Raw genomic sequence first — 99,785 nt, forward strand, 5'->3', positions numbered from 1 at the left:
TGCGGCGTACCGCCTTATCCGGCCTACAGAGGCAGGGCTGAATGTATTTTGTAGGCCTGATAAGCGCAGCGCATCAGGCAATACGTCTGCATACTGCCGGATGCGGCGTGCTGCCTTATCCGGCCTACAGGGGCTGGGCTGAATGTATTTTGTAGGCCTGATAAGCGCAGCGCATCAGGCAACACGTCTGCACACTGCCGGATACGGCATATCGCCTTATCCGGCCTACAAAAGCTAGTCCTGCTACCCGCGTACGAGGTTGAGTAACGGGTACGGTCGTCCGAGATCGTCCACCTCTGTACGTCCCGTCACGCTAAATCCCATCTTCTTATAGAATCCAACCGCCTGTTCATTCTGCTCGTTAACGTTGGTTGTTAGCGTTGAACTCATTGATAAAGCATGTTCAATCAGCAGTTTACCAACACCACTACCACGCATATCCGGATCGACAAACAAAGCATCTATATGCTGGTCGGTCAGAAGCATAAAGGCGACGGGCTCATCCTGTTCTGTCACTGCAACCCACAGAGGGGCTTCTGGTAAAAATGAACGTACCAGCTCCTCCAGCTCAATCCGATAATCCGCAGAGAGGAAATGGTGCGTGGCATCTACTGAGCGACACCAAATAGAAACTAACTTATCTCCTTCGTCCTGACGCGAACGACGAATGGTAAGGTTCATAGCATTCTCCTTTTTTCTTTACTGCACTATTCTACAGCAAGGAGCCGTGAAACTTTCTCAACTTGAGGATGCAGGCTCGACATTCGCATGATTCCTGGGTATCTTCAGCTATCTGGATGTCTAAACGTTTAAACGTATGTTGTGAGGTTATCAGGTTATGCCAATTCGCGTGCAGGACGAGCTACCCGCCGTCAATTTTTTGCGTGAGGAAAACGTCTTCGTGATGACGACATCCCGCGCTTCCGGTCAGGAAATTCGTCCACTGAAGGTGCTCATCCTCAACCTGATGCCCAAGAAGATTGAAACGGAAAACCAGTTCCTGCGCTTACTGTCTAACTCACCACTGCAGGTTGATGTTCAGCTATTGCGCATCGATGCCCGCGAGTCACGCAACACCCCAACGGAGCATCTGAATAACTTCTACTGTAATTTCGAGGATATCTGCGATCAGAACTTTGACGGATTGATCGTGACCGGCGCGCCGTTGGGCCTGGTTGAATTTAATGATGTAGCTTACTGGCCACAGATTAAACAAGTGCTTGAATGGGCCAAAGATCACGTTACCTCGACGCTATTTGTCTGTTGGGCGGTGCAGGCCGCGTTGAATATCCTGTACGGAATTCCCAAGCAAACCCGCACGGACAAACTCTCAGGCGTCTATGAGCACCATATTCTGCACCCTCATGCGCTACTGACGCGTGGATTCGATGATGCGTTCCTGGCCCCGCATTCCCGCTATGCTGATTTCCCTGCAGCGCTTATCCGCGACTACACCGATCTCGAGATCTTTGCTGAAACCGAAGAGGGAGATGCCTACCTGTTTGCCAGCAAAGACAAACGTATCGCCTTCGTGACGGGTCACCCTGAGTATGACGACCATACACTCGGCAGCGAATATTTTCGTGACGTTGAAGCGGGCTTATCGCCGGAAGTACCCTATAACTATTTCCCGAAAGATGACCCGCAAAACAAACCGCGGGCAACCTGGCGTAGCCACGGTAATTTGTTGTTTACCAACTGGCTCAACTATTACGTCTACCAGATCACGCCATATGATCTGCGTCACATGAATCCAACGCTGGATTAATCTTCTGTAGCAGACGATCCTTAAGCGTTTCAGCATATTGAATCAGGCACCTTCGGGTGCCTTTTTTATTTCCGAAACGCACCTCATCGTGTAATTAAATTTTATTTATATTGTTATCAATAGGTTAATTGATAATTAAATTAAAAATGGAAATTGTTTTTGATTTTGAAATTTAAATGAGTAGTCTTAGTTGTGCTGAACGAAAAGCGCACAACGATCCTTCGTTCGCATTGGGGATGTGTTTGGATCAATGACGAGGAACTACGCAATGAATCAACAGGCAACGACAGCCGATGAACTGGTCTTCACCAGGCCGTGTGGCGAACAGGAACAGCAAATTCTGACCGCTGAAGCAGTGGAGTTTCTGACTGAACTGGTGACAAGATTTACGCCAAAGCGGAATAAACTTCTGGCTGCACGTATCCAGCAGCAGCAGGATATTGATGACGGTAAGTTGCCTGATTTTATTTCGGAAACAGCTTCCATTCGTGAAGGTAACTGGAAAATTCGCGGAATTCCTGATGATTTACTGGATCGCCGCGTAGAGATCACCGGACCCGTTGAGCGCAAGATGGTCATCAACGCGCTGAACGCGAACGTCAAAGTCTTTATGGCTGACTTCGAAGATTCACTGGCTCCTGAGTGGAGCAAAGTTATCGACGGGCAGATCAACCTGCGCGATGCGGTCAATGGCACCATTAGCTACACCAACGAAGCGGGTAAAATTTATCAGCTCAAACCTAATCCGGCTCTGTTGGTATGTCGCGTTCGTGGTCTGCACCTGCCGGAAAAACACGTCACCTGGCGTGGCGAATCTATCCCGGGCAGCCTGTTCGACTTTGCCCTCTATTTCTTCCACAACTACAAAACGTTGCTGGCGAAAGGCAGCGGCCCTTATTTCTATCTGCCAAAAACGCAGGCCTGGCAAGAAGCGGCATGGTGGAGCGAAGTGTTCAGCTATGCAGAGGACCGCTTTAACCTGCCGCGCGGTACCATTAAAGCGACCCTGCTGATTGAAACGCTGCCTGCCGTCTTCCAGATGGACGAAATTCTGCACGCCCTGCGTGACCACATTGTGGGTCTGAACTGCGGTCGTTGGGACTACATTTTTAGCTATATCAAAACACTGAAGAACCACCCGGATCGCGTGCTGCCGGACCGTCAGGTGGTGACGATGGATAAACCATTCCTCAGCGCCTATTCGCGTCTGCTGATTAAAACCTGTCATAAACGTGGCGCATTCGCGATGGGCGGCATGGCAGCGTTCATTCCCAGCAAAGATGCGGAACGTAACAACCAGGTTCTGACCAAGGTAAAAGCGGACAAAGCACTGGAAGCAAATAACGGTCATGACGGCACATGGATTGCCCATCCGGGACTGGCAGATACCGCCATGGCGGTGTTCAACGACGTACTCGGTGAAAACAAAAATCAGCTGTTCGTGACCCGTGAAGAAGATGCCCCGATTACCGCAGAGCAACTGCTGGCACCTTGTGAAGGTGAGCGTACTGAAGAAGGCATGCGCGCCAATATCCGTGTCGCGGTGCAGTACATCGAAGCGTGGATCTCCGGTAACGGCTGCGTACCGATTTACGGTCTGATGGAAGACGCGGCCACCGCCGAAATCTCCCGTACCTCCATCTGGCAGTGGATCCACCACGAGAAGACGCTCAGCAACGGCAAGCCGGTTACCAAACCGCTGTTCCGTCAGATGCTGGCCGAAGAGATGCTGGTGATTCAGGACGAGCTGGGCGAACACCGCTACAGCAGCGGGCGTTTTGACGATGCCGCGCGCCTGATGGAGCAAATCACTACCTCTGATGAACTGATCGATTTCTTGACCCTGCCAGGCTACCGCCTGCTGGCGTAATTCACCGCATAACAATATGGAGCATCTGCACATGAAAACCCGTACTCAACAAATCGAAGAATTACAGAAAGAATGGACTCAACCGCGCTGGGAAGGCATCACCCGTCCATATAGCGCGGAGGAAGTGGTGAAATTACGTGGCTCGGTCAACCCGGAATGCACGCTGGCGCAGCTTGGCGCGGCGAAAATGTGGCGTCTGCTGCACGGCGAATCGAAGAAAGGTTATATCAACAGCCTCGGCGCGCTGACCGGCGGTCAGGCGCTGCAGCAGGCGAAAGCCGGTATTGAAGCGGTCTACCTTTCAGGCTGGCAGGTGGCGGCAGATGCCAACCTGGCATCCAGCATGTACCCGGACCAATCGCTGTATCCGGCGAACTCTGTCCCGGCGGTGGTGGATCGGATCAACAACACATTCCGTCGCGCCGATCAGATCCAATGGTCAACCGGTATTGAGCCGAACGATCCTCGCTATGTCGATTACTTCCTGCCGATCGTTGCCGATGCGGAAGCAGGGTTTGGCGGCGTACTGAACGCGTTTGAACTAATGAAATCGATGATTGAGGCTGGTGCAGCGGCCGTTCACTTCGAAGATCAGCTCGCATCGGTGAAAAAATGTGGTCACATGGGCGGCAAAGTGCTGGTTCCGACTCAGGAAGCTATCCAGAAACTGGTGGCCGCCCGTCTGGCAGCCGACGTCATGGGTGTGCCGACGCTGGTGATTGCACGTACCGATGCCGACGCAGCCGATCTGATTACGTCTGATTGCGACCCATACGACAGCGAGTTCATCACTGGCGAACGTACCAGCGAAGGGTTCTACCGTACGCATGCGGGTATTGAGCAGGCGATCAGCCGTGGTCTGGCCTACGCACCGTATGCGGATCTGGTGTGGTGTGAAACCTCCACGCCGGACCTTGAGCTGGCGAAACGCTTTGCCGATGCGATCCACGCGAAATACCCTGGCAAACTGCTGGCTTACAACTGTTCGCCGTCGTTTAACTGGCAGAAAAACCTGGATGACAAAACTATCGCCAGCTTCCAGCAGCAGCTGTCGGATATGGGTTACAAATACCAGTTCATTACCCTGGCGGGTATCCACAGCATGTGGTTCAACATGTTCGACCTCGCGCACTCCTATGCGCAGGGTGAAGGCATGCGCCACTATGTTGAGAAGGTTCAGCAGCCAGAATTTGCGGCAGCTAAAGACGGTTACACCTTCGTCTCCCATCAGCAGGAAGTGGGCACAGGTTACTTCGACAAAGTCACCACCATCATTCAGGGCGGAGCTTCCTCGGTGACCGCGCTGACTGGCTCGACCGAAGAATCGCAGTTTTGATTAATGCCCGGTGGCGTTGCGCTTACCGGGCCTACGAAGGGATGTAGGCCGGATAAGCGAACGCGCCATCCGGCATGACGTTGTGCCGGATGGGAGACATTGATGACGCGTGGCCTGGAATTACTGATTGCTCAGACTATCTTGCAAGGTTTCGACGCCCAGTACGGGCGTTTTCTGGAAGTCACCTCCGGCGCGCAGCAGCGTTTTGAACATGCCGACTGGCATGCGGTTCAGCAGGCGATGAAAAGCCGTATTCACCTTTACGATCATCACGTAGGTCTGGTGGTGGAGCAGTTGCGCTGCATTACTGACGGCAAAAGTACCGACGCGGATTTTTTACTTCGCGTGAAAGAGCATTACACCCGGCTACTGCCGGATTACCCGCGCTTCGAGATTGCGGAGAGTTTCTTTAACTCCGTTTACTGTCGGTTATTTGACCACCGCTCGCTGACTCCCGAGCGGCTGTTTATTTTCAGTTCTCAGCCAGAGCGCCGTTTTCGCACGATCCCACGTCCGCTGGCGAAAGACTTTTTTCCTGATACCGGCTGGGAGTGGCTGCTGACACGCGTCCTTAGCGATCTGCCCCTGCGTCTGCCGTGGCAGAACAAACATCGTGATATCCACTACATCATCGAACACCTGACCGAAACCCTGGGAGCGGATGTGTTGTCGGGTTGCCATTTACAGGTGGCGAACGAACTATTTTATCGCAACAAGGCCGCCTGGCTGGTCGGTAAGTTGATTACTCCTTCTGGGACGCTACCGTTTTTACTGCCAATCCACCGGACTGATGAAGGCGAATTGTTTGTCGATACCTGTCTGACCACGACGGCGGAGGCAAGCATTGTGTTTGGCTTCGCCCGCTCCTATTTTATGGTTTACGCTCCTTTGCCCGCGGCGCTGGTGGAGTGGCTGCGCGAGATCCTGCCCGGTAAAACCACCGCCGAACTGTACATGGCGATTGGCTGTCAGAAACACGCGAAGACCGAAAGTTACCGCGAATATCTGCTCTATCTTGCCCATTGCGATGAGCAATTTATTGAAGCACCTGGGATCCGCGGCATGGTGATGTTGGTGTTTACGCTGCCGGGTTTTGACCGAGTGTTTAAAATCATCAAAGACAAATTTGCCCCGCAAAAAGAGATGTCTGCCGCCCACGTCCGCGCCTGCTATCAACTGGTCAAAGAACACGATCGTGTTGGGCGGATGGCTGACACCCAGGAATTCGAGAATTTTGTGCTGGAGAAACGGCAAATCGATCCGGCGCTGATGGCGCTGTTATTGCAGGAAGCCCCGGAAAAAATTACCGATCTCGGCGACCAGATCGTCATTCGCCATCTGTATATTGAACGACGGATGGTGCCGCTGAATATCTGGCTGGAGCAGGTCGAAGGTCAGCAACTGCGCGATGCCATTGAAGAGTACGGCAACGCCATTCGTCAGCTGGCCGCCGCCAATATTTTCCCCGGCGATATGCTATTTAAGAACTTCGGCGTGACCCGTCACGGGCGTGTGGTGTTCTACGATTACGATGAAATCTGCTACATGACGGAGGTGAATTTCCGTCATATCCCGCCGCCACGCTACCCGGAAGATGAGATGAGCGCTGAGCCGTGGTACAGCGTATCGCCGGGAGATGTCTTCCCGGAAGAGTTTCGTCACTGGCTATGTGCCGATCCGCGTATCGGGCCGCTATTTGAAGAGATGCACGCTGACCTGTTCAGCGCTGACTACTGGCGCGGCCTACAGACGCGCATCAAACACGGTCACGTGGAAGATGTTTACGCCTACCGGCGTCGGCAGCGGTTCAGCGTGCGTTATGAAACCGACCGTAGGCCGGATAAGGCACTTGCGCCGCCATCCGGCAATGTGCGCCGTGCCTGATGCGCTACGCTTATCAGGCCTACAAATCTGCCCTAACCTTGGATAGCAGGCCGGGTAAGGCGTAGCCGCCACCCGGCAACCCCATCTTAGCGAAATCCACCGTACGCCAGCGTTACTTCTTTCGCCGCTTTGATCGCCATGGCGCCAAACTCGGTCACGCGATCGTCGGTAATACGCGAAATGGGTCCGGAGATGGAAATCGCAGCGAACGGCTCGCGGTGCTCGTCATAAATGCACGACGCCACGCAGCGCAGACCCAGCGCATGTTCCTCATCATCAAAGGAATAGCCGCGCTTGCGCGTCTGGGCCAAATCCTCTTTCAGATGCACTGGCGACACCAGCGTGGCGTGTGTATAAGCATGCAGGCCTTTGCGGTGCAGCAGGCCAGTCACTTGTTCTTCGCTCAGTTGGGATAAAAACGCCTTACCCGCACCGGAGGCGTGCATCGGCAGCTTGCCGCCGATAGGCGCGGACATGCGCATCAGTTGGGTGCACTGCACCTGGTCGATAATAATGGCCTGATGGTCGCTTTGATCCAGCACGGCCAGGTTTACCGTCTCACCGGAATCTTCCATCAGCTTGCGCAGGATCGGATGCACAATTGCCAGCAGATTACGGCTTTGCAAAAAGCTGCTGCCTACGATGAACGCATGCGCACCTACGGCCCAGTGGCCTAATTCACCCACCTGACGGACAAAACCCTGCTGCTGCATGGTGGTCAGCAAACGGTGAGTCGTGGAGTTTGGCAGGCCGGCCTGCTGAGCCAGCTCGGTCAGCGCCACGCTGCCGTTGGATTCCGCAATCCACTCCAGCAGCTTCAGGCCGCGGGTCAGAGACTGAACCTGCCCGGTTGCAGGCGCAGTAGCGGCGGCGGGTTTTCTACCGCGTTTCGCGGGGACAGTGGCTACCATGGCAGACTCCTTTTCTGTATCGTGGAAATCATTTTCGTTTTATTCAATTATAATGCAAGAATTCCTGTACTGATCGGATGAGTGAAGCTGAACATGTCTCATGTTGGCCGTTGTTCTCTTTTCCGCCTCTCAGGTTTGTGCCAGTATGACCTGTTGAGTTTTTTTCGGTCTGGTTGAGCGTTGTCGGGAGCGAGTGTGAGCAGCAAAGTAGAACAATTACGTCAGCAGTTAAATGAACGTATTCTGGTGCTGGACGGCGGTATGGGCACCATGATCCAGGGATATCGTCTGAGCGAAGAGGATTTCCGCGGCGAACGCTTTGCCGACTGGCCGTGCGATCTGAAAGGTAACAACGACTTGTTGGTGCTCAGCAAACCGGAGGTCATCGCCGCCATCCATAACGCCTACTTTGAGGCGGGCGCGGATATCATCGAAACCAACACCTTTAACTCCACGACTATCGCCATGGCGGATTACCAGATGGAATCCCTGTCGGCGGAAATCAACTTTGCGGCAGCCAAACTGGCGCGTGCGGCGGCTGACGAATGGACGGCGCGCACGCCGGAAAAACCGCGCTACGTCGCGGGCGTGCTCGGCCCAACGAACCGTACGGCGTCTATCTCGCCTGATGTTAACGACCCGGCTTACCGCAACATTACCTTTGATCAGCTGGTGGCCGCCTACCGTGAATCCACCAAAGCGCTGGTGGAAGGCGGCAGTGACCTGATCCTGATTGAAACCGTCTTCGATACTCTGAACGCCAAAGCCGCTATTTTCGCGGTTAAAACCGAATTTGAAGCGCTGGGCGTTGAGCTGCCGATTATGCTCTCCGGCACCATCACCGATGCTTCCGGGCGTACGCTCTCCGGCCAGACTACCGAAGCATTCTACAACTCCCTGCGCCACGCCGATGCGCTGACCTTCGGTCTGAACTGTGCCTTAGGTCCGGACGAATTGCGCCAGTACGTGCAGGAACTGTCGCGCATAGCCGAATGCTACGTGACCGCGCACCCGAACGCCGGTCTGCCGAACGCCTTTGGTGAATACGATCTCGACGCCGACACCATGGCGGCGCAGATTCGCGAGTGGGCTGAGGCCGGTTTCCTGAATATCGTCGGCGGCTGCTGCGGCACCACGCCGGAACATATCGCCGCCATGAGCCGCGCAGTGGATGGTTTACCGCCGCGCCGCTTGCCGGAAATCCCGGTTGCCTGCCGCCTTTCCGGCCTTGAGCCGCTGAACATCGGCGACGACAGCCTGTTTGTGAACGTCGGCGAGCGTACCAACGTCACCGGTTCGGCCAAGTTTAAACGCCTGATCAAAGAAGAGAAATACAGCGAAGCGCTGGACGTCGCCCGTCAGCAGGTGGAAAGCGGCGCGCAGATCATCGATATCAACATGGATGAGGGGATGCTCGACGCCGAAGCGGCAATGGTGCGTTTCCTCAACCTGATCGCCGGTGAGCCGGATATCGCCCGCGTGCCGATTATGATCGACTCCTCGAAATGGGACGTTATCGAGAAAGGGCTGAAGTGCATTCAGGGTAAAGGCATCGTTAACTCCATCTCGATGAAAGAGGGGGTTGAGACCTTTATCCATCACGCGAAGCTGCTGCGTCGCTACGGTGCCGCGGTGGTGGTGATGGCCTTTGACGAGCAAGGGCAGGCCGATACCCGCGCACGTAAAATCGAAATCTGCCGTCGGGCGTACAAAATTCTTACCGAAGAGGTAGGCTTCCCGCCGGAAGACATCATCTTCGACCCGAACATCTTTGCTGTCGCGACCGGTATTGATGAGCACAACAACTACGCGCAGGACTTTATCGGCGCGTGTGAAGACATCAAACGCGAACTGCCACACGCACTGATCTCCGGCGGCGTTTCTAACGTTTCATTCTCGTTCCGTGGCAACGACCCGGTACGTGAAGCCATTCACGCGGTATTCCTCTACTACGCCATTCGCAACGGCATGGACATGGGGATCGTCAATGCCGGGCAGCTGGCAATTTACGACGACCTGCCCGCCGAGCTACGCGATGCGGTTGAAGATGTGATCCTCAACCGTCGTGACGATGGCACCGAACGACTGCTGGAGCTGGCAGAGAAATATCGCGGCAGTAAAACCGACGACACGGCGAATGCCCAGATGGCGGAATGGCGCACCTGGGAGGTGAAAAAGCGCCTCGAATACTCGCTGGTGAAAGGCATTACCGAGTTTATTGAGCTGGATACCGAGGAAGCGCGCCAGCAGGCTGCGCGTCCGATCGAAGTTATTGAAGGACCGCTGATGGACGGCATGAACGTCGTTGGCGATCTGTTCGGCGAAGGAAAAATGTTCCTGCCGCAGGTGGTGAAATCCGCCCGCGTGATGAAGCAGGCGGTGGCGTACCTCGAACCGTACATTGAGGCCAGCAAAGAGAAAGGCTCCAGCAATGGCAAAATGGTCATCGCGACCGTGAAGGGCGATGTGCACGATATCGGCAAAAACATTGTCGGCGTGGTGCTGCAATGTAACAACTACGAAATCGTCGATCTTGGCGTGATGGTGCCCGCGGAGAAAATCCTCAGAACGGCGCGTGAAGTGAATGCCGACTTGATAGGCCTTTCCGGGCTGATTACCCCGTCGCTGGACGAAATGGTCAACGTGGCGAAAGAGATGGAGCGTCAGGGTTTCACTATTCCGCTGCTGATTGGCGGCGCGACCACCTCAAAAGCGCACACGGCGGTGAAAATTGAGCAGAACTACAGCGGCCCGACGGTGTACGTGCAGAACGCCTCGCGTACCGTTGGCGTGGTGGCTGCGCTGCTATCTGATACCCAGCGCGATGACTTTGTCGCCCGTACGCGTAAAGAGTACGAAACCGTGCGTATCCAGCATGCGCGTAAGAAACCGCGTACCCCGCCAGTAACGTTACAGGCTGCCCGCGACAACGATCTGGCCTTCGACTGGGAAAACTACACCCCGCCGGTGGCGCACCGTCTGGGCGTGCAGGAAGTGGAAGCCAGCATCGAAACTCTGCGCAATTACATCGACTGGACGCCGTTCTTTATGACCTGGTCGCTGGCCGGGAAATACCCGCGCATTCTCGAAGATGAGGTAGTAGGAGAAGAGGCGAAGCGCTTGTTCAAAGACGCCAACGACATGCTGGATAAACTCAGCGCTGAGAAGACCCTGAATCCGCGCGGCGTGGTAGGGTTATTCCCGGCAAACCGCGTGGGTGACGACATCGAGATTTACCGTGACGAGACGCGTACGCACGTCATCAACGTGAGTCATCATCTGCGCCAGCAGACGGAAAAAGTCGGTTTCGCCAACTACTGCCTGTCTGACTTTGTTGCGCCGAAACTGAGCGGCAAAGCGGATTATATCGGTGCTTTCGCGGTGACCGGGGGGCTGGAGGAAGATGCGCTGGCGGACGCCTTCGAAGCCCAGCATGACGACTACAACAAGATCATGGTGAAAGCGATTGCTGACCGTCTGGCGGAAGCATTCGCAGAATATCTGCATGAGCGTGTGCGTAAAGTCTACTGGGGCTATGCGGCGAATGAGAACCTCAGTAACGAGGAGCTGATCCGCGAAAACTACCAGGGGATTCGCCCGGCACCAGGCTATCCGGCGTGCCCGGAACACACCGAAAAAGCCACCATCTGGGAACTGCTGGATGTGGAAGCGCACACCGGGATGAAACTCACCGAATCCTTCGCCATGTGGCCAGGCGCGTCGGTTTCCGGCTGGTATTTCAGTCATCCGGACAGCAAGTACTACGCCGTGGCGCAAATCCAGCGCGATCAGGTTGAAGATTATGCCTTCCGTAAAGGCATGAGCGTGGCGGAAGTGGAGCGCTGGTTAGCGCCGAACCTCGGCTACGACGCCGACTGATTCACAAAACTGTCATCTTTCTTTACAACAAACAGGGCGCTCAATGAGTGCCCTGTCTCTTTATTACGTTTAAACCCTTATACTGAAAGGGGGCCGTTGCCGGATGGCGGCGTAAACGCCTTATCCGGCCTACATAGGGATGATTTGTAGGCCTGATAAGCGCAGCGCCATCAGGCAAATGAGCCTCAAAAAACCATAAAAATAAGGAGAACCTGATTCCGTGTTAACTCTGTTACACCTGCTTTCTGCTGTATCTATGCTGGTTTGGGGTACGCATATTGTGCGTACCGGCGTGATGCGTGTCTTTGGCGCCCGCTTGCGTACCGTCCTCAGCCGTAGTGTTGAAAAGAAGCCGCTCGCCTTTTGTGCGGGTATCGGCGTGACGGCGCTGGTGCAAAGCAGCAACGCCACCACCATGCTGGTGACCTCGTTTGTCGCCCAAGATCTCGTGGCGCTTACCCCGGCGCTGGTCATTGTGCTGGGTGCCGACGTGGGGACCGCGCTGATGGCGCGTATCCTGACCTTCGATCTCTCATGGCTATCCCCACTGCTGATTTTCATCGGCGTGATCTTCTTTCTCGGGCGTAAGCAGTCCCGCGTGGGGCAACTGGGGCGGGTTGGCATCGGGCTGGGGTTGATTTTACTTGCGCTGGAGCTGATTGTGCAGGCGGTCACGCCGATCACCCAGGCTAACGGCGTACAGGTTATTTTCGCCTCGTTGACCGGCGATATTATGCTGGATGCGCTGATTGGCGCCATGTTTGCGATTATCAGTTACTCCAGTCTGGCGGCGGTGCTGCTGACGGCCACGCTGACCGCGGCAGGCATTATCTCGTTCCCGGTGGCGTTGTGTCTGGTGATTGGTGCCAACCTCGGCTCCGGCCTGTTGGCGATGCTCAACAACAGTGCTGCGAATGCTGCTGCCCGTCGCGTGGCGCTCGGCAGCCTGCTGTTTAAGCTGGTGGGCAGTCTGATTATCCTGCCGTTTGTTCATCCGCTGGCCAATCTGATGGATGAACTGCCGCTGCCGAAATCTGAACTGGTTATCTACTTCCACGTCTTCTACAACCTGGTGCGCTGTGTGGCGATGGTGCCGTTCGCCGAACCGATGGCGCGTTTTTGTAAGCGCATCATCCGCGATGAGCCGGAGCTGGATGCACATCTGAAACCCAAACATCTGGACGTCAGCGCGCTGGATACGCCGACGCTCGCGCTGGCCAATGCCGCCCGTGAAGCCCTGCGTATCGGCGACGCGATGGAGCAGATGATGGACGGGCTGAAGAAAGTAATGCACGGCGAACCGCGTGAAGAGAAAGAGCTGCGCAGGATGGCGGACGACATTAACGTGCTGTACACGGCAATTAAGCTCTATCTGGCGCGGATGCCAAAGGATGAGCTGGCGGAAGAGGAATCGCGCCGTTGGGCGGAGATTATCGAAATGTCGCTCAACCTCGAGCAGGCTTCCGATATTGTTGAACGTATGGGCAGCGAGATTGCCGATAAGTCGCTGGCGGCGCGGCGGGCATTTTCCGTCGAAGGGTTAAAAGAACTGGATGCGCTCTACGATCAGTTGCTCAGCAATCTGCAGCTGGCGATGTCAGTGTTCTTCTCAGGAGATGTGACCAGTGCCCGTCGTCTGCGTCGCAGCAAGCACCGCTTCCGTATTCTCAATCGTCGTTATTCGCATGCGCACGTTGACCGTCTGCATCAACAGAACGTGCAGAGCATCGAGACCAGCTCCTTGCACCTGGCGCTGTTGGGCGATATGCAGCGTCTGAACTCGCTGTTTTGTTCCGTGGCTTACAGCGTGCTGGAACAGCCGGATGAAGACGATGAGCGGGATGATTACTAATGAGGACAGGTGAAATATTGCCCGATGGCGCAGTCCGGTAGGCCGGATAAGGCGAAGCCGCATCCGGCAATGTGCGCTGAACTGCCTGATGGCGCTGCGCTTATCAGGCCTACAGTTGTAGCCCGGATAAAGCGAAGCCGCCATCCGGCATCAGACAACAAATCAACTAAAAGCAGTGGCCTGCTTCAACGGCAACCGCTTCTTCACCCGCTTTAAAGATATACGTGGTGTTCGGGCCGCCGAGCACGGATTGACCGTTACTTACCTTAATCCAGTTCCCTTCCGGCAGGCCAATCACCGTCAGCTCCGGTGCCACAACCAGCAGCTCGCGGATACGCTGTTCACGCGTTTCGCCTTTATGGCCTTCCGGCAGCGCGTTGGTGAAGTGTGGGTTAATCTGCAGCGGGAACAGACCCAGCGCATCAAAACCTTTTGGATCGACAATCGGCATGTCGTTGGTAGTGCGGATGGTCTGGCAGGCAAGGTTGGAACCTGCGCTCCAGCCGATGTACAGCGCACCGCGTTTGACGACATCCACAATCGGCGCCAGCAGTCCGCGTTCGCGGCTTTCTTTCAGTAACTGGAAGGTATTACCCCCGCCGACAATCACCAGCTCTGCGTTTTCAATAGCGGCAATCGGATCGGCAATGGTATGAATACCCGTAACGTTGACACCCATTGGCGCAAAGATGGCTGCCGTTTTCGCTGTGTACTCATCCCAGGTTTGCGTCACGCCAGCGAACGGAATAAACACCGCCGTACGGCGACCATTCAGTTGTTCAGCAATCAGCGGCAGCGCATGTTCCATCCAGCCTTTGCCCGGCAGCGTCGAGTTACTCAATAAAAGCAGTTCCATCATTTCTCCATGTAATCAGAAAATTACAAACCGCGCTAATGCTACCACTATCAGGCTAACGCCTTACTGATATGGCTCACGATGTTGGAAGGGGGAGATAGAAGCTGAGGCTATTTTTTAAGTGTCAATTCAATGCCGAGTACCTTCATCACTGCAAGGGTGGTTTTCAGCGTCGGGTTACCTTTCTCACTAAAAGAGCGATAAAGCTGCTCGCGGGATAATCCCGTTTCTGCCGCAATGTTCGCCATTCCCTTAGCGCGAGCTACCACGCCCAGTGCTTTTGCAATGTATGCTGCATCGCCTGTTTCGAGGGCATCGGCCATAAACACGGCAATTTCTTCATCATCAACCAGCGCAGTCGCGGGATCGTAGTGAGTAAGTTTATTCATGGCAGAAGATCTCCTGTGAATTCAGTGTACGGGCGAGCATTTTTGCAAGAGTAATATCGTTGGTTTGTGAGCTTTTATCGCCCCCACATAACAAAATGATGATGCGGCAACCTTGCTGTTTAAAGTAAATCCTGTAGCCAGGACTGTAAGAAATGCGCATTTCGCTGACGCCTTCCCCAACAGGTTTAACATCACCAGCTTAAACCATTAGCCAGACGAAAAAGGCGTGTGGCAATGAGCGTTTTAGCTCTCCTGTCCCGTAGGTTTTGCTCCCAACGCCGGAAAACCATTGTCTGAAGAATTTCCATGATGACGTTCCATGTATTTTATAAACTACATTATGAATTGACAAGTTGAGACTAGAGAGTAAAAAAATGGGGAGTAAGGGGAAATGCTTGCTGGAGGAAACAGGAAAGTGTCTCGCAATAATACGTAGTTTTTCAGGATGCTGCGGTTGATACGAGAATCGATGATAGGGGATTGGGAGGGCTTTGTGCCAGGAGCGGAAGCTATATGTCCACTAGAATATGACAGATTCATGCATGGTGATTCACCACTACACGTAGTTGCCGTCTTAGCAGGGTTTTATCCTGGAAAGAATAAAATCCACTCGCTCTTCTACAGAAACACATGGTAATTCAATCAACTGATAGTCATACATACGGTATGTTTTTACCATTGCGTGATATGTCGCGATGGCAACATCGAAAGATTGTTTGCGCTCTGTGTCCTGTACATATATTTCACGCCAGGGTGGTGCAATAAATACGATTCGGTTATAGCGAAATTTCTCGATGGCGTTTTCCAGATGCCTCGGTATGGTAAGTTCAGAAAGACATAAATAACCTACAACATCAGGAACACCACGATCAAAGAAGCAGGGTTGTGTATGCCCTTCCGCTTCATGCCACGAACGCATTTCCCAGGATAGCATCAGCTCTGCAAATGCAGTCTGGTTGGCCCACGGTAATGCATCGCCGCCGATGTTAACCTGGTCTTGGATCACACCTCTTCCAGCTTCTTTAGAACACCAAAACCCTCGTTTTATAATCGTATCAATTATCGTGCTTTTGCCTGACCCTGGGCCACCAGTCAGAATGAATCGATGCTGAAACGCTGAAGACATTGAACTCTCCCAAACCTTCTTAGACGCGATGATTTAGCAATTGATGGCGTACTTTTTGCGTATCGTCATATTACCTGCTGATGGCATGACTAACTACGTTTTATCCCCATTTTAATGTCCGCTATTCTCTCATTTCACAGGCCGATCTACTTTATTTCTCACTCGCCGAGGCGTTCCGCCATCTTGATTGTAGCCATCTCACTACTGAAGAAAATCTGGCGCTATCGTTTGGCTGTGAAGAGGCGCTGGCAGGGTTGTACCAGACGCTGAATTTTATGGGCGAAAGCCTGCTGACCATGGCGGGTGAAGGTCAGGAACATTTTGCGTATGAGAGCATATGCCAGTTAGGACACAGTCTGGTCAACATCAGCCAGTTGATTCCCGCACTGGTGCAGTTAGAAGCGAAAGCTGACCAGCAACTGTTCGCTGTTGCATAGTACCTAAAATAGACAGAGCGCCCATCCCTGGCGCTCTGTTCCTGCTTCGTTACCCCGCCCGCGCAAATTCTGCCGCTTCGGCGATTAGCGCGTCATCCGGGCGTACGCCGGTGTACATGGCGAACTGCTCTACGGCCTGTAAGGCAATCACCTCTGCACCGCTGATGGTCTTTTTACCTAATTGCTGTGCCAGTTTGATTACCGGTGTTTCCGGCGGCAGGGCGACGACGTCAAACACCACGCTGGCGGCAGCGACCATTGCTTCGCTGTAGGCCAGCTCATCGCTCTCTTTACCGCCAGCCATGCCGACTGGCGTCACGTTGACCAGAATATCGCAGGTAATCCCTTCCGGCTGCGGTTGCCACTGGAAACCGTACTGTTTTGCCAGCGCCGGACCGCTCTCCCGGTTACGGGCGGCGACGATCACATCGCGAAAACCGGCATCGCGAAATGCAGCAATGACCGCTTTACCCATTCCACCGCTGCCGCGGATCATGACGCGTGCGTGGTTATCAAGCTGGTGGCTGGTAATCAGGCTTTTTACCGCAATGTAGTCGGTGTTAAATCCTGTCAGCGTACCGTTGTCATTGACAATGGTGTTAACGGAATCAATGACTTGTGCGGAAGGATCGATGGCATCCAGAAACGGCATGCAACTCTCTTTAAACGGCATAGAGACCGCACAGCCGCGAATCCCGAGTGCGCGAACGCCTTTCACTGCGGCCTCAATATCCTGCGTAGTAAAGGCTTTGTAGATAAAATTTAACCCTAACTTTTCATATAGATAGTTATGAAAGCGTGTGCCAAAGTTGCCGGGGCGACCGGCAAGCGACATGCACAACTGGGTGTCGCGGTTAATCATGTTAAATTTCCTCGGCGTGAGACAATATGTACTGTTCGGCTTCCTGCGACCAGATCCCCTGATGACGCTCCAGGATATCGCGCAAGGCCGGATCGTCAATCTGGGTGAGCGCAGTTAACGGCAATGCTTTTCCGGTGTAAACCAGTTTTTTACCCCCACCGACTTGCGGCAGTTCCAGCGTTGTTTCACCTGCCGCATTCAATCCCAGAATGTGTGTCACCACTTTTGCCGCCTGAACTTTCTTCTCTTCGATCAGTTTTACCGCCGTGCGCATGTCGTCGGTATTGCCGCCAGATGTCCCAACATAATGGGTGAAGGCATAGTGCACGTCGTAGAAGTTAATCGGCGCGCTAAACTGCTTATCCTGCGGACCGGCAAAGAAGTTCATGCAACCATCAGCAGCCAGCAAAGAAGAGGCCAGCGTAACCAGCTGTTCGTTGGGCACAAAAACAAAGATGTCATCAAACCCGTGTCCGCCGCTCAGCGCCATCAAGGTGTCATAACCCGCATCCTGGGCGTGGAGATAATGGATCAACGTTTGTGGTTCTGATGGATAGTGCTTGCGGGCGTAGTTCAACTTGTCGTTATTGGTGTCGGTCACCACCAGCAGCGCCGGGTTAACCGGTCCATGCAGTGCATAGTCGATCGCCAGTAGTCCCATTGGCCCGGTACCGCCGAGGATTAACGTGCGCCCCTGCGGACGAATGCCCATCTTGTGGTTATACGTGCCTTCCTGTAGGTGATAGTTGGCGTTGAATGCGCCAATCACGCAGGACAGCGGCTCAACCAACGAGCCTTCAAAATAGGTTTCACCTTCGTAGGCTAACAGGCAGTCCTGCTCCATGACTTCATCAGGAATGATAACGTGAGTGGCTTCACCGCCTACCCACGGGAAGGAGTAGCCGGGGCAGTCCGGGCGATCCGGCAGTTGCAGGTTAGCCTGAATGACATAGCGCTGGCCGGGCTGAAACTTATGCTGCCATTTTTTGCCTACGGCAATAATATCGCCACAAAACTCGTGGCCGATGATGATCGGGTTGGTAGCCACATCGTCCGGCACCTTTTTGTGGTTCTCGCCCTGGTTAGCCTCTTTCCAGGAAGAAAGGCACAGGCTGTCGGTTACGACTGAGGCCAGAATTTCATCGTCCTGCATTTCAGGAAGATCGAAGGTTTCCAGGCGCAGATCGCGTTTACCATAAAGGCGTAAAGCTGTTGTTGTTTGCATTGTTACCACCTCTTCCTCTTTCGAGGACTATTTGTTGAAGTAGCCCCGGCATCGCCGGGGCGAAAAAATCAGGACAGGAAGCCCAGCGCGTTACCGATAATTCCCAGCGCAAACAGGGCGAAGATCAGCCATACCGGGTTAATTTTCTTGTTGAGCAGACGCACCATCAGCAGCGTCAGACCCAGCGCCAGCAGGCCGGGGCAGAGTTGGTCGAGAATGTTCTGCACGGTCATGGTGACGGTGGTGCCGTCTGCGCCAGGCGTTTGCGATACCACCAGCGGCACGTTGATGCTGGTCCATTTGGTGACCAACACCCCCATGACAAACAGGCCGAGAATCGATGCGCCTTCGGTCAGTTTCTGCAGCAGGTTGCCGCCCATGTCGCTGACGATATTGACCCCTTTACGAAAGCCAAGCTGTAAGCCGTACCACTTCATGGCAAGACGTACTGCATTGAAAATAAAGAAGAACAATAGTGGGCCGAGAATGTTTCCGGACAGCGCCAGCGATGCGCCGAGCGCGGCGGTAATCGGGCGCAATGTTCCCCAGACCAACGGGTCGCCAACACCGGCCAGCGGGCCCATCAGCCCAACTTTGATGCCGTTGATGGCCCCGTCGTCAATTTCCGCACCATTAGCGCGAGCTTCTTCCATCGCGGCGGTCACGCCAATCACCGGGCCGCACACGGCAGGCGTGGTGTTGAAAAACACCAGGTGGCGTTTGAGTGCTGCAACCTGGTCCTCTTTCAGCGGATACAGGCGCTTGATGGCAGGGATCATGTCGTAGCAAAAGCCCAGTCCATGAATGCGTTCAAAGTTGAATGACGCCTGTTGCAGATTGGAGCGAACAAACATGCTAAACAGGTCAGATTTGGTCAGTTTTTTCTGTTCCATGGCTGGCTCCATTAGTCATCAAGCTGATCGAGAGCTTGAGAAGAGGCGGGTTGCGCCTGCGGTTCGGCTTTACGCCACTGTGGGTTCAACTGGATGTAGACCAGCGCGATAATCACGCCAACCCCACCGAAAGCCAGCAGGCTCAAATCGAGATAACCCCCAGCGATAAACCCGAGGAAGAAGAAGGGCATCAGGTACTTCACGCCCATCATGCGCAGCACCATGGCGTAGCCGACCACCACGATAAAGCCACCGGCAATCTGCAATCCGCGGGTGACGAATTCCGGAATGGCGTTGAGCATATTGCTGACCATATCGGCGCTGACAAACAGCGAGACGATTAATGCAGGGATGGCAACGCGCAGCGCCTGTACGCCGAGAGCGGAAACGTGCAGCATGTCGATGGTGCGAAAGCGGGCGTCTTCGGCTGCTTTATCCGCCGCGTGCTGGAACACCACGGTGATGGTACGGGCGAATACCGTCAGCACCTGACCTGCCGCCGCGACTGGCAGGGCGATGGCGATACCGGTAGCAATGCTTTGCTGACCGACGATAACCAGAATGGCGGAGATAATACTGGCGAGCGCCGAATCGGGAGACTGCGCTGCGCCGACGTTCATCCAGCCAAGAGCGATTAACTCCAGCGTGCCGCCGAGCATAATCCCGGTTTTTAAATCACCAAGGATTAGGCCGATAACGGTACAAGCAATTAGCGGACGGTGGGTCTGGAACTCATCCAGCACGCTGCCCATTCCGGCAATACAGGAAAATAGGAATATGGCGATAATTTGTAGGGTACTTATTTCCATAATATGTCACCTTGTGAATGTGATCATCCCTGCCTGTTAAAGCATAAGTACACAGGCATTTTTATTTATTCAGCGAACGATTGTTCTTCTATTTTTTCGAGAATATTAATAGATGGATCGGATGCGACAACGCGTAAATCCAGCGTAACACCCAGTTTATCTAACTCACGAAACGCATTAATGTCGTCGCTGTCTAAAGAAACGGCTTTGGTTAATTGTTTTTTACCTGGTCGCCAGGCCATGCCGCCAATATTTAACGTGGCAATTTTTACCCCTTGTTTTACCATTGCTAATGCATCCTGTGGACGGGTAAATAGATAAAAAACGGTTTCGTTCTGGTATTGCGGATTATGGTAAACAGCGACCGCCTTTTCGATATTAACGACGTTCACTTTCATTCCCGGTGGGGCAGCCTGACGTAATAATGTGCGACGTACTTCATCGTTATAAACGTCGTCATTACAGATAATAATCCGTTGGGCATTCGCCACCTTCGACCAGACGGTGGTGACCTGACCGTGGATCAGGCGGTCATCAATACGAGCAAGGGTAATGTTCATCAGAAATCCTCTTCGGCCGTTTCCAGATGCTTCCAGACGACACAGGTTTGTTGAGCAATGGTCGTCAGGTGTTCGCACAGTTCATCCACATTCATACTGCTTTGGTTGTCTACCAGTTCCAGCGCCAACGGCAGTGATAACCCGCTAATGACCCGTATCGCCGGATTGTGCATCGCCAGCGTCGCGGCAGCATTCCAGGGACTGCCACACTGTAAATCGACGGCAATCAGCCATTCATCGCCAGTGTGAATACTTACTAACTTTTTTAGCTTTTCCACAATGTCGCTAGCGTTCTCTCCGGGGACAAATGCCACGGCTTCAACGTTGGCATCACCGTAGACCATCTGTACCGATTCCAGCATGGCGCAGGCCAGTTTGCCGTGAGCACAGAAGATTGCATTGACCATAAAACCTCCTTAGCCGCGCGTTTTTCCGCCCGCAATGTTAGTGGTTACTCCGGTGATGTAACTGGCGCGCTCAGATAAAAGATAACAAACAAAATCAGCGACTTCGCTTAAGCGCCCTGATCGACCAATCGGGATCGCGTTCTTGGTGTAGCCCTCGCGCAGCTGTTCGACGGTGATGTTGCGGGTCCAGGCCAGCGCTTCTTCATACTCGGGGGTCCGCAATCCGGTTTTTTCCAGAATGCCAGGTGCAATACCAACCACGCGGATGCCGTGTTTGCCCAACTCTTTCGACCAGGAACGGGTAAAACTATTCAATGCGGCTTTGGTCGCGGCGTAACAGCTTTGACCTTCAGAACCTTCCAGTCCGCTTTCGGAAGAGACATTCACAATCACGCCGTTACGCTGTTTTACCATTTGGCGTGCCGCTGCCTGCGACATTAAGAACACACCTTTCTGGTTGATATTAACCATTTTTTCGAAAGCAGCTTCGTTGAGTTCGTATTGCCCGGCGGGTGCTTTTTCATCGACCAGCAGACGCGGAAAATTAACGCCAGCATTATTTACCAGCCCATCAATACGTCCGTAGCGTTGGATAATTTCAGCGACAGTATGATTAACCTCTTTGGCACTGGAAATATCCGTTGGCCAGAAATGATACCCGTCATGGCTATCGTATTTACCTTCTCCACCATGAATATCTGCCATTTGTACATTAGCGCCTTGCGCTAATAACTCTTCGACAATCGCCAGACCAATTCCGGATGCACCACCGGTAACAATAATGACTTTGCCCTGCAAGTTTAACCACGTTTGCATAATAAACTCCCGATTCAGATAAGGGGATCCCACATAAAATTAATTATGGCAGGACCAATTAGAATTTATTTACTTCAACAATAATTCAGCGGTATGACTGTTGGTGACTAAACAGTTAATATAATTCCCACGTAATGCGCCTAATATCCCACTGTATTTTTCTTCACCCATTGCAATGCCAATGGAGTAACGCGCCTGTTTTAATTTATTGGTTTCGATGGAGAGCGTCTTTTCACTCATATTGGTCTCTACGGTTACACCGTTGATATCGTAAAAGCGCGAGCAAATGTCTCCGGCGACCTGGCGGGCATGCAGGTCATCACTCTCTTCACTGCCGTAAAAGGCGTGCCAGTTGGCGCCATCACGTATCGCCGGAGATCCAATCCCGACCAGCGCGATGTCCAGATTATCCCAGTACGCAGAAATCGATTTAAAATGTCGTGACTGCATGATCCCGTTACGGATCAGCGGGTTTTCCAGCAGTGCCGGGAAATCTGCCAGGTGTGATTCCCCTTTGAGCTTTGCCGCAGCGCCGTAGGTCAGCGTATTGACGTGGTAGCGGCTTTCAAGCTTGCCGGATGGTCCGCCGATAATCGGCACACAGATCAGCTGGCGCGACTGGCTGGCAGGAGATAATCCTTCCACCAGTCCCCGTACCGCGCGGCCCCATGAGAACCCGATAATGTCCCCAGGTTCCAGTAAGCGTTCCAGCAACTGTGCGCCATGTACGCCCATCATATTAAGTTGTTCATCTTCCTGCTCGCTATCGCAGGAGACTACGACCGCCTCTTTCAGGCCAAATTTCTGTTTTAGCTGCTGTTCCAGCCACAGATTTTCGTTGTAGTCGTAATTAATGGCGATGGTGACGATACCCTGCTCGCGTCCACGTTTTAGTAACCGGCTGATCGTGGTGCGATAAATACCCAGCTCGCGGGCTATTTGCGCTTGTGTCATATCCTGTTCGTAATACAGCTGCGCTATTTTTACGATCAGGCGGATATCATCGCTGTTTTCCGTCGCCATTTTTTGACTCCTGCACATTTGTGCAAATCACGAAATTGCCTTCTTGATCTGATATAACCCCATCTGTTCTCCATCTCAAAGCTATTTTCACTTATTTCAGCGTCCTGAAATGACCGATTGTGTTGCACATTTGATGTGGTGATGGCGCGTTGTCGGCACAGATGTGCATGCCTCTCTAATGTATTGATTCTGCTTGTTTTCACTCAACAAAATTGCAGGGATGGATCGCTGACACTTTTGTGTCAAAAGGTGTGACGGATCACAAATAGCGCGTGGACAGTCGAACACGATTATTTTTTATCGTCCGCAAGGTAGGGTATATTTCGCTGTCAAAGGAGAAACTATGCTGCCCGACTCATCCATCCGATTAAATAAATACATCAGTGAAAGCGGAATCTGCTCGCGCCGCGAGGCGGATCGCTTTATCGAACAAGGGAATGTCTTCCTGAATGGTAAACGCGCCACCATCGGCGATCAGGTGATGCCTGGCGACGTCGTAAAAGTAAATGGTCGGTTGATTGAGCCGCGTGAAGCGGAAGATCTGGTTTTTATCGCGCTGAATAAGCCGGTAGGGATTGTCAGCACCACCGAAGACAGCGAACGCGACAACATTGTTGATTTCGTGAATCACAGCAAGCGCGTGTTTCCAATTGGTCGTCTGGACAAAGATTCTCAGGGACTTATCTTTCTGACCAACCACGGCGACCTGGTGAATAAAATCCTGCGTGCCGGTAACGATCACGAAAAAGAATATCTGGTGACGGTCGATAAGCCGGTCACTGATGACTTTATCCGTGGTATGGGGGCCGGTGTGCCCATTCTCGGTACCGTCACCAAAAAATGTAAGGTGAAGAAAGAAGCGCCGTTTGTGTTTCGTATTACGCTGATTCAGGGGCTTAACCGTCAGATCCGTCGTATGTGCGAACACTTTGGCTATGAAGTTACCAAGCTTGAGCGTACGCGTATCATGAACGTTGGTTTATCTGGTCTGCCGCTTGGTGAATGGCGCGACCTGACAGATGACGAACTGATCGATCTGTTCAAGCTGATTGAGAACTCGTCCTCAGAAGCCAAACCGAAGGCGAAAGCGAAGCCAAAAACCGCAGGCATTAAGCGTCCGGTGGTGAAAATCGAAAAATCAGCGGAGAAAGAGAAATCGCGCCCGGCGGCAAACGGTAAGCGTTTTACTTCGCCGGGACGTAAGAAGAAGGGACGTTAACGTCTGCCGCGCGTCGGCGTATTTGCTGACCAGGAAAACGATGCTTCCGCATCCGGTTTATAGGCCTGCTTTTTCTTCAACTGGCGGGCTTTTTTAGCTTCTGCTTCGCGCAAGGCCATCAGTTTATCGATGTACTCTTTCTTGATGCTGTTGGTCTCTGCGTTGGTCAGCAGGCGACCATGCGCAATGCGCGCGCGGTCGAGCAGCGTTTTCAGTTCACGCTGTTCGCGCTCGGTCATCTCTTTTTGGGTAATGCGGGGGAGTGCCATAAGGGTGCCCTCTGTTAGCCGATATCCTCAGTGTACGGTAATTCGTGCAGAATAAAACTAATCCTGAAAGAGCCTCGCAAAATATAGCTTGTTGAAGTGACGGAATTTCTATTCTGATTTAGCGTAATGACAGGAAAACGTGTGGGTTACGCATTTTATTGTTTGTATAAAATTTTATACAAGGATGTGTGATGCTTTCAATAAAGCGGAAAGCCCATTGTCTGGATTGGCAGTTCATTTGATGATTTACGAAGCTTTCCTGAAGATATACGTAAAACCGCTGGTTTTCAGCTACATCGTTTACAGGCTGGATTAGAAGCTGCTGACTGGAAGCCGATGCCAGAGATAGGTCGAGGTGTTGAGGAGGTAAGGCTCAGGTATGAATCTGCGCATACCGAATCATCTACATTGCTCGCTATGCTAACGCGGTCTATGTAATGCATTGTTTCAATAAAAAGACGAAACGTACTTCTGAGCACGATAAACACATTGCTAAAGTTAGATATCGAACCGCTTTGCAAGAAGACAGGAATCAGAAATGAACAATACCGTTGATAATAAGGTTCGCCATGTAACCTCTCCGGATGTCAATATTTTTGCCGAACTGGGGTTTGCAGAAGCGGAAGCGAAGAGCTTAAAGCATGATGCTGAATGCGAGGTCGAACAACTCATTCGCCTGAAGCAGCAGTTGATGCAAGAAATTTCCGGATGGATTGATGAAAACCATCTGAAACAAGCGGAAGCTGCTGTGAAACTGAATATTTCCCGGCCCCGTGTTTCAGATGTTGTTAATCAGAAAACCAACAAATTTACCCTTGATGCGCTGGTCATGATGCTGGTGAAGTTAGGAAAACCAGTAACAGTTCAGATTGGGTAATGTTAGATATTGTTTATTGTATCTGATCGCTGCGAACGCTTTCCCAGCTCAGCCCGAAGCGGGCGAGATATTTTCGCAAGCGGTCTGCATCGTTAGGATTGGCTTTTTTCTGCCGTGAGACGGCAAACAGTTCGCGTCCGGCTTCCGACAGCGACGCGCTGCGGCGGCACACTTCCAGTACCGTTTCTAACTGGCGGCGATCGAAAAGGTCAATGTCTATGTTCAGTTCCGGTTGCGAAGCGGCAATCTGCCAACTCTCTTTTAACAGCGCAATTTCTTCTTCGACAAGGGATAAGGTGATGCGTCCCTGTTCGGCAAGCGTCGCCATTCGCGCGATGGATGAACTTAGCTCGCGAAAATTGCCGCGCCACTGCGCCTGTGGGGAGCAGGCAAATGCCAGATAACAAGCACGTGCCTCTTTGTCGAAACGGATCTGCATCTGTTTACTGCTGGAAAAACGGTGTAGCTCATACTCGACGTTCGGAGCGATATCTTCCCGCCGCTGCGCCAGACCGGGCAGGGCGAAGTTCCACATATTGATACGCGCGTAGAGATCTTCGCGAAAACGGCCCTCGGCGACCCATTGCTGCATGTCGCGATGGGTTCCGGCAATCAGCTGAAAATCGCTCTGTACTTCTTTGTCCGATCCAAACGGGAAAAAGGTTTTTTCTTCAATCGCTTTTAGCAGCATGGCCTGTTCGTCTAACCCCAGTTCGGCTATCTCATCGAGAAACAGCACGCCGCCATCCGCTTCTCGCAGTAGTCCGCCGCGCGCCGTGAGTGCGCCAGTAAATGCCCCTTTCACGTGACCGAACAACGTTGACATCGCGTTGTCGCCACGCAGGGTTGCGCAGTTGACGGCGACCAGTTTTCCCGCCACCAGATGCCGCGACTGGCGTAGCTGAAAAATACGTTTCGCCAGAAAGGATTTACCCGCGCCGGTGGGGCCGGTGAGCAGGATCGGGTCGGTCGAACGTAGAGCCACACGCTCAATTCGATCGATCAGTTTATTGAAGGTGGCGTTGCGCGTATCAATCCCTGCCTTCAGAAAAGAGACTGACTGCTGCTGTTCGCGCTGAAAACGACTGGTGAGCGTGGCGTAGCGGCTTAAATCGAGATCGATTATCGAGCAAACGCCGGCGGCGACGGCCTCATCCGATGAACCGGCTGGTGCCGGGCTGGTTTGCAGCAGGCTGGCGGGCAGGTAGCGGGCTTCCGTTAGCAGAAACCAGCAGATCTGCGCGACGTGCGTCCCGGTGGTGATGTGCACCAGATACTCTTCGTTTTCTGTATCAAAGCTGTAGTGGGTGGCGAAGTCGAGAAAGGCGGCGTAGACCTCTTCAAAATCCCAGGGGTCGTTAATAGTCACGGCATGCGGGCGTACTTCGGTGTCAGGTGAGAGCAGCGCGACGTCTTCAATCAACCTTTGCGCCATGCCTTCATCGCGTGGCTGGTGGAGTAGTTCCAGTCTGTCGACAGGGAAATCAGGCTGTTGGCACAATCCAACCGTGGAGCGCCACTTTTTAAACCGATTGGCGCGTTTACCGCGTTTGTCCAGCACCGTACCCAGTACGCCAATTACAACCCGCCGCTTTTTCATGGTTTATCCAAAAAGATAAGTTAAGAGATTAAAAGATAAAAAAATTAACCGAGTGAGACAACTGCCAATATTGGCGACAACAATTAAATTTATATAAATCAATTTATTAAAAATAAATTCTGACGATTTTCATTTCTGGCACGCTTCTGGCAATAACTCTTACGTCAATCACGCTGAAAACGCAGGGGGTTAAACCCCGCCGGCACGTCAGGAACGGCACAGGCTGTTTTCCGGGAGTGTTCCGTCAGCCGCTGACACACAGTGGGTTCGATTCCCAATTTCATCCTCCGAATGAAAACTGGTTGTTAATCATAGAAATAAAACGGAGCGATGCGCAGTTAGCACGCTCCAGAACAGGCTGCCGGTAAAGATGCCGTGCGACAGGCAAAAGGGAATTCCCCTGCCGCTTCGCCCCTGCACCCGCACCTGACTCACAATAAGGAATAAAAAATGAAGAAAAAAATCACTATTCGTAAAGGCCAGCTTGGCCTGTTATCCCGACAGGGTGATTACTATCAGGTACTGGATGCAGGTGAACACCGTTTGCCATGGTTTAACACACCGGATGTTCTGGTGATCAATACCGATGGCAGCGAAATTCCGGAAGCGCTTGCGGAGTATTTACGTCGCTTCCAGCCAGCATGGGTGGAGCAGTACTGTGTGGTGGCCGATTTAACCGATACCGAAGCGGGTGCGCTGTATGTGAACGGCGTCTTGCAGGAAATTTTGCCACCGGGAACGCGCCGTCTGTATTGGCGCGCAGAGGAAGCACTGAAGCTGGTGCGTATGGATACGCGTCAGGTTTCGGTACCGGTTGAGGTGATGAATGCAGTGCTACAGCCACGACGTAACGGTACGGTGAAAGGTCGTGAAGCTATCTTAACGGTACAGGTTCCTGCGTGGCATGTTGGTGTGCTGAAAATTGATGGCGAAACCCAGACGCTGTTGCCGCCGGGGTTGACCGCATACTGGAAGGTAAACCATCTGATTGAAGCCGAAGTTGTTGATACTCGTTTACAGGTACTGGAGGTCGGTGGACAAGAGATCCTGACCAAGGATAAGGTCAACCTGCGTTTAAATCTGGCCGCAAACTGGCGTTATGGAGATGTGTTGCTGGCTTTTGGCCAACTAACCAAACCGCTGGATCACCTTTACCGCGAATTGCAGTTTGCCCTGCGGGAAGCGGTGGGAACGCGCACGCTGGACGAGCTGCTGGAAGATAAGCAGGTGATCGATGAGGTGGTGAGCGCACAGGTGAAAGCCCGAATGACGCCGTTTGGTATAGAGGTCGCTTCGCTCGGCGTGAAAGATATTGTCCTGCCGGGGGATATGAAGGCCATCCTGTCCCAACTGGTTGAAGCTGAGAAATCCGCCCAGGCCAACGTGATCCGCCGTCGTGAAGAGACTGCCGCGACGCGATCGCTGTTGAATACCGCGAAAGTGATGGAAAACAACCCGGTGGCGCTGCGCTTAAAAGAGCTGGAAACCCTTGAAAGAGTCGCTGAACGTATCGATAAAATCTCGGTGTTCGGAGGCCTGGACCAGGTGCTGCACGGCCTTGTGAACATAAAAGGATAAGAATAATGAGCTACAACACAGTGGACGGCGCGATGCGCGAAAGGGTATTGCGCCAGCTAAAAGAGGTAGAGCAGCGCTATGGCGTCAGGGTGCTGTATGCCTGTGAATCCGGCAGTCGTGGCTGGGGATTTGCCTCGCCGGACAGCGACTACGACGTGCGATTTCTCTATGTTCATCCGCCTGAGTGGTATCTGCGGGTTGAAGCGCCACGAGATGTTATCGAGTTGCCGATAGATGATGAGCTGGACGTCTGCGGCTGGGAATGGCGCAAGGCGCTGGGATTACTGAAAGGCGCAAACCCTACGCTTATTGAGTGGCTGGATTCGCCAGTGGTCTATCAACAGGATGAAGTGACCGTGTCGGCGCTGAAAGCGTTGGTGCCCAAATGGTTTTCCCCGCTACGTGCCCGCTGGCACTACTACTCGATGGCGCGGAAAAACTTCCGTGGCTATCTGCAAGGTGACGACGTGCGATTGAAAAAGTACTTTTACGTCATTCGCCCGCTGCTGGCGGTGCGTTGGGTGGAGGAGGGGAAAGGCGTGCCACCGATGCGTTTTGCCGATCTGCTGGCGGGAAGTGAACTGGATGCGCCATTGCGTCAGGAAATTGATGAGCTGCTGGAGCGCAAGCAGTGTGCGGGTGAAGCGGAATACGGCCCGCGTCGTCCACTGTTGCATGCGTTTATCCGCGCCGAGCTGGAAAGAGGAGAGATTCCGCCGACGTTACCGGATAGTCGGGAAGGCGATGTCAGGGAGTTGGACAGATTGTTATATGAAACGGTGATGCGGTGAAAATGCCCGATGGGACAAGAGCCATCGGGCGTTGGCATCTACTCACTCAAACAAATTATGGTGCAGCTTCTGTACCACCTGTTCGGCTTCAGTACCGGGCACCAGGAAGCACAGGTTATGGCTGGACGCGCCGTAGCAAATCATGCGGATGTTGAATGGCTCCAGTACGCCGAACACCTCTTTACCCACGCCACAGGCTTTGGACAGGTCGTTGCCAATCAGTGCCACCAGCGCCAGGCCTTCTTCCACTTCAACCCGACACAGGGCAGACAGTTCCATCAGCAGAGACTGTGTTAACAGTGTATCGCCGGTGGAGGTCGAACCGGTGGTATCCAGCGTCAGCGCCACGCTGACTTCGGATGTGGTAATTAAATCGACCGAAATATTGTGGCGTGCCAGAATGCCGAACACTTCCGCCAAAAAGCCGCGAGAGTGCAGCATATTCAGGCTATGCAGCGTCAGCAGCGTTTGCTTACGACGCAGTGCCAGCGCCCGGAACAGCGGTGGATTCGCGGTTTTATTGCATACCAGCGTACCGCCTGCTTTTGGATCCTTACTGGAGCCAACAAACACCGGGATATCGCTACGTACGGCAGGTAACAACGTTGCCGGGTGCAGCACTTTCGCGCCAAAGGTCGCCATTTCTGCGGCCTCTTCAAAGGCGATTTCATCAATACGCTGCGCCGCCGGAACAACGCGGGGATCGGTCGTGTAAATGCCAGGAACATCGGTCCAGATATCGACGCGCGTGGCGTGCAGCGCTTCGGCCAGCAGGGCAGCCGTATAATCGCTCCCGCCGCGCCCCAACGTGGTGGTGCGGCCTTTACCTTCACTGCCGATAAAGCCCTGAGTAATCACCAGACCTTCGCTCAGACGCGGGGCCAACTGGAGCGTTGCCAGTTCGGCCAGCGCCGCGACGTCAGGTTCTGCGCGGCCAAAACGATCGTTGGTGCGCATCACTTTACGTACGTCAAACCACTGCGCCTGCACGTTGCGTTCACGCAGGATCTCGACGAACAGCAGGGTAGACATCAGTTCACCGTGGCTAACCAGTTCGTCGGTCAGCGCGGTTGAGGTCGCCAGTGACGCTGCTTCTGCCAGCGTGGTGATGTTTTCCAGCAGACGGTCGATCTCTTCACGTATCACGTTTGGATAACGCAGGCGTTCCAGAATATTGAACTGAATTTGACGAATGGCATCGAGTTTTTCGAAGCGCGCGGTTGGCTCCAGCCCTTCAGCCAGTGCGACCAGCAGGTTGGTGATTCCCGCAGAAGCGGAAAGTACCACTACACGGACGTTAGCATCAGAAAGTACTACATCAGCGCTGCGATTCATGGCATCAAAATCCGCCACGCTGGTACCGCCAAATTTGGAGACAACTACATCAGTCATAACTACCTCGTGTCAGGGAATGAATAGAGCGACCATGGCACATAAGGCAGAACAGAAACCGGTGCAGGCGCAAATGCAAATACCGTATTTATAAATAAAATGTGTAGCTTGCACTGTCAACGCTGGGATTATGCGGATTTTTCATGCTGCAACTGCGTTGAGTAACGGTACTAATAACAACGCTGATAACCGCTATACTTTTTAGCCACGTTTGGCGGATGCCCTGGCAATGGCATTAAAACAATCACACTTTTCTGTGACTGGCGTTACAATCGATCTCAGTCACAATTCTCAAAATCAGAAGAGTATTGCTAATGAAAAACATCAATCCAACGCAGACCTCAGCCTGGCAGGCACTACAAAAACACTTTGAAGAAATGAAAGACGTTACTATCGCGGATCTTTTCGCGAAAGATAGCGATCGTTTCACTAAGTTTTCCGCGACGTTTGACGATTTGATGCTGGTGGATTTCTCCAAAAACCGCATCACTGAAGAGACGCTGGCTAAACTGCAGGATCTGGCGAAAGAAACCGATTTGGCGGGTGCCATCAAGTCCATGTTCTCCGGTGAGAAAATCAACCGCACTGAAGACCGTGCCGTGCTGCACGTGGCGCTACGCAACCGTAGCAATACGCCTATCATCGTTGACGGCAAAGATGTCATGCCGGAAGTGAATGCTGTGCTGGAGAAGATGAAATCCTTCTCTGAAGCGATCATCTCCGGAAGCTGGAAAGGCTATACCGGTAAAGCCATCACTGATGTAGTAAACATCGGTATCGGCGGTTCTGACCTCGGCCCGTTCATGGTGACTGAAGCGCTGCGTCCGTACAAAAATCACCTGAACATGCACTTTGTGTCTAACGTCGATGGTACGCACATTGCCGAAGTGCTGAAGAAAGTGAACCCGGAAACCACGCTGTTCCTGGTCGCTTCCAAAACCTTCACCACCCAGGAAACCATGACCAACGCCCACAGCGCGCGTGATTGGTTCCTGGCGACCGCAGGCGACAACAAGCACGTTGCCAAACACTTCGCTGCGCTCTCCACTAACGGTAAAGCGGTTGGCGAGTTTGGTATTGATACTGCCAATATGTTCGAGTTCTGGGACTGGGTTGGCGGTCGTTACTCCCTGTGGTCTGCAATCGGTCTGTCCATCATCCTGTCCGTAGGCTTCGACAACTTTGTTGAGCTGCTCTCCGGCGCGCATGCGATGGACAAACACTTCTCCACCACTCCGGCTGAGAAAAACCTGCCGGTGCTGCTGGCGCTGATCGGTATCTGGTACAACAACTTCTTCGGTGCCGAAACCGAAGCGATTCTGCCGTATGACCAGTATATGCACCGTTTCGCGGCCTACTTCCAGCAGGGTAACATGGAATCCAACGGTAAATACGTTGACCGTAACGGCAATGCGGTGGATTACCAGACTGGCCCAATCATCTGGGGTGAGCCGGGTACTAACGGCCAGCATGCGTTCTACCAGCTGATCCACCAGGGCACCAAAATGGTTCCATGCGATTTCATCGCGCCGGCTATCACCCACAACCCGCTGTCGGATCACCATCCGAAACTGCTGTCTAACTTCTTCGCGCAAACCGAAGCGCTGGCATTCGGTAAATCTCGTGAAGTGGTTGAGCAGGAATACCGCGACCAGGGTAAAGATCCGGCAACGTTGGACCACGTTGTGCCGTTCAAAGTGTTCGAAGGTAACCGCCCAACGAACTCCATTCTGCTGCGCGAAATCACGCCGTTCAGCCTGGGTGCGCTGATTGCACTGTACGAACACAAAATCTTCACTCAGGGCGCTATCCTGAACATCTTCACCTTTGACCAGTGGGGCGTTGAGCTGGGCAAACAGCTGGCGAACCGCATTCTGCCAGAGCTGAAAGATGGTTCCGAAGTGAGCAGCCACGACAGTTCTACCAACGGTTTGATTAACCGTTATAAGTCCTGGCGTGCCTGATAGCACACACTTGTAGGCCGGATAAGGCGTTTAGCCGCATCCGGCATTAATGAAATAAAAAGCCGATATTAATATCGGCTTTTTTATAAGAATGCTCCAGGATATCTACGTTTTAACTTCATACTTTAATTGAGCTTAATCCTAAAATAATTTTATTAATGTTATTCAATTTCTGATGTTTTCGGATTTACCGGATATTGCATTTTAATTTTTATATTTTAATTTATTGATTTAATTGTTTTTGTTGTATTTTTTAATCATTTTTCCTTTCGTTATCTAATTATCCTAAATTCCCGCGTGGCGTAATTTGCACACTTTGGCTTGTGTATACTCGATCTCGCCCGAAATTCTTTTGGGTAAATCTCCATTCATACAATGAAGGGAATTTGTGATGAAAAAAGTTCTGTATGGCCTGTGGGCTATATCTGCGCTTGCGGCGACTTCTGTCTATGCCGCCCCCGTTCAGGTGGGTGAGGCAGCAGGGTCGGCTGCCGCGTCGGTTTCGGCAGGAAGTTCCTCCGCAACCAGCGTGAGCACCGTAAGTTCTGCAGTGGGGGTCGCCCTGGCGGCGACCGGTGGCGGCGATGGTTCTAATACCGGAACCACAACCACCACAACCACCAGTACCCAGTAATAAAGGTACGTTTAATTCTAACCACACTTCGGTGTGGTTATTTTGAATTGCCAAAAGTATGTGGGATTTGTAGGCCGGATAAGCGTTGCGCCACCCGGCAATAATGCGGAGAAACGTCGTGAAGCGACCAGCGCTCATAATGGTTTGCCTGTTACTGCAGGCGTGCTCAGCCACCACCGAAGAGTTGGGGCATTCGCTGTGGGATAGCGTGTTTGGTACTCCCGGCGTACAGATGACGGACGATGAAATCCAAAATATGCCCTACGCCAGCCAGTATATGCAGCTAAACGGCGGTCCCCAACTGTTTGTGGTACTCGCGTTTGCGGAAAACGGACAGCAGAAATGGGTGACTCAGGATCGGGCTATTCTCGTCACGCAGCATGGGCGCATTGTGAAAACGCATCTCGGCGGGGGCAACCTAATTGAGGTGAATAATCTGGCGGAAGACCCACTCATCAAACCCAATCAGATAGTCGATGGCGCAACGTGGACCCGCACAATGGGCTGGACTGAACATCAGCAGGTACGCTATGCCACCGCGCGATCGGTTTTCAAATGGGATGGCGCAGACACCATCAAGGTCGGCAGCGATGACACCCCGGTACGGATCCTCGATGAAGAGATAACTACCGATCAAACGCGCTGGCATAACCGCTACTGGATCGACAGTGAAGGGCAGATTCGCCAGTCGGAACAGTATCTTGGCGCGCATTACTTCCCGGTGAAAACCACGCTGATTAAGGCGGCAAAATCATGATCAAACGAGCCGTTATGGCGCTGCTGTTGGGCCTGAGCGCAGCGTCTGTTTTTGCTGCGGGCAGCGTTAAGGTCTTTACCTCCGCCAGCGAAGAGCCAAAAACGCTGACCGGGGCCGAACATCTGCTCGACCTGGTTGGACAGCCGCGGTTGAGCAATAGCTGGTGGCCCGGAGCGGTCATCAGCGAAGAGCGGGCAACGGCGGCGGCAGAACGCCAACAGCAGACATTACTGGCTCGTCTGGCAGCGCTGAGTGCTGAAGAAAGCGGTGACGATGCCGAGGCTATCAACACATTACGCCAGCGGATTCAGGCGCTGAAGGTGACCGGCAGGCAGATGATTAATCTTGACCCGGATGTTGTGCGCGTCAGCGAGCGAGGCAACCCGCCGTTGCAGGGCAATTACACGCTGTGGGTCGGAGCGCAGCCAACGCATATCACGCTGTTTGGCCTGCTAAGCCATCCGGGTAAACAACCGTTTATGCCCGGGCGTGATGTTGCCAGTTATCTCGATGGGCAAAGTCGGCTCAGCGGCGCGGATCGTAGCTTCGCCTGGGTTATCTATCCTGACGGGCGCACGCAAAAAGTACCGGTCGCTTACTGGAACAAACGTCACGTTGAGCCGATGCCCGGCAGCATCATTTATGTCGGACTCTCTGATGCTGTCTGGAGCAGCACCCCGGATGAAATTAATGCCGACATTCTTCGCACCCTGACCCAGCGGATACCCGAATAATGAGAAAAACTTACCTGCTCAGCTTACTGGCGCTGGGCGTAAGCGTTGCCTGCCACGGTGAAACCTGGCCCGCGCCCATTGGACCTTCGCAGTCCGATTTTGGCGGCGTGGGGCTGCTGCAAACCCCAACCGCACGCATGGCACGTGAGGGCGAAATGAGCCTCAATTACCGCGATAACGATCAGTACCGCTACTACTCTGCGTCGGTGCAGCTCTTCCCGTGGCTGGAAACCACGCTGCGCTACACCGATGTGCGTACCAAAAAATACAGTAGCGTGGAGTCGTTTTCTGGCGATCAGACTTACAAGGATAAAGCTTTTGATCTCAAACTACGACTGTGGGAAGAGAGCTACTGGATGCCGCAGGTGGCGGTTGGCGCGCGAGATATTGGCGGAACTGGCCTGTTCGATGCGGAGTATATTGTGGCGAATAAAGCCTGGGGGCCGTTTGATTTCTCGCTTGGCCTGGGCTGGGGATATCTCGGGACCAGCGGTAACGTCAGCAATCCGTTTTGCTCATACAGCGATAAATTCTGCTATCGCGATAACAGCTACAAGCAGGCCGGTTCTATTGACGGCAGCCAGATGTTCCACGGCCCGGCATCACTGTTTGGCGGCGTCGAGTATCAGACACCCTGGCAGCCGTTGCGTCTGAAACTGGAGTATGAGGGAAACAATTACCAGCAGGATTTTGCGGGCAAGCTGGATCAGAAGAGCAAGTTTAACGTCGGCGCTATTTATCGCGTCACCGATTGGGCCGACGTTAACCTCAGCTATGAGCGCGGGAACACCTTTATGTTTGGGGTCACGCTGCGGACTAACTTCAACGATCTGCGGCCAAACTATAACGACAACGCCCGCCCGAAATATCAGCCACAGCCGCAGGATGCCATCCTGCAACATTCGGTGGTGGCGAATCAGCTAACGCTGCTGAAATATAACGCCGGACTGGCCGATCCTAAAATTCAGGTGCAGGGCGATACGCTGTATGTGACCGGTGAACAGGTGAAATACCGTGATTCGCGCGAAGGGATCGAACGTGCCAACCGGATCGTGATGAACGATCTTCCCGACGGGATCCGCACGATCCGTATTACGGAAAATCGTCTTAACTTGCCGCAGGTGACGACCGAAACGGAGGTTTCCAGCCTCAAGCGTCATCTGGAAGGTGAACCGTTGGGCCATGAAACCCAGCTGGCGCAAAAACGTGTTGAGCCCGTGGTGCCGAAAAAGACCGAGCAGGGCTGGTATATCGATAAGTCACGCTTCGATTTCCACATCGATCCGGTGCTTAACCAGTCGGTGGGCGGCCCGGAAAACTTCTATATGTATCAGTTGGGCGTGATGGGAACGGCGGATTGGTGGGTTACCGATCACCTGCTGACCACCGGGAGTTTGTTCGCCAACCTCGCCAATAACTATGACAAATTTAACTACACCAACCCGCCGCAGGATTCGCATTTGCCACGAGTGCGTACCCATGTGCGCGAGTATGTGCAAAACGATGTCTACGTGAATAACCTACAGGCCAACTACTTCCAGTCACTCGGAAACGGGTTCTACGGACAGGTTTACGCTGGTTATCTGGAAACCATGTACGGCGGAGCGGGGGCAGAAGTGCTGTATCGTCCGCTGGACAGCAACTGGGCGTTTGGTGTTGATGCCAACTACGTGAAACAGCGTGACTGGCGTAGCGCGCAGGACATGATGAAATTCACCGACTACAGCGTGAAGACCGGGCATTTGACGGCGTACTGGAATCCGTCATTCGCTCAGGATGTACTGGTGAAAGCCAGCGTGGGCCAGTATCTGGCGGGAGATAAGGGCGGAACGCTGGAAGTGGCGAAGCGCTTTGACAGCGGCGTTGTGGTAGGCGGCTATGCGACCATCACCGACGCCTCGCCGGATGAGTACGGAGAGGGTGATTTTACCAAAGGGGTGTACGTATCCGTGCCGCTGGATCTGTTCTCGTCAGGTCCGACCCGCAGCCGTGCGGCGATTGGCTGGACGCCGCTAACGCGAGATGGCGGCCAGCAGCTTGGACGTAAGTTTGGTTTGTACGACATGACCAGCGACAGAAGTGAAAACTTCCGTTAATCGAGCCGTTTGCCAGCCGGATGGCGCTACGCTTATCCGGCCTACAAACTGCCTGTACTGCAGGCCGGATAAGGCATTTACGCCGTCAGCAGGCAAGTTACAGGCGACGCAATAATTTTGCCGGGTTTCCTGCATACACGCCTTTCTCGGTGATCGATTTGGTCACCACGCTCCCCGCACCGATGACCGCGCCATCGCAGATGGTGACCGCCAGAATGGTCGCTCCACTGCCGATTGAGACATCGTTGCCAATCGAAATTCTTCCCCAACTGTTGCGGTCGGCGTTGGGTTTTCCTTCGCGAAACATATCGTTGGCGAACATCACGCCATGACCGATAAAACAGCGGGCGCCCAGGGTGACATATTCGCAGATGAAGGTGTGCGACTGAATTTTGCTGTCTGCGCCAATTTGCGTATTACCCTGGATTTCAACAAATGGCCCGACAAAAACGTTGTCACCCAATGTGCAATTGTAGAGATTTGCGGGTTCATAAATTACCACGTTCTCACCGCAGGTCACGTTGCGGACAGCGGATTGTCTTAGCTGCATACTTCATCCTGTGAAATGTGTCGTGACATTCATCATTCCCCGCTGACCTTTCTTGCACAAAACATAAACAAAAAATGTAGATCTCTGTCACATTTTTGCGTTATACATGAACCTCGCCACTGAGTAAGAGGTGCTGTTATGACGTCGCTATCTCGTCCGCGAGTGGAGTTTATCTCCACCATCTTACAGACCGTGTTGAATCTGGGACTGCTGAGTCTGGGCCTGATCCTGGTTGTATTCCTCGGGAAAGAAACGCTGCATCTGGCGGATGTGCTGTTCGCGCCGGAACAAACCAGCAAGTATGAGCTGGTGGAAGGGCTGGTGGTTTACTTCCTCTATTTTGAATTTATCGCGCTGATTGTGAAGTACTTTCAGTCGGGGTTTCACTTTCCGTTGCGCTATTTTGTTTATATCGGGATCACCGCGATTGTGCGGTTGATCATTGTCGATCATAAAGCACCGATGGATGTGCTGATCTATTCCGCGGCGATCCTGCTGCTGGTGATCACCTTGTGGCTGTGTAATTCAAAACGGCTGAAGCGAGAGTAAAAGACAACACGCCGCAATCGGGCTGCGGCGTGTTGCAGGTCAGGATTACTGCGCAGAGGCAGGCTGGGTTTTCTCTGCGGCGGGTTCCCACAGTTCTTCAAGTTCTTCCAGCGTTTTGCCTTTGGTTTCCGGTACAAACTTCCACATAAACAGCGCCGCCAGAATACCCATACAACCGTAAATCCAGTAGGAGAAACCGTTGTGAAAATGGGAAACCAGCCACGAATTTTTGTCCATCATCGGGAAGGTCCAGGAGACGAAATAGTTCGCCAGCCATTGTGCGGCCACCGCAATGGCGAGCGCTTTGCCGCGAATCGCATTGGGGAAGATTTCTGCCAGCAGCACCCAGCAAACCGGTCCCCAGGACATGGCGAATGCGGCGACGTAAAACAGCATCGACAGCAGTGCAACCAGCCCGGAAGCCTGGGTATAAAACGCGGTACCGAGGCTGAACATACCGATGGCCATGCCCAGAGCGCCAATAATCTGCAGCGGTTTGCGACCAAATTTATCCACCGTCATAATCGCCAGCACGGTAAAGCTCAGGTTGATCACGCCAACAATGATGGTCTGTAACAGCGCCACATCGGTGCTGGCTCCCAGCGTTTTAAACACCTCTGGGGCGTAGTAGAGCACGACGTTAATACCGACGAATTGCTGGAAGATAGACAGCATTACGCCGATGACGATAACGCCTGCGCCAAACATCAGCAGGCGACCACCGGTTTTACGACCATGGTCCAGAGACTGATTGATCTCCTGCATGGCCTGGGTGGCGAGGGTGCTGCCCATAATTTTGCGCAGAATACCTTCCGCCTGCTCGTGTCTGCCACGCGCCATTAGCCAGCGCGGGCTTTCTGGCACGGTGTACAGCAGCAGTAAAAACAGCAGGGCGGGAATACTTTCGGACGCAAACATATAGCGCCAGCCATCGGTATTCAACCAGTTAGCGTCGCCAGAACGGGCGATAAAATAGTTAACGCAATACACCAACAGTTGACCAAAAATAATGGCGAATTGGTTAAATGACACCAGTTTTCCACGAATATGTGCGGGTGCCAGTTCAGCAATATACATTGGTGAGAGCATTGAGGCTAAACCTACGCCAATACCACCAATGATACGATAAATAACAAATTCGGGAACGTATCCGGCCAAATAAACAGGTACGGAATTATCAGGATTAATCGTCGTAAAGCCTAATTCCGGCCAGGCGGAACCAATACCGGAAATAAAGAACAGCAGAGCCGCAATTTTCAGCGAGTCCCGGCGGCCAAACCGGTTACTGCAATAGCCGCCCAGTGCACCGCCGATGATGCAGCCTATCAACGCACTGGCGACGCAAAAGCCCAACAGCGAGTTGGCGGCGGATTCACTTAAATGTTGTGGCGCGACAAACACAGTATTCAGGGATTCTACCGTTCCGGATATGACCGCAGTGTCGTAGCCGAATAATAGCCCTCCTAACGTTGCCACTAATGTAATCGAAAAAATATAACTGGAATTATATTGAGAGTTCATTCAGACCTGCCTTAGAGGATACAGCTCTTTTGATCAGTGTCGTGATGGTGAATTTAACAGGCAGGGAAGACAATTATCATTTTTTACATTGCAATTACGTTTTGTCTTTTCTGTGATCTTAATTCTGTTTAATTTATCTATATTCAGACAGGAAATAGAATTGCAGTGATGGAGAGCACGAAAGGAAATAATCGTAACAGTGATGCAAAATAACATAAAAAAAGGGCGCTCCGTAGAGCGCCGAATAACAGTCACAGGTTGGGATAACATAAGTTGAGGGTTGCAGTGGCATTGCCCGTTGCCGGGCAGGTACTTCGGTAAAACTTAACCTTTCACACCACCCGCGGTCAGACCGTTGACTAGCCAGCGCTGCGCCAGCAAGAACACCAGAGTGATCGGAATAGCGGAAAGTACAGCCGCGGCGGCAAAGTCGCCCCACAAATAGTTCTGTGGATTGAGGTACTGCTGCATACCTACCGCAAGGGTGTAGCTGTTCACATCACGCAGCAGCAGTGACGCGACCGGTACTTCGGTAATAGCGGCAATGAAAGACAGAATAAACACGACCGCCAGAATCGGAACGGAAAGCGGCAGCAGCACCAGGCGGAATGCCTGCCATGGCGTAGCGCCATCCAGCGCGGCCGCTTCTTCCAGTGAACCATCGATAGTTTCGAAATAGCCCTTTATCGTCCATACATGCAGCGCAATACCGCCGAGGTAGGCGAAGATCACGCCGCCGTGCGTGTTCAGGCCGATAAACGGAATGTACTGGCCCAGGCGATCAAACAAAGCATACAACGCGACCAGAGACAGCACCGCCGGGAACATCTGGAAAATCAGCATCCCTTTCAGCAGGGTTGCTTTGCCCGGGAAACGCATACGAGCAAAGGCGTAAGCACAGGTAGTGGAAAGCGTCACGATACCGATCGCGGTAATGCTGGCCACTTTCACCGAGTTCCACAGCCATAACAGTACCGGGAACGGCGGTGGCGTCACGCGGCCATCCGCGTGTTCAACGCTAAAGCCCAGCGCCAGTTTCCAGTGTTCCCAGGAGATGTTTTCCGGGATCAGGCTGCCGGTGGCAAAGTTACCTTCGCGCAGCGAGATAGCGATAACCATCAGCAGCGGGAACATGATCGCCGCGATAAAAATCAGCAGCCCTAAGTGCGTTGCGAATAAACGTAACTTTTGTGATTTCGGTTGGACCATAGCCATTGTCGTTATCTCCCTTAATCAAACTTCATACGTGTGGCTTTCAGGTTCACAATCGCCAGCGCACCAACCAGCAGGAAGATCAGCGTGGCAATCGCCGCCGCCAGACCGAAGTCCTGACCACCGCCGCCTTCAAAGGCGATACGGTAGGTGTAGCTCACGAGCAGGTCGGTATAACCGGCTGGTGTGGTGGTACCAAGACGGTCCGGACCACCGTTGGTCAACAGCTGAATCAGCACGAAGTTGTTAAAGTTAAAGGCGAAGCTGGCGATCATCAGCGGCGTCAGCGGCTTAATCAGCAGCGGTAGCGTAATCTTAAAGAAGTTCTGGAACGGACCTGCGCCATCCATCGCCGAGGCTTCATATAGGTCGTCAGGAATCGCTTTCAGCAGACCCATGCACAGGATCATCATGTATGGATAACCGAGCCAGGTGTTGACGATAATAATCATCGAACGCGCGGTGGTTGGGTCGCTGAACCAGGCCGGTTTGATGCCAAACAGCGCGCTCAGCATCATGTTGATTTCACCAAAGCTCTGGTTGAATAAGCCCTTGAAAATCAGAATCGAGATAAACGACGGTACGGCATACGGAAGAATCAGCAGGACGCGGTAAATCGCTTTGCCTTTGAGAGACTCCCACTGTACGAGACAGGCCAGCACCATGCCCACGGCAACGGTCAAAATAACGGTCAGTACCGAGAAGACCACCGTCCAGACGAAGATGGCGAAGAATGGTTTCTGGATGCCTTCGTCGGTAAACACGCGGGTGAAGTTATCCCAGCCGATGGCAACGGTGTAGCCCGGGCTGAGTTTTTCGCTACCCCAGCTACCGTCAGCGTTAATCGCCTGATAATAACCAATATCGTTGTTGGCGCGGTATTTTACGCCGCTCTGGCTGTTGGTGAGAGTGCCGTCTTCAGTGAGTGTATAAAGTGGCTGCGTGCCGGAAAACTGGCGCAGCGAACTCATGGTAACTTTGCTTTCATCCGGCAGGATGGCGGTCAATTGGGTAAGCGCCTGGCGATTCTGCGTGATGATACGCAGCGTTGCACGTTCGCCTGCCGGTAGCGCCTCGGCTTCTTTCAGTTGCAGTTTCTGCTCGCCGCCAAATTTAAAGGCGTCAGAAAGGTAATTCTTGCCGGTTTCACCGTCGGTGAGGGCCAGTTGCCACTCATCACCCGCCGGATACAGGCCAAAGTTGTAGGTTTTGCCAGCCTGGTACGAACGATCCATCAGGACTTCCTGAGCACGTTCAAATGTCAGCTGGTTGGTACTGCTGTAGTTGGTAAAAGCAATGGCGATCGTACAAACCAGCGGAAACAGGACAAACAGCCCCATACCGGCAACGCCCGGGTAAACATAGCGCCAGGCATAGGCTTTACGGTTAGCGAAAATATACAGGCCAGCAGAGCTTAAAATCAGCGTCATGATGGCAAACAGGTACTCCCCCTGAGCGTACATCAAAACAACAAGGTAACCGACCAGCAGCCCAAGCAGACCCATCACTGACCATTTCAGCGTGTCGCTTTGCCACCAGTGTTTCTTTTTAATGACATCCATGGGGTTCAATCCTCAACAACAATGAAAACCTGTTGGTCAGCGTGCCTGATGGCGCTGCGCTTATCAGGCCTACATACCCTGTAGGCCGGATAAGGCATTTATGCCGCCATCCGGCACGTTCACAACTGCATTACTTGGTGATACGACCCTGCGCGTCCTTCAGTGCGGCATCGACGGTCTGACGGCCGCTGGCTGCGTTGATCACTGCGGTACGAACGGCATACCAGAATGCGGACATCTGTGGGATGTTCGGCATGATTTCGCCTTTCTGGGCGTTATCCATGGTGGCGGCGATACGTGGGTCTTTCGCTAACTGATCCTGGAAGGATTTCAGCGCAACGGCGCCCAGCGGTTTGTCCTTGTTCACTTCATCCAGACCTTGATCGGTCAGCAGGTAGTTTTCGAGGAACTCTTTCGCCAGTTCTTTGTTCGGGCTGGCGGCGTTGATACCGGCGCTCAGAACGCCAACAAACGGTTTAGACGCTTTGCCTTTGAAGGTTGGCAGTAGCGTGACGCCGTAGTTGATTTTGCTCTTATCGATGTTGGACCACGCCCACGGACCGTTGATGGTCATCGCGGTATCGCCTTTGTTAAAGGCCGCTTCGGCGATGGAGTAATCGGTATCCGCGTTCATGTGTTTGTTCTTGATCAGATCAACCAGGAAGGTCAGACCCGCTTTCGCGCCAGCGCTATCCACGCCAACATCTTTCACGTCGTACTTGCCGTTTTCAAACTTGAACGCGTAACCGCCGTCGGCGGCAATCAGCGGCCAGGTGAAGTACGGTTCTTGCAGGTTGAACATCAGCGCGGATTTACCTTTCGCCTTCAGCTCTTTATCCAGTGCAGGAATTTCTTCCCAGGTTTTCGGTGGATTTGGAACGAGGTCTTTGTTGTAAATCAGCGACAGCGCTTCCACGGCGATCGGGTAGGCAATCAGTTTGCCGTTATAGCGTACGGCATCCCAGGTGAACGGATAGAGCTTGTCCAGGAACGCTTTGTCAGGCGTGATTTCAGCCAGCAGGCCAGACTGAGCGTAGCCGCCAAAACGGTCATGTGCCCAGAAGATGATGTCCGGACCGTCGCCAGTCGCGGCAACCTGCGGGAATTTCTCTTCCAGTTTGTCAGGGTGCTCAATAGTGACTTTGATCCCGGTGTCTTTCTCGAATTTTTTGCCCACTTCAGCGAGGCCGTTATAGCCTTTGTCGCCGTTAATCCAGATAACCAGCTTACCTTCTTCAATCTTGGCGAGAGCCGAGGCGGAAAACATCATCGTCGTTAATGCAGACAATGCGAGGATGCGTGCGCCAGTTTTGATTTTCATAGTTCCCATCCTGTTTGGTGATTTTGCAGAGGTGGCTTAACGGTTACTAGTTTCTTTATACGACAACCTCTTTCCATCCTCCTTACCCCTACGCCCCACCCGCTCTTTATGTGATCTGTGTTACATAAATGTGAGTATTGCGTACTGGCGCACATAAAAACCCACCGATTTTTGCAGGCTGCATCACGAAATTCCTCTGAGGCTGGTGGCCCGGGTCTCAGACGCTGCTCTCTCATCCTCCCGCCTCCTCCCCCATAAAAAAGCCGGGGGGTGGAGGATTCACGCAGTCAAGGGATCGCGCATAGTCAGCCCATCATGAATGTTGCTGTCGATGACAGGTTGTAACGAAGGGAGAAGGGCATGGCGAGCGTACAGCTACGAAATGTAACGAAAGCCTGGGGTGACGTGGTGGTATCGAAAGATATCAATCTCGACATTCACGAAGGGGAATTCGTGGTGTTTGTCGGACCGTCAGGCTGCGGTAAGTCGACCTTGCTGCGTATGATCGCCGGACTTGAAACCATCACCAGTGGTGACCTGTTTATCGGGGAGACCCGGATGAACGACATTCCGCCCGCCGAACGCGGTGTGGGCATGGTCTTTCAGTCCTACGCGTTGTATCCCCATTTGTCTGTCGCGGAGAACATGTCGTTCGGCCTCAAACTGGCCGGGGCGAAAAAAGAGGTGATGAACCAGCGCGTGAATCAGGTTGCGGAAGTTCTGCAACTGGCGCACCTGCTGGAGCGTAAACCGAAAGCGCTTTCCGGCGGACAACGTCAGCGTGTGGCGATTGGCCGTACGCTGGTCGCCGAACCGCGCGTATTCCTGCTGGACGAACCACTGTCGAACCTCGACGCTGCTCTGCGCGTGCAGATGCGTATTGAAATATCCCGCCTGCATAAACGTCTCGGCCGCACGATGATTTACGTCACCCACGATCAGGTCGAAGCGATGACGCTGGCCGACAAAATTGTGGTGCTGGATGCCGGTCGCGTCGCGCAGGTTGGTAAGCCTCTGGAACTGTATCACTACCCGGCTGACCGCTTTGTCGCGGGCTTTATCGGTTCGCCAAAAATGAACTTCCTGCCTGTGAAAGTTACCGCAACGGCGATTGACCAGGTGCAGGTTGAATTACCAAACCGCCAGCAAGTCTGGCTCCCGGTAGACAGCCATGCGGTACAGGTTGGCGCCAACATGTCTTTAGGTATCCGCCCGGAACATCTGCTGCCCAGCGATATCGCCGATGTCACCCTCGAAGGTGAAGTGCAGGTGGTCGAGCAGCTTGGTCACGAAACACAAATTCATATCCAGATCCCCGCCATCCGTCAAAACCTGGTTTACCGCCAGAACGACGTGGTGTTGGTAGAAGAGGGTGCCACATTCGCTATCGGCCTGCCGCCAGAGCGTTGCCATCTGTTCCGTGAGGATGGCACTGCATGTCGTCGGTTGCACCAAGAGCCGGGCGTTTAAGGTGTCCCATTAAAAAAAACGCAAATCCGTCAAGGTGAAGCGTTCAAAGAAAAGCAATGATCTCAGGAGATAGAACGATGATTACTCTGCGCAAACTCCCTCTGGCGGTTGCTGTAGCAGCAGGCATTATGTCTGTTCAGGCAATGGCTGTGGATTTCCATGGTTATGCTCGTTCCGGCATTGGCTGGACAGGTAGCGGCGGTGAACAACAATGTTTCCAGGCAACAGGTGCACAAAGTAAATACCGTCTTGGTAACGAATGTGAAACCTATGCGGAAATTAAATTAGGTCAGGAAGTGTGGAAAGAGGGCGATAAGAGCTTCTACTTCGACACTAACGTTGCCTACTCCGTTGCACAGCAAAATGACTGGGAAGCGACCGATCCTGCTTTCCGCGAAGCCAACGTGCAGGGTAAAAACCTGATTGAATGGCTGCCGGGTTCCACCATCTGGGCCGGTAAACGTTTCTATCAGCGTCATGACGTCCACATGATCGACTTCTACTACTGGGATATTTCAGGTCCTGGTGCCGGTATTGAAAACATCGATCTGGGCTTCGGTAAACTGTCTCTGGCCGCAACCCGTTCTCAGGAAGCGGGTGGTTCTTACACCTTCAGTAGCCAGAATATCTACGACACATCCAAAGATACTGCGAACGACGTATTCGACATGCGTTTAGCGCAGATGGCCATTAACCCGGACGGCATGCTGGAACTGGGTGTTGACTACGGTCGTGCGAATAAAACTGACGGTTATAGCTACGCGGATAGCGCTTCTAAAGATGGCTGGATGTTCACTGCAGAACATACTCAGAGCATGCTGAAGGGCTATAACAAGTTCGTGGTTCAGTATGCAACTGATGCGATGACCACGCAGGGTAAAGGTGGCTCGCAGGGTACTTACGGTTCAACCTTCGATACCCAGGCAACACCAAATGATCCCGTTATCCATCATGTAAACAGCAACATCAATAACAACGGTAGCCTGGTGCGCGTACTTGACCACGGTGCTATCTCTCTGGGCGACAAGTGGGACCTGATGTACGTCGGTATGTATCAGAATATCGACATGGATAACGACCTGGGTACTGAATGGTACACCGTGGGTATTCGTCCGATGTACAAATGGACACCAATCATGAGCACCCTGATGGAAGTCGGCTACGACAACGTCAAATCTCAACAGACTGGCGATCGCAACAGCCAATACAAAATCACCCTGGCGCAACAGTGGCAGGCAGGCGACAGCATCTGGTCTCGTCCGGCAATCCGCGTCTTTGCAACCTATGCCAAATGGGATGAAGAATGGGGCTACGTTAAAAATGGTAACAACGTATCTAAATACGCAGCTGCAACGAACTCTGGTATCAGCACAACCAGCCGTGGCGACAGCGATGAGTGGTCCTTCGGTGCTCAGATGGAAATCTGGTGGTAATTCAGCACTAACCTGACGTAAAGACCGAAAGAGGGGCGTAAGCCCCTCTTGATTACGGTTTAGCGCGCTATTGCCTGGCCACCGCTGAACCCATGCTATCTGAGGTGATAACAATGAAAATGAAGAAAAGTCTCGTTGCCCTTTGTTTATCTGCAGGGTTATTTGCCAGCGCGCCTGGCATCAGCCTGGCCGATGTGAATATTGTTCCGCAGAACACTACCGCGGCGCCTGTTATTCCTACAGCTGCGTTGCAACAGCTAACCTGGACGCCCGTTGATCAATCCAAAACTCAGTCCACGCAGCTTGCGAGCGCGGGCCAGCGTTTGGATGTTGCTGGTATTACTGGCCCGGTCGCGGCCTATAGCGTACCGGCGAACATTGGCGAACTGACCCTGACGCTGTCCAGTGAAGTGAACAAACAAACCAGCGTATTTGCGCCAAACGTCTTAATTCTTGATCAGAACATGACGCCATCTGCGTTCTTCCCCAGCAGCTATTTCACCTACCAGGAGCCCGGCGTGATGAGTGCCGATCGTCTGGAAGGCGTAATGCGTCTGACGCCAGCGCTGGGCCAGCAAAAACTGTATGTTCTGGTCTTTACCACAGATAAAGATCTCCAGCAGACCACGACCCTGCTCGACCCGGCGAAAGCTTATGCCAAGGGCGTCGGTAACGCTGTTCCCGATATTCCGGACCCGATCGCCCGCCACACCACCGATGGTCTGTTGAAATTAAAAGTCAAAACCAGCTCGTCCTCCAGTGTGTTGGTGGGGCCGCTGTTCGGTTCTTCCGGCCCTGGCCCTGTCACTGTCGGCAATACCGCTGCGCCTGCAGTGACTTATGCGGCTCCGGCAGCAGCCGTTGCCGCTCCAGCGCCGCAGCCGGTGAAGAAAAGTGAGCCGATGCTGAACGACACGGAAAGCTATTTTAATCAGGCGATTAAGGATGCAGTTGCAAAAGGCGATGTTGATAAAGCGCTGAAGCTGCTTGATGAAGCGGAACGTCTGGGATCCAAATCTGCCCGATCCACCTTTATCAGCAGTGTAAAAGGCAAGGGGTAAACATCTCCCCACATTGTTGATTTTGCAACAACTGGTGCGTCTCCTGGCGCACCTTTTTTTATCCTTCGGTGCGAATTGTTACACTTATGTTGCCCTACCGATCACTTAATCGTGTTTGCTCACCCCGTAATGCCTTTTCTGCGATACAATGCCTTTAGGTTATAAATCGGAGAGTAAGGCATGCCACACCCTGCGTTAACGCAACTGCGTGCGCTGCGTTATTTTGATGCGATTCCGGCGCTGGACGCCCAACTGCTCGACTGGTTGTTACTGGAAGATTCCATGACCAAACGTTTTGAGCAGCAGGGCAAAGAAGTCACCGTCACGTTGATTCGCGAAGCGTTCGTTGGGCAAAATGAGGTGGCTGAAGAACTGACTCTGCTGCCCAAAGAGTCCCGCTATTGGTTACGCGAAATCCTGTTATGCGCGGATGGTGAACCCTGGCTTGCTGGGCGTACCGTGGTGCCTGAATCAACCTTGTGCGGCCCTGAACTGGCCTTACAGAACCTGGGGAAAACCCCGCTCGGACGCTACCTGTTTACGTCATCGACATTGACCCGAGATTTTATTGAGATTGGCCGCGATGCAGCGCTGTGGGGGCGTCGTTCCCGCCTGCGGCTGAGCGGTAAGCCACTGATGCTTACCGAGCTTTTTCTGCCTGCGTCGCCGTTGTACTGAGAGGAAAATAAAGATGGAGTGGAGTCTGACGCAGAATAAGCTGCTGGCGTTTCACCGCTTGATGCGTACGGATAAGCCAATCGGCGCCTTACTGCTGCTCTGGCCTACGCTGTGGGCTCTGTGGGTGGCGACCCCAGGCATGCCGCAACTGTGGATTCTGGCGGTTTTTGTCGCTGGCGTTTGGTTAATGCGCGCCGCCGGATGCGTGGTGAATGATTATGCCGACAGGAAATTTGACGGGCACGTCAAACGCACCGCGAATCGACCGCTGCCGAGTGGGGCTGTCACCGAGAAAGAAGCCCGAACGCTGTTTGTGGTACTGGTGCTGCTGGCCTTCCTGCTGGTTTTGACCCTCAACACGATGACCATTTTGTTGTCCGTTGCGGCATTAGCATTAGCGTGGGTTTACCCGTTTATGAAGCGCTATACGCATCTGCCGCAGGTGGTGCTGGGGGCGGCGTTTGGCTGGTCGATCCCGATGGCGTTCGCCGCCGTGAGTGAATCCGTACCGCTGAGTTGCTGGCTGATGTTCCTTGCGAATATTCTCTGGGCGGTGGCCTATGATACGCAGTACGCCATGGTTGACCGGGATGATGACCTGAAGATCGGCATTAAATCGACCGCGATCCTGTTCGGTCAGAACGACAAGCTGATTATTGGTATTTTGCAGGTAGGCGTGCTGGTGCTGATGGCGCAGGTGGGCTGGTTAAACGGGTTGGGACTGGGCTATTACTGGTCTCTGTTGGTGGCGGGCGCGCTGTTTGTCTATCAGCAGAAACTGATCGTTAACCGTGAACGTGATGCCTGCTTTAAAGCGTTTATGAACAATAACTACGTCGGCCTGGTGCTGTTCTTAGGCCTGGCAATGAGCTACTGGCATTTTTGATTTTGGCTTAGCCTGCAAAATAAAAAACCGGTCATTCCGACCGGTTTTTTTATGCTTACTCGCCCTGAGTGGCGCTCTCGATGGTCAGACGCACATCTGACGTGACCAGTTCGGCCAGCATCTGATAGATCTTCATCGTCTCTTCCGGTTCGGCATCTCCGGTATCGCTGATGAATCCCTCGTCACGCAGCGTCAGCACCAGAGAGCTGAACACGGCTTTATCGAAGAATTCCGGCGCGTTAATGCCGTGCAGCACTGAGAGGCGTTGCGCCACGGTGCGGCTTTCTTTCTCCAGCGTGCCACGGTTGATGGACGGGTTCGCGCTCAGCAGCCAGAAGGTAATGGCGTAGCGCTGCAACGTCTCGCGAGCACCTGCGGCCAGCAGCTGTAGCGTGCGGGAGCGGGCTGGATTGATATGCAGTTCGTCATCGGTCAGGGTGATGAGTCCCTGGCGCTGCATTTCGCTGGCCAGTTCGTCAATCACCCCGGCAAGCTCATCACGCTCCCAGCGTAAGAACAGCTCCGCTTTTAACATCGGGTACAGCGCATCAATATGCTGCTGCAACGCGGCGCGTGAAATACGACGATGCTGAGTCACAATGGCTGCCATCAAAGAAGGCAGAACCAGCATATGCGCAATGTTATTGCGGTAGTAAGTCATCAAGACCGCCTGCTCGCGCGGCAGAATAATGATGTCACCGATGGTGTCTTTCTCGACCTCAAACTTGTTCATCTGCAAGGCGTGGTCGATCAGTTCACTGGCGCTCTGTGCCGGCACCGTCGAATCCGCAGCATACGGCACGTTGCGCAGCAGGCTCAGGTAGCAGTCGAGTTGTTCGGTCAGCTGTTCACGGGTCAGAGAGCGCTGGCGAGAGGCCAGTAAAGCAGTACAGCACAGGTTCATGGCGTTGGCCGCGCCTGCGTTGTTAATGCGCACCATCAAATCGGCGGCAATGTTATTCACCGTCGGCGTCAGCCAGGCCGGGCGGATAGACTCGATAGGGTCGATAGATTCACGCCACTCCGGCACATGCTGGTTGAGGTAAGTCATCAATGGCATTGGTTCACCAAAGTTGACGTAGCCCTGACCCAGGTTACGCAGCTTGCTTAAGCCACGCAGCATTTGCGGCAGGCTTTCTTTCTCTTTCGTCGCGCCACGCAGCTCTTTTGCGTAGGTGCCCACTTCCATTACGTGCTCATAGCCGATGTAAATAGGAACGAGGGTAATCGGACGTGTACCGCCGCGCAGCATCGCCTGAATAGTCATCGACAGCGTGCCGGTTTTCGGGTCGAGCAGACGACCGGTACGTGAACGGCCCCCTTCGACAAAGTACTCAACCGAGTAGCCGCGGCTGAACAGCTCGCCCAGGTATTCGCGGAAAACGGTAGAATAGAGCTTGTTGCCCTTGAAGGTACGACGAATAAAGAACGCGCCCAGACGGCGGAAAATCGGACCCGCTGGCCAGAAGTTCAGGTTGATACCGGCTGCGATGTGCGGCGGCACCAGACCCTGGTGGTACAGAACGTACGACAGCAGCATATAGTCCATATGGCTGCGGTGGCACGGAACGTACACGATTTCATGCCCATCGTGCGCCAACTGGCGTACACGTTCAGCATTGTGAACGTTAATCCCCTGATACAGACGGTTCCAGGTAAAGCCCAGAATACGGTCCGTCAAACGAATCATTTCGTAGGAGAAGTTGGCGGCAATCTCTTCCATCAGCGCAATGGCATTTTGCTGCGCTTTTTCGTGGGAGATTTTTTTACTGCGCGCTTCATCTTCTACCGCACGAGCGATCGCTTTTGAAGCTAACAGCTTATTAAACAGATCCTGGCGGGCAGGGAGGCGCGGGCCGACAGCGGCCAGGCGCTGGCGAGCAAAGTGCATACGCGCCACGCGTGCCAGCTTCTGAGCGATGATCTTATCCGTACCGTGTTCATCCGCCATACGGCGCAGAGAGACCGACGGGGAGAAGCGGACAAAACTGTCGCGACCCAACCAGGACACCGCAAAGAATTTCTGTACGCCGTTTAGCATACGTAACGGCGGATTGACCTCGCCTTTTTCACGCCCTGGCGCACGGCCAAACATCACCGAAACTGGCACCATCTGCACATCCAGATCTGGATTGCTGCGATGCAAGTCGAGATAGTTGTGGAACAGCTTGATGGACTCTTCTTTCGGCGTGTAATAGGTGAATACACGCGGACCGCCGTGAATAAACACGTAGCGCGGTAACAGCGTTCCGTCTATCTCTAGTGGTTCCAGGGGATCGGGGAGGTCGTGCACCAGACATTGGGCACGCAGCGTCAGCAAGTCAGCTTTCGAATTGTACGGTAGGACGTACATAATGGGACGCGAAGTATCGAGTCCCAATTCCGGAGCAGGTTCTGCTGGAATAGACTTGCTTTTTACCAGGACGCTTAATGGTAAATTCAGTAATTTGTAGTAAATTCGTGGCCAGCCGGACATAAACGATGTAAAGCCTCTGGTTAATAATGCAAATGCGCTGCAAGGATATCAGAAAGTTTAGTGAATTTCTGTGGTATCCGGTCATACTTCGCGCTGCTTTGCCACACCCTGAACAAACGGGGTAACGTTACAATGACATTGACGCTAATAATGTAAAAAGGTTCTTTTTGATGGCCAATAATACCACTGGATTCACCCGAATTATCAAAGCTGCAGGTTATTCCTGGAAAGGTTTTCGCGCCGCATGGATTAATGAGGCGGCATTCCGTCAGGAAAGTGTTGCTGTCCTGCTGGGCGTCGCCATCGCCTGCTGGCTGGATGTTGATGCAATTACCCGCGTGTTGTTGATTGGTTCTGTGATGCTGGTGATGATCGTTGAAATCCTCAACAGTGCGATTGAAGCGGTGGTTGATCGTATTGGTTCTGAGTACCACGAACTTTCCGGTCGGGCGAAAGATATGGGGTCGGCTGCGGTATTGCTGTCTATTTTTGTCGCTCTAATCACCTGGGGCATCCTGTTGTGGTCGCATTTGCGATAAGGCTTCCACAACTGCATAAATCTCCTGTTTTTTGTGCAGTTTGCGGTTCCAAAATCGCCTTTAGCTGTATATACTCACAGCATAACTGTATATACACCCAGGGGGCGGAATGAAAGCGTTAACGGCCAGGCAACAAGAGGTGTTTGATCTCATTAGAGATCACATCAGCCAGACAGGTATGCCACCGACGCGTGCGGAGATCGCGCAGCGTTTGGGGTTCCGTTCCCCAAACGCAGCTGAAGAACACCTGAAAGCGCTGGCGCGTAAAGGTGTGCTGGAAATTGTATCCGGCGCATCGCGCGGTATTCGACTGTTGCAGGAAGAAGAAGAAGGGTTACCGCTTGTGGGGCGCGTGGCAGCCGGTGAGCCACTTCTGGCGCAGCAGCACATCGAAGGCCACTATCAAGTCGATCCTTCACTGTTCAAACCGAACGCCGATTTTCTTCTGCGCGTTAGCGGTATGTCGATGAAAGATATCGGGATTATGGACGGTGATTTACTCGCTGTGCATAAAACCCAGGACGTGCGTAACGGCCAGGTTGTTGTTGCCCGTATTGATGACGAAGTTACGGTTAAGCGACTGAAAAAGCAGGGAAACAAGGTTGAACTCCTGCCAGAAAACAGCGAATTCAAACCTATCGTTGTCGACCTGCGCGAACAAAACTTCACTATTGAAGGGCTGGCAGTAGGCGTCATCCGTAACGGTGAATGGCTGTAATTTTCTGTTGAATCCCTGTAGGCCGGATAAGACGATGACGTCGCCATCCGGCAACGTGCCCGGTAGCGCTGCGCTTGCCGGGCCTGCATCACATTATCCAGTACGTCTAACTTCTTCTCAGGCCCTCCTGTATGCCTTTCTTTACCTCTTCTGATAAAGCACTCTGGCACCTCGCCTTACCCATGATCTTTTCCAATATCACCGTTCCCTTGCTGGGACTGGTGGATACCGCGGTGATTGGTCATCTGGATAGTCCGGTCTATCTTGGCGGTGTTGCGGTTGGTGCTACGGCAACCAGTTTTCTTTTTATGCTGCTGCTTTTTTTGCGCATGAGCACCACCGGTCTTACCGCCCAGGCATTTGGTGCGAAAAATCCGCAGGCGCTGGCGCGCGCACTGGTGCAGCCGCTCATGCTGGCGCTGGGAGCAGGGTTGCTTATCGCACTTTTTCGTACGCCGATTATCGATCTGGCTCTGCACATTGTTGGCGGAAGTGAAGCGGTACTGGAGCAGGCCCGACGTTTCCTCGAAATTCGCTGGTTAAGCGCACCCGCCTCGCTGGCGAATCTGGTGCTGCTCGGCTGGCTGCTTGGCGTTCAGTATGCGCGTGCGCCGGTTATCTTGTTGATTGTCGGTAATATTCTCAACATTGTGCTCGATATATGGCTGGTGATGGGCCTGCATATGAACGTGCAAGGTGCGGCACTGGCAACGGTGATTGCTGAATATGCCACCTTGCTGATCGGCCTGATGATGGTGCGCAAAGTCCTGCATATGCGCGGAATTTCGCTGGCAATGCTGAAGCAGGCGTGGCGTGGCAACTTCCGCCGTTTGCTGGCGCTTAACCGTGACATCATGTTGCGCTCGCTACTGCTGCAGCTCTGTTTTGGCGCAATCACGGTGCTGGGTGCGCGTCTGGGAGGCGATATCATTGCGGTTAATGCCGTTCTGATGACCCTTTTAACCTTTACCGCCTACGCGCTGGATGGATTTGCCTATGCCGTGGAAGCGCATTCGGGCCAGGCCTATGGGGCGCGAGATGGTAGCCAGTTGCAGGACGTCTGGCGGGCGGCCTGCCGACAGTCCGGTATTGTGGCTATTTTGTTTTCGCTGGTTTATGCCCTGTTTGGCGAGCAGATTGTTGCGCTGCTGACCTCGCTGCCGCAGATCCAACAGCTGGCCGATCGCTATCTTTTCTGGCAGGTGGTGTTACCGCTGGTGGGTGTCTGGTGTTATCTGCTCGACGGAATGTTTATTGGCGCGACGCGCGCGGCAGAAATGCGCAACAGTATGGCCGTTGCTGCCACAGGATTCGCATTAACGCTGCTGACTTTGCCGTGGCTGGGAAACCATGGCTTGTGGTTGGCGTTAACCGTTTTCCTGGCGTTGCGCGGGCTTTCACTGGCCTTTATCTGGCGACGTCACTGGCGTAATGGAACCTGGTTTGCCTGAGCGGGATGGTTAAAAATTCCGAATAGTAAATAAAACCCAGAATCACTGACTACACTTATTCTCACGTCCAGCAAAAACAGCATGTGTCTGGGCATGGCACTCTCGCTATTCACAACCTAACGATGAGGACTTGATGATGAATAAAGACGAAGTCGGCGGCAACTGGAAGCAGTTTAAAGGTAAAGTGAAAGAGCAATGGGGCAAACTGACCGATGATGATATGACGGTCATTGAAGGTAAACGTGACCAACTGGTCGGTAAAGTCCAGGAGCGTTACGGTTACGCGAAAGATCAGGCGGAGAAAGAAGTTAACGATTGGGAAAAACGTAATGATTACCGCTGGTAATTAACCCTTCCCTCCTGAGAGTACAAGGATGTACGCTCTCCCGCTTACCTAGCGCCCAACTTTCTTCTTCACCTGAATCGTATGGTCATGCTGGCACTCGCCAGGATGGCGGCAAGATTCAACTTCCACACAGGCCGGACACAGCCCGTGGGCTTCAATAACGTTATGCCGCAGTGCAAAGCCCATTTTTGCTGCTAGTGTATGCATGATGTCTTCCACGCCTTCCGCACACTCTTCTTTTACCACGCCACAGCGGTCGCAAATGAACATTGCTGAACTGTGGGTTGGCTGATCGAACAGATGACAAAGCACATAGCTATTGGTGGATTCCACCTTGTGCACGAAACCTTGTTCCAGCAGAAAATCGAGCGCACGATATACGGTAGGTGGTTTAGCCTGTGGCTCAGTTTCCCGCAACAGGTCGAGCAGGTCATAGGCGCTGATCGCACCTTCCTGCAGGCTCATCAGGCGCAGTACTTCGAGGCGTTGTGGCGTAAGCCGCACGTTGCGTTGCGCGCAGAGTTTTTCAGCTTGAGCCAATAACTCTTGCGTAGTGGTTTTGTCCATTTGGCGCCTCGATTTGCGTGGAAGGTTAATCCCTTACTTTAACATGTTCTGCTTAAAACGCCGAGATCCACCGTGGTGTGCTATACCTGACGCATCGCAATACTGGAAAATAACCATGAAAAGACCCGATTGTATTCGCCACTGGCGTGAGGTTGAGGGGGCTGATGACTCCACTTATCCTGACAGCGATGAGCTATTTGCTATTGGTGCGCCGCTTGCCCGCAAGTTGGGGTTAGGACGACTCGGTATTCATCATGAACGCCTGCCGCCGGGTCGGCGCACGTCGTACCCGCACGCTGAAAGCGATGAAGAAGAATTTATCTACGTGCTGGAAGGTTATCCTGAGGCCTGGATTAACGGGTATTTATGGAAGCTGGAACCGGGCGACAGCGTCGGTTTCCCGGCAGGTACAGGCGTGTGCCATACCTTTATCAATAACACCAGTGAAGAGGTGCGCCTGTTAGTCGTGGGTGAGGCGAACAAAAAATACAACCGCATTTATTATCCGCTTAACCCGGTCTACGCCGCTACACGTGAGGATCGCTGGGTCGACCATCCGCCACAGTTTTTTGGATCTCACGACGGAAAACCGGGGCGTAAATAGCTTTTGTTTAGGGTCAGGGGGAGTGAGCCGCGAGGATGTGGCTCACTATCGTAACGGTCTATGCTATAGTAGCGCCCCTTTTTTAACCGGATGCTTGAATATTCGCCATGCTGCCTGAATCTCAGTCTACCGCTTTTCCCGCTCATCGTTTTTCTATCGCGCCGATGCTCGACTGGACGGACAGACACTGCCGCTACTTTTTGCGCTTACTGTCCAGCCAGACGCTGCTCTATACGGAGATGGTAACCACTGGGGCAATCATTCATGGTAAAGGCGATTATCTGGCGTATAGCGAAGAAGAACATCCGGTCGCATTGCAACTGGGCGGGAGCGATCCTGCGGCGCTGGCGCAGTGCGCAAAGCTCGCTGAACAGCGGGGCTACGACGAAATTAACCTCAACGTGGGTTGTCCTTCCGACCGCGTACAGAATGGTATGTTTGGTGCCTGCCTGATGGGGAATGCGCAACTGGTCGCCGATTGCGTCAAAGCGATGCGCGACGTGGTGTCGATTCCGGTTACGGTGAAAACTCGTATCGGCATTGATGACCAGGACAGCTACGAATTCCTCTGCGATTTCATCAACACGGTATCTGGCAAAGGCGAATGTGAGATGTTTATCATTCACGCCCGCAAGGCCTGGCTGTCAGGGTTAAGCCCGAAAGAAAACCGCGAAATTCCACCGCTGGATTATGACCGTGTTTATCAGTTAAAGCGCGATTTTCCGCATCTGACGATGTCGATCAACGGCGGCATTAAATCGTTGGAAGAAGCGAAAATTCATCTGCAACATATGGATGGCGTGATGGTGGGGCGTGAGGCGTATCAAAACCCAGGCATTCTGGCGTCCGTTGACCGCGAGATTTTTGCAGCTACCACCAAAGATTCCGATCCAGTCGCCGTGGTGCGTGCCATGTACCCGTATATTGAGCGTGAACTGAGTAAGGGAACCTATTTGGGACATGTGACACGCCATATGTTGGGGCTGTTTCAGGGTATTCCCGGTGCGCGCCAGTGGCGTCGTTACCTGAGCGAGAATGCACATAAAGCCGGGGCAGATATTAACGTTCTGGAGCACGCGCTGAAGCTGGTGGCAGACAAGGGTTAAGTTTTCACCAAAAGTTAGTTAATTTCACCACGCCCTGCGCTTTGTCGCGGGGCGTTTTCTTTATAAATCAAAGCATTATTTTTGGCATGTTTCTTGTAAAGCAATGGAGAGAATTTCATTTCGGGAGAGAGCCATGCTGGAACTACTTTTTGTGATTGGATTTTTTATCATGCTGATGGTCACCGGCGTATCTTTGCTGGGCGTTCTGGCCGCATTGGTCGTAGCCACCGCCGTGATGTTTCTGGGCGGACTATTTGCCTTGATGATTAAACTGTTGCCCTGGCTGCTACTGGCTGTTGCCGTGGTGTGGGTGATCAAGGCGATAAAAGCGCCAAAAGTCCCACAGTATCAGCGCAATAACCGCCGGTTTTACTAAGGTATTGAGCGGTACGTCACAACCTGCAACATTGCCTTTAGAACCAAATAGGAATTGATTATCAAATCTGTCACTATTGCCAGGTTAACGAATTCATCGAGCTGTACCCTACATACAGCCGAACTAAAAAAAGAAAGGGCTTCCTGCGGGAAGCCCTAATTCTTTCTTTCCCCGTCATCTTAAGGAATTAGCAAACTCGATCCCTGAGTGGCACGGCTTTCCAGTACTTCATGAGCACGCTGTGCATCGTGCAGTGCGAACGTTTGACCAGGCGCGACATCCACTTTGATCACTCCGCTGGCAATCAGCGAGAAAAGCTCATTGCTGGCTTCGGTTAATTCGCGGTGGTTGGTGATGTAACCCTGTAGAGAAGGGCGGGTCACGTAGAGCGAACCTTTCTGGTTCAGAATGCCTAAGTTCACGCCAGTAACCGGCCCGGAAGCATTACCAAAGCTGACCATTAGTCCCCGGCGCTGCAAACAATCCAGCGAGGCTTCCCAGGTATCTTTCCCCACCGAGTCATACACCACCCGCACTTTTTTACCGCCAGTTACCTCTTTCACTCGCTCAACAATGCTCTCTTCACGATAGTTAATGACCTGCCATGCACCAGCCTGCAGTGCAATTTGCGCTTTTTGCGCACTGCCGACGGTACCAATCAGCTTCGCACCCAATGCTTTTGCCCACTGGCAGGCAATCATACCGACGCCACCTGCGGCTGCGTGGAATAAAAACGGCTCATCAGGTTGAATTTCATAGGTTTTACGTAACAGATAAAAAACGGTTAGCCCTTTAAGAAACGAGGCGGCAGCTTGTTCAAACGAGATAGCGTTAGGCAGGATGGCGGCTTTATCGGCCGGAACGTTATGCACTGAACTGTAGGCGCCAAGAGCAGACTGGGCGTACACCACGCGATCGCCAGCTTTAATGTGTGTTACTTTGCTGCCAACTTTGCTGACTACGCCGGCGGCTTCGGTACCCAGCCCGCTGGGCAGAGATGGCGGCGGATAAAGACCACTGCGGATGTAGGTGTCGATATAGTTGATCCCAATCGCTTTGTTCTCGACCTGGATTTCGTTTTCCGCCGGGTCTACGGGCGTAAACTCCACCGCCTTGAGTACATCAGGGCCACCATGCTTGTGAAATTCAATACGTGTTGCCATGCTTCCTCCAAAAGAAATGTGGTAATCTTTCGACCCAATCATTATCTCGGTAACTCCATTCACTATGGCAGGAAATAAACCCTTCAACAAACAACAGACTGATGCTCGTGAGCGCGATCCCCAGGTCGCCGGGCTGAAAGTACCGCCGCACTCGATTGAAGCGGAACAGTCGGTGTTGGGCGGTTTAATGCTGGATAACGAACGCTGGGACGATGTCGCCGAGCGTGTGGTGGCGGAAGATTTTTATACCCGTCCGCACCGGCATATCTTCACAGAAATGCATCGCCTGCAGGAGATGGGAAAACCCATCGATCTGATCACGCTGGCAGAGTCGCTGGAAGTTCAGGGACAACTGGACAGCGTCGGCGGTTTTGCTTACCTGGCTGAGTTGTCTAAAAACACGCCAAGTGCGGCGAACATTAGCGCTTATGCGGATATCGTCCGCGAACGCGCCGTTGTTCGTGACATGATTTCAGTTGCAAACGAAATCGCGGAAGCCGGTTTTGATCCGCAAGGACGCTCCAGTGAAGATCTGTTGGACCTTGCAGAATCCCGTGTCTTTAAAATCGCGGAAAGCCGCGCTAATAAAGACGAAGGCCCGAAAAATATTACGGATGTGCTCGACGCCACCGTCGCGCGTATCGAGCAGCTGTTCCAGCAACCGCACGACGGCGTCACCGGGGTGAACACCGGTTATGACGACCTCAATAAAAAGACTGCTGGTTTGCAGCCGTCAGACTTAATTATTGTCGCCGCGCGTCCGTCGATGGGTAAAACGACATTTGCAATGAACCTCGTTGAAAATGCGGCGATGTTGCAGGATAAGCCGGTTCTTATCTTTAGTCTTGAAATGCCCTCAGAACAGATCATGATGCGTTCCCTGGCCTCGCTCTCACGCGTAGACCAAACTAAAATCCGTACCGGTCAACTGGATGATGAGGACTGGGCGCGAATTTCCGGAACAATGGGTATTTTGCTGGAGAAACGAAACATCTATATTGATGACTCTTCCGGCCTGACGCCAACGGAAGTGCGTTCGCGTGCCCGTCGTATCGCCCGTGAACATGGCGGTATCGGACTTATCATGATCGACTACCTGCAATTGATGCGCGTGCCGTCGCTTTCCGACAACCGTACGCTGGAAATTGCTGAAATTTCCCGCTCGCTGAAAGCGTTAGCGAAAGAACTGCATGTACCGGTGGTGGCGCTGTCGCAGCTTAACCGCTCTCTGGAACAACGTGCCGACAAGCGTCCGGTCAACTCGGATCTGCGTGAGTCTGGCTCCATCGAGCAGGATGCCGACTTAATCATGTTTATCTATCGTGATGAGGTTTATCACGAAAACAGCGACCTGAAAGGGATCGCAGAAATCATTATTGGTAAGCAACGTAACGGCCCGATCGGTACGGTGCGCCTGACGTTTAACGGTCAGTGGTCGCGCTTCGATAACTATGCGGGCCCACAATACGACGACGAATAAATTTCCGTCATCCTTCATGCCGCAGATGCGTTGACTACGCCCGTTCACCCCAGTCACTTAGTTTACTAAGCTCCCGGGGATTCTCTGGCTTGTCGCGTGACTCGGACTGCGTCCTCGCCCCTTCGGGGCCAGCGCAGGCGCTGTTCAAAAACGCCAAAGCGTTTTTGTCCTGCAACACGAATGATTTAGGAAATTCTTTTATTAAGGAATACAAATGCAAGCGGCAACTGTAGTCATTAACCGCCGCGCTCTGCGACACAACCTGCAACGTCTGCGTGAACTGGCTCCAGCCAGCAAACTGGTTGCGGTCGTGAAAGCGAACGCCTACGGCCATGGTCTGTTAGAGACCGCGCGAACGCTCCCCGATGCGGACGCTTTTGGTGTCGCTCGTCTTGAAGAAGCCCTGCGCTTGCGAGCGGGAGGGATCACGCAGCCCATCCTGCTGCTGGAGGGATTTTTTGATGCCTCCGATCTGCCGACTATTTCCGCGCAGCGCCTGCATACTGCCGTCCACAACCAGGAGCAGCTCGAAGCTCTGGAAGCCGCTAAACTGGCTGAACCCGTTACCGTCTGGATGAAGCTCGATACCGGTATGCATCGCCTGGGCGTACGCCCTGAGCAGGCCGAGGCGTTTTATCAGCGCTTAACACAGTGTGAAAACGTGCGCCAGCCGGTCAATATCGTCAGCCACTTTGCTCGTGCGGATGAGCCTGAGTGTGGCGCGACCGAAAAACAGCTCGATATCTTCAACAGTTTTTGTGAAGGTAAACCGGGGCAGCGTTCGATTGCCGCGTCGGGTGGTATTTTGCTGTGGCCGCAGTCTCACTTCGACTGGGCGCGTCCGGGGCTGATTCTGTATGGCGTATCGCCACTGGAAAATCACTCCATCGGCGCTGATTTTGGCTGCCAGCCGGTAATGTCGCTGACCTCAAGTCTGATTGCGGTGCGTGAGCACAAAGCGGGCGAGCCGGTTGGTTATGGAGGAACCTGGCTGAGCGAGCGCGACACGCGTCTGGGCGTGGTAGCGATGGGCTATGGCGATGGTTATCCGCGCGCAGCGCCTTCGGGGACGCCGGTACTGGTCAACGGCCGTGAAGTGCCGATCGTCGGTCGCGTCGCGATGGATATGATTTGCGTCGATTTAGGCCCTGAAGCGCAGGATAAAGCCGGCGATTCGGTGATTCTGTGGGGCGAGGGCCTGCCCGTTGAACGCATTGCTGAAATGACGAAGGTAAGTGCTTACGAACTTATTACGCGCCTGACCTCAAGGGTAGCGATGAAGTATATCGATTAGCAGCATGATGTGCCGGACAGGTGGTTACGCCGCCTTCCGGCAATATTCCTCTCAACATCCTCTCGATCTTCTCCCACTTCCGGTTTATTGTGTTCTTAACCCCTGCCTGTAAACCCGGAGAACCACACGTGTTTCAAAAAGTTGACGCCTACGCCGGCGACCCGATTTTATCGCTCATGGAGCGCTTCAAAGAAGATTCACGTAGCGACAAAGTGAATCTCAGTATCGGCCTGTATTACAACGAAGACGGCATTATTCCTCAGCTTAAAGCTGTGGCGGAAGCGGAAGCCCGCCTCAATGCCAAACCGCATGGCGCTTCGCTGTATCTGCCGATGGAAGGTCTGAACACGTATCGCCATACTATTGCGCCGCTGCTGTTTGGCGCAGAACATCCGGTTCTCCAGCAGCAGCGCGTCGCAACCATTCAGACGCTGGGCGGCTCCGGTGCGTTAAAGGTTGGCGCAGACTTCCTGAAACGTTATTTCCCTGATTCTGGCGTGTGGGTCAGCGATCCGACCTGGGAAAACCATATCGCGATTTTTGAAGGTGCCGGATTCGAAGTAAGCACTTACCCATGGTATGACGACACGACCAACGGCGTGCGTTTCAACGACCTGCTGGCAACGCTGAATACCCTACCGGCGCGCAGCATCGTGCTGCTACATCCGTGCTGCCATAACCCGACAGGGGCGGATTTAAGGCCTACGCAGTGGGATAGCGTTATTGAGATCCTGAAAGCACGCGATCTGATCCCGTTCCTGGATATTGCTTACCAGGGCTTTGGTGGTGGAATGGAAGACGACGCCTATGCGATTCGCGCCATTGCCAGCGCCGGATTGCCCGCTCTTGTCAGCAACTCATTCTCGAAGATTTTCTCCTTGTACGGCGAGCGTGTCGGCGGACTGTCAGTGGTATGTGAAGACGCTGATACCGCCAGCCGCGTGCTGGGGCAGCTAAAAGCGACGGTGCGTCGAAACTACTCCAGCCCGCCAAACTTTGGTGCGCAGGTAGTTGCCGCGGTACTGGGTGATGACGCGCTGAAAGCCAATTGGCTGGCGGAAGTTGAAGAGATGCGTACCCGCATTCTGGCGATGCGCCAGGAGTTGGTTAACGTATTGAATACGGAGATCCCAGGCCGTAACTTTGACTACCTGCTGCAACAGCGCGGGATGTTCAGCTATACCGGGCTTAGCGCAGCCCAGGTTGATCGTCTGCGCGATGAGTTCGGTGTATACCTGATCGCCAGCGGTCGCATGTGCGTGGCCGGGTTGAATCACGGTAACGTGCAGCGCGTGGCGAAGGCATTTGCCGCCGTCATGTAACCGACTTTGCAGGCCTGATAAGCGCCGCGCCATCAGGCCTGTTTTCCAATGTGATCGTGCTCCTTTTCCAGGACAAAACCAGAGAAAATCCTTCCTTTCCCTCCCCCTAAGGGGTAAGGTCAGATAGTTTTTTGACCAGTTGTTAATAAAAAAATGATAACTAACTGACTACTTAGGGAAAAATATGCGCAAGTTTACGTTGGCACTGAGTGCCGTTTGTTTATTGTTCACGCTAAATCAGCCAGCCCAGGCACTCGTTTCTTCTCCCTCTCAGCTCAATCCAGGCACTAACGTTGCAAAGCTCGCTGAGCAGGCTCCCATTCACTGGGTCTCCGTGGCACAAATTGAAAACAGTCTGACCGGACGTCCGCCGATGGCCGTCGGGTTTGATATCGATGACACTGTCCTCTTTTCCAGCCCAGGCTTCTGGCGCGGTAAAAAAACGTATTCTCCGGACAGTGAGGATTACCTGAAGAATCCGGCCTTCTGGGAAAAAATGAACAATGGCTGGGACGAGTTCAGTATTCCAAAAGAAGTCGCGCGCCAACTGATTGATATGCACGTGCGTCGCGGTGACAGCATCTTTTTCGTGACCGGGCGTAGCCAGACGAAGACTGAAACGGTGTCGAAAACGTTGTCTGATAACTTTCACATCCCAGCTGGAAATATGAATCCGGTCATTTTTGCCGGCGACAAGCCGGGTCAGAACACCAAAACGCAGTGGCTGCAGGATAAAAATATCCGCATGTTCTACGGTGACTCCGATAATGACATCACTGCCGCTCGCGACGTGGGTATTCGCGGTATTCGCATTTTGCGCGCCTCTAACTCCACTTATAAGCCGCTGCCACAGGCCGGTGCGTTTGGTGAAGAGGTGATCGTCAACTCGGAATATTGAGGACGCTGGCTGCGGATTGCTGTTTTTTTAAACAAATTTACATTGCTGGCTTTTACCTTTTGCGGACTTGCTGCACACTGAATAAAAGATGTTCTCATGAGGCAATATGCTGGTAAGGGGAATAAAGATGACGAATTCGGAGTTGCTGCAATACTGCATGGCAAAAACGGGCGCAGAACAGAGCGTCCACAGTGACTGGAAGGCCACGCAAATCAAAGTCGAAGATGTGCTTTTTGCCATGGTAAAAGAGGTGGAAGAACGCCCGGCGGTGTCTCTGAAAACCAGCCCTGAACTGGCAGAACTGTTGCGCCAGCAGCATAGCGATGTTCGGCCAAGCAGGCATCTCAATAAGGCGCACTGGAGTACGGTGTATCTGGACGGCTCGCTGCCGGATTCACAGATTTATTATCTGGTCGACGCCTCTTATCAGCAGGCTGTGAACACGTTGCCGGAAGATAAACGCCGGATACTGACGCAGCCCTGATCCGTTTCGCCGGATGCGGCGCAAGCGCCTTATCCGGCCTACAGGTTTTATGCATATTCTGTAGTTTCGTAGGCGCTGATAAGCGCAGCGCCATCAGGCACAACGGTTGCCGGATGCGGCGCAAGCGCCTTATCCGGCCTACAGGCTTTATGCCCGGTCTGTAGTTTCGTAGGCCTGATAAGCGCAGCGCCATCAGGCACAACGGTTGCCGGATGCGGCGCAAGCGCCTTATCCGGCCTACAAGCTTTATGCGTATTCTGTAGTTTCGTAGGCCTGATAAGCGCAGCGCCATCAGGCACAACGGTTGCCAGATGCGGCGCAAGTGCTTTATCCGCCCTACAGGCTTTATGCCTGGTCTGTAGTTTCGTAGGCCTGATAAGCGCAGCGCCATCAGGCACAACGGTTGCCGGATGCGGCGCAAGCACCTTATCCGGCCTACAGGCTTTATACCTGGTCTGTAGTTTCGTAGGCCTGATAAGCGCAGCGCCATCAGGCACAACGGTTGCCGAATGCGCCTTATCCGGCCTACAAGCTTTATGCATATTCTGTAGGCCAGACAAGTGTTGCGTAATTACAACAGCGGTTTGAGGAAGCGGGCCGTGTGTGAGGCTTCACACTCAGCGACCGTTTCTGGTGTGCCGGAGACAAGGATTTCGCCGCCGCCGCTGCCGCCTTCCGGACCGAGATCGACAATCCAGTCTGCGGTCTTAATCACGTCCAGATTGTGCTCAATCACTACGATGGTGTTGCCCTGATCCCGGAGTTGATGCAGCACGTCCAACAGTTGCTGAATATCCGCAAAATGCAGACCGGTGGTCGGCTCATCGAGAATATACAGCGTTTGCCCGGTACCGCGTTTGGACAGTTCGCGCGCCAGCTTCACGCGCTGTGCTTCACCGCCCGAGAGCGTGGTAGCGGACTGGCCCAGTCGAATGTACGTCAGGCCAACGTCCATCAGCGTTTGCAGCTTACGCGCCAGCGCCGGAACGGCATCGAAGAACTCACGTGCTTCTTCAATCGTCATATCCAGCACTTCGTGGATAGTCTTGCCTTTGTACTTAATTTCTAACGTTTCGCGGTTATAGCGCTTGCCTTTGCACTGATCGCACGGCACGTAGATATCCGGCAGGAAGTGCATTTCGACTTTGATCACGCCGTCGCCCTGACAGGCTTCACAGCGTCCGCCACGGACGTTAAAGCTGAAACGCCCCGGCGTGTAACCGCGTGCGCGTGACTCCGGTACACCGGCAAACAGTTCGCGCACTGGCGTAAATACGCCGGTGTAGGTTGCCGGGTTAGAGCGCGGCGTACGGCCAATCGGGCTTTGGTCAATGTCGATCACTTTGTCGAAATGCTCCAGGCCCTGAACGTCGCGATACGGCGCAGGTTCAGCCAGCGTCGCACCGTTCAGCGCCGTCTGTGCAATCGGGAACAGTGTGTCGTTAATCAGTGTCGATTTACCCGAACCGGAAACACCGGTAATGCAGGTAAATAAACCTACCGGCAGCGTCAGGGTGACATCTTTCAGGTTGTTACCGCGTGCGCCGGTGAGCTTCAGCACTTTCTCTGGGTCAGCCGCAACGCGCTGTTTAGGCACTTCAATCTTGCGTTTACCGCTCATGTACTGGCCGGTCAGCGACTCAGGCACTGCCATGATGTCGTCAAGCGTCCCTTCGGCGACGACCTGACCGCCGTGAACACCCGCGCCCGGGCCGATATCGATAACGTGGTCAGCGGCGCGAATCGCGTCTTCATCGTGCTCGACCACAATAACGGTATTACCCAGATTACGCAGGTGGATAAGCGTACCCAGCAGACGTTCGTTATCGCGCTGGTGCAGGCCAATAGACGGCTCATCCAGTACGTACATTACACCGACCAGACCCGCGCCGATCTGGCTTGCCAGGCGAATACGCTGGGCCTCACCGCCGGAGAGTGTTTCCGCCGACCGCGATAGCGTCAGGTAGTTGAGGCCGACGTTGACCAGGAACTTCAGACGATCGCCAATCTCTTTAAGAATTTTCTCGGCAATCTTCGCCCGCTGACCTGCGAGCTTCAGATTGTTGAAGAAATCCATTGCATGACCGATGCTCATGTCAGAAATCGCAGGCAGCGGCGTATTTTCAACAAATACGTGACGGGCTTCCCGGCGTAAACGCGTCCCTTCACAGCTGGCGCAAGGACGGTTACTGATGAACTTGGCTAATTCTTCACGTACTGCGCTGGATTCCGTCTCTTTATAGCGGCGCTCCATATTGTGCAATACGCCTTCGAACGGATGGCGACGTACGGACGTATCACCGCGATCGTTCATGTATTTAAATTCGATATTCTCTTTACCGGAACCGTACAGTACCACTTTATGCACAGCAGGGTTCAGGCTGGCCCACGGGGCTTCAACGTCGAATTTATAGTGTTCCGCCAGAGACTTAAGCATCTGGAAGTAATAGAAGTTACGGCGATCCCAACCGCGGATAGCACCACCGGCCAGCGACAGTTCCGGGTTTTGGATCACCCGATCAGGATCGAAATATTGCTGCACGCCGAGACCGTCACAGGTTGGACACGCGCCCGCCGGGTTGTTAAACGAGAACAGCCGCGGTTCCAGTTCGCGCATGCTATAGCCGCAGATAGGGCAGGCGAAGTTGGCGGAGAACAGCAGCTCCTCCGCTTTCGGGTCGTCCATATCGGCAACGACCGCCGTACCGCCGGACAGTTCCAGCGCGGTTTCAAAGGATTCCGCCAGTCGTTGGGTGAGATCGTCACGGACTTTAAAGCGGTCAATCACCACTTCAATGGTGTGTTTCTTTTGCAGCTCAAGCTTGGGCGGATCGGAAAGGTCACAGACTTCACCGTCGATACGGGCGCGGATATAGCCCTGGCCTGCCAGGTTTTCCAGCGTTTTGGTGTGCTCGCCTTTACGCTCTTTGATCACCGGCGCCAGCAGCATCAGACGCTTACCTTCCGGCTGCGACAGGACGTTATCCACCATCTGGCTTACGGTCTGCGCTGCCAGGGGGACGTCGTGATCCGGACAGCGCGGCTCGCCAACGCGGGCAAACAGCAGACGCAGATAGTCGTGAATTTCGGTAATTGTACCTACCGTGGATCGCGGGTTATGGGACGTCGATTTTTGTTCAATTGAGATGGCAGGAGAGAGCCCCTCAATGTGGTCGACGTCCGGTTTTTCCATCAGCGACAGAAATTGACGCGCGTACGCGGAAAGGGATTCAACGTAACGACGCTGCCCTTCGGCATATAAGGTGTCGAAAGCGAGCGAAGATTTGCCTGAGCCCGAAAGCCCGGTGACGACAATCAGCTTGTCGCGCGGGATGACGAGGTTGATGTTTTTGAGATTATGGGTGCGGGCGCCCCGAACTTCGATCTTATCCATTCATCTTTCCCGGATTAAACGCTTTTTTGCCTGGCTGCATGGTGCTACCGGCGATCACAAACGGTTAATTATGACACAACCTGACCTGAATGGATATACAGTATTGGAATGCAAAACGCAGACGTCTGTGCAACAATGTCTGGCTGGGGTTGTTTACTGGAATCAACTTCGCAACGTAGTAAAAGCGCTATTGGAAATGCTACAATCCCGCGCTTACACTTATTCAGTAACGTTTTTCAGGAGACACGATCATGGCCAGCAGAGGCGTAAACAAGGTGATTCTCGTCGGTAATCTGGGCCAGGACCCGGAAGTACGCTATATGCCGAATGGTGGCGCAGTTGCCAACATTACGCTGGCTACTTCCGAATCCTGGCGTGATAAAGCGACCGGTGAAATGAAAGAGCAGACTGAATGGCACCGTGTTGTGTTGTTCGGCAAACTGGCGGAAGTGGCCAGCGAATATCTGCGTAAAGGTTCTCAGGTCTATATCGAAGGTCAGCTGCGTACCCGCAAATGGACCGATCAGTCCGGCGTAGAAAAGTACACCACAGAAGTTGTGGTTAACGTTGGCGGCACCATGCAAATGCTGGGTGGTCGTCAGGGTGGTGGTGCTCCGGCAGGTGGCGGTCAGCAGCAGGGCGGTTGGGGTCAACCTCAGCAGCCGCAGGGTGGCAACCAGTTCAGCGGCGGCGCACAGTCTCGCCCGCAACAGTCAGCGCCGGCAGCACCGTCTAATGAGCCGCCGATGGATTTCGACGACGATATTCCGTTCTAATCCCACTGCGCTACGCTGAAAATAATGGCTACCTCAAGACTGGGGTAGCCATATGCAATTTTGTTATCAGTTCAACACCATAGGCCAATCTAGCGGTGTGTGGCTCATCACGTCAACCATTACGGTTTCAATGTTCTTCCAGATAGCGGACATATCCACCAGGGTTATGCCGAGCAATCCAGTCGCAAACCAGCAGGCAAAAACCAGCCCCAAACCGCTGCTAATGACGGCCAGGCCAATATAATCTGATTTACGAAAACGGATATTGAGCGTACTGGCTAAAAACATCAGCACCGCGCTGAGTAGTTGCCACCGCAGAAGAACCACGCCAGTTGTTATTGTCGCCATGAAAAACGTCCTCAGAAAGTCTGGATGCCCAGGACAGCGCGGGGGTGTTCACCGAGGGTGTGATACTCTGGCTATCGACGGGCAATAACATGAATGAAACATTGTTTCTGTTACATGATTTTTGTGAACTATATCACACCTGGTCGTTTGTTCACCAGTATTGGCCGTTATTTTTGTAGGCTTATAACCACTCTAAATGTGTGGTTTTGTTTAATGAAGAGTTGATAATAAATAACCATCTTTTAAACATACATTTAATCTACTTGTTATATTTATCCTAAATTAAACGTTAAAAAAATTTAATGAATTTCTTAAATGCAGCCAGGATAATGCTCATAAAAAATTACTCCGTGGGGATAATAACGTTATGAAATAAGCATAACTTTAAGTTTGCCTTACGGAAAAATAATATCATCATCAACTATTATCAGACTTTTACATAGAGAAGTCTGTTGCTAATACTGATAGATTCATGCAACTTAATCAGTCGGTGTTTATAGCATCCTGCCTTGATGGGTTCTGGCATATACGAAACAGGGAAATAGGGCTGACATGAATCACAGTGCGCGACGCAAGATGCTGAAGTTCCTGGGAACATTCATGGTGGTATTGTTCCCCGTGGTGCTGGCGATATGGTTTGCGCACATCCGGGCGATGACCGAAACCCATAGCCAACTCCGCTCTTTTGCTCAACTGGTGTTAAATAAAACAGAATTGGTGATCCTACAAGCTGATTTGGCGCGTGATATGGCCCAGTTGTATCAGGGTAAGATGTGTACCCCGGCACATCAGAAAAGTATGCTAAATATTATTCGCGGTCGTTTATATATCAGTGAGCTAATTTATGCGCAGGGCGATCATTTTTTGTGCTCTACGTCTATGGCGTCGCCTGTTACTTATATTATGCCGACACCTGACTATAAACGTACGCCGGATATCGCCATCTATTACTACCGCGATACCCCTTTTTTCGCTGGCTACAGAATGACGTACATGCAACGCGGGAACTACGTCGCAGTCATCAATCCATTGTCCTACAGCGAAGTCATGTCAGATGATCCGGATCTCTCCTGGGGCGTGTATGACACAGTAACAGATACGTTTTTCTCTGCCAGCGAAGCGGCAAATATTGCGCAATTCGCGCCGCTCATACGCGGTGAAGCCTCGACCTTTCAACAAGACGATCGCTTCTACACCATCGTGCATTCAGAAAAACGTCCAATTGCGATTATTGTGTCGACCTCAGACAACCGCGTAAGTCAGATTTTCTATCACGAGGCGGTATTAACCATCCCCTTCGGGATTATCTGCAGCATCCTGATATTGCTAATGTGGTGGCGCACGCGCCAGGAATACTTATCCCCTCGGCGTTTGCTAAAACGCGCGATCAAAAAACGTCAGCTTTGCCTGCATTACCAGCCGATTATTGATATTAAGAATGGGCAATGTGTTGGTGCTGAAGCTCTGCTGCGCTGGCCGGGCTGTAAAGGTGAGGTGATGAGCCCGACGGAGTTTATTCCGCTGGCTGAAAAAGAGGGAATGATTGAGCGGATCACGGATTATGTCGTTGAAGAGGTGTTCAACGATTTGGGGTATTTTCTTTCGGCGCATCCTCAGCTTTCTATATCGATTAACCTTTCCGCTTCTGACTTTCATTCATCCCGATTGATTGCTCTGATTAACGACAAAAATCGTGAGTACTCCGTGGCGGCCCAGCAAATTAAAGTCGAAGTGACCGAGCGTGGGTTCATAGATGTACATAAAATGACCCCCGTAATCCAGGCGTTCCGCAAAGCGGGTTATGAAGTGGCATTTGATGATTTTGGCACGGGATATTCCAATCTGCATAATTTGTCAGCGCTGAATGTCGATATCCTGAAGATCGACAAATCGTTTATTAGCACGTTGTCCACTAACAGCACCAGTCACTTGATTGCCGAACATATTATTGAGATGGCACAAAGCTTACACCTGAAGACGATTGCGGAAGGGGTGGAAACGAAGGAGCAAATCGAATGGCTGCTTGAACGCGGCGTACAGTATTGTCAGGGCTGGTATTTTGCGAAGGCGCTGCCGTCGCAGGAGTTCATGCACTGGATACAACGGTCGCCCGCCATACTGACGCAGAGCGGGCAATAATCTTACAGACGATGGCGGTAGTCGCTGGGAGTACGATCAAATTCGCGGCGAAACACACGCGAGAAGGTTTGTTGCGACACATAACCAAGATCCATCGCGATATCAAAAATAGGTCGCTCAGTTGTCCGCAGTTCAACGGCGGCCAGCAAAAGCCGACGCTGGCGGATGTAGTCACCCAAGGTCTGGCGCGTCACCGTGCGGAACATTCTTTGTAAATACCACTTCGAGTAACCTGATTTTTTCGCCACCGCCTCAATGTTCAGCGGTTGATCGATATGTTCATCAATCCATTCAATAAGGGTCTGAATAATCTGCTGATGGGACATAGGGCTGCCTCTTTCTCAGTATTCGATTCGTCGTTTTGTCTGTGGGCGAGTATAATTCCTCAAGTTAACTTGAGGTAAAGCGATTTATGGAAAAGAAATTACCCCGGATAAAAGCGCTGCTCACACCAGGTGAAGTCGCCAAACGTAGCGGCGTGGCGGTATCGACCCTGCATTTCTATGAAAGCAAAGGGTTAATCAGTAGCATGCGCAACAGCGGCAATCAGCGCCGATACAAACGTGATGTGTTGCGTTACGTCGCGATAATCAAGATTGCTCAACGCATCGGGATCCCGCTGGCCACGATCGGTGACGCGTTAGGGGTATTACCTGAGGGGCATTCGCTTAGTGCCAAAGAGTGGAAGCAGCTCTCTTCGCAATGGCGTGAAGAACTGGACCGACGCATCCATACTTTGGTGGCGCTACGCGATGAGCTGGATGGGTGTATTGGTTGCGGATGCTTGTCACGTAGCGATTGCCCGTTGCGTAACCCTGGCGATCAGCTTGGCGAGCAGGGGACCGGAGCGCGCCTGCTGGAAGATGATTAATTGGTTTAAAATATGTGACGCGTATGAAGGATATAAAACTAAAGCGCCACAGAGGGCGCTTTAGTTTGGTTCCGGTCTTTGTCTTTCACTCTATCCCGCTGGTTCACGGGAGGGTTTCCCCCGACATCAACACCCCTCAGTCGAGCACATTAGGGGAGGTTCCGGCCTGTGTTGATAGTGTAAGTGTAAGCCACCTCCCTCCATTTGCCAGTGAAATGGTGATTTTTTAGCCAAAAAATTTTACGCATCTTCACCTGTTTTCTTGCGCGAGTTGCGCGAAATAAACACGCCGATGTTGTAATAACTCCGCGAAATTTGTTGCCAAATTGCGCATTGACGATAACGTTTGCGCATCGACTGGTTATTTCTTGCGCGTTATAAGAAGAAATGAGTAAAAAGCGGCAAAGTTCAGTTGAAAACCAGCGTATGATCGCTGGATAATCGTTTGCTTTTTTTTACCACCCGTTTTTTATGCGCGGAGCTAAACGTTTGCTTTTTTGCGACACCCCTATTGACGCAAACCTGGCACATGGAGAAAACGTTTAGCAGGCAGTGGATTGTCCAGCACGCATAATGACGAAAAAATAAACTCTCAGGGGATGTTTTCTATGTCTACGCCTTCAGCGCGTACCGGCGGTTCACTCGACGCCTGGTTTAAAATTTCGCTCCGCGGCAGTACCGTTCGTCAGGAAGTCGTTGCCGGATTAACGACCTTCCTGGCCATGGTCTACTCCGTTATCGTGGTTCCGGGGATGCTGGGTAAAGCCGGGTTCCCACCTGCTGCTGTATTTGTGGCGACCTGTCTGGTCGCGGGCGTCGGTTCTATTGTGATGGGCCTGTGGGCAAACCTGCCGCTGGCAATTGGTTGCGCCATTTCTCTGACCGCATTTACCGCATTCAGCCTGGTGCTGGGCCAACATATTAGCGTGCCCGTTGCGCTGGGTGCGGTGTTCCTGATGGGTGTCCTGTTTACCATCATTTCCGCGACCGGTATCCGTAGCTGGATCCTGCGCAATCTGCCGCAGGGCGTTGCGCATGGTACGGGGATTGGTATCGGCCTGTTCCTGCTGCTGATTGCGGCAAACGGTGTCGGTCTGGTAATTAAGAACCCGCTGGACGGCCTGCCGGTTGCGCTGGGTGACTTCGATACCTTCCCGGTCATTATGTCGTTAATTGGTCTGGCGGTGATTATTGGACTCGAAAAACTGAAAGTACCGGGTGGCATTCTGCTGACCATTATCGGTATTTCCGTGGTTGGTCTGATTTTCGACCCGGCCGTGCATTTCTCCGGCATTTTTGCCATGCCGTCTCTGAGTGATGAAAACGGCAACTCGCTGATCGGCAGCCTGGATATCATGGGTGCACTGAACCCGATTGTCCTGCCGAGCGTGCTGGCGCTGGTCATGACCGCTGTCTTCGATGCAACCGGAACCATCCGCGCGGTAGCCGGACAGGCGAATCTGCTGGATAAAGACGGACAGATTATCGACGGTGGCAAAGCGCTGACCACTGACTCCCTGAGCAGCGTGTTCTCTGGTCTGGTGGGTGCAGCTCCGGCGGCGGTTTACATTGAATCCGCAGCGGGTACGGCGGCAGGCGGTAAAACTGGCCTGACAGCGATCACCGTTGGCGTACTGTTCCTGCTGATCCTGTTCCTCTCTCCGCTCTCTTATCTTGTTCCTGTGTACGCAACGGCACCTGCGCTGATGTATGTGGGTCTGTTGATGCTGAGCAACGTCGCGAAAATCGATTTCGCTGACTTTGTCGACGCAATGGCAGGACTGGTTACGGCCGTATTTATCGTGCTGACCTGTAACATCGTTACCGGCATCATGATTGGCTTTGCGACCCTGGTAATTGGCCGCATCGTTTCTGGTGAATGGCGCAAACTGAACATCGGCACCGTGGTGATCGCCATCGCGCTGGTGGCCTTCTACGCCGGCGGTTGGGCTATCTGATTCTGATTTCCTGACGATCCTAAAAACGGGTGGCTTTGGCCGCCCGTTTTCATTTTCAGAACACACTCGTTGTCTTTTGCGTTACTCTCAATTAGATAGAATTGAGGCACGACGCCTCTCATTAGCAATCATAAGAAACATCGCAAACAGGGAACGCATGGAAATCTTTTTCACCATACTTATCATGACCCTTGTGGTCTCGCTGTCGGGGGTATTTACTCGCGTATTGCCCTTCCAACTTCCTTTACCCCTTATGCAGATCGCCATCGGCGCCTTGCTGGCGTGGCCGACGTTTGGTTTGCATGTGGAATTCGATCCTGAGCTGTTCCTGGTTCTGTTCATCCCGCCGCTGCTCTTTGCCGATGGCTGGAAGACACCAACACGTGAGTTTCTCGAGCACGGGCGAGAGATTTTCGGCCTGGCACTGGCGCTGTTGCTGGTTGATGGCTGGCGTATATTTGCCGTGATTGCGATCAGTACGCTGATGGTGCTCGGCGCAACGGCGTGGGTGGTGGATAAAGTGTATCGCTATGAAATGCGCAGGCTAAACCGTGAGTAATTTCCAGTTAAGCGTGTTGTGTCTGGTGATTACGCTGGGTATCTACTTTGCCAATAAGCGCCTGTATCGCCGTTTTCGTAAATTACCCCTAATGCCATTAGTTCTCACCCCGGCCCTGCTGGTGCTGATGCTGGTCTTCGGCCATATCTCCTGGCAAAACTATATCGGTGAATCGCACTGGTTGCTGTGGTTGTTAGGCCCAGCGACCATCGCGTTTGCTGTTCCGGTGTATGACAACCTTGCCGTGATTAAGCGTCACTGGATGTCGCTGACGGCGGGCGTGGTAACGGCAACGCTGGTGGCCGTCACCAGTTCCGTATGGCTGGCGCGCCTGTTTATGTTGCCTGATGAGATCCAACGCAGTCTGGCGGTGCGCTCCGTCACCACACCGTTTGCGCTGGCGGCGGCAGAACCGTTGGGCGGGCAGCCGGACCTGGTGGCATTGTTCGTGGTGGTGACCGGCGTATTTGGTATGGCGGTCGGCGATGTGCTGTTTTTACGGCTTTCCATTCGTGAAGGGATGGCGAAAGGCGCAGGATTTGGCGCAGCATCGCACGGTGCGGGCACGGCACGCTCTTATGAACTCGGTCAGCAGGAAGGGGTCGTTGCCAGCCTGGTGATGATGCTTTCCGGCGTGGTAATGGTGCTGGTGGCACCGCTGGTGGCGAGGCTGATGTTCTGAGAAAGGATGTAATCCTCCGGCCCGAAAGCCGGAGGAGAAGGGAAGTTAGTGCGCGCGACCTTGTTCTACGCCGTACCCGGTCTGGGAACGGATGAACTGAGCACGGAACTGCTCGCGTTCGCGGTTGCCTTCTTCTGAGTTGTCGGTGGCAGAGAAGAACCAGATCCCGAGGAATGCTACGCTGATGGAGAACAGCGCCGGATACTCATACGGGAAAATGGCTTTTTCGTGACCGAGGATCTGGACCCAAATCGTTGGACCAAGAATCATCAGCACCACTGCCGTCAGCAGGCCTAACCAGCCACCCAACATTGCGCCACGCGTGGTCAGTTTCGACCAGTACATAGAGAGCAGAATGATGGGGAAGTTACAGCTCGCCGCGATGGCGAACGCCAGGCCGACCATGAAGGCGATGTTCTGGTTTTCGAACAGCACGCCGAGCACGATGGCAATCACGCCCAGCACCAGCACGGTGATTTTCGAAACCCGCAGCTCTTCACGTTCGGTGGCGCCTTTGCGGAACACGTTAGCGTACAGGTCGTGAGACACTGCCGATGCGCCCGCCAGCGTCAGACCGGCAACCACCGCCAGAATGGTGGCAAACGCCACGGCTGAGATGAAGCCGAGGAACAGGTTACCGCCCACCGCATTCGCCAGGTGAACCGCCGCCATGTTATTACCGCCAATCAGCGCGCCCGCAGCATCTTTGTACGCCGGATTTGCACCTACCAGCATGATTGCGCCAAAGCCGATGATAAAGGTCAGGATATAGAAATAACCCATAAAACCGGTGGCGTAGAACACGCTCTTACGTGCTTCACGGGCATCGCTAACCGTGAAGAAGCGCATCAGGATGTGCGGCAAGCCCGCCGTACCAAACATCAGGCCGAGACCTAACGACAGTGCGGAGATTGGGTCTTTTACCAACCCGCCCGGGCTCATAATGGCTGAACCTTTCGGGTGTACCGCCATCGCTTCGGTGAACAGATTATTGAAGCTAAAGCCGACGTGTTTCATCACCATAAAGGCCATAAAGCTGGCACCGAACAGCAACAGTACGGCTTTGATGATCTGTACCCAGGTGGTCGCCAACATGCCGCCAAACAAAACGTACATCATCATCAGCACGCCAACCAGTACGACAGCGATGTGATAGTTCAGACCAAACAGCAGCTCAATCAGCTTACCTGCGCCAACCATCTGCGCGATCAGATACAGCGCAACCACCACCAGGGAACCACAGGCGGACAGAATACGGATTGGCCCTTGTTTCAGACGATAAGACGCAACGTCTGCAAAGGTGTAACGACCCAGGTTACGCAAACGCTCAGCAATCAGGAACAGGATAATTGGCCAGCCGACCAGGAAGCCGAGTGAATAGATCAGCCCGTCATAACCGGAGGTAAAGACTAGCGCGGAAATCCCGAGGAACGATGCCGCCGACATATAGTCGCCCGCAATCGCCAGCCCGTTCTGGAAACCGGTGATGTTACCGCCAGCGGTGTAATAGTCATTGCGCGAACGTACGCGCTTTGACGCCCAGTAGGTAATGCCGAGCGTAAAGATGACGAAAATCAGGAACATAATAATCGCCTGCCAGTTGGTTGGCTGGCGTTGGACTGCACCGCTAATAGCATCCGCCGCGTTTGCGGCGAAGGGCAGCGTGGCGGCAAGCGCCGTCAGGACTCTCTTCATGATGCTTTAACCTCGTGCAAAACCGCATTGTTCAGGCGATCGAATTCACCGTTTGCCCGCCAGATGTAGATCCCGGTCAGGATGAAGGAGATAAGGATCACACCGACCCCAATCGGAATACCGCGGGTGACGCTGGTTCCCGCGTGTAGCGGAGTACCCAGCCAGCCCGGCGCAAAGGCAATCAATAATATAAAGCTGATATAAACTGCCAGCATGATGATGGACAGAATGGTGGCAAACCGTTGCCGTTTTTCTACTAACTCCCTGAAACGCGCACTGTCTTCTATCCGCTGATAAATTTGGTCATTCATCACAGAGCTCTCCAGAGGTCCCCCTGCGTCTTTCGTGCTACAGGTTCGTTGGCCGCACTCGCCCACCCCAGTTACATAGTGAACTATGCTCTTGGGGATGTGCTCGCTTGCCGCCTTCCTGTAACACGAAATCCTTTGGGGGAGGTTTTTTATATTTCCCTCCCGGTGAAGAGAGGGTAGGGTCAGATTTGTAGGCCGGATAAGACGCTTTCGCGTCGCCATCCGGCATTTTCAGGACTTTGTTATGATGGCATCGCGATGGCCTGCTTCTCTTCGAGCAGTTTCTCCACGACGCCAGGATCGGCGAGGGTCGAGGTATCGCCCAGATTGCTGGTATCGCCCGCCGCGATTTTGCGCAGGATGCGGCGCATGATTTTGCCGGAGCGGGTTTTCGGCAGTGAGTCGGTCCAGTGCAGCACGTCTGGCGTTGCCAACGGACCAATTTCTTTACGCACCCAGTTGCGAACCTCGGCGTACAACTCAGGTGACGGCTCTTCACCGTGATTCAGCGTGACGTAGGCGTAGATCGCCTGGCCTTTAATATTATGCGGAATTCCCACCACCGCGGCTTCGGCAATCTTCGGATGCGACACCAGCGCCGATTCGATTTCAGCCGTTCCCAGACGGTGGCCAGAGACGTTCAGCACATCGTCCACACGTCCGGTAATCCAGTAATAGCCATCTTCGTCACGGCGCGCGCCGTCGCCACTGAAGTACATATTCTTGAAGGTAGAGAAGTAGGTTTGCTCAAAGCGTTCGTGATCGCCAAACAGCGTTCTCGCCTGGCCTGGCCACGAGTCGGTAATCACCAGGTTACCTTCCGTCGCGCCTTCCAGCGGATTACCTTCGTTATCGACAATCGCAGGCTGTACGCCAAAGAACGGACGGGTTGCGGAACCGGCTTTCAGCTCGGTAGCGCCCGGCAGTGGGGTGATCATGAATCCCCCGGTTTCGGTCTGCCACCAGGTATCGACGACCGGACATTTTTCGTTGCCGATCTTCTTCCAGTACCACTCCCACGCTTCCGGGTTGATCGGCTCGCCAACGGAACCCAGGATACGCAGCGACGAACGGTCAGTACCTTCAATCGCTTTGTCGCCTTCTGCCATCAGTGCGCGAATGGCGGTCGGTGCGGTATACAGAATATTGACCTGGTGCTTGTCCACAACCTGTGACATACGCGCAGGCGTTGGCCAGTTTGGTACGCCTTCGAACATCAGCGTGGTTGCGCCGCAGGCCAGCGGGCCGTACAGCAGGTAGCTGTGTCCGGTTACCCAACCCACGTCAGCGGTGCACCAATAGATATCGCCTTGATGGTAATCAAACACGTACTTAAAGGTGGTTGCAGCGTAGACCAGATACCCGCCGGTAGTGTGCAGCACGCCTTTCGGCTTGCCGGTTGAACCGGAGGTATACAGGATAAACAGCGGATCTTCCGCGTTCATCTCTTCCGGTTGGTGTTCTGAGCTGGCTTTCTCGATAAGATCGGACCACCACAGGTCACGGCCTTCCTGCCACTCCGTTTTACCACCGGTACGTTTGAGGACGACCACATGTTCAACGGTCTTCACGTTCGGGTTTTTCAGCGCATCATCGACGTTCTTTTTCAACGGGATAGCGCGTCCGGCGCGTACGCCTTCATCGGCGGTGATCACCAGGCGTGAATTAGAGTCGATGATACGTCCGGCGACGGCTTCCGGTGAGAAACCACCGAAGATGACAGAATGCACGGCCCCTATGCGGGCACAGGCCAGCATGGCAACCGCAGCCTCTGGCACCATCGGCATATAAATGGCCACCACGTCACCTTTTTTAATGCCTAAATCCAGTAGCGTATTGGCGAAACGGCAGACATCGCGATGCAACTCGCGATAGGTAATGTTTTTGCTTTGGGTAGCGTCATCGCCCTCCCAGATAATGGCGGTACGATCGCCGTTTGCCTGCAGATGGCGGTCAAGGCAGTTTGCGGCCAGGTTCAGGGTGCCGTCTTCGTACCATTTAATCGACACGTTGCCTGGTGCGAAGGAGGTGTTCTTCACCTGGCTGTACGGCTTGATCCAATCAAGAATCTTTCCCTGCTCGCCCCAAAATGTGTCGGGTTCGTTAACGGATTGCTGGTATTTCTCTGCGTACTGCTCCGGATTTATCAGGCAACGATCCGCAATGTTTGCGGGAATAGCGTGTTTATGTATTTGGCTCATGGCTTTTGTTCTCCTTGTAGGATGTTAATAATATGTCTCATAAACGTTAAATGTAGGGGCTTTGAGAGTTTTGTTTAGTATTTGCGCGGCAGATCACGCAATAAACGAATTGTGCAAATTAGCGACAAACTGAATTTTGAAGGGAACTAGCAAAAATTGATTAAATCTCGCGATAACATGCAGTTATCTAAAGGATTGTTGAAAAGGTGATCTGTCTCTGAATTAGACAAAAGAGTGAGAGATTAGAGGGGTGTAATAACTCTAAAGTGGTATTTTACATACACTTACAATTGATTAAAGACAACATTTTCAGTGTGGTTTCTTGTTACAAATAGGGTGGAGCAATGTCATGACAGTATTCGTGTGGTTGCTGTTGTGGAAAACAATAAAAGAACCGCCATTGCAGATAATGGCGTCATCTGGATGAGACCCCTATGGCAAGGATAAAATCACGCGTACGCCGTTTCTTCAGCCTGTTATTACCTTTATTATTTATTTCTGCTGTTCACGCTGAACAAACTTCTGTACCTGCAAAAACCGTCACCGTTGAAGCGAAGAATGAAACCTTCGCACCTCAGCATCCCGATCAATATCTCTCCTGGAAAGCCACGTCTGAGCAATCAGCCCGTGAAGATGCACTGGCAGAAGATCCGCGTCTGGTGATCCTGTGGGCGGGATACCCATTCTCGCGCGATTACAACAAACCGCGGGGACACGCGTATGCCGTGACCGATGTCCGTGAAACCTTACGTACCGGCGCACCAAAAACGGCAGAAGATGGTCCGTTGCCGATGGCCTGCTGGAGCTGTAAAAGCCCGGACGTAGCGCGTCTTATCCAGAAAGACGGTGAAGATGGCTACTTCCACGGTAAATGGGCGCGCGGCGGTCCGGAAATTGTTAACAACCTCGGTTGTGCGGATTGCCATAATACCGCGTCACCAGACTTCGCCAAAGGCAAGCCAGAACTGACCCTGTCGCGTCCTTATGCAGAACGCGCGATGGAAGCCATCGGTAAACCGTTTGAGAAAGCCGGTCGCTTTGACCAGCAATCCATGGTCTGCGGCCAGTGCCACGTGGAATACTACTTCGACGGTAAAAACAAAGCCGTTAAGTTCCCGTGGGACGACGGCATGAAAGTCGAGAACATGGAGAAATACTACGACAACATTGCTTTCTCTGACTGGACCAACTCCCTGTCTAAAACGCCGATGCTGAAAGCGCAGCACCCGGAGTATGAAACCTGGAGCGCGGGCATTCACGGCAAGAACAACGTGACCTGTATCGACTGCCACATGCCGAAAGTGCAAAACGCGGAAGGCAAGATCTACACCGACCATAAGATTGGTAACCCGTTCGATAACTTCCCTCAGACCTGCGCGAACTGCCACACCCAGGACAAAGCGTCCCTGCAAAAAGTGGTCGCCGAGCGTAAACAGGCCATTCATGACCTGAAAATCAAAGTTGAAGATCAGCTGGTTCGTGCGCACTTCGAAGCGAAAGCCGCATGGGATGCGGGCGCGACTGAAGCGGAAATGAAGCCGATTCTGGAAGATATCCGTCACGCACAATGGCGCTGGGACCTGTCTATCGCCTCACACGGTATTCATATGCACGCCCCGGAAGAAGGTCTGCGGATGCTGGGTAGCGCAATGGATAAAGCCGCCGACGCGCGTACCAAACTGGTCCGTCTGCTGGCGACCAAAGGCATCACGCATGAAATTCCGTTGCCGGATATCTCGACCAAAGAGAAAGCCCAGGCGGCGATTGGTCTCAACATGCAGCAAATCAATGCTGAGAAGCAGGACTTCATCAAAACGGTGATTCCGCAGTGGGAAGATCAGGCGCGTAAAAACGGTCTGTTAAGCCAATAACCCCATTTCGCCCCGCAAGGGGCGGATAACTCAACGGAGTGAATATGAGCGTATTACGTTCGTTATTAACTGCTGGGGTGCTGGCGTCAGGCTTGTTATGGAGCCTGAGTGGAATCACTGCCACGCCAACGCCGCAGGAGTCGGATCAACGCTGGACGGTTACCCAACAGCGTAATCCGGATGCTGCCTGTCTGGACTGTCACAAGCCGGATACCGAAGGCATGCATGGTAAGCATGCGGAAGTCATCAACCCGAATAACAAACTGCCGGTCACCTGCACTAACTGTCACGGCCAGCCATCACCGAACCACCGTGAAGGGGTGAAAGATGTGATGCGCTTTAATGAGCCGATGTACAACGTGGAGCAGCAGAACAGCGTCTGTATGTCCTGTCACCTGCCTGAGCAGCTGCAAAAAGCGTTCTGGCCGCACGATGTCCATGTAACCAAAGTGGCGTGTGCCAGCTGTCACTCACTGCATCCGAAGCAAGACACGATGCAAACGCTGAGCGATAAAGGACGGATCAAGATTTGCGTCGATTGCCACAGCGATCAGCGTAACAATCCGAACTTTAACCCGGCGTCGATTCCGTTGCTTAAGGAGCATCCATGAGTTGCTCTCGTCGCCAGTTTATCACCGGCGTCGGCGCGCTGGTGGCAGTGAGCGGGACGGCGGGGCGCGTTGTGGCGAAGACGCTGAACATCAACGGCGTGCGTTACGGTATGGTACATGATGAGTCATTATGCATCGGCTGTACGGCCTGTATGGATGCTTGTCGCGAAGTCAACAACGTGCCGGAAGGCGTATCGCGTCTGACGATTATTCGCAGTGAGCCGCAAGGAACGTTTCCTGATGTGAAGTATCGCTTCTTCCGTCATTCGTGCCAGCACTGCGACCACGCTCCCTGCGTTGACGTCTGCCCGACGGGGGCATCGTATCGCGATGCCGCCAGCGGCATTGTGGATGTGAACCCGGACCTTTGCGTTGGCTGCCAGTACTGCATTGCCGCGTGTCCTTATCGCGTGCGCTTTATCCATCCGGTGAGCAAAACGGCGGATAAATGCGATTTCTGCCGGAAAACCAACCTGAAAGCGGGCAAACAGCCCGCCTGCGTTGAGTCATGTCCGACGAAGGCGCTGACGTTTGGTAATCTGGACGATCCCAACAGCGATATCTCCCGTTTGTTGCAGCAGAAAACGACCTACCGTTACAAGCTGGCGTTGGGTACAAAACCGAAGGTCTACCGCGTTCCCTTTAAATTTGGGGAGGTGAGCCAATGACATCCGCTTCTGCATTTCATTTTGAATCACTGGTGTGGGACTGGCCCATTGCCATCTATCTGTTCCTGATAGGTATCTCTGCCGGACTGGTCACGCTGGCGATTCTGCTGCGTCGCTTCCATCCGGAGGCGGGCGGTTCGGACAGCACGCTGCTGCGCACTACGCTGGTGTTAGGGCCGGGGGCGATTATCCTCGGTCTGTTGATTCTGGTGTTCCACCTGACGCGGCCATGGACTTTCTGGAAACTGATGTTCCACTACAGCTTCACTTCGGTGATGTCGATGGGGGTCATGCTGTTCCAGTTGTACATGGTGGTGTTAGTGCTGTGGCTGGCAAAAATCTTTGAAAAAGAAGTGATTGTCCTGCAACAGCGCTGGCTGCCGCGGTTAGGTATCGTGCAGAAAGTATTGACGCTGATTGCGCCGTTCCATCGTGCGCTTGAGACGTTAATGCTGGTGCTGGCGGTCCTGCTCGGGGCGTACACCGGCTTTCTGCTGTCGGCGCTGAAATCTTACCCGTTCCTGAATAACCCGATCCTGCCGGTGCTGTTCCTGTTCTCTGGGATCTCCTCCGGCGCCGCGGTGGCGCTGATCGCCATGGCGTTACGCCATCGTAGCAACCCGCACAGCACCGAAGCGCACTTTGTGCATCGCATGGAAGTCCCGGTGGTATGGCTGGAGATCTTCCTGCTGGCGGCGTTCTTTGTTGGTCTGGCGCTGGGTGATGACGGCAAAATGCGCGCGCTGGCGGCGGCACTGGGCGGTGGATTCTGGACCTGGTGGTTCTGGCTTGGCGTGGCTGGGCTTGGGCTGATACTACCGATGCTGCTAAAACCCTGGGCCAACCGCAGTTCGACGTTTCATGGCGTGCTGGCAGTCTGCGGTGCTAGCCTGACCGGCGTACTGCTGCTGCGTTTTTTTATACTCTATGCGGGTCAGCTAACCGTTGCGTAAGGTGATATCTGGACGTTCTCCTTCCTGAAGCCGGTTTTCTGGCGCTGTTATTAAGCCTTGGGGTCAACGTGTTGACCCCGCTTGCCGTGTTGGTGGGTGTCCGCCAGCGCTGGCAAGGGGTGATGCGCCTTGCAACGGTGGGCGTGTGGGCGCAATTTACCCTGCTACTGCTGGCTTTTGCCATTCTGGTATTCTGCTTTTTGACCAGCGACTTTTCGGTGGTCTACGTTGCTCAGCACAGCTACAGCCTGCTGCCGTGGGGATTAAAACTGGCGGCGGTGTGGGGTGGTCATGAAGGATCGCTGCTGCTGTGGGTGCTGTTTCTTTCCGGCTGGAGCGCGCTGTTCGCTTTACGCTATCGGCGTGATACCGACGCGCTGTTTCCGCTGACGCTCAGCGTCCTTTCAATGATAACGGCCCTGCTGCTGCTGTTTGTGGTGGTATGGTCCGATCCGTTCGTGCGCATCTTCCCGCCTGCCATTGAAGGGCGCGACCTTAACCCGATGCTGCAACATCTCGGGTTAATCCTCCATCCACCTCTGCTGTATCTGGGTTACGGTGGTTTGATGGTGGCGGCAGGCGTGGCGCTGGCCTCGCTGCTACGTGGTGACTTTAATGCGCAGAGCGCCTGGGTGTGCTGGCGCTGGGCGCTGCCCGGCTGGTGCGCGCTGACGCTGGGAATTATCCTCGGCTCTTGGTGGGCCTATTGCGAGCTGGGCTGGGGCGGCTGGTGGTTCTGGGACCCGGTTGAAAATGCCTCCTTATTACCCTGGCTTTCCGCCAGCGCGCTGCTGCATAGCCTGTATATCACGCGCCAGCGCGGAATCTTCCGCCACTGGTCGCTGCTACTGGCGATCGTCACGCTGATTTTATCGCTGCTTGGGACGCTGATTGTACGTTCCGGCATTCTCGTTTCGGTGCATGCTTTCGCGTTGGATAACGTCCGCGCCGCGCCACTGTTTGCGCTGTTTACCGTGTTGAGTCTGGCGTCGCTCGGGCTGTACGCCTGGCGGGGCCAGCAAGTCCGGCAGTATGCGCGTTTTGGCGGCTGGTCGCGCGAGATGCTGATTCTGGTTGCGCTGCTGCTCTTTAATGCGGTGCTGCTGATTGTGTTGATTGGCACGCTCTACCCGATGATTTACGGGCTGTTCGGCTGGGGACGGCTCTCCGTAGGCGCACCGTACTTTAACCGCGCTACGCTGCCCTTTGGCCTGCTGATGCTGCTGGTTATCGTGCTGGCAACGGTAAGAAGCCGCAACGTGTCTTTCCGCATCCAGCTTCCGGCACTGCTGGCGCATGCCGGGGTGCTGGTGTTTGCGGCGGGGATCGTCTTTTCCAGCGGTAGCCGTCAGGAGATAAGCCTGAACCTGAGCCCTGGGCAGCAGGTTGAACTGGCGGGTTACATTTTCCGTTTTGAGCGTCTCGACCTGGAAGCCAAAGGTAACTACACCAGTGAAAAAGCGCAGATCACTCTGTGGCACAATGAGAAACGTATTGGCAGCCTGCAACCTGAAAGGCGCTTCTATGCCGCGCGCCGTCAACAGATGATGGAGCCGGGGATCCGCTGGAACCTGATGCATGACTGGTATGCGGTAATGGGTGAAAAAACCGGACCTGACCGCTATGCCATGCGTTTGTACGTGCAGACCGGCGTGCGCTGGATTTGGGGTGGGGGACTATTAATGGTCTTTGGCGCGCTGCTGAGCGCATGGCGAGGGAGAAAGCGCGATGCGTAAATTAATTACAACGTTGCCGGATGGCGGCGTAAACGCCTTATCCGGCAAAAAGTTTTTACTCTTAACGCTCGTCCTGTTTTTCATCACTTTCGCTACACATGCCCAGGTTGTGGATACCTGGCGCTTTGAAAATCCGCAACAGCAGGAACAAGCGCTGTCCATTGCCAGCCAGCTTCGCTGCCCGCAGTGTCAGAACCAAAACCTACTGGAATCCAATGCGCCGGTAGCGGTCAGTATGCGCCATCAGGTTTATAGCATGGTGGCGGAAGGGAAAAGCGAAGCCGAGATCACGACATGGATGACCGAGCGTTACGGTGACTTCGTTCGTTATAATCCGCCGCTGAATGAGCAAACGCTGCTGCTGTGGGCGTTGCCGTGCCTGCTGTTATTGCTGGTAGGTGTGGTGGTCTGGCGAGTGAGAAGACGTCAGCATACGGAGGAAGGTGAACAATGAACCAGTCCGAACCGCTGTTACGCCCAATGCCTGTGAAGCGGCTGACCGCTGCGGCGGTGCTGATGGTTGTGGCCTGCATTGGAGGCTACTTGTTGACGCCAAAATGGCAGGCGGTTCGTCAGGAGCAAACGAGACTGGCAGACCCTTTACATGCTTTCTCCGATGAAAATGTTCAGGAAAAACAGTTGCTTTTGCTGCAATCGCAGATTCGCGCTAATCCCCAGGACGGCGTGAAATGGGCGCAACTCGGGGAGTACTATCTTTGGCAAAACGCGTATCATAATGCGCTGCTGGCCTACGAACAGGCGCTGCGTGTCGGCGGTGAAAATGCTGAGATCTATTCAGCGATGGCAACGGTATTGTATTACCAGGCCGGACAACATATGACGCCGCCCACTCGCGAGATGATTGATAAGGCTCTGGCGCTGGACCCGGCAGAGGTCACCGCGCTGATGCTGTTAGCCTCAGATGCGTTTATGCAGGCAGACTACGCCCAGGCTATTTCAGTGTGGCAAAAGGTTATGGATTTAAATTCGCCTAGGGTGAACCGGGCACAGCTCGTTGACTCTATTAATATGGCGAAGTTATTGCAGAATCGGCAAAAATAAATTTGTTTTTTTTGTGATTTGTATCATTTGGCCTGTTTAAAAAACAGGCAAACGAACAAATGGGCGAAAAAAACTCACACCATGACTTCTTCATTTTTGAACATATTAAAATTCTTTTATAACAAAAAGTTATTCATCAATACCGCGATAAAATTGCATTTTTATGCATAAAATCAGCCAAAAGCCCTGTTCTTAGAGGGTTGCGCGGAATGCCATGCAGATGATAATGATAATAAGCGTTAAAAAACTCCATAAACGAACGCAACACAATTCATACCCTTTCAGTATGTACTATTCCCACGCACCGCATGTGGAATAGCGCTCCATCGAGGAAGTCCGTTGTTATGAAAAATTTGAAAGTCAGCCTGGCATGGCAGATTCTAATCGCCATGGTGCTGGGCATTCTGCTAGGGAGTTACCTGCATTACCATAGTGACAGCCGTGAATGGCTGGTTGTAAACCTGCTGTCACCGGCGGGCGATATCTTTATCCATCTGATCAAAATGATCGTTGTGCCCATTGTCATCTCTACGCTGGTTGTCGGTATTGCCGGAGTCGGTGATGCAAAACAGCTGGGCCGCATTGGCGCCAAAACTATTCTCTATTTCGAAGTGATCACCACCGTGGCGATTATCCTTGGGATCACGCTGGCTAATGTGTTCCAGCCGGGTTCCGGGATTGATATGTCGCAACTGGCGACCGTGGATATTTCGAAATATCAAAGCACGACTGCAGAAGTACAGAGCCACGCGCATGGTTTGATGGGGACAATTTTGTCACTGGTGCCGACCAATATCGTCGCCTCGATGGCAAAAGGCGATATGCTGCCGATTATCTTCTTCTCGGTGCTGTTCGGTTTAGGCTTGTCTTCCCTGCCGGCAACTCACCGCGAACCGCTGGTTACCGTGTTCCGTTCTATTTCCGAAACCATGTTTAAAGTGACCCACATGGTTATGCGCTATGCGCCAGTCGGCGTTTTCGCGCTGATTGCCGTTACCGTCGCGAACTTCGGTTTTGCCTCTCTGTGGCCGCTGGCGAAGCTGGTGCTGTTGGTGCACTTTGCCATCCTGTTCTTCGCGCTGGTGGTGCTGGGTATCGTGGCGCGTATCTGCGGTTTGAGCATCTGGATCCTGATCCGCATTCTGAAAGACGAGTTGATTCTGGCTTACTCTACCGCCAGCTCCGAGAGCGTACTGCCGCGTATTATCGAGAAGATGGAAGCCTATGGCGCGCCAGCTTCAATCACCAGCTTTGTGGTGCCGACCGGCTACTCATTCAACCTTGATGGTTCAACGCTGTACCAGAGTATTGCTGCGATCTTTATTGCACAGCTGTACGGTATCGACCTGTCGCTGTGGCAGGAAATCGTGCTGGTGTTGACGTTGATGGTGACCTCGAAAGGGATTGCGGGCGTGCCGGGCGTATCATTCGTGGTGCTGCTGGCAACGCTGGGCAGCGTGGGGATCCCGCTGGAAGGCCTGGCGTTTATTGCTGGTGTTGACCGTATCCTCGACATGGCGCGTACCGCGCTGAACGTGGTGGGTAACGCACTGGCGGTGCTGGTTATCTCCAAGTGGGAACACAAATTTGACCGCAAAAAAGCGCTGGCCTATGAGCGCGAAGTATTAGGTAAGTTTGATAAGACCGCCTTGTAGGCCAGATAAGGCAACGCCGCCATCCGGCAACCTGCTCCGGGTTGCCTGATGGCGCTACGCTTATCAGGCCTACAACGACTACCCGTTGGTTAACTTTTCAAACTCTTCGCAGCCGGTATCGAATCCTTCCGTACAGCTCAGATTCAGCCAGTGCAGTGCCTTCTGTTTATTCTTCACGATAAAACCCTGCTCACCGTTTAAGAACATCATCCCGGCCCAGTATTCGGAATAACCGGTGCGGGAGATGGCTGAGCTACGTTTGAAATACCACGTCGCTTTCTCATCGTCTGCGGGAATACCCACGCCGTTGGCGTAAATCAGCCCAAGCAGCATTTGCGCGTCGACGGCGGAGTCGTTTTCCAGGTCCTCGGAGGCGTTTTGCAGCAAGGTAATGGCTTTGGGGTAATCGGTGTGTCCAGCCTGAGTGTTGACCAGAATACGCGCCAGCGTAATTTCCCCGGTTTTACTGCCTGCCTGGGTCGCTTTTTCCGCCAGCGTTTTGGCCTGGGGGTAATCCAGACTGACCGGATTGGTAATCTTAATCTGTGCCAGCAATGCGTAAGCATCGGCATCACCATTGTCGGCGGCTTTTTGCGCCCAATATTCCGCTTTACCCAAATCGCCTGAGCTAAACCAGGTATCAGCGAGGAAATATTGTGCACGTCGGTCTCCGGACTCGGCGGCTTTCAAAAACTGACTACCGGGCTCTTCGGCATGGACAAAGCATGTCATTAACACCATCAAGGCGAAAAGTCGTTTCATCTTATATTTAGATTTAGTGTAGGGAATGAACAGTATAGAGAGATTATGTGCATAAAAAAACGGCCTCCGAATGGAGGCCGTCAGGGGAAGCTTAACCCATCGCGCTTTCGCGCAGGCTGGCTTTCAGCTTGGTGTACTCATCAATGACATACTGCTCGGCAGCGCGCTGATCGGCAATGCGTTCAACGTTTACAGCACAGTACTTGTACTCCGGCGTTTTGGTAATCGGACTTAAGTTCTCGGTTACCAGTTCATTACATGCACCAATCCACCACTGGTAGGTCATGTAAATCGCGCCTTTGTTTGGACGATCGCTGACTGCCGCACGGGTAATGACCCGGCCTTTACGCGAGTTCACCCACACCAGCTCTTCATCCTGGATGCCCAGGCGTTCTGCGTCGGCGGTGTTGATCTGGGCATAGCCCGGTTCATCCGCCAGCGCGGCCAACGCCGCACAGTTACCGGTCATCGAACGGCAAGAGTAGTGGCCGACTTCACGCACTGTAGACAGTACCATCGGGTACTCCTCAGTGAGTTTGTCGATTGGCGCTACCCAGTCGCAGGTGAAGAACTGCGCCAGGCCGTTCGGGGTGTCGAACTTCTCTTTGAAGAGATAAGACGTACCCTGGTCGGCTTCTGAGGTGTCGCGGCAAGGCCACTGGATATAACCCAGTTCGCCCATTTTCTCGTAAGTGGCACCATAGAAATCCGGGCACAGATGACGCAACTCGTCCCAGATTTCCTGGGTGTTGTTGTAGTGCATCGGATAGCTCATACGGGTGGCGATTTCACTGATAATCTGCCAGTCCGTTTTCAGATCCCACTTCGGCTCAACGGCTTTAAAGAAGCGCTGGAAGCCACGGTCAGCTGCGGAGAATACGCCTTCATGCTCACCCCATGACGTAGACGGTAAAATAACGTCTGCGGCAGCGGCAGTTTTGGTCATGAAGATATCCTGCACGATAACCAGTTCCAGATCCTCAAAGCCTTTGCGCACTGCGGAGAGTTCAGCATCGGTTTGTAATGGATCTTCACCCATGATGTACGCCGCGCGGACTTCGCCATGCGCTGCACGGTGCGGCAGTTCGCTGATGCGATAACCGGTATGAGCAGGCAGACTTTCCACGCCCCAGGCTTTAGCGAACTTCTCGCGGTTAGCCGGATCTTTCACATACTGATAGCCCGGATAGGTATCCGGCAGCGCGCCCATGTCACATGCGCCCTGAACGTTGTTCTGCCCACGAACCGGGTTAACGCCCACGCTCGGCTTACCGAGGTTGCCGGTCAGCATTGCGAGGCTGGTCAGTGAACGCACGGTTTCCACGCCCTGATAGAACTGGGTAACACCCATGCCCCACAGGATTGCCGCGCTTTTCGCCGTGGCATACATACGTGCAGCCTGACGAATATCCTGCGCGCTAACGCCCGTGATATCTTCGACAGACTCCGGCGTATAGCCTTCGACGATCTTGCTGTACTCTTCGAATCCTTCCGTACGGGAGGCGACGAACGCCTGGTCGTACAGTTTTTCTTCGATGATGACATGCCCCATGGCGTTGAGCAGCGCGATGTTCGAGCCGTTTTTCAACGCGATGTGCATGTCGGCAATACGCGCGGTTTCAATTTTGCGCGGATCGCAGACGATGATTTTCGCCCCGTTACGTTTAGCATTAATCACGTGATTCGCCACGATCGGGTGGGAATCCGCCGGGTTATACCCGAAGATGAACACTAAATCCGTGTTATCAATTTCATTGATAGCATTACTCATTGCGCCGTTACCGACCGATTGGTGCAGACCTGCAACCGATGGGCCGTGTCAGACGCGAGCGCAGCAGTCAACGTTATTGGTACCAATAACGGCGCGCGCGAATTTTTGCATTACATAGTTGGTTTCGTTACCTGTACCGCGAGATGAACCGGTCGTCTGAATAGCGTCCGGGCCGTACTTCGCTTTGATGGCGCTCAGGCGATCGGCGACGTAATTCAGCGCTTCATCCCAGGAAACAGATTCCAGTTTGCCGCCACGCTGGCGACGGATCATAGGGGTTTTCAGACGAGGGGTCAGGATCTGGGTATCATTGATAAAATCCCAGCCATAGTAGCCCTTCAGACACAGGGTACCCTGGTTGGTTTTCCCCTGCGCCGCTTCAGCCCGGACGATTTTGCCGTTATCGACCACCAGGTTGATTTTGCAACCTGATGCGCAATATGGGCAAACCGTGACGACTTTTTTCATCGGTCTCGCTCCAGTTAATCAAATCGCGCATACGCGCTTGTCGTTTTTGTTATGCATCTTTTATGCCATGTTTTTATCAGGGGCATTAGTCGATATTACGGGCGAATTTTGCGCAAAACCCTGACGAAAAACAGGCTGTCGTCATATTTGACGTGACGAATCTCCAATACGTGACGCCCCGGCAGTGTGACCGAGGTTATGTTTCCCGCACATCCTTGTGCCTTATCGCTGTCACTCTGTGCAGAATCAATCACACTCATTTAAGTTGGCCAGAAATGGGGAAAAACAATGAAGCCAGCCATACTGGTTGTGGATGATGACATCGCTGTCTGCACGCTTTTACAGGATGTGCTGAGCGAACACGTCTTTACGGTGACCGCCTGTCACACCGGGCAGGAGGCGCTGCGCTGCATTGAGACTCAGCCGGATATCGCTCTGGTATTACTGGATATGATGTTGCCCGATATTAACGGTCTGATGGTGCTACAACAGGTGCAGAAGATGAGGCCCGGATTACCGGTAGTCATGCTGACGGGCTTAGGCAGCGAGTCGGATGTGGTTGTCGGGCTGGAAATGGGGGCTGACGACTATATCGGTAAGCCGTTCAATGCGCGGGTGCTGGTGGCGCGGGTAAAGGCGGTGCTCAGACGCGTTGGCGTGTTAACGGCAGAAAGCGGCGGCCCACAGACCACGGGGCTTTCTTTTAATGGCTGGCATCTCGATACCGCCGGTTGCCAGTTACATAATCCCCAGCAGTTGAAGGTGGAGTTGACGCAAGGGGAATACAGCCTGCTGTTGGCGCTGGCCCAAAATGCCCGGCGGGTGCTGAGCCGGGAACAACTGCTGGAGCTGACGCGCAGCGACAGCGTTGAGGTGTTTGACCGCACTATTGACGTGTTAATCATGCGGCTGCGGCGAAAAATAGAGAACAACCCGCACCAGCCAATGTTGATCAAAACCCTGCGCGGGCTGGGTTATGTGTTTGCCGCCGACGTGCAACATCACGATAAGGCGGCGTGAACGTGTGCAGTTGCCGGATGCGGCGTAAACGCCTTATCCGGCCTACAAAAGCGATAACAACTCCGTAGGCCTGATAAGCGTAGCGCATCAGGCGTCAGCCATTTCTGCTTTCAACTCTGCCAGCGTCTTCGCGCCATCTATCGCATTCGCGCACAGCAAGCTTGCCCGCGCACAGGCGTGTGCCAACCTGACGCTGTCCGTCAGCGACCAGCGCTCATGACAGCCATACAAAAATCCAGCGCAAAACGCATCTCCCGCCCCGACGCTGCCAACGATCTCCTCCTGCGCCAGGTACTGCGACGGGATCCAGACGCCCGGCAGATCCGGCGCTTCACCCCAGGCACCTTCCGGACAGTGGATCACCACCCGCTGGCGTACACCTGCATCCAATAATTCGCGTGCGGCGGTGGCGATGTGCGCAATATGCAGTTCGCCGTTGGGCTGGCGGATCTCCAGCCCGCTGAACTCCCCGGCTTCCAGCTCGTTAATCACCAGATAGTCTAGATGGCGCAGGGCTGGCATCACCAGCGGTTGATAGCGCGGGTCGCCCTTGCGTGAGACCAGATCCAGCGACGTTTCAAAGCCGTTGTCGCGCATTTGCGCCAGCAGCCGTGCGCTACGCGTCCCGAACTCCTCATCCGGCATGTCCAGACTGTCGAGCAGCAGCAGATATCCCAGATGGAAGATTTTCATCGAGGTATCCAGTTGCTCAAACGCAGGCAGATCGAGTAGCCGATTGGCACCGGGCGAGTGGAAAAAGGTGCGCTGACCGCTGGGATCGGTCATCACCTGCGACATCGACGTGGGGGCGAATGTGGTGCGCTGCACGTGTTGGCGATTAACGTGATACTGCTCCAGCATCGCCATGATGTAGTCGCCGTCGCTGTCCTGACCGATTAACCCCACCGCCTGCAACGGCAGCCCAGTGTGCATTTTTGCCAGCGTCAGCAGCACATTAAGCGGCGCACCGCCCGTGGCGCGTTCGCTACGGGTGATTTCCGCCAGCCAGCCACGTTCCGGCCACTGCACAATTTGATGCACGTGATCGACCAGCATGTTGCCTGCGGCGATAACGCCTTTGCGTTCCATCAGACCCGTCCCGCGCTGCCAAAAATGCGCATCTGTTCCGAAACGGTATCGGTAATGGCCTCTTCAATGCCGAGCAGCAGTTCGGCGAATTCGTCGTACAGCGGCTGGCGATTCGCCATCCGTGTTTCTACCGCCGACAGCGCCGCCTGCGACATGCCGGTATAGAAGTTGATTTTGTGAATGCCGAGTTCAATCGCGCGCTTGAAATCGTCGTCGCTGATGCCGGAGCCGCCGTGCAGTACCAGCGGGATTGCCGCCTGCTGGCGAATGGCGTCCAGACGCGGGAAGTCGAGCAGCGGTTCGCCTTTGTATTTGCCGTGGGCATTGCCAATGGCGACCGCCAGCGCGTCAATCCCGGTTCTGTCGACGAAATCACGCGCCATCATTGGGTCGGTAAACAGCGACTCGTCGGCATGACCGTACAGCGCGCCGCCCTCATCACCGCCCACCGCACCCAGTTCGGCTTCCACCGACACGCCGACGGCATGGCACATTTTCACCACTTCGCGGGTCTGGCGGATATTTTCTTCATACTCCAGCGTGGAGCCATCGAACATCACTGAACTGAACCCTAAGCGTAGTGCCCGAACTACCGACTCAAAGTGCAGGCCGTGGTCAAGGTTTAGCACCACCGGAATGTCATGCCGCGCGGCTTCGAACTTGACCGCCTCGACCAGAGAATCCAGCGAGATATATTTAAAATGTACTTCGGCGATATTGATGATAAACGGCGAACGTTCCTGCTTTGCCGCGGCAAACAGCGCGCGCAGGAAGTGTGAATCCAGAACATTAAATGCCCCTAAGGCATAGCGATGCTCACGGGCATGTGCAAGGCCATCAGCGAGAGATATCAACGGCATAATGCGCTCCTTGGTTAGCGGAACAGGCGATATTCGTTACACAGCACCAGCTGCGCCGGCTCGTCTTCTTCAATGTCGTTATAGCGGGCGATCGGTTGCAGAAAGTGGTTATCGTGGTCGTCGTCATTAACAGAAGAAACCTCGCCGACCAACACGTCGCCAAAACCTTCTTCCGCCCAGAAGCTGTGATACAGGCCCGGCGGCAGGCAGATGCTTTCACCCGGCGTCAGGCGTAACTGACTGCCCGCTGCATGGGTTTGCCGACAGCCGTCAATCACTACGCTCACGTCGGTCTCCTCCGTTTGTTCCCGGATCCCCGCATTCCACAGTTCCACAATTAAATTGCCGCCGCCGCGATTGATAATGTCTTCGCGTTTGCGCCAGTGAAAATGCATCGGCGTGACCTGCGCATCGCGAACATGCATGATTTTCTCGGCGTAGCATTTCTCGTAAGGCATTCCTTTCGGCGAGCCATTACGCAGAGTGAACAGCGTTAACCCTTGCGCGGCGAAATTGTTGCCGCCAAATGCGGTGACATCCCAACCGAGCTTAAGGTCGAACACTTCGCTCCAGGCTGTGGCATCAAGCTTGCGCCATTGGGTCGGGGGGAAGCTGGCAAAAGGGGGGAGATGCACGTCGTGCTGAGAGAAAAACTGGCGCGTGTGGCCAAGGATCTCGTTTATTGCGGAGCGTTTCATTGATTCTCCTGTGGCTGATAAGATGACCTTTATGCGGCCCTCTCTCAAAGGGAGAGGGAGAAAACCAAAATCTTTCCTTAGGAACACATGGGCATAATCCAGTTACCTCTCCCCTCACAGCAGAATAGGGAATAGTTATATTTTATTGTGTTTTTTTATGGGAGGATGTGATTTATTCAATAAAAAAATAAATAAAAAGAATGCTTCTATAAATGTTATTGTAAATCATTGGGTTAATGTTTTGTTTTTTTAGTTCCCTCTCAGTTTTTGGAACCATTTGGATGTGACTGCTTGATCGTTGCCTCACGGTGAAAAACGAATGCGGCGTTATATAAATCGTTTTGTTAAAAAATTATTTCATTGAATCTAAAATCGCGTCAGTTAATCGTTTATTTATATGTCGTAATTATATTACGTGTTTGACTAATAATAATTAATTTACTTTCCAGATTTTTTCAGTAAAAAAACAACCTTTTTTTATTATTGTTGATATGCTGACTGGACTTTATTTCTTATGTATTACTTTCTTTTTGCAAGGGATGCGATAATGAAAAAGGGTTCGGGTTTCTATAATCTTGAAGGTATAGTTTCAGAGGAGAGTATCAATAAGTATTTATTCTCCGTAAGGGGCGAGAGTAAGTTAGGGTTGCTGGATGTTGAAACAATTGAAGGTCATGAAAAGTTAAGTAAACCATACAGTTATAAAATTACATTCACATCAAAACAAAAAAGCATCCCTCCTGACTCACTTCTTAACATTGAAGGCTCGCTGAAAATCAGAGCACCTAATCATAGCTGGAATAAATATATTCAAGGTTCTGAGATGTGGCTATATGAACGGCAAATTGAAGGCGTCATTACGTCATTTTCGCTTATTAGTACATCAGCGGATGAATCACTGTATGAAATCAGGCTGGAGCATAAGCTGGCATTACTCTCACGACGCAAGCGTTCGGCTATTTACCTGAACATAAATGTGCCGAAATTGGTCACGCAGATCCTCAAAGAACATGCTTTTGCCGATTATGAAATCGACTTTGATAATCTTGTTTGTATCTATCCCAACCGGGAAATGATCGTCCAGTGGGAGGAGTCGGATTTAGCGTTTATCAGCCGCATCCTGTCAGAAGTTGGGATCTGGTTCAGGATCGCAAATCATCATGCTGTTTCGCACATTATGGTGGTTATCTTCAGTGATTCACAATGCCAGTACATTTTTGATCAAAAGATTATGCACTCATCCCACGCTGGGCTGACATCAAATGATTATTCGATCGATAAGCTGGTATCAAAGCACAATGTTGTCTCGGCAGACGTTAGGGCGAAGAACTTTGATTACAGGCTGGCAAACTCGCTGATGCTAAATGCTGACGCCGATGTGTCTGCGGAAAGGGCTACGACATATGGCACAGAGTATCGCTATGCGGATATCCATCATCAGCCGGGATCGCAATTTGCCGAGGTGCAGCCAGGTGAATCCAGCTGGTTCTATGCCAAACTGCATCACGAAATTATTCTTAATAATCAGTCCATTTTAAACGGTGTGACCACCAGTCCGTCGATCGTGCCGGGGATGGTGCTGGAAATCGACGGTACCATTCCACATGCTTTCGACTCTGGATTTGTGGTAACGGCAATGCGGGTGACGGGGAGGCGAGATGCAGCGCTCCAGTCCCGGCTTATCGGTATTCCCTACAACCAGAACGTTTGTTTTCGACCTCAGCCGCTACCCCGGCCACGTATTGCGGGTACTGTTCCCGCGATCGTTTCATCATCAATAGACAATGACAAATATGCTCATATCGATGTGCAGGGTCGATATTGGGTGAAGTTTGATTTTGACCTCGACCAGCACAGGCAAGGTTATGAAAGCATGCCCGTTCGTCTGGCGCGGGTTTATGCCGGCGATACTTATGGTCATCACTTTCCGCTCATCCAGGGCACAGAGGTTGCCATTGCGTTTGAAGGCGGCGATCCGGAAAGACCTTTCATTGCGCATGCCCTGCATCATGCTCCAAAGCCAGACCCCGTCACCAGCCGCAACAATACCCGCAACGTCATCCGTACTGCGGGTCTGAATAAGCTGCGAATGGAGGATCGGCGCGGGCAGGAACACGTCAAACTGAGTACCGAGTACGGCAAAACGCAATTGAACATGGGCCATCTGGTTGATGCTGGCGGTAAACCGCGCGGCGAAGGCGCAGAACTGCGCACCGATGACCGCGCGGTCCTGAGGGCGGCAAAGGGGATATTACTCACGACCGAGGCGCAGCCAAAAGCCCAGGGCAAGCAGCTTGATATGAGCGCAGTGGTTCAGCAGCTTCAGGACGCGCTTACGCTGGCAACGTCACTTCAGCAGAGCGCGCTGACGGCGCAGGCGTTAAATGTCGAATTGGGGCAGCAGCAGCAGCTTAACGCTGCGCTTGAACAGCTTACCCGTTCGGGACTGGTGGCCTACGCCGATCACGGTATGGCCCTGCTGACACCACAAACGATGGCATTATCAGCAGACAAAGATTTGTCGCTAAACGCCGCCAGCAACGGCAGTTTTAACGTCTTTAAAAAACTCTCAATGGCCGTTGGACAGGGCCTGTCACTTTTCAGCAGAGCTATCGGAATCAAAATCATCGCCGCAAAAGATGATATTTCCGTCCAGGCGCAGCGCGGCGAAATGGGCCTGCTTTCTGATAAGCATTTTCATATTCAGAGTATGAACGGCAACGTAACCATCAGCGCCAGGAAGAATATCCAGCTTTTGTGCGGTGGTGGCGGTATCAGAATAAATGAAGACGGCTCTGTAAAAATATTCTCTCCCGCAAAAGTGCAGTTGAAAGGCACCTCTCTTGACTGGAGCGGACCGGAGTCGGCGAAAGATAAAACCCCTGTCTTTCAGGAGGAGCAGTTTCATCGCCGCATTAAATTACATGGCTCTGGCAACCCAGACGATGTTCTGAAGAATACAAAATTCAGACTGACTAAGGCATCAGGCGAAACCATTGAAGGCGTCACTGACGATGAAGGAATGACGCCGTTATTGGATATGACTGAAATGGACGAAATGAAAATGGAGATTTTGCCAAATGAGTAACAGTCCCTTTAATCCACGGGTGGTGGCGACAGGTGTACAGGGCGTGCCTAAATCAACGGGCGGAAAAATGGCTGTCTGCGACGTGCCCGTTAAGTATTCCATGCCCTGCATTGTGATCCTTGTGCACGGCGTCAACGATGTGGGCGAGGCCTATCAGAATCAGGAGCAGGGTATTATCGCTGGCCTGAATGAACGTATGGGCCGCACGGATATGTATCCGCATGAATGGCAGCAGTACAAAATGGATATGGGCGATGGCGAGCAGCAGAATGTAAAAATGCCCGGACGCAGCCCGGTAATTCCATTTTATTGGGGATATAAACCCGTCGATCATGCGACGTATATAGAAGACCAGCGGCGTTATCGCGAAGAACGGGCTAAATCAGGAGACGCCGCAAAACTGCCTTACAACGCCTATCAGGAAGATGACAACACAAAGCTGGAAAAGCTGGGGCATATTCCCCAAACCACCTTGAAATATCAGAATGATAATTTCGGCAACGTGCTGGACGATGTGTATGCCAAAGGCGGGGGTACCTTTGCCAATGCGACAACCACTATTCCGGATATGTTAGGCCCTGGCTCCGGTGGTCCAGCGAACGCTACGGCAGGATTTGCTTCATTTCATCTGAATAGTGGGGATTTTACGCACCCTATTTATGATAACCCGCACCGTATTTATCAGTTTTTTGCCGCGCAGCGGCTGGCTGATTTAATCCTGATGATTCGAAATAATAAACCTACTGAAAACGACCCCATTAATATCATTGCGCACTCCCAGGGAACGATAATTACCATGCTGGCCAATATGCTGGTAAAAGCAACTGGTGCCGATCCCGCCGATTGCGTGATTCTCAACCATTCTCCCTACGCACTGGAAAAAACGGCTGCTGAAGGTATGACGCCCGGACATCATCAAACGGATCGCGCCCGACAGCAGACGTTTAAAAATTTCTGTCATTTGATGGCGACCAACGCCAGATATGGCAAGGGGGAATATCACACGCAGGCCGAGATCGATGAATTAGAAGGCGCGCTGTGCCTGAGTAAAACCAATTCACAGTGGTGTAAGAATAAACTTTATACCCGTAATAACTTTGGCAAGGTATATAACTATTTTTGCCCCAATGACAGTGTGGTTTCATTACTTAACGTCCAGGGATTGGGCTGGCGGGGAGTCCCCCATAACATTGCCAGCGGTATAGATAATCTGCGCCAGAGGGTTTTCTGTGAAAATGGTCCGGAAATAGGCGGCAGCCCACTGAGCGTGCCTTTTGAAATGCCGGCGTTAAAAAAAGGTTGTTTTGATCAGGATACGCTGGCGACCAGACAATATACATTTGCGGATGTTGTTGTGAATGGTGAGCAGCTCCCCGTCACCTTCAGACACCAGTTACAGGGCGCGGGAAGTCAGTATAAATATTCGATAGCGCCGGGTTCACCCGATCAGGACATCTCATTTTCTGCAAAAGCCACGGTTATTTCGCGCACTGAAACCGACACCAGAACGCTGAGCGGGGCTGGTTTTGATTCTTTACAGCCGGGCCAGGCATTAACGCCCACTGAACTTGCGATGTTCTCCAAAAAATATGGTAAGCCTTATACCAAAGGCGTTGTTCTGGGCGGGGGATACAATAAAACCGTTCAACTGATTTATGAAAAAACGCCGGATGAGCTGCAAAAAGAATGGCTGCAATCAGAGCGGATTGGTTACAGCCAGCACTCTTCTATTGTTATGTCGAAAGATGCCCCCGCGAAAGCGATGGCCTTCGATCTGGCGGTGGGAATATGCAGGGCATTTGATCACCGCTGTGGAGAATTCTGGACCGAGCTACTCCTGCGCGGAGACTGGCGTATGAAGCGTAATGGTTTTCAGGAAGCTATTGATTATTATAGTACTGGAAAGTTGAACGAAGACCATACTAAAAATTTCATGAATAGGCCAGATGATATTTTACCAACAGGAGCGTTTGGCGTGGTTAACGAATATTGCCATTCAACAACGGTTAAACCTGCCAGACATAATGAAATATATAATACCGAGACACCCAATCTGCAATGGGATATGCCAAAACCGCTTAATGTTTAAGGATGAATTATGAATAAGGGAAGTGCGTTAAAAATAATAATCGGAACTATTTCGCTATGTGCTATCGCTGGCTGTACGAAAAAAACACCCTCACAGATTATTTATCGCTATGATGATAACCGATATCTGGAATTAAAAGGCTATAATTGTGAGGGAGCGCTTTGGTATCATGATATCAGGCGGAATATACATAAAGAATTAGTAAATGGCATTTATTCAACGTATCGGATATTTTCCGGAGTATATATTCATCCATCAGATAAGTATATTCTGATACCGCGATGGGAGCCTGGGGCATATAAAATATCTAAAGATTACGGACAAACGTGGCAGGTCGCAACGTATATGTCCCCATCTCAGGGGCAAGAGAAAAATTCTGATGGGAATATGGTAGATAGACCTGAAGGAAAAGAAATAAAAAGAGTGGTGGTAGTTAATAATCAGGCATTTATTACCACGGCGAAGGGGCATTTATATCTGAGCTCATACCCTTTTGACGACCCGCGTCTGGCGCCGGGTGGTCCAGGTATAGACTATCAATACTTTGATGACACCTATTATCTCTACAG

Annotated in this window: 85 protein-coding genes and 4 pseudogenes; 52 read left to right on the forward strand and 37 right to left on the reverse strand. The window is 52.9% G+C overall.

Features of this window, described 5'->3' with window-relative positions; translation table 11 throughout:
- Window positions 1–243: 243 nt before the first annotated feature.
- Window positions 244–681 carry an acetyltransferase gene (locus OGY33_RS17935; RefSeq protein ID WP_191238947.1) on the reverse strand — a complete coding sequence of 146 codons (438 nt, stop codon included), beginning with the start codon at window positions 679–681 and terminating at the stop codon, window positions 244–246.
- 157 nt (window positions 682–838) lie between these two features.
- Here OGY33_RS17935 and metA point away from each other — a divergent pair, with 157 nt between their 5' ends.
- The 4 genes from metA (at window position 839) to aceK (ending at window position 6,858) form a co-directional block, all read left to right on the forward strand.
- On the forward strand, window positions 839–1,768 hold the full coding sequence (gene metA / locus OGY33_RS17940; protein ID WP_003826503.1) for a homoserine O-acetyltransferase MetA: 930 nt from the start codon (window positions 839–841) through the stop codon (window positions 1,766–1,768).
- 268 nt (window positions 1,769–2,036) lie between these two features.
- The gene (gene aceB, locus OGY33_RS17945) at window positions 2,037–3,638 is read left to right on the forward strand and encodes a malate synthase A (protein ID WP_191238946.1); all 1,602 of its coding nucleotides are present in this window, start codon (window positions 2,037–2,039) and stop codon (window positions 3,636–3,638) included.
- Between the two features lie 31 nt (window positions 3,639–3,669).
- Complete coding sequence (gene aceA / locus OGY33_RS17950) at window positions 3,670–4,974, forward strand: isocitrate lyase (protein ID WP_003826506.1); 1,305 nt, start codon at window positions 3,670–3,672, stop codon at window positions 4,972–4,974.
- 102 nt (window positions 4,975–5,076) lie between these two features.
- Window positions 5,077–6,858 (forward strand): bifunctional isocitrate dehydrogenase kinase/phosphatase, encoded by a 1,782-nt coding sequence (gene aceK, locus OGY33_RS17955; RefSeq protein WP_048215152.1) that lies wholly within the window; start codon window positions 5,077–5,079, stop codon window positions 6,856–6,858.
- 86 nt (window positions 6,859–6,944) lie between these two features.
- Here the strand turns inward: aceK and iclR are convergent, their stop codons facing one another.
- Window positions 6,945–7,769 carry a glyoxylate bypass operon transcriptional repressor IclR gene (gene iclR / locus OGY33_RS17960; protein ID WP_003826510.1) on the reverse strand — a complete coding sequence of 275 codons (825 nt, stop codon included), beginning with the start codon at window positions 7,767–7,769 and terminating at the stop codon, window positions 6,945–6,947.
- Between the two features lie 195 nt (window positions 7,770–7,964).
- On the opposite strand from iclR, the gene metH reads away from it, so the two are divergent.
- Window positions 7,965–11,648: a methionine synthase gene (gene metH, locus OGY33_RS17965; RefSeq protein WP_048215150.1), complete on the forward strand. Its 3,684-nt coding sequence runs from the start codon at window positions 7,965–7,967 to the stop codon at window positions 11,646–11,648.
- A gap of 220 nt (window positions 11,649–11,868) precedes the next feature.
- Complete coding sequence (locus OGY33_RS17970) at window positions 11,869–13,500, forward strand: Na/Pi cotransporter family protein (protein ID WP_048213962.1); 1,632 nt, start codon at window positions 11,869–11,871, stop codon at window positions 13,498–13,500.
- Between the two features lie 166 nt (window positions 13,501–13,666).
- Here OGY33_RS17970 and pepE read toward each other — a convergent pair whose 3' ends face one another.
- The 4 genes and pseudogenes from pepE to OGY33_RS17990 all read right to left on the reverse strand — a co-directional run bounded on the left by pepE (window position 13,667) and on the right by OGY33_RS17990 (window position 15,871).
- Window positions 13,667–14,356: a dipeptidase PepE gene (pepE, locus tag OGY33_RS17975; RefSeq protein WP_191239037.1), complete on the reverse strand. Its 690-nt coding sequence runs from the start codon at window positions 14,354–14,356 to the stop codon at window positions 13,667–13,669.
- 110 nt (window positions 14,357–14,466) lie between these two features.
- A complete protein-coding gene (locus tag OGY33_RS17980) occupies window positions 14,467–14,745 on the reverse strand; it encodes an addiction module antidote protein (protein ID WP_032942057.1) in 279 nt (92 codons plus the stop codon).
- Window positions 14,738–15,056: pseudogene (locus OGY33_RS17985) on the reverse strand (type II toxin-antitoxin system RelE/ParE family toxin). The gene OGY33_RS17980 and the pseudogene OGY33_RS17985 overlap by 8 nt, the downstream one beginning before the upstream one ends.
- Window positions 15,057–15,319: 263 nt before the next feature.
- A complete protein-coding gene (locus OGY33_RS17990) occupies window positions 15,320–15,871 on the reverse strand; it encodes an AAA family ATPase (protein ID WP_060683077.1) in 552 nt (183 codons plus the stop codon).
- 275 nt (window positions 15,872–16,146) lie between these two features.
- Here OGY33_RS17990 and OGY33_RS17995 point away from each other — a divergent pair, with 275 nt between their 5' ends.
- The gene (locus OGY33_RS17995) at window positions 16,147–16,308 is read left to right on the forward strand and encodes a hypothetical protein (RefSeq protein ID WP_233097552.1); all 162 of its coding nucleotides are present in this window, start codon (window positions 16,147–16,149) and stop codon (window positions 16,306–16,308) included.
- 49 nt (window positions 16,309–16,357) lie between these two features.
- On the opposite strand, the gene OGY33_RS18000 is transcribed toward OGY33_RS17995, so the two are convergent.
- The 8 genes from OGY33_RS18000 to OGY33_RS18035 all read right to left on the reverse strand — a co-directional run bounded on the left by OGY33_RS18000 (window position 16,358) and on the right by OGY33_RS18035 (window position 22,903).
- On the reverse strand, window positions 16,358–17,170 hold the full coding sequence (locus tag OGY33_RS18000) for a shikimate 5-dehydrogenase (protein ID WP_191238945.1): 813 nt from the start codon (window positions 17,168–17,170) through the stop codon (window positions 16,358–16,360).
- Between the two features lies 1 nt (window position 17,171).
- Window positions 17,172–18,395: an L-sorbose 1-phosphate reductase gene (gene sorE / locus OGY33_RS18005; protein ID WP_048215146.1), complete on the reverse strand. Its 1,224-nt coding sequence runs from the start codon at window positions 18,393–18,395 to the stop codon at window positions 17,172–17,174.
- Window positions 18,396–18,463: 68 nt separating this feature from the next.
- Window positions 18,464–19,288 (reverse strand): PTS system mannose/fructose/sorbose family transporter subunit IID, encoded by an 825-nt coding sequence (locus tag OGY33_RS18010; protein WP_003031641.1) that lies wholly within the window; start codon window positions 19,286–19,288, stop codon window positions 18,464–18,466.
- 11 nt (window positions 19,289–19,299) lie between these two features.
- Complete coding sequence (locus OGY33_RS18015; RefSeq protein WP_003826527.1) at window positions 19,300–20,097, reverse strand: PTS mannose/fructose/sorbose transporter subunit IIC; 798 nt, start codon at window positions 20,095–20,097, stop codon at window positions 19,300–19,302.
- Between the two features lie 65 nt (window positions 20,098–20,162).
- Entirely contained in the window at window positions 20,163–20,657 is a 495-nt protein-coding gene (locus OGY33_RS18020; RefSeq protein WP_048227499.1) for a PTS sugar transporter subunit IIB, read from the reverse strand.
- Window positions 20,657–21,064, reverse strand: a complete 408-nt coding sequence (locus tag OGY33_RS18025) for a mannose/fructose/sorbose PTS transporter subunit IIA (RefSeq protein ID WP_003031647.1) — start codon at window positions 21,062–21,064, stop codon at window positions 20,657–20,659. Before OGY33_RS18025 ends, OGY33_RS18020 begins: the two co-directional genes overlap by 1 nt.
- A 9-nt stretch (window positions 21,065–21,073) precedes the next feature.
- Window positions 21,074–21,880, reverse strand: a complete 807-nt coding sequence (locus tag OGY33_RS18030; RefSeq protein ID WP_008786899.1) for an SDR family oxidoreductase — start codon at window positions 21,878–21,880, stop codon at window positions 21,074–21,076.
- 69 nt (window positions 21,881–21,949) lie between these two features.
- On the reverse strand, window positions 21,950–22,903 hold the full coding sequence (locus OGY33_RS18035; protein ID WP_032942077.1) for a sugar-binding transcriptional regulator: 954 nt from the start codon (window positions 22,901–22,903) through the stop codon (window positions 21,950–21,952).
- Window positions 22,904–23,246: 343 nt separating this feature from the next.
- On the opposite strand from OGY33_RS18035, the gene rluF reads away from it, so the two are divergent.
- The gene (rluF, locus tag OGY33_RS18040; RefSeq protein WP_008786901.1) at window positions 23,247–24,122 is read left to right on the forward strand and encodes a 23S rRNA pseudouridine(2604) synthase RluF; all 876 of its coding nucleotides are present in this window, start codon (window positions 23,247–23,249) and stop codon (window positions 24,120–24,122) included.
- Here rluF and OGY33_RS18045 read toward each other — a convergent pair.
- Window positions 24,119–24,391 (reverse strand): YjbD family protein, encoded by a 273-nt coding sequence (locus OGY33_RS18045; protein WP_003826541.1) that lies wholly within the window; start codon window positions 24,389–24,391, stop codon window positions 24,119–24,121. The genes rluF and OGY33_RS18045 overlap by 4 nt on opposite strands.
- 216 nt (window positions 24,392–24,607) lie before the next feature.
- Here OGY33_RS18045 and OGY33_RS18050 point away from each other — a divergent pair.
- Together OGY33_RS18050 and OGY33_RS18055 are read left to right on the forward strand one after the other, a co-directional pair.
- Window positions 24,608–24,933 (forward strand): annotated as a pseudogene (locus tag OGY33_RS18050) (type II toxin-antitoxin system RelE/ParE family toxin).
- A complete protein-coding gene (locus tag OGY33_RS18055) occupies window positions 24,930–25,268 on the forward strand; it encodes a helix-turn-helix domain-containing protein (protein ID WP_008786903.1) in 339 nt (112 codons plus the stop codon). Before OGY33_RS18050 ends, OGY33_RS18055 begins: the two are co-directional and overlap by 4 nt.
- 13 nt (window positions 25,269–25,281) lie before the next feature.
- On the opposite strand, the gene rtcR is transcribed toward OGY33_RS18055, so the two are convergent.
- Complete coding sequence (gene rtcR / locus OGY33_RS18060; protein ID WP_191238944.1) at window positions 25,282–26,868, reverse strand: RNA repair transcriptional activator RtcR; 1,587 nt, start codon at window positions 26,866–26,868, stop codon at window positions 25,282–25,284.
- 450 nt (window positions 26,869–27,318) lie between these two features.
- Between rtcR and OGY33_RS18065 the strand changes: the two genes are divergently transcribed.
- Window positions 27,319–28,446: a slipin family protein gene (locus OGY33_RS18065; RefSeq protein WP_048236364.1), complete on the forward strand. Its 1,128-nt coding sequence runs from the start codon at window positions 27,319–27,321 to the stop codon at window positions 28,444–28,446.
- A gap of 5 nt (window positions 28,447–28,451) precedes the next feature.
- Entirely contained in the window at window positions 28,452–29,237 is a 786-nt protein-coding gene (locus OGY33_RS18070; protein ID WP_168978985.1) for a nucleotidyltransferase domain-containing protein, read from the forward strand.
- 42 nt (window positions 29,238–29,279) lie between these two features.
- On the opposite strand, the gene lysC is transcribed toward OGY33_RS18070, so the two are convergent.
- Window positions 29,280–30,629 carry a lysine-sensitive aspartokinase 3 gene (gene lysC, locus OGY33_RS18075; protein WP_032942084.1) on the reverse strand — a complete coding sequence of 450 codons (1,350 nt, stop codon included), beginning with the start codon at window positions 30,627–30,629 and terminating at the stop codon, window positions 29,280–29,282.
- A 314-nt stretch (window positions 30,630–30,943) separates the two neighbouring features.
- Between lysC and pgi the strand changes: the two genes are divergently transcribed.
- The 5 genes from pgi (at window position 30,944) to OGY33_RS18100 (ending at window position 36,814) form a co-directional block, all read left to right on the forward strand.
- A complete protein-coding gene (gene pgi / locus OGY33_RS18080; protein ID WP_003826559.1) occupies window positions 30,944–32,593 on the forward strand; it encodes a glucose-6-phosphate isomerase in 1,650 nt (549 codons plus the stop codon).
- 391 nt (window positions 32,594–32,984) lie between these two features.
- Window positions 32,985–33,227, forward strand: coding sequence for an exopolysaccharide production protein YjbE (yjbE, locus tag OGY33_RS18085; RefSeq protein ID WP_003826562.1), 243 nt, complete (start codon window positions 32,985–32,987; stop codon window positions 33,225–33,227).
- Window positions 33,228–33,345: 118 nt separating this feature from the next.
- Window positions 33,346–33,984, forward strand: a complete 639-nt coding sequence (locus OGY33_RS18090) for a YjbF family lipoprotein (protein WP_191238943.1) — start codon at window positions 33,346–33,348, stop codon at window positions 33,982–33,984.
- Window positions 33,981–34,718: a capsule biosynthesis GfcC family protein gene (locus OGY33_RS18095; RefSeq protein ID WP_191238942.1), complete on the forward strand. Its 738-nt coding sequence runs from the start codon at window positions 33,981–33,983 to the stop codon at window positions 34,716–34,718. The genes OGY33_RS18090 and OGY33_RS18095 overlap by 4 nt, the downstream gene beginning before the upstream one ends.
- Entirely contained in the window at window positions 34,718–36,814 is a 2,097-nt protein-coding gene (locus tag OGY33_RS18100) for a YjbH domain-containing protein (protein WP_168978983.1), read from the forward strand. Before OGY33_RS18095 ends, OGY33_RS18100 begins: the two co-directional genes overlap by 1 nt.
- Before the next feature lie 97 nt (window positions 36,815–36,911).
- Here the strand turns inward: OGY33_RS18100 and OGY33_RS18105 are convergent, their stop codons facing one another.
- Complete coding sequence (locus OGY33_RS18105) at window positions 36,912–37,364, reverse strand: acyltransferase (protein WP_008786912.1); 453 nt, start codon at window positions 37,362–37,364, stop codon at window positions 36,912–36,914.
- Between the two features lie 138 nt (window positions 37,365–37,502).
- Between OGY33_RS18105 and psiE the strand changes: the two genes are divergently transcribed.
- A complete protein-coding gene (gene psiE / locus OGY33_RS18110) occupies window positions 37,503–37,913 on the forward strand; it encodes a phosphate-starvation-inducible protein PsiE (protein WP_003031674.1) in 411 nt (136 codons plus the stop codon).
- 45 nt (window positions 37,914–37,958) lie between these two features.
- Here psiE and xylE read toward each other — a convergent pair whose 3' ends face one another.
- The 4 genes from xylE to malE all read right to left on the reverse strand — a co-directional run bounded on the left by xylE (window position 37,959) and on the right by malE (window position 43,529).
- Window positions 37,959–39,434: a D-xylose transporter XylE gene (xylE, locus tag OGY33_RS18115; RefSeq protein WP_032942091.1), complete on the reverse strand. Its 1,476-nt coding sequence runs from the start codon at window positions 39,432–39,434 to the stop codon at window positions 37,959–37,961.
- Window positions 39,435–39,758: 324 nt separating this feature from the next.
- Window positions 39,759–40,649, reverse strand: coding sequence for a maltose ABC transporter permease MalG (malG, locus tag OGY33_RS18120; protein WP_003826575.1), 891 nt, complete (start codon window positions 40,647–40,649; stop codon window positions 39,759–39,761).
- A 14-nt stretch (window positions 40,650–40,663) separates the two neighbouring features.
- The gene (gene malF, locus OGY33_RS18125; protein WP_048215136.1) at window positions 40,664–42,208 is read right to left on the reverse strand and encodes a maltose ABC transporter permease MalF; all 1,545 of its coding nucleotides are present in this window, start codon (window positions 42,206–42,208) and stop codon (window positions 40,664–40,666) included.
- A gap of 130 nt (window positions 42,209–42,338) precedes the next feature.
- Window positions 42,339–43,529 (reverse strand): maltose/maltodextrin ABC transporter substrate-binding protein MalE, encoded by a 1,191-nt coding sequence (malE, locus tag OGY33_RS18130; RefSeq protein ID WP_191238941.1) that lies wholly within the window; start codon window positions 43,527–43,529, stop codon window positions 42,339–42,341.
- 360 nt (window positions 43,530–43,889) lie between these two features.
- Here malE and malK point away from each other — a divergent pair, with 360 nt between their 5' ends.
- The 5 genes from malK (at window position 43,890) to ubiA (ending at window position 49,057) form a co-directional block, all read left to right on the forward strand.
- The gene (gene malK / locus OGY33_RS18135) at window positions 43,890–44,999 is read left to right on the forward strand and encodes a maltose/maltodextrin ABC transporter ATP-binding protein MalK (RefSeq protein ID WP_008786916.1); all 1,110 of its coding nucleotides are present in this window, start codon (window positions 43,890–43,892) and stop codon (window positions 44,997–44,999) included.
- 77 nt (window positions 45,000–45,076) lie between these two features.
- Entirely contained in the window at window positions 45,077–46,432 is a 1,356-nt protein-coding gene (locus tag OGY33_RS18140; protein WP_191238940.1) for a maltoporin, read from the forward strand.
- A gap of 113 nt (window positions 46,433–46,545) precedes the next feature.
- A complete protein-coding gene (gene malM, locus OGY33_RS18145) occupies window positions 46,546–47,493 on the forward strand; it encodes a maltose operon protein MalM (RefSeq protein WP_191238939.1) in 948 nt (315 codons plus the stop codon).
- Window positions 47,494–47,673: 180 nt separating this feature from the next.
- Window positions 47,674–48,171 carry a chorismate lyase gene (gene ubiC, locus OGY33_RS18150; protein ID WP_032942095.1) on the forward strand — a complete coding sequence of 166 codons (498 nt, stop codon included), beginning with the start codon at window positions 47,674–47,676 and terminating at the stop codon, window positions 48,169–48,171.
- A 13-nt stretch (window positions 48,172–48,184) separates the two neighbouring features.
- Window positions 48,185–49,057 (forward strand): 4-hydroxybenzoate octaprenyltransferase, encoded by an 873-nt coding sequence (gene ubiA, locus OGY33_RS18155; protein WP_191238938.1) that lies wholly within the window; start codon window positions 48,185–48,187, stop codon window positions 49,055–49,057.
- 55 nt (window positions 49,058–49,112) lie between these two features.
- Here the strand turns inward: ubiA and plsB are convergent, their stop codons facing one another.
- Window positions 49,113–51,533, reverse strand: a complete 2,421-nt coding sequence (plsB, locus tag OGY33_RS18160) for a glycerol-3-phosphate 1-O-acyltransferase PlsB (RefSeq protein WP_008786919.1) — start codon at window positions 51,531–51,533, stop codon at window positions 49,113–49,115.
- Window positions 51,534–51,703: 170 nt separating this feature from the next.
- Between plsB and OGY33_RS18165 the strand changes: the two genes are divergently transcribed.
- The 4 genes from OGY33_RS18165 (at window position 51,704) to OGY33_RS18180 (ending at window position 54,587) form a co-directional block, all read left to right on the forward strand.
- Window positions 51,704–52,072, forward strand: a complete 369-nt coding sequence (locus OGY33_RS18165) for a diacylglycerol kinase (RefSeq protein WP_003826594.1) — start codon at window positions 51,704–51,706, stop codon at window positions 52,070–52,072.
- Window positions 52,073–52,181: 109 nt separating this feature from the next.
- A complete protein-coding gene (gene lexA / locus OGY33_RS18170; RefSeq protein WP_003826596.1) occupies window positions 52,182–52,790 on the forward strand; it encodes a transcriptional repressor LexA in 609 nt (202 codons plus the stop codon).
- A gap of 131 nt (window positions 52,791–52,921) precedes the next feature.
- Window positions 52,922–54,241 (forward strand): MATE family efflux transporter DinF, encoded by a 1,320-nt coding sequence (dinF, locus tag OGY33_RS18175; RefSeq protein ID WP_048227489.1) that lies wholly within the window; start codon window positions 52,922–52,924, stop codon window positions 54,239–54,241.
- Window positions 54,242–54,377: 136 nt separating this feature from the next.
- Entirely contained in the window at window positions 54,378–54,587 is a 210-nt protein-coding gene (locus tag OGY33_RS18180) for a CsbD family protein (RefSeq protein WP_003031706.1), read from the forward strand.
- Window positions 54,588–54,635: 48 nt separating this feature from the next.
- Here the strand turns inward: OGY33_RS18180 and zur are convergent, their stop codons facing one another.
- Complete coding sequence (gene zur, locus OGY33_RS18185) at window positions 54,636–55,154, reverse strand: zinc uptake transcriptional repressor Zur (protein ID WP_003031709.1); 519 nt, start codon at window positions 55,152–55,154, stop codon at window positions 54,636–54,638.
- A 115-nt stretch (window positions 55,155–55,269) separates the two neighbouring features.
- Here zur and OGY33_RS18190 point away from each other — a divergent pair, with 115 nt between their 5' ends.
- From OGY33_RS18190 to pspG, 3 genes are all read left to right on the forward strand, one after another.
- Complete coding sequence (locus OGY33_RS18190; RefSeq protein ID WP_003031710.1) at window positions 55,270–55,758, forward strand: cupin domain-containing protein; 489 nt, start codon at window positions 55,270–55,272, stop codon at window positions 55,756–55,758.
- Between the two features lie 107 nt (window positions 55,759–55,865).
- Window positions 55,866–56,864 carry a tRNA dihydrouridine(20/20a) synthase DusA gene (gene dusA / locus OGY33_RS18195; RefSeq protein ID WP_048227488.1) on the forward strand — a complete coding sequence of 333 codons (999 nt, stop codon included), beginning with the start codon at window positions 55,866–55,868 and terminating at the stop codon, window positions 56,862–56,864.
- Between the two features lie 133 nt (window positions 56,865–56,997).
- Window positions 56,998–57,240 carry an envelope stress response protein PspG gene (pspG, locus tag OGY33_RS18200; protein ID WP_003031713.1) on the forward strand — a complete coding sequence of 81 codons (243 nt, stop codon included), beginning with the start codon at window positions 56,998–57,000 and terminating at the stop codon, window positions 57,238–57,240.
- Between the two features lie 179 nt (window positions 57,241–57,419).
- On the opposite strand, the gene OGY33_RS18205 is transcribed toward pspG, so the two are convergent.
- Complete coding sequence (locus OGY33_RS18205) at window positions 57,420–58,403, reverse strand: quinone oxidoreductase (RefSeq protein ID WP_008786924.1); 984 nt, start codon at window positions 58,401–58,403, stop codon at window positions 57,420–57,422.
- A gap of 64 nt (window positions 58,404–58,467) precedes the next feature.
- On the opposite strand from OGY33_RS18205, the gene dnaB reads away from it, so the two are divergent.
- The 5 genes from dnaB to OGY33_RS18230 all read left to right on the forward strand — a co-directional run bounded on the left by dnaB (window position 58,468) and on the right by OGY33_RS18230 (window position 63,881).
- Window positions 58,468–59,883: a replicative DNA helicase gene (dnaB, locus tag OGY33_RS18210; protein WP_003826610.1), complete on the forward strand. Its 1,416-nt coding sequence runs from the start codon at window positions 58,468–58,470 to the stop codon at window positions 59,881–59,883.
- 214 nt (window positions 59,884–60,097) lie between these two features.
- Window positions 60,098–61,177, forward strand: a complete 1,080-nt coding sequence (gene alr / locus OGY33_RS18215; protein ID WP_003826612.1) for an alanine racemase — start codon at window positions 60,098–60,100, stop codon at window positions 61,175–61,177.
- 128 nt (window positions 61,178–61,305) lie between these two features.
- Entirely contained in the window at window positions 61,306–62,499 is a 1,194-nt protein-coding gene (tyrB, locus tag OGY33_RS18220) for an aromatic amino acid transaminase (RefSeq protein WP_048227486.1), read from the forward strand.
- Window positions 62,500–62,683: 184 nt separating this feature from the next.
- Entirely contained in the window at window positions 62,684–63,397 is a 714-nt protein-coding gene (gene aphA, locus OGY33_RS18225; protein ID WP_003826615.1) for an acid phosphatase AphA, read from the forward strand.
- A gap of 127 nt (window positions 63,398–63,524) precedes the next feature.
- Window positions 63,525–63,881 carry an MmcQ/YjbR family DNA-binding protein gene (locus tag OGY33_RS18230; RefSeq protein ID WP_008786927.1) on the forward strand — a complete coding sequence of 119 codons (357 nt, stop codon included), beginning with the start codon at window positions 63,525–63,527 and terminating at the stop codon, window positions 63,879–63,881.
- Window positions 63,882–63,928: 47 nt separating this feature from the next.
- Here OGY33_RS18230 and OGY33_RS18235 read toward each other — a convergent pair whose 3' ends face one another.
- Window positions 63,929–64,423, reverse strand: coding sequence for a hypothetical protein (locus tag OGY33_RS18235; protein WP_286572087.1), 495 nt, complete (start codon window positions 64,421–64,423; stop codon window positions 63,929–63,931).
- Window positions 64,424–64,452: 29 nt separating this feature from the next.
- Complete coding sequence (uvrA, locus tag OGY33_RS18240; protein WP_003826619.1) at window positions 64,453–67,275, reverse strand: excinuclease ABC subunit UvrA; 2,823 nt, start codon at window positions 67,273–67,275, stop codon at window positions 64,453–64,455.
- A 251-nt stretch (window positions 67,276–67,526) separates the two neighbouring features.
- On the opposite strand from uvrA, the gene ssb1 reads away from it, so the two are divergent.
- A complete protein-coding gene (ssb1, locus tag OGY33_RS18245; protein WP_003826621.1) occupies window positions 67,527–68,051 on the forward strand; it encodes a single-stranded DNA-binding protein SSB1 in 525 nt (174 codons plus the stop codon).
- A 66-nt stretch (window positions 68,052–68,117) separates the two neighbouring features.
- Here ssb1 and OGY33_RS18250 read toward each other — a convergent pair whose 3' ends face one another.
- A complete protein-coding gene (locus tag OGY33_RS18250) occupies window positions 68,118–68,399 on the reverse strand; it encodes a YjcB family protein (RefSeq protein ID WP_286572090.1) in 282 nt (93 codons plus the stop codon).
- Window positions 68,400–68,951: 552 nt separating this feature from the next.
- Here OGY33_RS18250 and pdeC point away from each other — a divergent pair.
- Window positions 68,952–70,538 carry a cyclic di-3',5'-guanosine monophosphate phosphodiesterase PdeC gene (gene pdeC / locus OGY33_RS18255; RefSeq protein WP_191238936.1) on the forward strand — a complete coding sequence of 529 codons (1,587 nt, stop codon included), beginning with the start codon at window positions 68,952–68,954 and terminating at the stop codon, window positions 70,536–70,538.
- Window positions 70,539–70,540: 2 nt separating this feature from the next.
- On the opposite strand, the gene soxS is transcribed toward pdeC, so the two are convergent.
- Window positions 70,541–70,864, reverse strand: a complete 324-nt coding sequence (gene soxS / locus OGY33_RS18260; protein ID WP_003031731.1) for a superoxide response transcriptional regulator SoxS — start codon at window positions 70,862–70,864, stop codon at window positions 70,541–70,543.
- A gap of 86 nt (window positions 70,865–70,950) precedes the next feature.
- On the opposite strand from soxS, the gene soxR reads away from it, so the two are divergent.
- From soxR to OGY33_RS18280, 4 genes and pseudogenes are all read left to right on the forward strand, one after another.
- Window positions 70,951–71,409, forward strand: coding sequence for a redox-sensitive transcriptional activator SoxR (soxR, locus tag OGY33_RS18265; protein ID WP_003826630.1), 459 nt, complete (start codon window positions 70,951–70,953; stop codon window positions 71,407–71,409).
- 608 nt (window positions 71,410–72,017) lie between these two features.
- The gene (ghxP, locus tag OGY33_RS18270; protein WP_003826632.1) at window positions 72,018–73,367 is read left to right on the forward strand and encodes a guanine/hypoxanthine transporter GhxP; all 1,350 of its coding nucleotides are present in this window, start codon (window positions 72,018–72,020) and stop codon (window positions 73,365–73,367) included.
- A 157-nt stretch (window positions 73,368–73,524) separates the two neighbouring features.
- Window positions 73,525–73,809 (forward strand): annotated as a pseudogene (locus tag OGY33_RS18275) (cation:proton antiporter domain-containing protein); the annotation flags it as partial.
- 109 nt (window positions 73,810–73,918) lie between these two features.
- The gene (locus OGY33_RS18280) at window positions 73,919–74,608 is read left to right on the forward strand and encodes an LrgB family protein (RefSeq protein WP_003031745.1); all 690 of its coding nucleotides are present in this window, start codon (window positions 73,919–73,921) and stop codon (window positions 74,606–74,608) included.
- A 45-nt stretch (window positions 74,609–74,653) separates the two neighbouring features.
- On the opposite strand, the gene actP is transcribed toward OGY33_RS18280, so the two are convergent.
- From actP to acs, 3 genes are all read right to left on the reverse strand, one after another.
- The gene (actP, locus tag OGY33_RS18285) at window positions 74,654–76,303 is read right to left on the reverse strand and encodes a cation/acetate symporter ActP (RefSeq protein WP_008786931.1); all 1,650 of its coding nucleotides are present in this window, start codon (window positions 76,301–76,303) and stop codon (window positions 74,654–74,656) included.
- Window positions 76,300–76,614 carry a DUF485 domain-containing protein gene (locus tag OGY33_RS18290; protein WP_003031750.1) on the reverse strand — a complete coding sequence of 105 codons (315 nt, stop codon included), beginning with the start codon at window positions 76,612–76,614 and terminating at the stop codon, window positions 76,300–76,302. The genes actP and OGY33_RS18290 overlap by 4 nt, the downstream gene beginning before the upstream one ends.
- A 242-nt stretch (window positions 76,615–76,856) precedes the next feature.
- Window positions 76,857–78,815 (reverse strand): acetate--CoA ligase, encoded by a 1,959-nt coding sequence (acs, locus tag OGY33_RS18295; RefSeq protein ID WP_003826645.1) that lies wholly within the window; start codon window positions 78,813–78,815, stop codon window positions 76,857–76,859.
- Between the two features lie 434 nt (window positions 78,816–79,249).
- Between acs and nrfA the strand changes: the two genes are divergently transcribed.
- The 7 genes and pseudogenes from nrfA (at window position 79,250) to gltP (ending at window position 87,371) form a co-directional block, all read left to right on the forward strand.
- Window positions 79,250–80,686, forward strand: coding sequence for an ammonia-forming nitrite reductase cytochrome c552 subunit (nrfA, locus tag OGY33_RS18300; RefSeq protein ID WP_003826647.1), 1,437 nt, complete (start codon window positions 79,250–79,252; stop codon window positions 80,684–80,686).
- 44 nt (window positions 80,687–80,730) lie between these two features.
- Window positions 80,731–81,297, forward strand: a complete 567-nt coding sequence (gene nrfB, locus OGY33_RS18305) for a cytochrome c nitrite reductase pentaheme subunit (protein ID WP_003826649.1) — start codon at window positions 80,731–80,733, stop codon at window positions 81,295–81,297.
- Window positions 81,294–81,965 carry a cytochrome c nitrite reductase Fe-S protein gene (gene nrfC / locus OGY33_RS18310; RefSeq protein WP_003031761.1) on the forward strand — a complete coding sequence of 224 codons (672 nt, stop codon included), beginning with the start codon at window positions 81,294–81,296 and terminating at the stop codon, window positions 81,963–81,965. The genes nrfB and nrfC overlap by 4 nt, the downstream gene beginning before the upstream one ends.
- Window positions 81,962–82,918 (forward strand): cytochrome c nitrite reductase subunit NrfD, encoded by a 957-nt coding sequence (gene nrfD / locus OGY33_RS18315; RefSeq protein WP_191238935.1) that lies wholly within the window; start codon window positions 81,962–81,964, stop codon window positions 82,916–82,918. The genes nrfC and nrfD overlap by 4 nt, the downstream gene beginning before the upstream one ends.
- A gap of 8 nt (window positions 82,919–82,926) precedes the next feature.
- Window positions 82,927–85,108 (forward strand): annotated as a pseudogene (gene nrfF / locus OGY33_RS18320) (heme lyase NrfEFG subunit NrfF).
- Window positions 85,105–85,716 carry a heme lyase NrfEFG subunit NrfG gene (nrfG, locus tag OGY33_RS18325; RefSeq protein ID WP_003826658.1) on the forward strand — a complete coding sequence of 204 codons (612 nt, stop codon included), beginning with the start codon at window positions 85,105–85,107 and terminating at the stop codon, window positions 85,714–85,716. Before nrfF ends, nrfG begins: the two are co-directional and overlap by 4 nt.
- A gap of 344 nt (window positions 85,717–86,060) precedes the next feature.
- Window positions 86,061–87,371: a glutamate/aspartate:proton symporter GltP gene (gltP, locus tag OGY33_RS18330; RefSeq protein ID WP_020996087.1), complete on the forward strand. Its 1,311-nt coding sequence runs from the start codon at window positions 86,061–86,063 to the stop codon at window positions 87,369–87,371.
- Window positions 87,372–87,449: 78 nt separating this feature from the next.
- Here the strand turns inward: gltP and yjcO are convergent, their stop codons facing one another.
- Both yjcO and fdhF read right to left on the reverse strand, forming a co-directional pair.
- Window positions 87,450–88,133 (reverse strand): Sel1 family TPR-like repeat protein YjcO, encoded by a 684-nt coding sequence (gene yjcO, locus OGY33_RS18335; protein ID WP_048215118.1) that lies wholly within the window; start codon window positions 88,131–88,133, stop codon window positions 87,450–87,452.
- A 91-nt stretch (window positions 88,134–88,224) separates the two neighbouring features.
- Window positions 88,225–90,372: a formate dehydrogenase subunit alpha gene (gene fdhF / locus OGY33_RS18340; protein WP_191238934.1), complete on the reverse strand. Its 2,148-nt coding sequence runs from the start codon at window positions 90,370–90,372 to the stop codon at window positions 88,225–88,227.
- A gap of 288 nt (window positions 90,373–90,660) precedes the next feature.
- Here fdhF and OGY33_RS18345 point away from each other — a divergent pair, with 288 nt between their 5' ends.
- Window positions 90,661–91,392 carry a response regulator transcription factor gene (locus tag OGY33_RS18345; protein WP_008786942.1) on the forward strand — a complete coding sequence of 244 codons (732 nt, stop codon included), beginning with the start codon at window positions 90,661–90,663 and terminating at the stop codon, window positions 91,390–91,392.
- Window positions 91,393–91,479: 87 nt separating this feature from the next.
- On the opposite strand, the gene OGY33_RS18350 is transcribed toward OGY33_RS18345, so the two are convergent.
- The 3 genes from OGY33_RS18350 to OGY33_RS18360 are packed head-to-tail and all read right to left on the reverse strand — an operon-like array spanning window position 91,480 to window position 94,039.
- Window positions 91,480–92,484, reverse strand: a complete 1,005-nt coding sequence (locus tag OGY33_RS18350) for a carbohydrate kinase family protein (protein WP_100247236.1) — start codon at window positions 92,482–92,484, stop codon at window positions 91,480–91,482.
- Window positions 92,481–93,341 carry a ketose 1,6-bisphosphate aldolase gene (locus OGY33_RS18355; RefSeq protein WP_003826670.1) on the reverse strand — a complete coding sequence of 287 codons (861 nt, stop codon included), beginning with the start codon at window positions 93,339–93,341 and terminating at the stop codon, window positions 92,481–92,483. Before OGY33_RS18355 ends, OGY33_RS18350 begins: the two co-directional genes overlap by 4 nt.
- A gap of 14 nt (window positions 93,342–93,355) precedes the next feature.
- The gene (locus tag OGY33_RS18360; RefSeq protein ID WP_008786945.1) at window positions 93,356–94,039 is read right to left on the reverse strand and encodes a D-lyxose/D-mannose isomerase; all 684 of its coding nucleotides are present in this window, start codon (window positions 94,037–94,039) and stop codon (window positions 93,356–93,358) included.
- 514 nt (window positions 94,040–94,553) lie between these two features.
- Between OGY33_RS18360 and OGY33_RS18365 the strand changes: the two genes are divergently transcribed.
- The 3 genes from OGY33_RS18365 to OGY33_RS18375 form a co-directional block, all read left to right on the forward strand.
- Window positions 94,554–97,127, forward strand: coding sequence for a type VI secretion system Vgr family protein (locus tag OGY33_RS18365; RefSeq protein WP_286572095.1), 2,574 nt, complete (start codon window positions 94,554–94,556; stop codon window positions 97,125–97,127).
- Window positions 97,120–99,216 carry a T6SS effector phospholipase Tle3 domain-containing protein gene (locus OGY33_RS18370; protein WP_191238931.1) on the forward strand — a complete coding sequence of 699 codons (2,097 nt, stop codon included), beginning with the start codon at window positions 97,120–97,122 and terminating at the stop codon, window positions 99,214–99,216. Before OGY33_RS18365 ends, OGY33_RS18370 begins: the two co-directional genes overlap by 8 nt.
- Window positions 99,217–99,225: 9 nt before the next feature.
- The coding region (locus tag OGY33_RS18375) for a T6SS immunity protein Tli3 family protein (RefSeq protein ID WP_286572097.1) at window positions 99,226–99,785 on the forward strand (560 nt) is incomplete at its 3' end.

Origin of the sequence: Citrobacter sp. Cpo032, from assembly GCF_030332975.1 — a bacterium.
GTDB classification, from domain to species: domain Bacteria; phylum Pseudomonadota; class Gammaproteobacteria; order Enterobacterales; family Enterobacteriaceae; genus Citrobacter; species Citrobacter portucalensis.

Bases quoted from the DNA above. Each gene is read 5' to 3' on its own strand.
- OGY33_RS17935 (WP_191238947.1), bottom strand. From the start codon at position 681: ATGAACCTTACCATTCGTCGTTCGCGTCAGGACGAAGGAGATAAGTTA.
- metA (WP_003826503.1), top strand. From the start codon at position 839: ATGCCAATTCGCGTGCAGGACGAGCTACCCGCCGTCAATTTTTTGCGT.
- aceB (WP_191238946.1), top strand. From the start codon at position 2,037: ATGAATCAACAGGCAACGACAGCCGATGAACTGGTCTTCACCAGGCCG.
- aceA (WP_003826506.1), top strand. From the start codon at position 3,670: ATGAAAACCCGTACTCAACAAATCGAAGAATTACAGAAAGAATGGACT.
- aceK (WP_048215152.1), top strand. From the start codon at position 5,077: ATGACGCGTGGCCTGGAATTACTGATTGCTCAGACTATCTTGCAAGGT.
- iclR (WP_003826510.1), bottom strand. From the start codon at position 7,769: ATGGTAGCCACTGTCCCCGCGAAACGCGGTAGAAAACCCGCCGCCGCT.
- pepE (WP_191239037.1), bottom strand. From the start codon at position 14,356: ATGGAACTGCTTTTATTGAGTAACTCGACGCTGCCGGGCAAAGGCTGG.
- OGY33_RS17980 (WP_032942057.1), bottom strand. From the start codon at position 14,745: ATGAATAAACTTACTCACTACGATCCCGCGACTGCGCTGGTTGATGAT.
- OGY33_RS17990 (WP_060683077.1), bottom strand. From the start codon at position 15,871: ATGTCTTCAGCGTTTCAGCATCGATTCATTCTGACTGGTGGCCCAGGG.
- OGY33_RS17995 (WP_233097552.1), top strand. From the start codon at position 16,147: ATGGGCGAAAGCCTGCTGACCATGGCGGGTGAAGGTCAGGAACATTTT.
- OGY33_RS18000 (WP_191238945.1), bottom strand. From the start codon at position 17,170: ATGATTAACCGCGACACCCAGTTGTGCATGTCGCTTGCCGGTCGCCCC.
- sorE (WP_048215146.1), bottom strand. From the start codon at position 18,395: ATGCAAACAACAACAGCTTTACGCCTTTATGGTAAACGCGATCTGCGC.
- OGY33_RS18010 (WP_003031641.1), bottom strand. From the start codon at position 19,288: ATGGAACAGAAAAAACTGACCAAATCTGACCTGTTTAGCATGTTTGTT.
- OGY33_RS18015 (WP_003826527.1), bottom strand. From the start codon at position 20,097: ATGGAAATAAGTACCCTACAAATTATCGCCATATTCCTATTTTCCTGT.
- OGY33_RS18020 (WP_048227499.1), bottom strand. From the start codon at position 20,657: ATGAACATTACCCTTGCTCGTATTGATGACCGCCTGATCCACGGTCAG.
- OGY33_RS18025 (WP_003031647.1), bottom strand. From the start codon at position 21,064: ATGGTCAATGCAATCTTCTGTGCTCACGGCAAACTGGCCTGCGCCATG.
- OGY33_RS18030 (WP_008786899.1), bottom strand. From the start codon at position 21,880: ATGCAAACGTGGTTAAACTTGCAGGGCAAAGTCATTATTGTTACCGGT.
- OGY33_RS18035 (WP_032942077.1), bottom strand. From the start codon at position 22,903: ATGGCGACGGAAAACAGCGATGATATCCGCCTGATCGTAAAAATAGCG.
- rluF (WP_008786901.1), top strand. From the start codon at position 23,247: ATGCTGCCCGACTCATCCATCCGATTAAATAAATACATCAGTGAAAGC.
- OGY33_RS18045 (WP_003826541.1), bottom strand. From the start codon at position 24,391: ATGGCACTCCCCCGCATTACCCAAAAAGAGATGACCGAGCGCGAACAG.
- OGY33_RS18055 (WP_008786903.1), top strand. From the start codon at position 24,930: ATGAACAATACCGTTGATAATAAGGTTCGCCATGTAACCTCTCCGGAT.
- rtcR (WP_191238944.1), bottom strand. From the start codon at position 26,868: ATGAAAAAGCGGCGGGTTGTAATTGGCGTACTGGGTACGGTGCTGGAC.
- OGY33_RS18065 (WP_048236364.1), top strand. From the start codon at position 27,319: ATGAAGAAAAAAATCACTATTCGTAAAGGCCAGCTTGGCCTGTTATCC.
- OGY33_RS18070 (WP_168978985.1), top strand. From the start codon at position 28,452: ATGAGCTACAACACAGTGGACGGCGCGATGCGCGAAAGGGTATTGCGC.
- lysC (WP_032942084.1), bottom strand. From the start codon at position 30,629: ATGACTGATGTAGTTGTCTCCAAATTTGGCGGTACCAGCGTGGCGGAT.
- pgi (WP_003826559.1), top strand. From the start codon at position 30,944: ATGAAAAACATCAATCCAACGCAGACCTCAGCCTGGCAGGCACTACAA.
- yjbE (WP_003826562.1), top strand. From the start codon at position 32,985: ATGAAAAAAGTTCTGTATGGCCTGTGGGCTATATCTGCGCTTGCGGCG.
- OGY33_RS18095 (WP_191238942.1), top strand. From the start codon at position 33,981: ATGATCAAACGAGCCGTTATGGCGCTGCTGTTGGGCCTGAGCGCAGCG.
- OGY33_RS18100 (WP_168978983.1), top strand. From the start codon at position 34,718: ATGAGAAAAACTTACCTGCTCAGCTTACTGGCGCTGGGCGTAAGCGTT.
- OGY33_RS18105 (WP_008786912.1), bottom strand. From the start codon at position 37,364: ATGCAGCTAAGACAATCCGCTGTCCGCAACGTGACCTGCGGTGAGAAC.
- psiE (WP_003031674.1), top strand. From the start codon at position 37,503: ATGACGTCGCTATCTCGTCCGCGAGTGGAGTTTATCTCCACCATCTTA.
- xylE (WP_032942091.1), bottom strand. From the start codon at position 39,434: ATGAACTCTCAATATAATTCCAGTTATATTTTTTCGATTACATTAGTG.
- malG (WP_003826575.1), bottom strand. From the start codon at position 40,649: ATGGCTATGGTCCAACCGAAATCACAAAAGTTACGTTTATTCGCAACG.
- malF (WP_048215136.1), bottom strand. From the start codon at position 42,208: ATGGATGTCATTAAAAAGAAACACTGGTGGCAAAGCGACACGCTGAAA.
- malE (WP_191238941.1), bottom strand. From the start codon at position 43,529: ATGAAAATCAAAACTGGCGCACGCATCCTCGCATTGTCTGCATTAACG.
- malK (WP_008786916.1), top strand. From the start codon at position 43,890: ATGGCGAGCGTACAGCTACGAAATGTAACGAAAGCCTGGGGTGACGTG.
- OGY33_RS18140 (WP_191238940.1), top strand. From the start codon at position 45,077: ATGATTACTCTGCGCAAACTCCCTCTGGCGGTTGCTGTAGCAGCAGGC.
- malM (WP_191238939.1), top strand. From the start codon at position 46,546: ATGAAAATGAAGAAAAGTCTCGTTGCCCTTTGTTTATCTGCAGGGTTA.
- ubiC (WP_032942095.1), top strand. From the start codon at position 47,674: ATGCCACACCCTGCGTTAACGCAACTGCGTGCGCTGCGTTATTTTGAT.
- ubiA (WP_191238938.1), top strand. From the start codon at position 48,185: ATGGAGTGGAGTCTGACGCAGAATAAGCTGCTGGCGTTTCACCGCTTG.
- plsB (WP_008786919.1), bottom strand. From the start codon at position 51,533: ATGTCCGGCTGGCCACGAATTTACTACAAATTACTGAATTTACCATTA.
- OGY33_RS18165 (WP_003826594.1), top strand. From the start codon at position 51,704: ATGGCCAATAATACCACTGGATTCACCCGAATTATCAAAGCTGCAGGT.
- lexA (WP_003826596.1), top strand. From the start codon at position 52,182: ATGAAAGCGTTAACGGCCAGGCAACAAGAGGTGTTTGATCTCATTAGA.
- dinF (WP_048227489.1), top strand. From the start codon at position 52,922: ATGCCTTTCTTTACCTCTTCTGATAAAGCACTCTGGCACCTCGCCTTA.
- OGY33_RS18180 (WP_003031706.1), top strand. From the start codon at position 54,378: ATGAATAAAGACGAAGTCGGCGGCAACTGGAAGCAGTTTAAAGGTAAA.
- zur (WP_003031709.1), bottom strand. From the start codon at position 55,154: ATGGACAAAACCACTACGCAAGAGTTATTGGCTCAAGCTGAAAAACTC.
- OGY33_RS18190 (WP_003031710.1), top strand. From the start codon at position 55,270: ATGAAAAGACCCGATTGTATTCGCCACTGGCGTGAGGTTGAGGGGGCT.
- dusA (WP_048227488.1), top strand. From the start codon at position 55,866: ATGCTGCCTGAATCTCAGTCTACCGCTTTTCCCGCTCATCGTTTTTCT.
- pspG (WP_003031713.1), top strand. From the start codon at position 56,998: ATGCTGGAACTACTTTTTGTGATTGGATTTTTTATCATGCTGATGGTC.
- OGY33_RS18205 (WP_008786924.1), bottom strand. From the start codon at position 58,403: ATGGCAACACGTATTGAATTTCACAAGCATGGTGGCCCTGATGTACTC.
- dnaB (WP_003826610.1), top strand. From the start codon at position 58,468: ATGGCAGGAAATAAACCCTTCAACAAACAACAGACTGATGCTCGTGAG.
- alr (WP_003826612.1), top strand. From the start codon at position 60,098: ATGCAAGCGGCAACTGTAGTCATTAACCGCCGCGCTCTGCGACACAAC.
- aphA (WP_003826615.1), top strand. From the start codon at position 62,684: ATGCGCAAGTTTACGTTGGCACTGAGTGCCGTTTGTTTATTGTTCACG.
- OGY33_RS18230 (WP_008786927.1), top strand. From the start codon at position 63,525: ATGACGAATTCGGAGTTGCTGCAATACTGCATGGCAAAAACGGGCGCA.
- OGY33_RS18235 (WP_286572087.1), bottom strand. From the start codon at position 64,423: ATGCATAAAGCTTGTAGGCCGGATAAGGCGCATTCGGCAACCGTTGTG.
- uvrA (WP_003826619.1), bottom strand. From the start codon at position 67,275: ATGGATAAGATCGAAGTTCGGGGCGCCCGCACCCATAATCTCAAAAAC.
- ssb1 (WP_003826621.1), top strand. From the start codon at position 67,527: ATGGCCAGCAGAGGCGTAAACAAGGTGATTCTCGTCGGTAATCTGGGC.
- OGY33_RS18250 (WP_286572090.1), bottom strand. From the start codon at position 68,399: ATGGCGACAATAACAACTGGCGTGGTTCTTCTGCGGTGGCAACTACTC.
- pdeC (WP_191238936.1), top strand. From the start codon at position 68,952: ATGAATCACAGTGCGCGACGCAAGATGCTGAAGTTCCTGGGAACATTC.
- soxS (WP_003031731.1), bottom strand. From the start codon at position 70,864: ATGTCCCATCAGCAGATTATTCAGACCCTTATTGAATGGATTGATGAA.
- soxR (WP_003826630.1), top strand. From the start codon at position 70,951: ATGGAAAAGAAATTACCCCGGATAAAAGCGCTGCTCACACCAGGTGAA.
- ghxP (WP_003826632.1), top strand. From the start codon at position 72,018: ATGTCTACGCCTTCAGCGCGTACCGGCGGTTCACTCGACGCCTGGTTT.
- actP (WP_008786931.1), bottom strand. From the start codon at position 76,303: ATGAAGAGAGTCCTGACGGCGCTTGCCGCCACGCTGCCCTTCGCCGCA.
- OGY33_RS18290 (WP_003031750.1), bottom strand. From the start codon at position 76,614: ATGAATGACCAAATTTATCAGCGGATAGAAGACAGTGCGCGTTTCAGG.
- acs (WP_003826645.1), bottom strand. From the start codon at position 78,815: ATGAGCCAAATACATAAACACGCTATTCCCGCAAACATTGCGGATCGT.
- nrfA (WP_003826647.1), top strand. From the start codon at position 79,250: ATGGCAAGGATAAAATCACGCGTACGCCGTTTCTTCAGCCTGTTATTA.
- nrfB (WP_003826649.1), top strand. From the start codon at position 80,731: ATGAGCGTATTACGTTCGTTATTAACTGCTGGGGTGCTGGCGTCAGGC.
- nrfC (WP_003031761.1), top strand. From the start codon at position 81,294: ATGAGTTGCTCTCGTCGCCAGTTTATCACCGGCGTCGGCGCGCTGGTG.
- nrfD (WP_191238935.1), top strand. From the start codon at position 81,962: ATGACATCCGCTTCTGCATTTCATTTTGAATCACTGGTGTGGGACTGG.
- nrfG (WP_003826658.1), top strand. From the start codon at position 85,105: ATGAACCAGTCCGAACCGCTGTTACGCCCAATGCCTGTGAAGCGGCTG.
- gltP (WP_020996087.1), top strand. From the start codon at position 86,061: ATGAAAAATTTGAAAGTCAGCCTGGCATGGCAGATTCTAATCGCCATG.
- yjcO (WP_048215118.1), bottom strand. From the start codon at position 88,133: ATGAAACGACTTTTCGCCTTGATGGTGTTAATGACATGCTTTGTCCAT.
- OGY33_RS18345 (WP_008786942.1), top strand. From the start codon at position 90,661: ATGAAGCCAGCCATACTGGTTGTGGATGATGACATCGCTGTCTGCACG.
- OGY33_RS18355 (WP_003826670.1), bottom strand. From the start codon at position 93,341: ATGCCGTTGATATCTCTCGCTGATGGCCTTGCACATGCCCGTGAGCAT.
- OGY33_RS18360 (WP_008786945.1), bottom strand. From the start codon at position 94,039: ATGAAACGCTCCGCAATAAACGAGATCCTTGGCCACACGCGCCAGTTT.
- OGY33_RS18365 (WP_286572095.1), top strand. From the start codon at position 94,554: ATGTATTACTTTCTTTTTGCAAGGGATGCGATAATGAAAAAGGGTTCG.
- OGY33_RS18370 (WP_191238931.1), top strand. From the start codon at position 97,120: ATGAGTAACAGTCCCTTTAATCCACGGGTGGTGGCGACAGGTGTACAG.